At 71.5% G+C, this 113321-nt stretch carries 97 protein-coding genes and 2 pseudogenes (1 of these 99 running past the window's edge); 47 read left to right on the forward strand and 52 right to left on the reverse strand.

What is annotated here, in order from left to right; genetic code table 11:
• Positions 1–1001, forward strand: the 3' portion of a protein-coding gene (locus tag AB0F52_RS23635; protein ID WP_360174733.1) for a TrpB-like pyridoxal phosphate-dependent enzyme. It extends 352 nt beyond the left edge of the window; 1001 of the gene's 1353 nt are visible here — the last part of the coding sequence; the start codon falls outside the window, past its left edge; the stop codon is at positions 999–1001.
• 15 nt (positions 1002–1016) lie between these two features.
• Here AB0F52_RS23635 and AB0F52_RS23640 read toward each other — a convergent pair whose 3' ends face one another.
• A complete protein-coding gene (locus AB0F52_RS23640; protein WP_360174736.1) occupies positions 1017–2291 on the reverse strand; it encodes a diguanylate cyclase in 1275 nt (424 codons plus the stop codon).
• Positions 2292–2498: 207 nt separating this feature from the next.
• Between AB0F52_RS23640 and AB0F52_RS23645 the strand changes: the two genes are divergently transcribed.
• The gene (locus AB0F52_RS23645) at positions 2499–2756 is read left to right on the forward strand and encodes a hypothetical protein (RefSeq protein ID WP_360174739.1); all 258 of its coding nucleotides are present in this window, start codon (positions 2499–2501) and stop codon (positions 2754–2756) included.
• An 80-nt stretch (positions 2757–2836) separates the two neighbouring features.
• Here the strand turns inward: AB0F52_RS23645 and AB0F52_RS23650 are convergent, their stop codons facing one another.
• The 3 genes from AB0F52_RS23650 to araD all read right to left on the reverse strand — a co-directional run bounded on the left by AB0F52_RS23650 (position 2837) and on the right by araD (position 7701).
• On the reverse strand, positions 2837–4036 hold the full coding sequence (locus AB0F52_RS23650; RefSeq protein WP_360174742.1) for an MFS transporter: 1200 nt from the start codon (positions 4034–4036) through the stop codon (positions 2837–2839).
• Positions 4037–4087: 51 nt separating this feature from the next.
• Positions 4088–5872 carry a VanW family protein gene (locus AB0F52_RS23655; RefSeq protein ID WP_360174745.1) on the reverse strand — a complete coding sequence of 595 codons (1785 nt, stop codon included), beginning with the start codon at positions 5870–5872 and terminating at the stop codon, positions 4088–4090.
• A 116-nt stretch (positions 5873–5988) separates the two neighbouring features.
• A complete protein-coding gene (araD, locus tag AB0F52_RS23660) occupies positions 5989–7701 on the reverse strand; it encodes an L-arabinonate dehydratase (protein WP_360174748.1) in 1713 nt (570 codons plus the stop codon).
• Positions 7702–7778: 77 nt separating this feature from the next.
• Between araD and AB0F52_RS23665 the strand changes: the two genes are divergently transcribed.
• From AB0F52_RS23665 to AB0F52_RS23675, 3 genes are read left to right on the forward strand one after another with little or no spacing between them, the layout of a single operon-like run.
• On the forward strand, positions 7779–8432 hold the full coding sequence (locus AB0F52_RS23665; protein ID WP_103337590.1) for a GntR family transcriptional regulator: 654 nt from the start codon (positions 7779–7781) through the stop codon (positions 8430–8432).
• Positions 8429–8932, forward strand: coding sequence for a YfcE family phosphodiesterase (locus tag AB0F52_RS23670; protein ID WP_360174752.1), 504 nt, complete (start codon positions 8429–8431; stop codon positions 8930–8932). The genes AB0F52_RS23665 and AB0F52_RS23670 overlap by 4 nt, the downstream gene beginning before the upstream one ends.
• A 9-nt stretch (positions 8933–8941) precedes the next feature.
• On the forward strand, positions 8942–9928 hold the full coding sequence (locus AB0F52_RS23675; protein WP_360174755.1) for a PHP domain-containing protein: 987 nt from the start codon (positions 8942–8944) through the stop codon (positions 9926–9928).
• 6 nt (positions 9929–9934) lie between these two features.
• Here the strand turns inward: AB0F52_RS23675 and AB0F52_RS23680 are convergent, their stop codons facing one another.
• Together AB0F52_RS23680 and AB0F52_RS23685 are read right to left on the reverse strand one after the other, a co-directional pair.
• On the reverse strand, positions 9935–10780 hold the full coding sequence (locus AB0F52_RS23680) for a chitosanase (protein WP_360174758.1): 846 nt from the start codon (positions 10778–10780) through the stop codon (positions 9935–9937).
• Positions 10781–10953: 173 nt separating this feature from the next.
• On the reverse strand, positions 10954–11544 hold the full coding sequence (locus AB0F52_RS23685) for a TetR/AcrR family transcriptional regulator (protein ID WP_103337586.1): 591 nt from the start codon (positions 11542–11544) through the stop codon (positions 10954–10956).
• 66 nt (positions 11545–11610) lie between these two features.
• Between AB0F52_RS23685 and AB0F52_RS23690 the strand changes: the two genes are divergently transcribed.
• Positions 11611–13083 (forward strand): NAD(P)/FAD-dependent oxidoreductase, encoded by a 1473-nt coding sequence (locus tag AB0F52_RS23690; protein WP_360174762.1) that lies wholly within the window; start codon positions 11611–11613, stop codon positions 13081–13083.
• Between the two features lie 63 nt (positions 13084–13146).
• On the opposite strand, the gene AB0F52_RS23695 is transcribed toward AB0F52_RS23690, so the two are convergent.
• Complete coding sequence (locus AB0F52_RS23695; RefSeq protein ID WP_360174765.1) at positions 13147–14307, reverse strand: saccharopine dehydrogenase NADP-binding domain-containing protein; 1161 nt, start codon at positions 14305–14307, stop codon at positions 13147–13149.
• A gap of 113 nt (positions 14308–14420) precedes the next feature.
• On the opposite strand from AB0F52_RS23695, the gene AB0F52_RS23700 reads away from it, so the two are divergent.
• From AB0F52_RS23700 to AB0F52_RS23715, 4 genes are all read left to right on the forward strand, one after another.
• Positions 14421–15584 (forward strand): lactate 2-monooxygenase, encoded by a 1164-nt coding sequence (locus AB0F52_RS23700; RefSeq protein ID WP_360174768.1) that lies wholly within the window; start codon positions 14421–14423, stop codon positions 15582–15584.
• A 117-nt stretch (positions 15585–15701) separates the two neighbouring features.
• On the forward strand, positions 15702–15950 hold the full coding sequence (locus AB0F52_RS23705) for a hypothetical protein (RefSeq protein WP_360174771.1): 249 nt from the start codon (positions 15702–15704) through the stop codon (positions 15948–15950).
• 114 nt (positions 15951–16064) lie between these two features.
• Complete coding sequence (gene hrpA / locus AB0F52_RS23710) at positions 16065–19964, forward strand: ATP-dependent RNA helicase HrpA (RefSeq protein ID WP_360174774.1); 3900 nt, start codon at positions 16065–16067, stop codon at positions 19962–19964.
• Between the two features lie 102 nt (positions 19965–20066).
• On the forward strand, positions 20067–21842 hold the full coding sequence (locus AB0F52_RS23715; protein WP_360174777.1) for a sialidase family protein: 1776 nt from the start codon (positions 20067–20069) through the stop codon (positions 21840–21842).
• Positions 21843–21895: 53 nt separating this feature from the next.
• Here the strand turns inward: AB0F52_RS23715 and AB0F52_RS23720 are convergent, their stop codons facing one another.
• The gene (locus tag AB0F52_RS23720; RefSeq protein WP_360174780.1) at positions 21896–23584 is read right to left on the reverse strand and encodes a bifunctional 3'-5' exonuclease/DNA polymerase; all 1689 of its coding nucleotides are present in this window, start codon (positions 23582–23584) and stop codon (positions 21896–21898) included.
• A gap of 202 nt (positions 23585–23786) precedes the next feature.
• Here AB0F52_RS23720 and AB0F52_RS23725 point away from each other — a divergent pair, with 202 nt between their 5' ends.
• Positions 23787–25421, forward strand: coding sequence for an acyl-CoA synthetase (locus tag AB0F52_RS23725; protein WP_360174783.1), 1635 nt, complete (start codon positions 23787–23789; stop codon positions 25419–25421).
• Here the strand turns inward: AB0F52_RS23725 and AB0F52_RS23730 are convergent.
• Positions 25416–25712 carry a nuclear transport factor 2 family protein gene (locus AB0F52_RS23730; protein ID WP_360174786.1) on the reverse strand — a complete coding sequence of 99 codons (297 nt, stop codon included), beginning with the start codon at positions 25710–25712 and terminating at the stop codon, positions 25416–25418. The two genes, AB0F52_RS23725 and AB0F52_RS23730, sit on opposite strands and share 6 nt — an antisense overlap.
• A 76-nt stretch (positions 25713–25788) precedes the next feature.
• Here AB0F52_RS23730 and AB0F52_RS23735 point away from each other — a divergent pair, with 76 nt between their 5' ends.
• Complete coding sequence (locus AB0F52_RS23735) at positions 25789–28746, forward strand: LuxR C-terminal-related transcriptional regulator (RefSeq protein WP_360174789.1); 2958 nt, start codon at positions 25789–25791, stop codon at positions 28744–28746.
• Positions 28747–28772: 26 nt separating this feature from the next.
• Here the strand turns inward: AB0F52_RS23735 and AB0F52_RS23740 are convergent, their stop codons facing one another.
• Positions 28773–29702 carry a hypothetical protein gene (locus AB0F52_RS23740; protein ID WP_360174792.1) on the reverse strand — a complete coding sequence of 310 codons (930 nt, stop codon included), beginning with the start codon at positions 29700–29702 and terminating at the stop codon, positions 28773–28775.
• 382 nt (positions 29703–30084) lie between these two features.
• On the opposite strand from AB0F52_RS23740, the gene AB0F52_RS23745 reads away from it, so the two are divergent.
• From AB0F52_RS23745 to AB0F52_RS23770, 6 genes and pseudogenes are all read left to right on the forward strand, one after another.
• Entirely contained in the window at positions 30085–30837 is a 753-nt protein-coding gene (locus tag AB0F52_RS23745) for an SDR family oxidoreductase (protein ID WP_360174795.1), read from the forward strand.
• Entirely contained in the window at positions 30834–31892 is a 1059-nt protein-coding gene (locus AB0F52_RS23750; protein ID WP_360174798.1) for a phosphotransferase family protein, read from the forward strand. The genes AB0F52_RS23745 and AB0F52_RS23750 overlap by 4 nt, the downstream gene beginning before the upstream one ends.
• Entirely contained in the window at positions 31892–32548 is a 657-nt protein-coding gene (locus AB0F52_RS23755) for a histidine phosphatase family protein (protein ID WP_360174801.1), read from the forward strand. Before AB0F52_RS23750 ends, AB0F52_RS23755 begins: the two co-directional genes overlap by 1 nt.
• A 10-nt stretch (positions 32549–32558) precedes the next feature.
• Positions 32559–33476, forward strand: a complete 918-nt coding sequence (locus AB0F52_RS23760; protein WP_360174804.1) for an SMP-30/gluconolactonase/LRE family protein — start codon at positions 32559–32561, stop codon at positions 33474–33476.
• Positions 33476–33865, forward strand: a complete 390-nt coding sequence (locus AB0F52_RS23765) for a VOC family protein (protein ID WP_360174807.1) — start codon at positions 33476–33478, stop codon at positions 33863–33865. Before AB0F52_RS23760 ends, AB0F52_RS23765 begins: the two co-directional genes overlap by 1 nt.
• Positions 33866–34174: 309 nt before the next feature.
• Positions 34175–34584 (forward strand): annotated as a pseudogene (locus AB0F52_RS23770) (HNH endonuclease signature motif containing protein); the annotation flags it as partial.
• Positions 34585–34643: 59 nt separating this feature from the next.
• Here AB0F52_RS23770 and AB0F52_RS23775 read toward each other — a convergent pair.
• From AB0F52_RS23775 to AB0F52_RS23790, 4 genes are read right to left on the reverse strand one after another with little or no spacing between them, the layout of a single operon-like run.
• On the reverse strand, positions 34644–35471 hold the full coding sequence (locus AB0F52_RS23775) for an enoyl-CoA hydratase family protein (RefSeq protein WP_360174810.1): 828 nt from the start codon (positions 35469–35471) through the stop codon (positions 34644–34646).
• Entirely contained in the window at positions 35468–36160 is a 693-nt protein-coding gene (locus AB0F52_RS23780; protein ID WP_360174813.1) for an SDR family oxidoreductase, read from the reverse strand. The genes AB0F52_RS23775 and AB0F52_RS23780 overlap by 4 nt, the downstream gene beginning before the upstream one ends.
• Positions 36157–37677, reverse strand: a complete 1521-nt coding sequence (locus tag AB0F52_RS23785) for a benzoate-CoA ligase family protein (protein ID WP_360174816.1) — start codon at positions 37675–37677, stop codon at positions 36157–36159. Before AB0F52_RS23785 ends, AB0F52_RS23780 begins: the two co-directional genes overlap by 4 nt.
• Positions 37670–38422, reverse strand: a complete 753-nt coding sequence (locus AB0F52_RS23790; RefSeq protein ID WP_360174819.1) for a creatininase family protein — start codon at positions 38420–38422, stop codon at positions 37670–37672. Before AB0F52_RS23790 ends, AB0F52_RS23785 begins: the two co-directional genes overlap by 8 nt.
• 48 nt (positions 38423–38470) lie before the next feature.
• Between AB0F52_RS23790 and AB0F52_RS23795 the strand changes: the two genes are divergently transcribed.
• The 5 genes from AB0F52_RS23795 (at position 38471) to AB0F52_RS23815 (ending at position 43298) form a co-directional block, all read left to right on the forward strand.
• Entirely contained in the window at positions 38471–39286 is an 816-nt protein-coding gene (locus tag AB0F52_RS23795) for a PaaX family transcriptional regulator C-terminal domain-containing protein (protein ID WP_360174822.1), read from the forward strand.
• Complete coding sequence (locus AB0F52_RS23800; protein ID WP_360174825.1) at positions 39283–40077, forward strand: tryptophan 2,3-dioxygenase family protein; 795 nt, start codon at positions 39283–39285, stop codon at positions 40075–40077. The genes AB0F52_RS23795 and AB0F52_RS23800 overlap by 4 nt, the downstream gene beginning before the upstream one ends.
• Positions 40074–41267, forward strand: coding sequence for a kynureninase (locus AB0F52_RS23805; RefSeq protein ID WP_360174828.1), 1194 nt, complete (start codon positions 40074–40076; stop codon positions 41265–41267). The genes AB0F52_RS23800 and AB0F52_RS23805 overlap by 4 nt, the downstream gene beginning before the upstream one ends.
• A 160-nt stretch (positions 41268–41427) precedes the next feature.
• Positions 41428–42501 carry a Glu/Leu/Phe/Val dehydrogenase dimerization domain-containing protein gene (locus AB0F52_RS23810; RefSeq protein ID WP_360174831.1) on the forward strand — a complete coding sequence of 358 codons (1074 nt, stop codon included), beginning with the start codon at positions 41428–41430 and terminating at the stop codon, positions 42499–42501.
• Positions 42498–43298, forward strand: a complete 801-nt coding sequence (locus AB0F52_RS23815) for a serine hydrolase (protein ID WP_360174834.1) — start codon at positions 42498–42500, stop codon at positions 43296–43298. The genes AB0F52_RS23810 and AB0F52_RS23815 overlap by 4 nt, the downstream gene beginning before the upstream one ends.
• Here AB0F52_RS23815 and AB0F52_RS23820 read toward each other — a convergent pair.
• On the reverse strand, positions 43283–44227 hold the full coding sequence (locus tag AB0F52_RS23820; RefSeq protein WP_360174837.1) for a LysR substrate-binding domain-containing protein: 945 nt from the start codon (positions 44225–44227) through the stop codon (positions 43283–43285). The genes AB0F52_RS23815 and AB0F52_RS23820 overlap by 16 nt on opposite strands.
• Positions 44228–44311: 84 nt before the next feature.
• Here AB0F52_RS23820 and AB0F52_RS23825 point away from each other — a divergent pair, with 84 nt between their 5' ends.
• Positions 44312–45244, forward strand: a complete 933-nt coding sequence (locus AB0F52_RS23825) for an MBL fold metallo-hydrolase (protein WP_360174840.1) — start codon at positions 44312–44314, stop codon at positions 45242–45244.
• A 41-nt stretch (positions 45245–45285) separates the two neighbouring features.
• Here the strand turns inward: AB0F52_RS23825 and AB0F52_RS23830 are convergent, their stop codons facing one another.
• Both AB0F52_RS23830 and AB0F52_RS23835 read right to left on the reverse strand, forming a co-directional pair.
• Positions 45286–45471: a DUF5302 domain-containing protein gene (locus AB0F52_RS23830; RefSeq protein ID WP_013228723.1), complete on the reverse strand. Its 186-nt coding sequence runs from the start codon at positions 45469–45471 to the stop codon at positions 45286–45288.
• Between the two features lie 82 nt (positions 45472–45553).
• Complete coding sequence (locus AB0F52_RS23835) at positions 45554–46510, reverse strand: winged helix-turn-helix transcriptional regulator (protein WP_360174844.1); 957 nt, start codon at positions 46508–46510, stop codon at positions 45554–45556.
• 127 nt (positions 46511–46637) lie between these two features.
• On the opposite strand from AB0F52_RS23835, the gene AB0F52_RS23840 reads away from it, so the two are divergent.
• The 5 genes from AB0F52_RS23840 to AB0F52_RS23860 are packed head-to-tail and all read left to right on the forward strand — an operon-like array spanning position 46638 to position 52497.
• Positions 46638–48110 carry a carotenoid oxygenase family protein gene (locus tag AB0F52_RS23840; protein ID WP_360174847.1) on the forward strand — a complete coding sequence of 491 codons (1473 nt, stop codon included), beginning with the start codon at positions 46638–46640 and terminating at the stop codon, positions 48108–48110.
• Positions 48107–49798 (forward strand): class I adenylate-forming enzyme family protein, encoded by a 1692-nt coding sequence (locus AB0F52_RS23845; protein WP_360174850.1) that lies wholly within the window; start codon positions 48107–48109, stop codon positions 49796–49798. Before AB0F52_RS23840 ends, AB0F52_RS23845 begins: the two co-directional genes overlap by 4 nt.
• 4 nt (positions 49799–49802) lie before the next feature.
• Entirely contained in the window at positions 49803–50996 is a 1194-nt protein-coding gene (locus tag AB0F52_RS23850; RefSeq protein ID WP_360174853.1) for an acetyl-CoA acetyltransferase, read from the forward strand.
• Positions 50993–51976, forward strand: a complete 984-nt coding sequence (locus AB0F52_RS23855; RefSeq protein WP_360174856.1) for an LLM class F420-dependent oxidoreductase — start codon at positions 50993–50995, stop codon at positions 51974–51976. Before AB0F52_RS23850 ends, AB0F52_RS23855 begins: the two co-directional genes overlap by 4 nt.
• Positions 51977–51978: 2 nt before the next feature.
• Complete coding sequence (locus AB0F52_RS23860; RefSeq protein ID WP_360174859.1) at positions 51979–52497, forward strand: pyridoxamine 5'-phosphate oxidase family protein; 519 nt, start codon at positions 51979–51981, stop codon at positions 52495–52497.
• Here the strand turns inward: AB0F52_RS23860 and AB0F52_RS23865 are convergent.
• Positions 52487–53332 carry an SGNH/GDSL hydrolase family protein gene (locus AB0F52_RS23865; protein WP_360175040.1) on the reverse strand — a complete coding sequence of 282 codons (846 nt, stop codon included), beginning with the start codon at positions 53330–53332 and terminating at the stop codon, positions 52487–52489. The genes AB0F52_RS23860 and AB0F52_RS23865 overlap by 11 nt on opposite strands.
• Positions 53333–53443: 111 nt before the next feature.
• On the opposite strand from AB0F52_RS23865, the gene AB0F52_RS23870 reads away from it, so the two are divergent.
• The gene (locus tag AB0F52_RS23870) at positions 53444–54682 is read left to right on the forward strand and encodes a helix-turn-helix domain-containing protein (RefSeq protein WP_360174862.1); all 1239 of its coding nucleotides are present in this window, start codon (positions 53444–53446) and stop codon (positions 54680–54682) included.
• Between the two features lie 121 nt (positions 54683–54803).
• Here the strand turns inward: AB0F52_RS23870 and AB0F52_RS23875 are convergent, their stop codons facing one another.
• A complete protein-coding gene (locus AB0F52_RS23875) occupies positions 54804–55223 on the reverse strand; it encodes a hypothetical protein (protein ID WP_360174865.1) in 420 nt (139 codons plus the stop codon).
• Positions 55224–55303: 80 nt separating this feature from the next.
• Positions 55304–56170 carry an alpha/beta hydrolase gene (locus AB0F52_RS23880; protein ID WP_360174868.1) on the reverse strand — a complete coding sequence of 289 codons (867 nt, stop codon included), beginning with the start codon at positions 56168–56170 and terminating at the stop codon, positions 55304–55306.
• A 67-nt stretch (positions 56171–56237) separates the two neighbouring features.
• Between AB0F52_RS23880 and AB0F52_RS23885 the strand changes: the two genes are divergently transcribed.
• The gene (locus tag AB0F52_RS23885; RefSeq protein ID WP_360174871.1) at positions 56238–56969 is read left to right on the forward strand and encodes a TetR family transcriptional regulator; all 732 of its coding nucleotides are present in this window, start codon (positions 56238–56240) and stop codon (positions 56967–56969) included.
• 108 nt (positions 56970–57077) lie between these two features.
• Here AB0F52_RS23885 and AB0F52_RS23890 read toward each other — a convergent pair whose 3' ends face one another.
• The 4 genes from AB0F52_RS23890 to AB0F52_RS23905 form a co-directional block, all read right to left on the reverse strand.
• Positions 57078–57743 (reverse strand): TetR/AcrR family transcriptional regulator, encoded by a 666-nt coding sequence (locus AB0F52_RS23890; RefSeq protein WP_360174874.1) that lies wholly within the window; start codon positions 57741–57743, stop codon positions 57078–57080.
• A 90-nt stretch (positions 57744–57833) separates the two neighbouring features.
• A complete protein-coding gene (locus AB0F52_RS23895) occupies positions 57834–59525 on the reverse strand; it encodes an NAD(P)/FAD-dependent oxidoreductase (RefSeq protein WP_360174877.1) in 1692 nt (563 codons plus the stop codon).
• A complete protein-coding gene (locus tag AB0F52_RS23900) occupies positions 59522–60265 on the reverse strand; it encodes a carbon-nitrogen hydrolase family protein (RefSeq protein ID WP_360174880.1) in 744 nt (247 codons plus the stop codon). The genes AB0F52_RS23895 and AB0F52_RS23900 overlap by 4 nt, the downstream gene beginning before the upstream one ends.
• Positions 60262–61653, reverse strand: a complete 1392-nt coding sequence (locus tag AB0F52_RS23905) for an amino acid permease (protein WP_360174883.1) — start codon at positions 61651–61653, stop codon at positions 60262–60264. Before AB0F52_RS23905 ends, AB0F52_RS23900 begins: the two co-directional genes overlap by 4 nt.
• A gap of 211 nt (positions 61654–61864) precedes the next feature.
• On the opposite strand from AB0F52_RS23905, the gene AB0F52_RS23910 reads away from it, so the two are divergent.
• Complete coding sequence (locus tag AB0F52_RS23910) at positions 61865–62698, forward strand: MarR family transcriptional regulator (protein WP_360174886.1); 834 nt, start codon at positions 61865–61867, stop codon at positions 62696–62698.
• 153 nt (positions 62699–62851) lie between these two features.
• Here AB0F52_RS23910 and AB0F52_RS23915 read toward each other — a convergent pair whose 3' ends face one another.
• The 6 genes from AB0F52_RS23915 to AB0F52_RS23940 all read right to left on the reverse strand — a co-directional run bounded on the left by AB0F52_RS23915 (position 62852) and on the right by AB0F52_RS23940 (position 68841).
• A complete protein-coding gene (locus AB0F52_RS23915) occupies positions 62852–64141 on the reverse strand; it encodes a HAMP domain-containing sensor histidine kinase (protein WP_360174889.1) in 1290 nt (429 codons plus the stop codon).
• Positions 64142–64143: 2 nt separating this feature from the next.
• The gene (locus AB0F52_RS23920; RefSeq protein ID WP_360174892.1) at positions 64144–64854 is read right to left on the reverse strand and encodes a response regulator transcription factor; all 711 of its coding nucleotides are present in this window, start codon (positions 64852–64854) and stop codon (positions 64144–64146) included.
• 46 nt (positions 64855–64900) lie between these two features.
• The gene (locus AB0F52_RS23925; protein ID WP_360174895.1) at positions 64901–65563 is read right to left on the reverse strand and encodes an IclR family transcriptional regulator; all 663 of its coding nucleotides are present in this window, start codon (positions 65561–65563) and stop codon (positions 64901–64903) included.
• 201 nt (positions 65564–65764) lie between these two features.
• Positions 65765–66577 carry a sugar phosphate isomerase/epimerase family protein gene (locus AB0F52_RS23930; protein ID WP_360174898.1) on the reverse strand — a complete coding sequence of 271 codons (813 nt, stop codon included), beginning with the start codon at positions 66575–66577 and terminating at the stop codon, positions 65765–65767.
• Positions 66577–67719 carry a dihydrodipicolinate synthase family protein gene (locus tag AB0F52_RS23935; protein ID WP_360174901.1) on the reverse strand — a complete coding sequence of 381 codons (1143 nt, stop codon included), beginning with the start codon at positions 67717–67719 and terminating at the stop codon, positions 66577–66579. The genes AB0F52_RS23930 and AB0F52_RS23935 overlap by 1 nt, the downstream gene beginning before the upstream one ends.
• A gap of 81 nt (positions 67720–67800) precedes the next feature.
• Positions 67801–68841: a LacI family DNA-binding transcriptional regulator gene (locus tag AB0F52_RS23940; protein WP_360174904.1), complete on the reverse strand. Its 1041-nt coding sequence runs from the start codon at positions 68839–68841 to the stop codon at positions 67801–67803.
• A 216-nt stretch (positions 68842–69057) separates the two neighbouring features.
• On the opposite strand from AB0F52_RS23940, the gene AB0F52_RS23945 reads away from it, so the two are divergent.
• The 4 genes and pseudogenes from AB0F52_RS23945 to lpdA all read left to right on the forward strand — a co-directional run bounded on the left by AB0F52_RS23945 (position 69058) and on the right by lpdA (position 72097).
• Positions 69058–69462, forward strand: coding sequence for a nitroreductase family deazaflavin-dependent oxidoreductase (locus AB0F52_RS23945; protein ID WP_360174907.1), 405 nt, complete (start codon positions 69058–69060; stop codon positions 69460–69462).
• A gap of 69 nt (positions 69463–69531) precedes the next feature.
• Complete coding sequence (locus AB0F52_RS23950; RefSeq protein WP_360174910.1) at positions 69532–70302, forward strand: lysophospholipid acyltransferase family protein; 771 nt, start codon at positions 69532–69534, stop codon at positions 70300–70302.
• 32 nt (positions 70303–70334) lie between these two features.
• A pseudogene (locus AB0F52_RS23955) lies at positions 70335–70555 on the forward strand (alpha/beta hydrolase); the annotation flags it as partial.
• 150 nt (positions 70556–70705) lie between these two features.
• A complete protein-coding gene (gene lpdA, locus AB0F52_RS23960; protein WP_360174913.1) occupies positions 70706–72097 on the forward strand; it encodes a dihydrolipoyl dehydrogenase in 1392 nt (463 codons plus the stop codon).
• Positions 72098–72494: 397 nt separating this feature from the next.
• Here the strand turns inward: lpdA and AB0F52_RS23965 are convergent, their stop codons facing one another.
• Entirely contained in the window at positions 72495–72941 is a 447-nt protein-coding gene (locus AB0F52_RS23965) for a GNAT family N-acetyltransferase (RefSeq protein ID WP_360174916.1), read from the reverse strand.
• A gap of 23 nt (positions 72942–72964) precedes the next feature.
• On the opposite strand from AB0F52_RS23965, the gene AB0F52_RS23970 reads away from it, so the two are divergent.
• From AB0F52_RS23970 to AB0F52_RS23980, 3 genes are all read left to right on the forward strand, one after another.
• A complete protein-coding gene (locus AB0F52_RS23970; RefSeq protein ID WP_360174919.1) occupies positions 72965–73537 on the forward strand; it encodes a nucleotidyltransferase family protein in 573 nt (190 codons plus the stop codon).
• A gap of 23 nt (positions 73538–73560) precedes the next feature.
• Positions 73561–74457 (forward strand): NADP-dependent oxidoreductase, encoded by an 897-nt coding sequence (locus AB0F52_RS23975; protein WP_360174922.1) that lies wholly within the window; start codon positions 73561–73563, stop codon positions 74455–74457.
• 153 nt (positions 74458–74610) lie between these two features.
• Positions 74611–76524: a S8 family serine peptidase gene (locus tag AB0F52_RS23980; protein WP_360174926.1), complete on the forward strand. Its 1914-nt coding sequence runs from the start codon at positions 74611–74613 to the stop codon at positions 76522–76524.
• 46 nt (positions 76525–76570) lie between these two features.
• Here AB0F52_RS23980 and AB0F52_RS23985 read toward each other — a convergent pair whose 3' ends face one another.
• Complete coding sequence (locus tag AB0F52_RS23985) at positions 76571–76897, reverse strand: methyltransferase domain-containing protein (protein WP_360174929.1); 327 nt, start codon at positions 76895–76897, stop codon at positions 76571–76573.
• A 232-nt stretch (positions 76898–77129) separates the two neighbouring features.
• Positions 77130–78227, reverse strand: coding sequence for an IS110 family transposase (locus AB0F52_RS23990; protein WP_360174932.1), 1098 nt, complete (start codon positions 78225–78227; stop codon positions 77130–77132).
• Positions 78228–78538: 311 nt separating this feature from the next.
• On the opposite strand from AB0F52_RS23990, the gene AB0F52_RS23995 reads away from it, so the two are divergent.
• The 3 genes from AB0F52_RS23995 (at position 78539) to AB0F52_RS24005 (ending at position 81743) form a co-directional block, all read left to right on the forward strand.
• Complete coding sequence (locus tag AB0F52_RS23995; protein WP_360174935.1) at positions 78539–79738, forward strand: IS110 family transposase; 1200 nt, start codon at positions 78539–78541, stop codon at positions 79736–79738.
• Positions 79739–79984: 246 nt separating this feature from the next.
• Positions 79985–80719: an SDR family oxidoreductase gene (locus tag AB0F52_RS24000; RefSeq protein ID WP_360174938.1), complete on the forward strand. Its 735-nt coding sequence runs from the start codon at positions 79985–79987 to the stop codon at positions 80717–80719.
• A gap of 28 nt (positions 80720–80747) precedes the next feature.
• Positions 80748–81743 (forward strand): AraC family transcriptional regulator, encoded by a 996-nt coding sequence (locus AB0F52_RS24005; RefSeq protein WP_360174941.1) that lies wholly within the window; start codon positions 80748–80750, stop codon positions 81741–81743.
• 102 nt (positions 81744–81845) lie between these two features.
• Here AB0F52_RS24005 and AB0F52_RS24010 read toward each other — a convergent pair whose 3' ends face one another.
• Positions 81846–82856 (reverse strand): SDR family oxidoreductase, encoded by a 1011-nt coding sequence (locus tag AB0F52_RS24010; RefSeq protein ID WP_360174944.1) that lies wholly within the window; start codon positions 82854–82856, stop codon positions 81846–81848.
• 71 nt (positions 82857–82927) lie between these two features.
• Here AB0F52_RS24010 and AB0F52_RS24015 point away from each other — a divergent pair, with 71 nt between their 5' ends.
• Positions 82928–83806 (forward strand): LysR family transcriptional regulator, encoded by an 879-nt coding sequence (locus AB0F52_RS24015; protein WP_360174947.1) that lies wholly within the window; start codon positions 82928–82930, stop codon positions 83804–83806.
• Here the strand turns inward: AB0F52_RS24015 and AB0F52_RS24020 are convergent.
• Both AB0F52_RS24020 and AB0F52_RS24025 read right to left on the reverse strand, forming a co-directional pair.
• Positions 83803–84135, reverse strand: a complete 333-nt coding sequence (locus tag AB0F52_RS24020; protein WP_360174950.1) for a hypothetical protein — start codon at positions 84133–84135, stop codon at positions 83803–83805. The two genes, AB0F52_RS24015 and AB0F52_RS24020, sit on opposite strands and share 4 nt — an antisense overlap.
• A 170-nt stretch (positions 84136–84305) precedes the next feature.
• The gene (locus AB0F52_RS24025) at positions 84306–85751 is read right to left on the reverse strand and encodes an ABC transporter substrate-binding protein (RefSeq protein WP_360174953.1); all 1446 of its coding nucleotides are present in this window, start codon (positions 85749–85751) and stop codon (positions 84306–84308) included.
• Between the two features lie 104 nt (positions 85752–85855).
• On the opposite strand from AB0F52_RS24025, the gene AB0F52_RS24030 reads away from it, so the two are divergent.
• Complete coding sequence (locus tag AB0F52_RS24030; protein WP_360174956.1) at positions 85856–87190, forward strand: hypothetical protein; 1335 nt, start codon at positions 85856–85858, stop codon at positions 87188–87190.
• Here the strand turns inward: AB0F52_RS24030 and AB0F52_RS24035 are convergent.
• The 9 genes from AB0F52_RS24035 to AB0F52_RS24075 all read right to left on the reverse strand — a co-directional run bounded on the left by AB0F52_RS24035 (position 87187) and on the right by AB0F52_RS24075 (position 100964).
• A complete protein-coding gene (locus AB0F52_RS24035; protein ID WP_360174959.1) occupies positions 87187–88767 on the reverse strand; it encodes a glycoside hydrolase family 13 protein in 1581 nt (526 codons plus the stop codon). The genes AB0F52_RS24030 and AB0F52_RS24035 overlap by 4 nt on opposite strands.
• A gap of 32 nt (positions 88768–88799) precedes the next feature.
• Positions 88800–89669 (reverse strand): carbohydrate ABC transporter permease, encoded by an 870-nt coding sequence (locus AB0F52_RS24040; RefSeq protein WP_360174962.1) that lies wholly within the window; start codon positions 89667–89669, stop codon positions 88800–88802.
• Positions 89666–90640, reverse strand: coding sequence for a sugar ABC transporter permease (locus AB0F52_RS24045; RefSeq protein ID WP_360174965.1), 975 nt, complete (start codon positions 90638–90640; stop codon positions 89666–89668). Before AB0F52_RS24045 ends, AB0F52_RS24040 begins: the two co-directional genes overlap by 4 nt.
• Positions 90618–91994: an extracellular solute-binding protein gene (locus AB0F52_RS24050; RefSeq protein WP_360174967.1), complete on the reverse strand. Its 1377-nt coding sequence runs from the start codon at positions 91992–91994 to the stop codon at positions 90618–90620. Before AB0F52_RS24050 ends, AB0F52_RS24045 begins: the two co-directional genes overlap by 23 nt.
• Before the next feature lie 179 nt (positions 91995–92173).
• Positions 92174–93181, reverse strand: a complete 1008-nt coding sequence (locus tag AB0F52_RS24055) for a LacI family DNA-binding transcriptional regulator (RefSeq protein WP_360174969.1) — start codon at positions 93179–93181, stop codon at positions 92174–92176.
• A 1143-nt stretch (positions 93182–94324) separates the two neighbouring features.
• Positions 94325–95743 carry a HAMP domain-containing sensor histidine kinase gene (locus AB0F52_RS24060; protein WP_360174972.1) on the reverse strand — a complete coding sequence of 473 codons (1419 nt, stop codon included), beginning with the start codon at positions 95741–95743 and terminating at the stop codon, positions 94325–94327.
• Positions 95740–96414: a response regulator transcription factor gene (locus AB0F52_RS24065; protein ID WP_360174975.1), complete on the reverse strand. Its 675-nt coding sequence runs from the start codon at positions 96412–96414 to the stop codon at positions 95740–95742. Before AB0F52_RS24065 ends, AB0F52_RS24060 begins: the two co-directional genes overlap by 4 nt.
• Before the next feature lie 101 nt (positions 96415–96515).
• Complete coding sequence (locus tag AB0F52_RS24070) at positions 96516–98699, reverse strand: discoidin domain-containing protein (protein ID WP_360174978.1); 2184 nt, start codon at positions 98697–98699, stop codon at positions 96516–96518.
• A gap of 12 nt (positions 98700–98711) precedes the next feature.
• Positions 98712–100964, reverse strand: a complete 2253-nt coding sequence (locus AB0F52_RS24075) for a discoidin domain-containing protein (protein ID WP_360174981.1) — start codon at positions 100962–100964, stop codon at positions 98712–98714.
• A gap of 198 nt (positions 100965–101162) precedes the next feature.
• Here AB0F52_RS24075 and AB0F52_RS24080 point away from each other — a divergent pair, with 198 nt between their 5' ends.
• Positions 101163–101945, forward strand: a complete 783-nt coding sequence (locus AB0F52_RS24080) for a methyltransferase domain-containing protein (RefSeq protein ID WP_360174984.1) — start codon at positions 101163–101165, stop codon at positions 101943–101945.
• Entirely contained in the window at positions 101942–102859 is a 918-nt protein-coding gene (locus AB0F52_RS24085; RefSeq protein ID WP_360174987.1) for an alpha/beta hydrolase, read from the forward strand. Before AB0F52_RS24080 ends, AB0F52_RS24085 begins: the two co-directional genes overlap by 4 nt.
• On the opposite strand, the gene AB0F52_RS24090 is transcribed toward AB0F52_RS24085, so the two are convergent.
• The 5 genes from AB0F52_RS24090 to AB0F52_RS24110 form a co-directional block, all read right to left on the reverse strand.
• Positions 102845–104581 carry a choline/carnitine O-acyltransferase gene (locus tag AB0F52_RS24090; RefSeq protein WP_360174990.1) on the reverse strand — a complete coding sequence of 579 codons (1737 nt, stop codon included), beginning with the start codon at positions 104579–104581 and terminating at the stop codon, positions 102845–102847. The two genes, AB0F52_RS24085 and AB0F52_RS24090, sit on opposite strands and share 15 nt — an antisense overlap.
• A 63-nt stretch (positions 104582–104644) precedes the next feature.
• Positions 104645–105448, reverse strand: a complete 804-nt coding sequence (locus tag AB0F52_RS24095; RefSeq protein WP_360174993.1) for a class I SAM-dependent methyltransferase — start codon at positions 105446–105448, stop codon at positions 104645–104647.
• A gap of 67 nt (positions 105449–105515) precedes the next feature.
• On the reverse strand, positions 105516–106370 hold the full coding sequence (locus AB0F52_RS24100) for an arpA protein (protein WP_360174996.1): 855 nt from the start codon (positions 106368–106370) through the stop codon (positions 105516–105518).
• An 89-nt stretch (positions 106371–106459) separates the two neighbouring features.
• A complete protein-coding gene (locus AB0F52_RS24105) occupies positions 106460–106909 on the reverse strand; it encodes a DUF4232 domain-containing protein (protein ID WP_360174999.1) in 450 nt (149 codons plus the stop codon).
• A gap of 160 nt (positions 106910–107069) precedes the next feature.
• Complete coding sequence (locus AB0F52_RS24110) at positions 107070–109667, reverse strand: bifunctional FO biosynthesis protein CofGH (RefSeq protein ID WP_360175002.1); 2598 nt, start codon at positions 109665–109667, stop codon at positions 107070–107072.
• Positions 109668–109820: 153 nt separating this feature from the next.
• Between AB0F52_RS24110 and AB0F52_RS24115 the strand changes: the two genes are divergently transcribed.
• Positions 109821–111368 carry a transposase gene (locus tag AB0F52_RS24115; protein ID WP_360175043.1) on the forward strand — a complete coding sequence of 516 codons (1548 nt, stop codon included), beginning with the start codon at positions 109821–109823 and terminating at the stop codon, positions 111366–111368.
• Here AB0F52_RS24115 and AB0F52_RS24120 read toward each other — a convergent pair.
• Together AB0F52_RS24120 and AB0F52_RS24125 are read right to left on the reverse strand one after the other, a co-directional pair.
• A complete protein-coding gene (locus AB0F52_RS24120) occupies positions 111353–112111 on the reverse strand; it encodes an SDR family oxidoreductase (protein WP_360175005.1) in 759 nt (252 codons plus the stop codon). The genes AB0F52_RS24115 and AB0F52_RS24120 overlap by 16 nt on opposite strands.
• Positions 112108–112896, reverse strand: coding sequence for an alpha/beta fold hydrolase (locus AB0F52_RS24125; RefSeq protein WP_360175008.1), 789 nt, complete (start codon positions 112894–112896; stop codon positions 112108–112110). Before AB0F52_RS24125 ends, AB0F52_RS24120 begins: the two co-directional genes overlap by 4 nt.
• Positions 112897–113321: the final 425 nt, after the last annotated feature.

Genomic DNA, 113321 nt, shown 5'->3' on the forward strand with positions numbered 1-113321 from the left:
TGCCGCAGGCGTTCTACAACGCGGCCGAAGGCGTGCGGCGGCTGACCACCGAGACCGGCGCCGGCCAGTGGGGGAGCGCCCTCGCCTTCGCCTGCGCGCAGTACGGGCTGGAGTGCGAGGTCTGGCAGGTGCGGGCGTCCTACGACCAGAAGCCCTACCGCAAGCTGATGATGGAGACGTTCGGCGCGACCGTCCACCCGAGCCCGTCCGAGCTGACCGAGTCCGGCCGGGCGATCCTCGAGCGGCACCCGGACTCGACGGGCAGTCTCGGCATCGCGATCAGCGAAGCCGTCGAGCAGGCGGCGCAGGACCCGGACGCGCGGTACGCGCTCGGCAGCGTGCTCAACCACGTGCTGCTGCACCAGACGGTCATCGGTGAGGAAGCGCTGAAGCAGTTCGAGTTGGCCGGCGACACCCCGGACCTCCTGGTCGGCTGCACCGGCGGCGGCTCCAACTTCGGCGGCCTCGCGTTCCCGTTCCTGCGCGAGAAGCTGGCCGGCCGGATGGACCCGGTGATCCGCGCGGTCGAGCCGGCGGCGTGCCCATCCCTGACGCGTGGCAGGTACGCCTACGACTTCGGCGACACGGCCGGGCTGGCGCCGCTGCTGAAGATGCACACGCTCGGCCACGACTTCATCCCGGACCCGATCCACGCGGGCGGCCTGCGCTACCACGGGATGTCACCGCTCATTTCGCACATCCACGAACTCGGCTTGATCGAGGCGATCGCCATCGGCCAGCAGGAGTGCTTCGCGGCGGGGGTGCGGTTCGCCCGCTCCGAGGGCATCATCCCGGCACCCGAGCCGACCCACGCGCTGGCGGCGTGCATCCGGGAAGCGTTGCGGTGCAAGGAGACCGGGGAGGAGAAGGTGATTCTCACGGCGCTGTGCGGTCACGCTCACCTGGACTTGCCGGCGTATGGTGCTTACCTGGCCGGGGACATGGTGGACAACGAGCTTTCCGATGCGACGCTCGAGGAGTCCCTCGCCACCTTGCCCTAACCCGCGTGGGGTGGGTCAAAGCGCGTCGGGGATTTCCGGGCGGGTCAGTTCGGTGCGGGCGGTCGCCAGGACCACGCGGTCGCGGCCGCCCGCCTTGGCCTCGAACACCGCGTCGTCCGCTGCCTGGAGCAGGATCGTGTACTCCGTGGCCGTTTCCGGGTACACCGCCGCGCCGATCGAGGCCGTCAGGCCGCTGATCACCTCGGGCTTGCCGGGGCGGATCACCGGGACCGGCACCTCGAGCCGGGCGATCGCGGTCCGGATGCGGTCCGCGACCGACGCCAGCTCCGCGCTGGTCGTGCCCGGGAGCAGCACCACGAACTCGTCGCCGCCGAAGCGGCCCACGTAGTCGCCGCCGCGGACCGCGGCCTGGATCGCCGCCGCGACCGCGCGCAGGACCTCGTCGCCCGCCAGGTGGCCGTTGCCGTCGTCGATGGCCTTGAAGTGGTCGATGTCGATCATCAGCACGCCGGCCGTCGAGGACAGCTCCGCCGCGCGGGCCAGCTCGTTGCGGGCCAGCTGGACCCAGAACTCCGGCGCGAGCAGCGCCGTCTTGGAGTCCGTGCGCGCGGCCGCCTGGAACTGCGGCAGCAGCAGGCCGATGTGCAGCGCCACCGGCGTCACCATGAGCACCGGCAGCAGCCACGGCCGGACCGTCATCACCAGCGCGATGCCGCAGCCGACGCCGACCGCGGCCAGCACGATCAGCACGTCGGACGCGTTGCCGAACGCCTGCCGCGGCGGCTTTCCGGGGTTGCTCAGCAGGATCGCCACGATCACGAGCACGTAGTTCAGGCCGAAGTAGACGATCCCGGACGTCAGCAGCGCGGTCATCCCGCCGAACCCGTCGAGGTAGGGCACGTACGGCGCCACGTGCCCGGTGCCCGCCCACAACACGGCTCCCGCGGCGGTGCACGCCAGGATCACCGTCGCGCCGGAAAACACTTTCCGGTGAATCACACCTCGCCGTTTGTAGACGCGGACCCAGGAATGGGCATAACTCACGACGATGACGAGCGTGGCGAGTGGCGGGGGCAGCAGGAGCAGCCCGGCGAAGATCCAGATCGACTGCAGGTGCATGTGCGGACGGCCGTCGGCGGCCAGCTCGCGGATGCGCTCGATGCGTTGCGCCGCTTCGAGGTGCACGACCTCACCGGCGAGGATCAGTCCACACCAGAGCAGCGCCGGGGTGGTGATCGGCACCAGCGCGGCCGTCGAGAGGACCGCGATCAGCGCCAGGGCGTCGACGATGAGGACGTAGCCGAGCACCGGAGTGGCCAGCTTCCACATCGCCCACGTTCGGGTACCTGATCGTGGACGTTCTGAGCTGGGCTTTCGCCCTGGGGACCCGGACAATCCCACGAAACGCCCTTCTGCTCAGGACGGAACTCTTCGCGGAAATCGTCAATGTAACCGAATGAACGCGGTGTGTCACTAGGCCGGTCAGGTTACGGTCCGGTCACGCATCGTGCCACTTCCCTCACAACAGGAGAAACCATGTCGCACTTCCTGCCCAGCAGCAACATCTTCCCGTCCCGCCGTCGCGCGCAGCGGCCGACCGACTGGACCCGGCAGCTCCCCACCGACTGGACCCGGGCGATCCCGACCGACTGGACCCCGCGGCAGCTGCCCACCGACTGGACCGCCCGCGAACTGCCCACCGACTGGACCGTCCGCGAGCTGCCCACCGATTGGACCCGGCCGGGCGTCTCGCCAGCGCTGCCGCAGTGCCCGACCGACTGGACGCAGTCCTGACCTCGCTGCGATGCCGTGAATGACTCATTCCTGGCGTCAGACGCCAGGAATGAGTCATTCACGGCGTTCGGCGGGGCCGGTCACCGGGGATCCGGCTGTGCCCGCCGCCACAGCCGAGCCGCGCCGAACGCCGCCAGCACGCCGATCGCCCCGGCTCCCGCGACGACACCGTGCGGAGCCACGCGTTCGGCGGCCACGCCGGCCAGCACCACGCCGAGCCCCTGCGACACCCGCAACGCCGTCAGCGCGAACCCGAACGACTGGGCGCGCTGAGCCTCCGGCGTCAGCTGCACGAACGTCGTGTTCGCGATCAAGTTGTACGAACTGGCCACCCCGGACAGCGTGAACAGCGCCAACGTCGCCACCAGGTCCGGTCGCAGCGCGCAGCCCAGCAGCGCCGCGCAGGCCAGCACGGCGAGCGGCCCCAGCAACGGTCCCCGCCGCGCGGGCGGGATCCGCGACAACGCCGCCATGCCGAGCACGTTCCCCAGCGCGAACGCCCCGAGCAGCAGCCCGACCACGACCGCGCCGCCGCCGAGTTCGGCGGCGTACGGCGCGGCGATCGCCTCGCCCGCGATGTAGAGCCCCGACACGCACCCCAGCGCCACCAGGGCGAGCCGCCGCCGGTCGCCGGCCACCGCCGTCCACCCGGCCCGGACGTGCCGCCACCACCGGACGCCGGAGGTTTCCCGCGGCGGCCAGGCCTGCACGCCGGCGGCCAGGAACAGGGCGGACACCGCGAAGCTCGCCGCGTCCGCCAGCAGGGCGCCGCCGGTGCCGAGACCCGCCACGAGCAGCCCACCGAGGGCGAACCCGGCGACCTGGCCCGCCTGCACCAGCATCATCAGCAGGCCCATCCCGGGCACGAACGTCTCGCCCGGCAGCACCTGCGGCAGCAGCGCGGCCCGGGCCGAGTTCCACACCGGGTTGAACAGCTGGACGCCGACCAGCAGCGCCGCCACCACCGGCAGCGGCAGGCCCGGCGCCGCCATCACGGCCACCGCGAGCGCCCGCAGGACGTCCGCCAGGACCATCACCGTCCGCGGCGGGTACCGGTCGGCCAGCCCGGACAGCAGCGGCCCGCCGACGAGGTCCGGCAGGAACGTCAGGGCGTAGGTCAGCGCGGCCCAGCCCGGCGAGTTCGTGCGGTCGTACACCAGGATCGAGAGCGCGACCCGCGCCAGCTGGTCACCGGTGACCGAGACCAGCTGGGCCGAGAACAGCGCCCGGAACTCGGTCACGGCGAGGACGTCCCGGAAGCCTGCGGCGCGCCCTGTCATGGGCACCCAGGGTACCGCCGTGGACGCCCAGCGTGAACGGCCGTTAGGAGGTCACTGCCCTTCGCCGCAGACGATTTTCGGCTGCGGGTTGTAGTGCACGGTCCGGGTCGACCGGCCGACTTCGCGGCCGGTGGCGGCGTCCTTGAGCACCCGGGTGTTGCTGGTGGTGAACCCCGGCGCGCCGTTCGAGGCGTGGCAGTTCTCCGCCGGCCCCGGCTTGGGCTGCGGGTCGCTCTGGCCGGTCCGCTCGCCTTCGATCGACTCGACGGTGTAGCGCTTGGTGCCCCACAGCTTCACGGTGATCGACGACGGCGTCCAGATGGTCTGGATCGCGATGCCGGTCGGCGAGTCGTTGGTGAACTTGAGGTCGATCACGCTGGACCCGTTGGGGTTCTGGAACACCGTGGCCTCGCGCGCGGCGGGGTAGCGGCTGATGTAGTAGCTGTGCTCCTTGTGCCCCGCGTCCTTGAGGCCCGCGAAGTAGGACGCGTTGTACAGCGTGGTCGCGAACTGCGAAATGCCGCCGCCGACCTCGCGCCCCGGAGCGCCGTCCTTGATCACGCCCGCCTCGACGTAGCCCTGGGCCGTGCCGCGCGGGCCGGTGAAACCGTTGAGGCTGAAGGTTTCCCCGGGCTTGACGATGGCGCCGTTGACCTTCTGGGCGACGGTCCGGATGTTCACCCCGGAGTCGGCCGCGAACTTCTCGGTCGTGAACTCGCCGACGACTTCCTTGATGCCCAGCTGGTTCGCCTGCTCGGTGGTCACCTTCGCCGGGCTGTCCTTGTAGACGGCCGGGAGCTCGCGGCCGTCGGTCTTCTTGAGCACGTCGGGCAGCGGCTTGAGGCTGGGGTCCCAGTCGACGGTCCGGCCGTCGGTGGAGGGGTCGACCGCGGGCCTGCCGCCCTCGAAGACGACGGTCGCGTCCTTGCCCTCCTTCTCGGTGGACTTCAGTTGCGGCCCGGCGGCTTCGGCGATCTTCGCGTTGTCGATCTTCGGGGTCAGCCCGCCACCCTCGGCCGGTTCGAAGGTGATCGCCGCGGCGATCGCCTCCGGCTTCACGGTGGCGACCTTGCCCTCGCCCTTGATCAGCAGGGGGCCGGACACGGCGGGACGCGCGAACCCGTCGAGCGCCGCCTGGACGCCTTCGGCGGTGGTCCGCACCGGCGTGCCGGTCACCGGCAGCGCCAGGGTTTCCCCGCTCGCCCACTTCTCGACGACGGCGGCGGTCGCGGCCGGCACGTCGAGCTTCTGCCCGGTCTTCGGCGGCACGGCGACCGGCCGGGCGCCCTCGAACTTGACGGTGCCCTCGACCGGGTCGCGGTCGACCTGGCCGCGCAGTGCCTCCAGCGCGGCGGTGAGCTTCGCGCCGTCGGCGTGGCTGACGACGCCGACCTCGCGGCTGGAGAACAGCGACGACAGGCGCGTGAACGGGTTCAGCGGCTGCTCGCCGGCCTGGTCGAGGGTCTGCGGCCAGTCGAGCTTCAGCCCGGCGAGCGTCGGCGCCAGCGTGCCCTGGTACTCGCCCGCGGTGACGGCGAGCGGGCGCGTCAGCCGCGGCTCGATCTTCCCGCGCAGTTCCTGCTCGGCCGCCTCGCGGCCCATCCCGCCGACGTCGACACCGGCGACGGTCACCCCGCGCGGGACGCTGCCCTGGCTGATCAGGAGGTCGATCCCGTAGACCGCGACGAGCACGCCGAACACCCCGCCCGCGATCAGGCCGGCCGTGCGGAAGGAGCGCTTCGCGGCGGCGGGGCCGGGCTGCGGCTCGGGCCGGACGACGGGCAGGACGTCGGTCTGCTCGCCGTGTGAGTCGGGCCAGTGCGGTTCGTACGGCAACTCTCCACCCCTTCAACGCGGCACCGGGTTGCGACGGTGACGGGAACAGCGTACGGGGCACCCGGACAAGCCGTACGACTCGCCCTAACGGGGGATGAAACGGTCACGGATCAGCGTCAGCGCGCGTCCGGTTCCGGATTGTGGCCCGCCCGGGCGAGGAAATCGAAGTCGCAGCCTTCGTCCGCCTGCGTGATGTGTTCGCTGTAGAGCGCGCCGTAACCGCGTTCGAACCGGGGCGCCGGCGCGGTCCACCCGGCACGCCGCCGCTCGAGCTCCTCATCGGACACCTCGAGCCGCAGCGTCCGCGAAGGAACGTCCAAGGTGATCAGGTCGCCGTCGCGGACCAGGGCCAGCGGGCCGCCGACGTGCGACTCGGGGGCTACGTGCAGGACGCAGGCGCCGTAGCTCGTCCCGCTCATCCGCGCGTCGGAGATCCGGACCATGTCCCGGACGCCCTGTTCGAGCAGGTGCGCGGGGACCGGCAGCATCCCGTACTCGGGCATGCCGGGGCCGCCGAGCGGGCCGGAGCCGCGCAGCACCAGCACCGAGTCCGCGGTGATCGACGGGTCGTCGATCCGCTTCTTCAGGTCGGGGTAGTCCTCGAACACCACGGCCGGCCCGGTGTGCGTCAGCAGGTGCTTCTCGGCCGCGATGTGCTTGATGACCGCCCCCGACGGCGCCAGGTTCCCGTGCAGCACCGCGACCCCGCCCTCGGCGGCGACCGGGTTGTCCCGCGGCCGGATGACGTCGTCGTTGTGCACGCGCGCGGGCTCGAGGTTCTCGCCGAGGGTGCGGCCGGTGACGGTGGGCCGGTCGGTGTGCAGCAGGTCGGTCAGCCGCGACAGCAGCCCGGGCAGGCCGCCGGCGTAGTAGAAGTCCTCCATCAGCCAGTCGCCGCCGGGCCGGATGTTCGCCAGCACCGGCACGCGCCGCGCGATCGTGTCGAAGTCGGCCAGGCTCAGCGGGATCCCGCTGCGGCCGGCCATCGCGATCAGGTGGATCACGGCGTTGGTCGAGCCGCCGAGCGCAAGGACGGTGGTGATGGCGTCCGCGTAGGCGCGTTTGTCCAGCACTTGGGTGATGGTCAGGTCTTCCCAGACCATGTCGACGATCCGGGCGCCGCTGGCCGCGGCCATCCGGTGGTGCGCCGAATCGACGGCGGGGATCGACGCGGCGCCCGGCAGCGTCACGCCGAGCACCTCGGCGGCCGAAGTCATCGTCGACGCCGTCCCCATCGTCATGCAGTGCCCCGGTGAGCGGGCCAGCCCGCGCTCCAATTCGGACATCTCGGCGTCGCCGATCAGCCCGGCGCGCTTGTCGTCCCAGTACTTCCACATGTCGGTGCCGCTGCCGAGGACCTCGTTGCGCCAGTGCCCGCGCAGCATCGGCCCGGCCGGGACGAAGATGGCCGGCAGTCCCGCGCTGGCCGCGCCCATCAGCAGCGCCGGGGTGGTCTTGTCGCAGCCGCCCATCAGGACGGCGCCGTCGATCGGGTAGGACCGGAGGATCTCTTCGGTCTCCATGGCGAGCAGGTTGCGGTAGAGCATCGGGGTCGGCTTCTGGTAGGTCTCCGACAGCGTGGCGACGGGGAACTCCAGCGGGAAGCCGCCGGCCTGCCAGACACCCCGCTTGACCTGCTCGGCGCGTTCGCGCAGGTGCATGTGGCAGGGGTTGATGTCCGACCAGGTGTTGAGGATGCCGATGACCGGCTTGCCGAGGTGCTCTTCCGGGTTGTAGCCGAGCTGGCGGCTGCGGGCGCGGTGGCTGAAGTTGCGCAGTTCGTCGCCGCCGAACCACCGGTGGCTGCGGAGTTCCTCGGGTTGCTTCATGCGATCCAGTATGGCATCTGATATACGATCTGCCTGGCCTGGTTGAATGGGACCCGACACGAACTAGGGAGCGCGCCATGACCGGGACGTTCAGCCTGCCCGCCTCCCGGACCGAAGTGGTCCTGGAGGAGATCCGCCGCGGCATCCTGACCCGGGAACTCGTCCCCGGTCAACCGCTGGTCGAGGCGGAGCTGGCCGCGCGGCTCGGCGTGTCGAAGACCCCGGTGCGCGAGGCGCTCAAGGTGCTGTCCAACTCGGGGCTGGTGACGTTCAGCCCGTACAAGGGCGCGTCGGTGATCACGGTCGACGCCGAGCTCGCGAAGTCCGTCTACGACGTGCGGATGGTGCTCGAACCCGAGGCCGTCCGGCGGACCGTCGGGCGGCACGACCCCGAGCTGCTGGAAGACGCGGCGGAGGCGCTGAAGGAGGCGTCGACGGCGATCGCGGACAAGGACCAGGCCGCGCTGAGCCTGCTGAACCGCCGCTTCCACCGCGCCCTCTACCGCGGTTGCGGCAACCCGCTGCTGGTCAGCATCCTCGACGACCTCAAGGACCGCGCCGCCCTGATCAGCGTCGTCGGCTGGGAAGCCAACCCCAGCTGGAAGAAGGAGTGGACCGAGCACCGGGCGGTGCTGGCCGCGGCGAAGAAGGGCGACGCCGAGGGCGCGGCCGCGCTGCTGCGCGACCACATCGGCGGGTTCCTCGAACGGGTGTTGAAGGCCATCGGATGAAGCTGCTGCTGATCTCGGACACCCACCTGCCGGCCCGCGGCCGCGAGCTGCCGCCGCAGGTGTGGGCGGAGGTGGCGGCCGCCGACGTCGTCGTGCACGCGGGCGACTGGGTCGAGGTCGCCCTGCTGGACGAGCTGGAAGAGCGCAGCAAGCGGCTCATCGGCGTGTACGGCAACAACGACGGCCCGGCGCTGCGGGCGCGGCTGCCCGAGATCGCCCGGGCGGAACTCGACGGTGTGCGCCTGGCGGTGATCCACGAGACGGGCGCCAAGGAGGGTCGCGAGCAGCGGTGCGACGCGCGGTTCCCGGACACCGACGTGCTGGTCTTCGGGCACAGCCACATCCCGTGGGACACGGTGGCGCCGTCCGGGATGCGGCTGCTCAACCCGGGCTCGCCGACGGACCGCCGTCGCCAGCCGTACTGCACGTACCAGACCTGCCGCATCGAAAACGGTGCGCTGACCGGCGTCGAGCTGCATCAACTGCCCCGGAGGGGGTAGACAGGTCCCATGGATCCGGCATGGGCGTTGCGGGAGATCGCGTTCCAGCTCGAACGCGCGAGAGAACCGACCTACCGCGTCCGGGCGTTCCGGAACGCCGCGGCGACGGTCGACAAGACCGGCGCCGAGAAGCTGGCGCAGATGGCGGAGAACGGCACGCTGACGTCGTTGCCGGGCATCGGCAAGGCCACCGCCGGCGTCATCGAGGACGCGCTGGCCGGTCGTGACCCGGCCTACCGGGGGAAGATCGTCGAGAAGGAGCTACCGGACGGCGAGCCGCTGCGCTCGGCGTTGCGCGGCGACTGCCACACCCACTCGGACTGGTCGGACGGCGGCAGTTCGATCGGCGAGATGGCGGTGGCGGGCCGGGACGTCGGTCACGAGTGGATGGTGCTGACCGACCACTCGCCGCGGCTGACCGTGGCGAACGGGCTGTCCCCGGACCGGCTCCGGACGCAGATGCAGATCGTGGCGAAGGCCAACGAGCTGATGGCGCCGTTCCGCCTGCTGCACGGCATCGAGGTCGACATCCTCGACGACGGTTCGCTCGACCAGGAGGAAGAACTGCTGGGGGAGCTGGACTTCGTGGTGGCGAGCGTGCACTCGAAGCTGCGGATGCCCGCGCGGGACATGACCCGCCGGATGGTGGCGGCGGTCCGCAACCCGCACGTGCGGGTGCTGGGCCACTGCACGGGCCGGCTGGTGGTCGGCCGCGGGCGCCCGGAGTCGGAGTTCGACGCCGAAGCCGTGTTCACGGCGTGCCGCGAGAACGGCGTCGCGGTGGAGATCAATTCCCGGCCGGAGCGCCTGGACCCCCCGATGCGGTTGCTGCGCCTGGCCGCGGAAATCGGCTGCGACTTCACCATCGACAGCGACGCGCACGCGCCGGGCCAGCTGGATTGGCTGGGCTACGGCTGCAAGCGGGCGATCAAGGCGGGGATCGGGCCGGAGCGCATCCTGAACACCCGCACGGCGGATGCGCTCCTGACCCGGTAGCCCGGCTCAGTTGATCGTGTACGAGTCCCCGTACACCTTCCACTTCAGCGGGGTGTGCAGGTCGAAGTTGCCTTCGCTCAGGAACTTCGCCTGCTCGGTGTCCACACGCGAGGTGTCGGAGTGCGCGTCCTCCTGCTTCATGATCACCTTGCGGGCGGCGAAGAACGCCTTGAGGTACGTCGCTTCGTCGCCGCCCTGGGCCGGGGTCTTCGCCTTCTTCATCGCGGCCTTGCGGATGCCGCCGAAGCTGTCGGAGCTGTCGCCGGGGCCGTGCATCACGATGGCGTCGTAGTAGGCGAACTGGCCGAGGTTGCTCAGGCCGTCCGACTTGCCCTGGTTCACCGACGGGTTGAAGTAGACGCGGTCGCGCTCGTTGTTCTGCGCGGTCTGGAACGCCGTCGTCGCCGCGGCCTGCTTCCACGCGCTTTCGAACGCCGAGCCGAGCCCGGCGTGCGAGTCCGTGCCGTTCACCTTGCGCAGCGCGGGAAGGTACTTCCCCAGCGGGTTGTTCGGGACGGAATTCGTGTACGCCTCGACGAGTTCCAGCATGTCGCCGGTGCCCGAACAGAAGCCGATGATGCCCGCGGTGTAGCCGCGGCCGTCGCCGATGTCTTCGATGTACTTGTACTGCGCCTTCCAGTCCAGCGACGAGTTTTCCGCGCTGGACACCAGCTTCATCGCGATTTCCTTCTTGGCCGGGGCCGAGAGGTCACCGGTGGCGAGCGCGGACGCGCTGGTCGCCGCCGGTGGCGCGGGTGCGGCGGAGGAGAGGGCCGGCGTGGTGATCACGAGGGCGGCGACGGAGGCCGCGCCGAGCGTGCCGACGAGGACCGGCCGCAACTTCTTGCTCATGGGGAGGGGACCCTTCCGCGGGATGCGCCGTGGGAGTACGGCGGTTACGGGTGTGTGGGTGGAGCTGCGGCGTAACGACACGGTAGCGAAGGGTCAGCAGGCTCCACAAGAGGCGGAATTCGTTCATGTTCGTGAACGGTCCAGACCACTTCCGCAAGGTCCGCAAAGGACGGTCAGCGCACCCCGGCGAAGAGGCGGATGACGTCCGGCAGCACGGTCACCGGGATGGTCGGGTCGATCGCGCGCTGGACGCCGAGCCCGATGCCCAGGCTGAGCAACGCCGTCGCGGCGTCGTCGGCCGACATCGGGAGGGTGATCCCGAACCGCTCGGCGTACCCGGTGAGCAGGCCGGCGATGGTGTCGCGGATGGCTTTGTCCCGCGCGGCCAGCTCGGCGCGCACGTGCGGGTCGCGCCGCGCGTTCGTGGCGAATTCGACCTCGAGCGCGGTCCAGGCCTCGTCGCCGATGCTGCGCTCGGCCCAGGTCTGGAACGCCGCCAGCAGCCCTTCCACCCCTTCGGCGCCGGCCAGCGCCTCGGCGATCAGGGCGACCTGCTCGTCGTGGATCCGGTCGAGCACGGTGAGGCAGAGCTCGTCCTTGTTGCGGAAGTTCGAGTACACCGCGCCCTTCGAATACCCGGCCTCGTCGGCGACCTTCTCCAGCGACGTCACCGAGTAGCCGTCGCGCAGGAAGAGCAGCTTGGCCGTCTCGACCAGCTGCTCGCGGGTGCGCGCCTGGCTTTCTGCGCGGGTGAGTCGGGCCATGCGGGCACTCTAGCGAACCTCGGAATTGGGGTACCGAGGGTTTTCGGATACTGCTAGTCTCCGAAAATGGAACAACGCGACTTCGCGGTCCTCGTCGTCGGTGCCGGGGCATCGGGCCTGGGCGCCGCCATCCGCCTTTCCCTGGCCGGCGTCGGCGACCTCGCCGTGCTGGAGAAGGCCGACGCGCTCGGCGGGACGTGGCGCGACAACACCTACCCCGGCTGCGCCTGCGACGTCCCGTCCGCGCTGTACTCCTACTCCTTCGCGCCCAATCCGGAGTGGACGCGCGCGTTCGCCGGCCGGGCCGAGATCCGGGCCTACCTGCAGGACACGGCCGCGCGCTTCGGCGTCACGGAGAAGATCCGCTACGGCGTCGAGGTGACGCGTGCGCAGTGGAACCCCCGGGAGTCCCGGTGGGAGCTCGAGACGTCGCAGGGGCACTACACCGCGCGGATCCTGGTCGCCGGCACCGGTCCCTGGCACGAACCGCTGATCCCGGAGCTGCCGGGGCTGGCCGGGTTCCCCGGCGAGGTCTTCCACTCCGCGCGCTGGAACCACGGCTACGACCTGACGGGCAAGCGGGTCGCGGTGATCGGCACCGGCGCGTCCGCGGTCCAGTTCGTCCCGGAGATCGTGCCCCGGGTGGGGCGGCTGCACCTGTTCCAGCGCACCGCGCAGTGGGTCCTGCCGAAGCCGGACCACCCCGTCCCGGCGGCCGAGCGGTTCCTCCTGCGGCGGTTCCCGGCCCTGCAGCGGGCCCTGCGCGCCGCTGAGTACGGCTTGATGGAGACGCTCGGCTTCGGCTTCCGGCACCCGTGGCTGCTGCGGCAGGTGCAGAAGATCGGGCTCGCGCACCTGCGCCGGTCCGTGCGGGATCCCGTGCTGCGCCAGGCACTCACGCCGGACTACACGCTCGGCTGCAAGCGCCTGCTCATGTCGAACACGTACTACCGCGCCCTGACCCGGTCCACTGTGGAGGTCCACCCGACCGCGGTGCGTTCCATCTCCGGCAGCCGCGTTTCCGGCGCGGACGGTTCGGTCGCCGAGGTCGACGTGATCATCTTCGGCACCGGCTTCCACATCCTCGACATGCCGGTGTCTTCCCGGGTGTTCGACGCCGACGGCCGGAGCCTGGACGACCACTGGAAGGGCAGCCCGCAGGCGTACGCGGGGACGACGGTGGCCGGGTTCCCGAACCTGTACCTGCTGCTGGGCCCGAGTCTCGGCACCGGGCACTCGTCGGCGTTCACGATCGTCGAGGCCCAGCTGCGGCACACGGTGGCGGCGGTGACCCGGACGCTGCGGTCGGCGGGGACGGCGCTGTCGGTCCGCCCGGAGGTGCAGGCGGCGTTCAACGCGGACGTCCAGGCGGCCCTGCCGGGCACGGTCTACCAGTCCGGCGGCTGCTCCAGCTACTACACGGACGTCAACGGGCGCAACAGCTTCAGCTGGCCGTTCTCCACCGGGCGGCTCCGCGCGCAGGTGGGCGCTTTCGACGAAGCCGACTACGAGATCCTCCCGGCGGCGCGCCGCGAATGACTCATTCGCGGCGCTGGAGGTCCCGAATGAGTCATTCGCGACCTTCGGGCGCACCGGGAACCGTCACAGCGTCGTGAAGCGGATGCCCGCCTTGGTGAGCCGGTCCACGAGCGCCCCGCCCATCGCGGTCGCCGTGGTCACCTGGCCCGCCGTCTCCGGGAGGTCGTCGGTCGCCAGGCACAGGGCCGACTCCGCCAGCATCTTCGCCGTCTCGTCGTAACCCGGGTCGCCGCCCGACACCTCCGTCACCACCCGCGAGCCGCCGCCTTCGCCGAGGAACCGCACCGAAAACCACGACCGCGCGCGCCGCTCGGGACTCGGCCCGTTGCCGGGCGCCAGCAGCCGCGACAGTGCCCGCCGGGCCGGCGGGACCTGCGCCGCGGCGAGCAGGGCGCCCGCCCCGGCCACGCCGCCGGCCAGCACCGGCAGGTGCTTCACCGCGGCGAAGTGCCGGTACGTGAAGTCCGGCCCGTAGCGCTCGGACGCGGCCGCCGACCGGCGGACGACGTCGGGGTCGATCGTCGGCAGCGGCACCGCCCACCAGCCCGGGCCGGCGACCCGGTGCGGGCGCCCGAGCGGGGCGCGGGCGAACCGCCCGGCGGGCCGGGGTTCGGCGGCCGCGCGTTCCTTCGCGACGCGGGCCCCGGCCGGCAGGCGGGACATGATGGTCAGCGCGCTGAGGAACGTGCCGCCCGAGGGCATCCCGCCGGCCCGGACGTAGCCGTCGACCGTCAGCGGCACGCCTTCGGGCAGCTGCTGCACGGTGAACCACGCGCCGAGGTCGTGCGGGATCGAGTCGAACCCGCAGGCGTGCACCAGCCGCGCGCCGGTCTCGCGGGCGCGCCGGTCGTGCGCCAGGTACATCCGGTCGACGAACTCGGGTTCGCCGGTCAGGTCGACGTAGTCGGTGCCGGCTTCGGCGCACGCCGCCACCAGCGGCTCCCCGTGCGTCAGGTACGGGCCGACGGTCGTGATCACCACCTTCGTGGCTTCCGCGACGGCCACCAGGGAAGCGCGGTCGCCGGAGTCGGCGACGAGCAGGTCGAGCGCGCCGAACCGGGCGTCGATCTCCGCCAGCCGCGTCCGGACGGCCTCGAGCTTGCCGCGGTTGCGCCCGGCCAGCGCCCAGCGCAGGTCCGCCGGCGCGTGGCGGGCCAGGTACTCGGCGGTCAGGCCACCGGTGAACCCGGTGGCGCCGAACAGGACCACGTCGTACGCGCGCATGGCAGCTCCTTCGAAGGGACGTCGGCGGGGCTCAGGTTACCCGCCGGTCAGTTCCCGGCGCCGGGTGAACTACCGGCGAGTACAGTGCCCCCTCGAACGCGAGGAGGCAACCGGTGACCGAACGCTTCGGCAGCTACCAGAACGAGATCTACCTGCAGGGACTCGGTGGGCAGCTGCCGCCGTGCTCGACCGACGCGACGAAGCTCGAAGCGTCGGCCCGCGAGGTCATGGCGCCCGGGCCGTTCTCCTACGTCGCCGGTGCGGCGGGCTCCGGCGCGACCGCCCGCGCCAACCGCGAGGCGTTCGACCGCTGGCGCGTCGTGCCCCGGATGCTGACCGGCGCCACCGACCGGGAGCTGGCCACGACGGTGCTCGGCAGCCGGCTGCCGGCGCCGGTGGCCGTCGCCCCGGTCGGCGTCCAGTCGATCGTCCACCCGGACGCCGAGTCCGCGACCGCCCACGCCGCCGCGTCGGTCGGGCTGCCGTTCATCCTGTCCACGGCGTCCTCGACCGGCATCGAGGACGTCGCGGCGGCCAACGGCGACGGCCCGCGGTGGTTCCAGCTGTACTGGCCGGGCGACAACGACGTCTGCGCGAGCCTGCTGACGCGGGCGAAGAACGCCGGCTACACCGCGCTGGTCGTCACCCTCGACACGTGGACGCTGGCCTGGCGACCGTCCGATCTGGACCAGGCGTACCTGCCGTTCCTGAAGGGGGAGGGCTGCGCGGTCCCGTTCACCGACCCGGTGTTCCGCGGCCTGTTGGAGAAGACCCCGGAAGACGACCCGAACATGGCGATCCTGCGCTGGATCGGCATGCTCACCGGCACCGACCGGACGTGGGACCAGTTGCCGTTCCTGCGCGAGCACTGGGACGGCCCGATCGTGCTCAAGGGCATCCAGCACGTCGCCGACGCGCGCCGCGCGGCCGAGGCCGGCGTGGACGGCATCGTGGTGTCGAACCACGGCGGCCGCCAGGTCGACGGCGCGATCGGTGCCCTGGAGGCCCTCCCGGGCATCGTCGCGGCGGTCGGCGACCGCATGGAGGTGCTGTTCGACTCGGGCATCCGCACCGGCTCCGACATCCTCAAGGCGCTGGCGCTGGGCGCGCGGGCGGTCCTGGTCGGCCGCCCGTGGGTGTACGGCCTGGCCCACGCGGGCGAGGACGGCGTGCGCCACGTCCTGCGCAGCCTGCTGGCGGACTTCGACCTGACCATGGGGTTGTCCGGTCACCGCACGCTCGCCGACCTGGGCCCGGACTCGTTGCAGCGGACATGAGGTAACAAATCGGGAACTCCGGCGACAGCGTGAGCCAGGATCGCTACGGTTCTGCTTCACCACGGCCGCTCGGGGACGGACCGGTGGTTCCATCGTTCCTTCACCTGGGGGTTTCCCATGTCTTCGATCATGATGCGGATCGGCGTCCTGTGCGCCGTGCTCGGGTTCGGCACCCTCGTTCTCGAGCAGTTCGACTACGAGTTCCGGATCCTGTCCTGGGCCACTGACATGCAGCCGGTGTTCGGCATCGTCCTGGGCGTGGCCGGTCTCGCGCTGATCGGTGGCTCGGTGGCGTTGAACCGCGCCAAGAGCGCGGAGCAGCAGGCGCCGGTCCAGCCGCCGCAGCAGCCCGGCCAGCCCGGCTGACGTGCTCCCGAAGGCCCCTCGCCGCCGGTGAGGGGGCCTTCGGCGTGCGCCCGGTCACGCGGCGGGGATATTCGGAAGCCCGGTTCGTCACCCACGGCTATCCTTGGACCGAGAATGTCCGAGCCATCCCCCTTCCACGCGCTGCGAGCGCGCCTGCCCGAGCTGATGCCGCGCGACGAGCAGCGGCTGCGCCGCCGGCTCGAGGGCGCCCGCAAAGCCCGTGACCGTGACACCGCCCTCGCGCGGATCGCCGCCGACGTCGACGCCGCCGAGCTGCGCGTCCAGTCGCGGCGCGAGAGCGTGCCCAAGATCGAGTACCCCGCAGAGCTGCCGGTCAGCAGGCTCAAGGACGAGATCGCCGCCGCCATCGGCCAGCACCAGGTGGTGATCGTCGCGGGCGAGACCGGGTCGGGCAAGACCACCCAGCTGCCGAAGATCTGCCTGGAGCTGGGGCGCGGCATCCGCGGCCAGATCGGCCACACGCAGCCGCGGCGGCTGGCCGCGCGCACGGTCGCCGACCGGATCGCGAGCGAGCTGAAGACCGAGCTCGGCGAGACCGTCGGCTACAAGGTGCGGTTCACCGACCAGTCCGGGCAGGACACGCTGGTCAAGCTGATGACCGACGGCATCCTGCTCGCCGAGATCCAGACCGACCGGTCGCTGCGCCAGTACGACACGCTGATCATCGACGAGGCCCACGAGCGCAGCCTCAACATCGACTTCATCCTCGGCTACCTCAAGCAGCTGCTGCCGCGCCGCCCCGACCTGAAGGTGATCATCACCTCGGCGACGATCGACCCGGAACGGTTCTCGAAGCACTTCGACGACGCGCCGATCGTCGAGGTCTCGGGCCGGACGTACCCGGTCGAGGTGCGCTACCGGCCGCTCGTCGACCCTGACGATCCCGAGGGCGCCGGGGACGCTGACGAGCGCGACCAGACCCAGGGCATCCTCGACGCCGTCGAGGAGCTGTGCGCCGAAGGGCCCGGCGACATCCTGGTGTTCCTGTCCGGCGAGCGCGAGATCCGCGACACCGCCGACGTGCTCAACCGGGCGAACCTGCGCAACACCGAGGTGCTGCCGCTGTACGCGCGGCTTTCGGCGGCGGAGCAGCAGCGCATTTTCCAGTCCCACACCGGGCGCCGGGTCGTGCTCGCGACCAACGTCGCCGAGACGTCGCTGACCGTGCCGGGCATCAAGTACGTCGTCGACCCGGGCACCGCGCGGATCTCCCGCTACAGCCACCGCACGAAGGTGCAGCGGCTGCCGATCGAACCGGTGTCGCAGGCGTCGGCGAACCAGCGCAAGGGCCGCTGCGGCCGGACGTCGGACGGCATCTGCATCCGGCTCTACTCCGAAGCGGACTTCGAGGCGCGGCCCGAGTTCACCGATCCGGAGATCCTGCGGACCAACCTCGCCTCGGTCATCCTGCAGATGACGTCGCTGGGCCTCGGCGACATCGCGGCGTTCCCGTTCGTCGAGCCGCCGGACCGCCGCCAGGTCGCCGACGGCGTGGGCCTGCTGCAGGAGCTGGGCGCGTTCGCCCCGGGCGGTTCCGGGTCCGACCGCAGCCTGACCGACATCGGCCGCAAGCTCGCGCAGCTGCCCGTCGACCCGCGGATGGGCCGGATGGTCCTGGAGGCGGCGCAGAACGGCTGCGTCCGCGAAGTGATGATCATCGCCGCGGCACTGTCCATCCAGGACCCGCGGGAACGGCCGGCCGAGAAGCAGCAGGCCGCCGACGCCCAGCACGCGCGCTTCGCCGATCCGACGTCGGACTTCCTGGCCTACCTGAACCTCTGGGAGTACGTCGCCGAGCAGCAGAAGGCGTTGTCCGGCAACCAGTTCCGGCGCATGTGCCGCACCGAGTACCTGAACTACCTGCGGCTGCGCGAGTGGCAGGACATCTTCAGCCAGCTGCGTCAGCTGGCCAAGCCGCTCGGCATCTCGCTGAACACGAACACGGCCCCGGCCGACCCGCAGCGCGTGCACACGTCGCTGATCGCCGGGCTGCTCTCGCACATCGGGCTCAAGGACCCGGCGAAGGGCGACTACCTCGGCGCGCGGGGCGCCCGGTTCGGCGTGTTCCCCGGGTCGGCGCTGTTCAAGAAGCAGCCGCGCTGGGTGATGTCGGCGGAGCTGGTCGAGACGTCGCGGCTGTGGGCGCGGGTCAACGCGCGCATCGAACCCGAGTGGGTCGAGCCGCTGGCCGGGCACGTCGTCAAGCGTTCGTACTCCGAGCCGCACTGGGAACGCAAGCAGGGCGCGGTGATGGCGACCGAGAAGGTGACGCTGTACGGCGTCCCGCTGATCGCCGACCGCCGCGTCAACTACGGCCGGATCGACCCGGAACTGTCGCGGGCGCTGTTCATCCGGCACGCGCTGGTCGAGGGCGACTGGCAGACGCGGCACCACTTCTTCGCCGAGAACCGGGCGCTGCTGGAAGAGGTCGAGGACCTCGAGAACCGCGCCCGCCGGCGCGACATCCTGGTCGACGACCAGACGCTGTACGAGTTCTACGACGCGCGGGTCCCGGCGGACGTCGTGTCGGTGCGCCACTTCGACAGCTGGTGGAAGAAGGCGCGGCACACCGAACCCGACCTGCTGTCGTTCGAGAAGTCCATGCTGATCAACGAGTCCGCCGGCGGCGTCCGCGAGGGCGACTACCCGGACTCGTGGACGCAGGGCACCCAGGTCTTCAAGCTGACCTACCAGTTCGAGCCGGGTGCCGACGCCGACGGCGTCACCGTGCACATCCCGTTGCCGGTGCTGAACCAGGTGACGCCGGACGGCTTCGACTGGCAGGTGCCGGGCTTGCGCGCGGACCTGGTCACCCAGCTGATCAAGTCGCTGCCGAAGGCCCTGCGCCGCAACTTCGTCCCGGCACCGGACACGGCTCGCGACGTCCTTTCGCGAGTGTCCCCTTCGGACGGCCCGCTGCTGGAGGTGCTCGGCCGCGAGCTGCGGGCCCTGCGCGGGATCACGGTGCCCTATGCGGACTGGGACCTGTCCTCGGTGCCGGAGCACCTGAAGATGACGTTCCGCGTGGTCGACGAGCGGGGTCGCCGCGTGGCCGAGGGCAAGGACGTGGCGGAGTTGCAGCGCCGGCTCGCCCCGAAGGTCCGCGAGACGATCTCCAAGGCGGCCAACACGCTGGAGAAGGCGGGCTTGACGAAGCCGTCGTTCGGTTCGTTGCCGCCGGTGTTCTCTTCGCACCAGCGCGGGCACGACGTCAAGGCGTACCCGGCGCTGGTGGACGAGGGCGCGACGGTGGCGGTGCGGCTGCTGGACACGCCGGCCCAGCAGGAACACGCGATGTGGGCGGGCACCCGGCGGATGCTGCGGCTGAACCTGAGCTCGCCGATGAAGTTCATCACGCGGTCGCTGTCCAACTCGTCGAAGCTGGTGCTCAACCGGAACCCGCACGGCAGCGTGGCGGCCCTGCTCGAGGACTGCGTCGACTGCGCGGTGGACGCCCTGATGGCCGCGGGCGGCGGTCCGGCGTTCGACGAGACCGGCTTCAAGGTGCTGCTGGAGAAGGTCCGGGCGGGCCTGCACCCGGAAGTGCTGGCGGTGTTGACCGAGGTGGAGAAGATCCTCCGCGCGGCGAACGACGTCGAGGTGGCCTTGCCGTCGTCTCGTGGTCCCGCGGAGTCGCTGGCCGACATCCGCGCCCAGCTGGTGGGCCTGGTGTACCCGGGTTTCGTGACGGCCACCGGCGCTTCGCGGCTGCGCAACGTGGTGCGCTACCTGCAGGGCATTTCGCGCCGGCTGGAGAAGCTGGGTTCGGAGCCGACCCGCGACCTGCAGCGCACGGCGGACATCGCGTGGATCCAGGGCGAATACGCCGATGCGGTGGCTTCGCTGCCGCCGGGGACATCGTCACCGGCGTTGAACGAGGTGCGCTGGATGATCGAGGAGCTGCGGGTGTCGTTCTTCGCCCAGACGCTGGGGACGGCGCACCCGGTGTCGCTGAAGCGGATCACGAAGGCCATCGACGACGCGCTGGCGTAAGTCCGCCGGGTATGTCCGGCTCCACACTTCCGGCGGTTGACCGGGCGCGTGCGGGCGTCAAGCCTGGGGCCGCTGGATAGCCTCCTGGGAAAGGACTTTCCGATGTCCTTGGGTGTTTCGTCCGCCAAGCGAAGAATCGTCGCTGCCTGCACCGCGCTCCTGCTGCCGCTCGCCGTCGTCCTCGCGCCCGCCGCGCACGCCGCCACCGGGGGCTCGCCGCTGCCCGTGGATCCCCACGGTGGCAAGCACAAGATCGCCCGGATGGCCGCGGAGGCCCGGCACGACGTGCCGAATCCGCTGCTCAAGGAGCAGTTCGCCGAGGAGGAAGAGGAGGACGGCGACGACCCCGCGCTGTCCGCGCTCTGCCAGAGCTACCTCGGCAAGCCGAACCCGTACCGGCCGCTCGCGCCGAACACCGACGTCATCGACGGCGACACCATCGTGCCGACCGGCAGCCAGACCGGCTGCAGCACGGCCCAGAACGAGACCACCATCGCCGTCAACCCGGAGAACCCGCGCAACATCGTCGCCGGGGCGAACGACTACCGGCTGTACAACACGCGCGAGGCCCGCAACGACTCCGGCGGCTTCGCCTACACCTCGTTCGACGGCGGCCGGACCTGGGCGAACGTCCAGCTGCCGCACCTCGACTACCCGACCGGGGCGGCCGCGCCCCTGTCCTACATGGACGCCGCCGGTGACCCGGCCATCGCCTTCGGGCCGCACAACACCGTGTACTACGCGACGCTCGTGTTCAGCCGGGCGGCGGTGCCGGACGACCAGCAGCTCGCCAGCGGCATCGCCGTGTCGGTGTCCCACGACGGCGGCCGCAGCTTCGGCGACCCGGCGATCCTGCACCTCGACGGCGTCACGCCGGCGGGCACGCCGACGCCGGCGAACATCTTCAACGACAAGGAGTGGATCGCCGCCGACCCCGTGTCCGGCGACGTCTACGTGACCTGGACGCAGTTCACCTACGACACGTCCGGCGCCTTCGTCGAATCGCCGATCGTGCTGTCGAAGTCCCGCGACTTCGGCCGGACGTGGTCGCCGATGCGCCGGATTTCGCCGTCGCTGACCGGGTTCCCCGGCGGGATCACGCCGTTCGGCAGCGGCTCGAACCCGGTGGTCACCCGCGACGGGACGCTCCAGGTCGCCTACGAGACGTCGGTGTGCGCGACGGCCGCGTGCGACCAGCCCGCCGACCACGACGCGGTCGTCGTGGCGACCTCCCGCGACGGCGGCCGGACCTTCCGGCACACCGAGGTGGGGCTCGACTTCGACTTCCCGATCGACGAAGACGTCGCCAACAACGCGCTGACCGGCGAGAACTTCCGGGTCAACAGCTTCCCGCAGCTGACCTACGACCGCGTGACCGATCACCTGTGGGTGACCTGGGCCGACGACCGCAACGGCACCTACCGCGACGGCGAGTCGGTGAAGACGAACGGCGACGCGTTCCTGAGCGGCTCCGACGGCCGGCACGGCTGGTCGAAGCCGGTGAAGATCGGCACCAGTGCGGACGAGGTGTTCCCGGCGGTCGCGGCCCTGGCCGGCCGGGTGGCGGTCACGTCCTACACGCGCGCGTACGACCCGAACGGCATCGGCCTGGACTACGCGTACGCGACCGGCTGGGGCGACCGGTTGTCCCCGCTCCGCCGGATCACGACGCAGACGGCGAACCCGCAGGTCCAGTTCGTTTCGACGGGCGCGGAGACGGGCAAGGAACTCCAGGGCGTGTTCATCGGCGACTACACGGCGGCGGCGGTCGGCGCGGACTTCCGGCTGCACCCGGCGTGGACCGACTTCCGCGGCAACCCGGGGAAGACGCTGCCGAACCAGGACGTCGGGACGCAGACGCTGCCGATGTTCCCGTAGCGATCGATCCGGCCGCTCCCGGCTCGGGAGCGGCCGGCCCGGGGCATCGCGGGCTACTTCGCGTCGGCGTAGGTGTCGACTTCGGCGGTCTGCATGGGGAAGCGAACCGGGCAGGCCGGGCCGAACAGCATCCGGGCGGCCTCCGTCACGCTGTCCGTGATGGCCGACGACACCTGGGGAGCCAGGGCTGCGGGGGTGTGGACGATCACCTCGTCGTGCTGGAAGAACACCAGGTGGGCCGGGGCGGGCAGGCGGGTGCGGAGGGTCGCCAGCATCACCGCCGTCATGTCCGCCGCGCTCGCCTGGACCACGAAGTTGCGCGTGAACCGGCCCCAGCCGCGCGAGGCCCGGCGGGCCTTCAGCTCCGCCGCTTCGTCCGACGCCAGGCCGCCCGTCAACGCCCGCCACGCCGCCGAGGGCGCCGGGGACGTGCGGCCCAGCCGGGACCGGACCCGCTCGCCGCGCTCGCCCGCCTGTGCCGCACGCTCCACATAGGACACCGCGTCCGGGAAGCGCTGCCGCAGCAGCCCCAGCAGTGGCCCCGCCTCGCCGGACGTGCCGCCGTACATCGCCGAGAGCATCGCGATCTTCGCGCGCGCCCGGTCGTCGCGGTCGTCGTCGGCGGCCGGCACCCAGCGGGCGCCGGAGAACAACGCCTCGCCCAGCCGCGCGTACAGGTCCGTCGCCGCCGCGACGTCGGCCAGCCGGCGGTCGCCCGACAACGCCGTGAGCACCCGGGGCTCCAGCTGGGCCGCGTCCGCCACCACGAGCTTCCAGCCCGGGTCCGCGCGCACGCACGTCCGCAGCACCTTCGGGATCTGCAGCGCCCCGCCGCCGCGGCTGGCCCACCGTCCGGACACCACCCCGCCGACGACGTAGTGCGGCCGGAACCGGCCTTCGCTGACCCACTCCTCGAGCCAAGCCCAGCCATTCGCCGTGAAGAGCCGCGACAGCTCCTTGTACTCCAGCAGCGGCCCGACCGCCGGGTGGTCGATCCCCTTCAGCAGGTACTTCCGCGCCGCCGGCACCTCGATCCCGGCGCGGGCCAGCGCCCGGACCACGCTCGGCGGCGAGTCCGGGTTCACCGGCCGCCCGCCGAACGCCTCGCTGATCTTCGCCGCCAGCTCGACCAGCGCCTTCGGCCGCTGCCCGGCCGGCACCCGCGGACCCAGGCGCGCGGCCAGCAGCGCCTCGTGCACGTCGGCGCGCCACGGCAGGCCGTCGGCCGACATCTCCGCGGCGGCCAGCGCGCTCGCCGACTCCGCGGCCAGCAGCAGCCGCATCCGGTCCGGGTGCCCGGTCGCCGCCACCCGCCGCTCCTGCTCCGCGAGCACGCGCCGCACCGCCGTGACGACCGTCACGCCCTCGGGCAGCACCGGCCTGCGGGTCTCGAACAGCGTCGGCTGCGCCAGCTCGACGGCCGACGAGTCCGGCGGTGGTTCTTCGCCGTTCGCCCTGGCCCAGGCCGCGCGCAGGCTCCGCGACTGCGCCTCCTCGCCCTCGTACCCCAGCAGCAGCCCCTCGGCCAGTTCGAGGTCGTAGCAGCGGCGCACCCGCAGCCCGGCCGCCAGCAGCACCGGGTACGTCCGCTCGACCGAGGGAAACACCCACCGCGGCGCCAGCGAGGCCTCCAGCTCCCGCGCCAGCCCCGCGAAAGCCGCCTCGTCCAGGCCGGACACCGTGTCCGACGGCGTGTGCACGGTGAAGCTCCCGTCCTCCTCCCGTCCCGCGATCACCTGCACCCGGACATCATGCCGACCACCACCGACATTTTGCGGAAGCTCGGTGGCGGAGCCCCCGTCCCGAGATGCCACCGACAGTTTCCGCCCGCTCGCGGGCTGGTGCGTTCGGCCTACGGTTGGTTTACTCTCCGGTAGCTCCCATACCGCCGGTACGCCCGCCGTCGGCGTGGGCTCTCTTCCCCGCAGCAACGGAGGTGCCCGGATGAGCCTGGTCGCGCTCGCAGCACAGGTGGCGGACAAGGTGGCCGAGACGGCGCGCAGCGTCGACGTGATGCGGCGGGCGGGACTCGTCCCCTTCCCCCGGCTCGACGAAGGCGTCCGCTCGCTGGTCGCGCTGCGGAAGTTCGGCCCGTTCGCCGGCGCCAACCACATCTCCGCCCGCCGCGACCCGGCCGCCGTCGGCATCGTCGACGAGCTCGGCCCGCTCACCTACAAGCAGCTCGACGACCAGTCGAACGCGCTGGCCAGGGCCTGGTCCGAGCGCGGCATCCGCCCCGGCCAGGTCGTCGCCGCGCTCTGCCGCGACCACCGCGGCCTGGTCCTCACGATGGCCGCCTCGGGCAAGCTCGGTGTCCGCCTGCTGCTGATGAACACCGGGTTCGCGAGGCCTCAGCTGGCCGACGTGGCCGAGCGCGAAGGCGTCACCGCGCTCGTCTACGACCAGGAGTTCACCGGCCTGCTCGACGCCATCCCGGACGGCGTCGACCGCTACCTCGCCTGGGTCGACCCGGACTCGGACCTGACCGACCGGACCGTCCCGGTGCTCGACGAGATCATCGCCAGCACCGACGACCGGCCGTGGCCCGCGCCGGCCAAGCCGGGCGGGTTCGTGCTGCTGACCAGCGGCACCACCGGCACGCCGAAGGGCGCGCCGCGGCCGCACACCTCCGCGCTGGCGTCGGCGCAGTTCCTCGACCGGATCCCGCTGCGGTCGAACGAGGCCACCTACATGGGCGCGCCGCTGTTCCACGGCACCGGCCTGTCCCAGTTCATCCTGTCCTTCGCGCTCGGCTCCAAGGTCGTGATGCGGCGCAAGTTCAACCCCGAAGAGGCACTGCGCGGCGTCGCGGAGCACAAGTGCACCGCGCTCGTGCTGGTGCCGACCATGCTGCAGCGCATCGTCGACCTGCCGAAGGAGGTCCGGCAGAAGTACGACACTTCGGCGTTGCGGATCATCTTCGTCGCCGGCTCGGCGCTGTCCCCGGACCTCGGCAACCGGGCGAACGAGGCGTTCGGCCCGGTCGTGCACAACCTCTACGGCTCGACCGAGGTCGCGGTGGCCACGGTCGCGACGCCGGAGGACTGGGCGAAGGCGCCGGGCACGGTCGGCCGCGCGCCGGTCGGCTGCAAGGTGGCGCTCTACGACCAGGACGGCCGACCCGTCACCGAGCCGAACGTGACCGGCCGCGTGTTCGTCGGCAGCGGGCTCAGCTTCGGCGGCTACACCGACGGCCGCCACAAGGAGATCATCGACGGCCTGCTCTCCAGCGGCGACGTCGGCCACTTCGACGAAGACGGCCTGCTGTTCATCGACGGCCGCGACGACGAGATGATCGTCTCCGGCGGCGAGAACGTGTTCCCGATCGAGGTGGAGAACCTGCTGGTCGAGCGCGAAGACGTGATCGAGGCGGCGGTGATCGGCGTCGAGGACCCGGAGTTCGGGCAGCGGCTGAAGGCGTTCGTGGTGCGAGCCGAAGGGGCCGACCTCGACGCCGACGAGCTCCGCGACTACGTCAAGGCGAACCTGGCCCGCTACAAGGTGCCCCGCGACGTCGAGTTCCTGGACGAACTGCCGCGCAACGCGACCGGGAAGGTACTGCGCACCAAGCTCTCATGAGCCCCGCTGGACGTTGACGACTTGCCAGTGCCCGTCTCGGCGCTCGGCGACCACCGTGCAGGCGACGCCGTCGCGGTGGCCGGTCGCGACGCCGACCGACGGTGTCACCTGCAGGCGCGTCCACCGGAACGCGCCCGCCGGGACGCGGCCGGGCCAGCCGGCCTTGCCGAGCACGCGCCCGGCCGGGCCGTCGCCGCGGAAGCCGTCGGCGAGCAGCGGCGCCAGTGCCTCGGTGTCGCCGCCGGCGTCGGCGTCCCGCCAGCGGGCCAGCAGTTCCTCGAACGTCTCCACGGGTTCGAAGGTCGCAGGCGCCGAGTAGCGCAACATCGGCCACCTGGCCGAGATCCGCTGGCAGACTGGCCGGGCCATGACTGCGACGAAACTCCTGCCGGCCGGCACGGTCACCATCCTCTGCGCCGGCGATGCCGCCCCGGTCGTCTTCGCGACGCCTGACGAGGCGCTCGCGGCGCTGCCCGGCGGGCCGGCGGCCGTGCACACCGGGGACGTGCTGATCCGCGACGACGGCACGCCCACCGGCCCCGCCGTCCGCCGTTGCCAACACCTGCGCGCGCTGGCCGAAGACGGCCGGATCCTGGTGTCGGCCCGCGCCGCGGCGGCCCTCGGGGACGCCGTCACGCTGCACGACCTCGGCGTCCACCGCCTGCCGGACCTCACCGCGCCCGAGCGGGTGTTCGAACTCGGCGAGTCACCCGAGCCGCGGCCGCTGCGCTCGCTCGACGCCGTCCCGAACAACCTGCCGGTGCAGCTGACCGGGTTCGTCGGCCGCGACGCCGAGGTCCGCGACGTCCGGCGGCAGCTCGCCGGCGCGCGGCTGGTGACGCTGGCCGGGCCCGGCGGCAGCGGCAAGACGCGGCTGGCCGCGCAGGTCGCCGCGAGCACCGAGTGGCCCGACGGCGTCTGGTGGGTGGAGCTGGACGCCGTGACCGACGTCGCCGAGCGGGTCGCCGCGACGCTCGGGGTGCCGGTCGAACCGCGGATCGGCGCGGCGCGGTCGGTCGCGACCGAATTGCGCGACCGGCGCGTCCTGCTCTGTCTCGACAACTGCGAGCACGTCCTCGACGGCGCCGCCGAAGTCGCGGTCGAACTGCTGCGGTCCTGCCCCGAGGTCGCGGTGCTGACGACCAGCCGGGAGCCACTGGCCGTGCCGGGGGAGACGGTCTGGCGGGTGCCGCCGCTCGCCGTCGAAGAAGCCGTCGCGCTGTTCGTCGAACGCGCGGGCGCGGTCCGGCCGCTGTTCACCTTGGACGCCTCCAGCGCGGCCGCCGTCCGGTCGATCTGCACGCGGCTCGACGGCATCCCCCTGGCCGTCGAGCTGGCCGCGGCGTGGCTCGGAACCCTGGCCCCGCACCAGATCGACGCCGGCCTCGAGGACCGGTTCGCCCTGCTCACCCGCGGCCCGCGCGGGGTGCCGGCGCGGCAGCGGACCCTCGAAGGCTCCCTCGCGTGGAGCCACGACCAGCTCGACGAGGAGGACCGCGCCGTGTTCCGGCGGCTGGCGGTGTTCGCCGGCGGGTTCACCCTGGACGCGGCGGGCGGCCCGGCCGTGCTGCCCGCGCTCGGCCGGCTCGTCGACAAGTCCTTGGTGCAGGCCGAAGACGGCCGGTACCGGCTGCTGGAGACCCTCCGCGAGTACGCGGCGGCCCGGCTGGCCGAGGCAGGGGAGACCGGCGCCGCCCGCGACCGGCACCTCGATCACTACCTGGCGCTGGCCGAGGCCGCCGAGCCCGATCTCGACCGCGACAAGGACGCCTGGCGGGCGCGGGTCGAGCCCGAGCGCGACAACTTGCGCGCGGCTCTGGAATGGGGCCTGACGCAGGAGGATCCGGGCCGGGGCCGCCGGCTCGCCGCCGCCGTCGCCTGGCTGTGGAACCTGCACGGCCGCGGCCACGAGGGCCTGGCGTACCTCCGGCGCGCGGTCGCCCGGCGCCCGGACGACCGGACCCCGCTGCAGGCCCGGCTGCTGACCGGGATGGGCCTGGTCGCGGACACGACGGCGCCGTTCGACGTCGAAGCCGCCCAGCGTGGTCTGGACCTCGCCACCGAACTCGGCGACGCGAGCCTGCGCGCGCGGTGTGTTTCCCTCACCGCTCTCGGACACCTGTACACGGATCTGGACACCGCCTGGGATCTCGCCGTCGAAGCCGCGAAGGTCGCGGAGGAGGCCGGAGACGGCTTCGCGCGGGACAGCGCGTTGATGCTGCGCGGGATCGTCCGGTTCGCGCGCGACCGCCACGACGAAGCGGCGCCGCTGCTCGACGAGGCGGCCGGAGGACTGCTGAGCCGGGGCGACCGGGGCCTGGCCTCGACCGTCCTCAGTGTCCGGTCCGGGATCGCGCTCGCCGCGGCGGACCTGCCGCGGGCACGCGAACTCGCCGAGCGCGCCGTCGACGTGGCCGCGCCGCTCGGCGACTTCCACCGGGTCAACACGACGCTGTGCCGCCTGGCGCTGGTGCACTGCACGGCCGGGGACGTCGACGCGGGGTTCCGCGTGATGGAGCCGTTCCTGCGGCTGGTGGAAACCGCCGGCGACGTCTTCGTACCGGGTATGGCCGGGGTGCTGGGTCAGCTGCATTGGCGTCGAGGCGAGTTCGAAGCGGCGTCGCGCTGGTTCGAACGCGAAGCCATCCCCGGGACGTACATGGCCGCGCAGGGCCTGCCCGAACGCGGCGCTCTGTTGCGCGCGCTCGGCCGGGTTGAAGAGGCCACGGAGGTGCTGGCCATCGCCGTCGAGCTCACCCGCCGCTGGTCGCTGCCGTCGCCGCTGGCCGACGCCCTGGACCAGCAGGGGTACCTGGTGGAGCCGGACCAGGCGGCCGAACTGCACCACGAAGCGCTGAGCCTGCGGCTCGACCACGGCCTCCGGCTCGGGGTCCTGGCGAGTCTCGACGCGCTGACGGCGTTGCTCGCGCGCACCGGCCGCGAGGGCGACGCCGCCCGCGTGCTCGTGTCGGCTTCGCAGGCCCGGGCCGACCTGGGTGTTCCCCGGCGTCCCTCGGCGCAGGCGGAGCTGGACGCGCTCGGCTTGGTGACATCCGAACCGCCGATGACCCTCGACGACGTGGTGGCGTTCGTGCGCCGGGCCCGCGGCAGCCGCGGCCGGCCGTCGAGCGGCTGGGGCAGCCTGACGCCGACCGAGCTCGAGGTGGTGAAGCTGGCGGCGGAGGGCTGCACGAACCCGGAGATCGGCACCCGGCTGTTCATGAGCCGCGGCACGGTGAAGACGCACCTGGCGCACGTGTACGCGAAGCTGGGCATCGCGAACCGCACGGAACTCGCCACCCTCGCGGCGGCCCGCCTGACCTGACGACGTACCCGGAGAGTCGGCCGGGCTCAGTCCCAGTCGATGCCGAACACACCCGGGCCGAAGTCGAACGCCACCGCGTGGACGCCGTCTTCGCCGTCGAGCTTCAGGGGCCGGCGGGCGAGGGTGCCGTTGGCGCCGTTGCGGGAATACTGCCAGCAGCGGTCCGGTGCGGTGCCCCGCGCGAACCGGACCTCCAGCAGGTACTCGCGCACCGGGCGGCGGAACTCGCGGTAGTGGGTGTTGCGGCACTCCGGGTACGGCGGCCCGCTGTTGGTCAGCGTGTACTCGATCAGGTGCGTCTCGCCCCGGTTGATGGGCTGGTCGAAGAGCAGTTCGGTGACGAGCAGGCCGTGGGCCTCGTCGGTCTCGGCGCGGCCGACCCGGCAGTTGCGCACGGCGTGCAGTTCGGGGACGCCCGCCGCCGGGTCGTCCTGGGTGTAGACCAGCAGCCAGCGGTCCTGGCCGTCCGCGACGGCCTGGAACACCGCCCGCGCGGTCACCGCCCGCTGGCCGCCGTCCGCGGCGATCTCGCACAGGTCGTGCAGGCCGACCATCTTCAGCGGCTGCTGGCGATCGAGGGCGTGCGGCGCCCCGACCTTCTCCAGCAGCGGCTGCAGCACTTCGCGCGGGAACGACATCGGCTCGCCGCCGGCCCGGCGCTTCCCGGCGCCGCCGCGCGGCCGGGGCGGGGGCAGCAGGCCGAGCAGGGAGCCGGCGGGTACGTCGAGGATCTCTTCGAGCGTACGGACGGCCGAGAGCGAGCTCTGCCGCTCCGGCTGCCTTTTGCCCGATTGCCAATAGCTGAGTGCGGTGACGCTGACGACGACGCCGCGGGCCCGCAGCCGCGCCTGGATCCGGTCGAGCGACAGCCCGCTGGTGGCGATGGCCGCGCGCAGCCGGATGGCGAATTCGGTACGGCCGCTGTCCTGGCCGTCACCCGCCGCGCTGCCCGCCATCGCTGAAATCCCGACCCGCCCCATGCCGTCCCCCGACGATCCCCGACACGGAGCACGTTAGCAGTTTTCCTCGCGGTCTCCGCGCCCCACTTCGGCCGTGCCGCCGGGACGCCCACTCGGGCGAACGGGCTAGTACTGGCAACTGTGAACCATTGCCCCGGCCTGGGCGGACGCGCTTGTATGACTTGCCTGCTCCGGTGGCACCGCCTCCCCCTCACGGCCCATCCGGGCGCAGGTGTGACCGGCCGCGCGAGCGGTTCCGGCTCCGGTTCACCCGGCCGAGTTGTGCGACCGGCCGGTGTGGCCGCGCGATGACCGGTGGCCCGGCGACGCCCCCAGCGCCGGGCCACCGGTCTTGTTACCACCGGGTAGCATCCCGGGCATGACGCTCCGGAAGAACATCCTGATCACCGGCGCCAGCAGCGGGTTGGGCGAAGGCATGGCCCGGCAGTTCGCGGCGAAGGGGCGCAACCTCGCGCTGTGCGCGCGGCGCACCGAGCGGCTCGAGAAGCTGGCCGCCGAACTGACTGCGGCGCACCCGGGGATCCAGGTCGTCACGCGGACCCTCGACGTCACCGACCACGACCGCGTGTTCGCCGTCTTCGCGGAGTTCCGCGACGAGCTCGGGTCCCTCGACCGGGTGATTGTGAACGCCGGGCTCGGGAAGGGCCAGCGGGTCGGCACGGGCCGGTTCGACGCCAACCGCCAGACCCTCGAGGTCAACTTCGTCGCGGCCGCCGCCCAGATCGAGGCCGCCGCCGGCATCTTCCGCGAGCAGGGCGCCGGCCACCTCGCCGTCATCTCCTCCTTCAGCGCGCTGCGGCCCTTCCCCGGCAAACTCACCGCGTACGCCGCTTCGAAGGCCGGGATCTCGGCGTTCGTCGACGGCACCCGGATCGAGCTGAAGCCCCACGGCATCGCCGTCACCGACGTCCGGCCCGGCTACATCGAGTCGGAGATGAACGACCGGATCGGCCGGAACCCGTTGCTGGCCAAGGCCGAAACCGGCGCCCGCGCGCTGGCGAAGGCGATCGAGGCCGAGCGCGCCCGGGCTTATGTCCCGGCGTGGCCGTGGGTGCCGCTGAGCGTCGTCATGCGCGTGGTGCCCGCCGCGCTGCTGCGGAAGTTCACGTGAACGCCCCGGTCGAGGTCCGCGCGGAGGACACCTTCGACGTCGCCGCGGTGCACGCCTGGCTGGGCGCGAAGGTCGAAGGCCTCGGGGACGAACCGCCGCAGGTCCGGCAGTTCCCCGGCGGCGCGTCCAACCTGACGTACCTGCTGACCTACCCCGGCCGCGAGCTGATCCTGCGCCGCCCGCCCGCCGGGCACAAAGCGGCGTCGGCGCACGACATGCGGCGCGAGTACCGCGTCCAGCACGCGCTGAAGCCGGTGTTCCCGTACGTGCCGCGGATGGTGGCGTTCGGGGACGACCCGGCCGTGCTCGGCGGCGACTTCTACGTCATGGAGAAGCTCGACGGGCTCATCTTGCGGGGCAACCTGCCGGACGGTCTCGAACTGAGCGCGGACCAGGCGCGCGAGCTGTCCGGCAAGGTCGTCGACCGGCTGGTGGACCTGCACGCCGTCGACGTCGGGAAGGCCGGGCTCGCCGACCTCGGCAAGGGCGCCGGGTACGTCGAGCGGCAGGTCCGCGGCTGGTCGGAGCGGTACGTCGCGGCGCGCACGGACAACGTCGGCGACTTCGCGGAGGTGCGCGCGTGGCTGGCGGCGAACCAGCCCGGCGAGGTCGGGATCTGCCTGATCCACAACGACTACCGGCTCGACAACCTGGTGCTGGACGGCCCTTCGACGCTGAACATCACCGGCGTCCTCGACTGGGAGATGGCCACCCTCGGCGACCCGCTGATGGAGCTGGGCAGCATGCTCGCCTACTGGGTCCAGGCCGGTGACGACGACGTCATGCACGCGAGCCGCCGCCAGCCGACCCACCTGCCCGGCATGTTCACCCGCGAGGAGTTCGTCGCGCGCTACGCGGAGAAGACCGGGCTTTCGATCGGCGACTGGCGGTTCTACGAGGTCTACGGCCTGTTCCGGCTCGCCGCCGTGCTGCAGCAGCTGTACCGGCGCTACCGCGACGGCGCCACCCGCAACCCGGCGTTCAAGGACTTCTGGCAGTTCGTCGGGTACCTGGACTGGCGCTGCCGCGAGATCATCGCGAAGGGACGGGTCTAGTGGGCGCGATCTACCTGGTCCGGCACGGGCAAGCGTCCTTCGGCGCGGCCGACTACGACGCGCTGTCGCCGCGCGGGTTCGAGCAGTCCACTGTGGTCGGTGCGGAACTGCTGCGGCGGAACGTCTCCTTCAGCCAGGTCCGGTCGGGATCGCTGGCCCGGCAGCGCGACACCGCGGCCACGGCGCTGAAGGTGCTCGGCAGCGACGTCCCGGTGGTCGAAGACCCGCGCTGGAACGAGTACGACCACGTCGACATCGCCCTTCACCACGCCGGCGGAGCGCCGCAAGAGGATTCGCGGGCCTACCAAGGCGTCCTGGACGCGGCACTGACGGCGTGGACGTCGGCCGGCGCCGACGGGCCGTGCGCCGAGACGTGGCCCGCGTTCCTCGCGCGGTGCCGGGCGGCGCTGGGCGACCTGGTGGCGTCGCTGGGCAAGGGAGAGCACGCGGTCGTGTTCACCTCCGGCGGGGTGATCGCCACGATCTGCGGCCTGCTCATCGGCACCCCCGAGGCCGGGCTGCGCAAGCTCAACCGCGTCACGGTCAACGGCGGGATCACCAAGCTGGTGTCCGGCCGCGGCGGTGTCACGCTGCTGTCGTTCAACGAGCACCCGCACTTCGAGGCGGACACGGCCTCGTTGCTCACCTACCGGTAGGAGACGCTCGATGGAGTTCGGCGAGGTCACTCTGTACCCGGTGAACGGCCACGGCCCGGAGGACGTCGTCGTCGACGGCGAGGGCCGGATCTACACCGGCGTCGACGACGGCCGGATCCTGCGCCTGTCGCCCGACGGGCGGCACATCGACGTCATCGCCGACACGGGTGGGCGCCCGCTCGGGCTGGAGCTGTACGGCGAAGACGAGCTGCTGATCTGCGACGCGCGGGCCGGGCTGCTGGTGGCCCCCCTGGCCGGCGGTGCGGTGTCCACCCTGGCGACTTCCGCCGTGGGCCTGGACTTCGTGTTCTGCAACAACGCGGCGGTGGCCGCCGACGGGACGATCTACTTCACGGATTCCTCCCGCCGCTTCGGCATCGACAACTGGCGCGACGACCTGATCGAGCAGACGGCCGGCGGCCGGCTGCTGCGCCGCTCCCCGGACGGCTCGATCGACCTGCTCCTGGACGGCCTCCAGTTCGCGAACGGCGTCGCACTGGCTCCGGACGAGTCGTTCGTGGCGGTGGCGGAAACCGGCGCGTTCAGCGTGTCCCGCGTCCGGCTTTCGGACGGTCACGTGGACCCGCTGGTCGAGAACCTTTGGGGCTTCCCGGACAACATCTCGACGGGCACGGACGGCCTGATCTGGATCACCCAGGCGTCCCCGCGCGTGGCGGCCCTCGACGTGGTCCGGCGGCTGCCGGCGGTCCTGCGGGCGGGCATCCGGCGGCTGCCGACGTCGTGGCAGCCCAGCCCGGGCCGCGAGGTCGGCGTGCTGGGCGTCGCGGCGGACGGCAAGGTGGTGCGGGAGTTCCGCGGCGAGATCCCCGGCTTCCACATGCTGGTGGGCGTCCGCGAGTGGCAGGGGCAGCTGTATTTCGGCTCTTTGGAGGAGCCGGCGATCGCGGTGACGCCTACAATCGGCTGATGCTGAGCAACGTCCGGATCGAAGCGCGCATCCCCACCCAGGACCTGACCCGAGCCCGGCGCTGGTACGCGGAGAAACTCGGGCTCGAGGCGGTCGAGGAACGCGAAGGCGGCCTGCGGTACGAAGGTGCGTCGGGGGTCTTCTCTCTTTATGCCTCGGCCGGGGTGTCCGACGGGTCTTTCACGCAGGTGGCGTTCTACGTCGACGATCTCGAGTCCACGGTGGCGATGCTGCGCGAGCGCGGAGTGGTCTTCGAGGAGTACGACGGCATGCGTGGTGGGATCATGGACATCCGGGGCAACTACCCGAGCAAGGGCAGTGGGGAACGGGCCGCTTGGTTCCGGGACAGTGAGGGGAATATGATCGGGCTGAGTGAAGTGGTGCCTTGAGGGGATTTTGCCGTCGCTTTTGCGCGGGTTGCGTTGCGTCGTTGGTCGGCAGCGCCGATTCCCCAAGCTTCGGTTGCTCTGTCGGGCTTTTGGTATTCTAGGATCCCGATATGCGGTAGGTTTCGCACACTTTCGAGTGATGAACCTGTGTTCGATGGTCGGTAGTTTGGAGGTATGACCAGCAACGCAGCCCACTCCTCCTCCGACGCGGTGGCGCTCGCCGACCGCATCGGTGAGCTGCTTGCGTGTCTGCGGTCCGTCGAAGCCGAACTCGGTGCCCTTCTTGTGGAAATCGAGCAGCGCGGAGTGCTGGACCGCCGCCGAAGCCCGCATCCACGCCCGCGACGCCATGATCATCCCCGCGGTCTTGGGCGAGAAGAGTGAACCGCTCAACCTCGGCCACGTCCGCCGCTTGATCTCCGCCGGACTTCGCCGAGCCTTGTTCCTCCGCGACCGCGGCTGCGCCTTCCCGGGCTGTCATCGCCCACCGCGGCATTGTCAAGGTCACCATATCCGCCACTGGGGTGGATGGAGGCCCGACGGATCTCACCGACCTGGTGTTGATGTGCGCCCACCACCACCGGTTACTGCACCGCTCGGGCTGGGAAGTCCGCATCGCCCCTGATGGGCTCCCGGCGTTCCTGCCCCCGGTGTTCATGGACAGGCGCCGAAAACCTCGACGCCACAACCCCCACGAACCACTCCCATTCGCAGCCTGAACACGGGAAAGGCCCGCAGCCACGCGGCTACGGGCCCAAACCCATGCCCACCCGCCACCCTAACGGCCCGTCCAGCGCGGCTCCCGCCCCGCGGACCAGGCCGCGTAGAACTCCTTGTGGTCCTTGGCCGTCATCAACAACGCCTGGGTGATCGCCTCCAGCTCGATCGCGCTGCCCAGGTCCATGTCCAGCTCGCGGGTCAGCAGCACCTTCGTCGTCGCGTACGCCAGGGCCGGACCGTCCGCCAGCCGGCGTGCCAAAGCCGCAGCCGCCTCGGGGAGTTCCGAGTCGGGAACCACCTGGGTGGCCAATCCGATCTCCGAAGCGCGCGCGGCCGAAACCTTGTCGCCGAGGATCAGCAGCTCCGTCGCGCGACCGAGGCCGACCAGCCGCGGCAAGAGGTACGCCGACCCCATGTCCGCCCCGGCCAGCCCCACCTTCGTGAACAGGAACGCGAACTTCGCCGACTCCGCCAGCAGCCGGAAGTCACTCGCCAGCGCGATCACCGAACCCGCTCCGGCCGCGACCCCGTTGACCGCCGCGATCACCGGGAGCGGGCACTCGCGCAGGGCCTTCACCACCGCGCCCGTCATGCGGGTGAACTCCAGCAGCTCCGCCGTCTCGAACTTCTGCAGCTCGCCGATGATCTCCTCGACGTCACCACCGGAACAGAACCCGCGGCCTTCGCCCGTGATGACCAAGACCCGGACGTCCTCGTGCTGCGGGAGCTCGATGACCAGGTCCCGTAGGTCCGCGTACACCTCGAACGTCAGCGCGTTGAGCTTCGAAGGACGCGTGAACGTCACCGTGGCCACCCCGTCGGACACCGTGAAGCCGAAGTGCTCCCACTCCTTCGTCAGCGGGGCGGTTGCGCGGAACGGGCTCATGACTGGATTCCTCCGCCGTCGAGTACGAGGGTCTGGCCGTTGATCGCGGCGGCTTCGGGGGCCGCCAGGAAGGACACCGCGAACGCCACCTCGGCCGGTTCGAGCAGCCGGCCGAGCGGGGACGCCGCCGCCAGCGCCGCTTCCGCCTCCGAGGTGGACCGTCCCGACCGCGAGACGATCCGCTCCACCGAGGTCGCCGTCATGTCGGTGCGGACGAACGCCGGGCACACCGCGTTCGCCGTGACACCGGTCCCGGCCAGCTCCGCCGCCACCGCACGCATGAAGCCCACCGCCGCGTGCTTCGACGCCGTGTACCCCGCCGTGTAGCGGTAGCCGACGTGCGAGGCGGTCGACGCGACCGTGACGATCCGGCCGCTGTCGCGCGCACGCATTCCGTCCAGTACCGCACGAGTGCAGAGGAACGCGCCGGTCGCGTTCACCTCGAACTGCCCGCGCCAGTCGTCGAGCGAGGTCCGGGAAACCGGGGCGCTGGACGAGATCCCGGCGTTGTTCACCAGGACGTCGACCGGGCCCGCCGAAGCGAAATAAGCCGCCACTGCTTTCTCATCGGTCACGTCGCATTCGGCACGGCCCGGCGCCAGCACGGTGTCACCGAGAGAACGGAACCGGGCGGCGATCGCCGCGCCGATGCCGCGCGTGCCGCCGGTGACCACCACCAGGCGGCTCACGGGCGGGCCGCCAGGGCGCGCCGGTCGAGCTTTCCGTTGGCGGTGCGGGGGAGTTCCGTCATGAAGACCACCTCGCGGGGGTACTTGTGCTTGGCCAGGTGGGCTTTCGCGTGTTCTTGAAGCTCCTTCGCCGAGACCGACGCGCCGGCTCGCGTCACGACGTACGCGCGCGGCACGACCAGGCCGTCGACCGCGTGGCCGGCCACCGCGCAGTCGGTGACGTCCGGGTGGCCGAGCAGGCAGTCCTCGATCTCGCCGGGCGCGACGAACACGCCGCCGACCTTGAGCAGCGCGTCGGCGCGCCCGTGGTGGCGGAAGTACCCGCCGGAGGAGCGGCTGAACAGGTCGCCCGACGTCAGCGTGTCCCCGTCGAACGTCCGCGCCGACTTCTCCGGATCGCCGTGGTACTCCAGCGCGATCGTCGGCCCGGTCACGCGCAGCGGCCCGATTTCCCCGTCCGGCAGCGGATTCCCGAGCTCGTCGACGACCTGGGCGGTGTACCCGGGAACGGGCGTGCCGAGCGTGCCGGCGCGCGCGGCGCCCGGGCGGTTCGACAGGTAGATGTGGTACGCCTCGGACGAGCCGATCCCGTCCACCACCGGCACCCCGAAGGCCGCGTCCCACTTGCGGTGCAGCTCCGGCGGCAGCGCCTCGCCCGCCGACGTCGTCATCCGCAGGCAGCTCAGGTCCTGCTCCGCCGCGGCCGGGTGGGCGACCATCGCGCTCATCATCGTCGGCACGTTGACCAGCACGGTCGGCCGGTACTTCGCGATCAGCTCGAACATGAGGTCCGCCGTGCTGCGTTCGCCGAAGGCGATCCCGGCCGCGCCGACCCCGAACGGGAACAGCGCCACCAGGTCGCGCGCGTAGCCGAAGAAGAGCTTCGGCACGGCCAGGACGGTGTCGTCCTCGCGCAGGCCGAGCACCTCGACGGCGTACCGCTCGAAGCTCTCCTTCGGGCTGCGCAGCGGGTGCACGCACGCCTTGGGCGCACCCGTGCTGCCGGTGGTGAACTTCCAGATGCCGACGTCGTCCACAGTGGTCGGTGCCGCGTCCAAAGAATCCGGCGCGGCATCGACCAACGTCCGGAACGGACGTTCACCGGGAAGCAGCTCGGCTTCGGGCACACCCGTGACGAGCAACCCCGTAGCGCCCGCCTCGCGCAGCGCGGGCAGCGTGACGGCGTCCGCGACCACCACCACGGCCTCGGTGTAGCCGAGGTAGTACGCGTAGTCCTTGGGCTGCAGGAACGGGTAGACCTCGGCGGTGACCGCGCCGATCTTCTGCGCCCCGTACCAAGCGGCGACGAACTCGTCGCCGTCGCTCAGCGCCAGCAGCACCCGCTGTCCTTTTCGGACACCGAGGTCGAGCAGCACGTTGCCGACGCGGTTCGCCAAAGCCGCGAGCGAGGCGTAGCTGATCGTCCGATCGCCGACGAACAGGGCGGTCCGGTCGCCCCGGCCTTCGGCGACGTGCCGGTCGAGGAAGTGCGTGGCGAGGTTGAACGGCTCACTCACGGGCCAGCTCCCGGATCGCTTCCACCAGCAGGTCGGTCAACGTCGAGAAAGTCGACGTGCCCTCGTCCGCGGTCGCCTCCGCGGGCCGGCCGCAGTACGCCTCGGTCATGCCCATCTCCCGGAAGCCCCCGTCTTCGGGGGCGGCGGCCAAGCTGACCGGAACATGCGGCAGCGTCCGCATCAGCGCCTGGTCGACCAGCTCGGGCCGGTCGGCGAGCACCAGCGACGTCTCGTACCGCCCGGCATGGCACTCGCCGGACCGGAACTCTTCGGTCAGCCGCTGCGCGTGCCTTCGTCGGACCAGGTCGAGCAGGGCGGCGCGCCCGTCGAAGGCGAAGTTCAGCGTCTCCACGGCTCGCCGCAGCGTGACCAGGTGCGCGGGCTCGAAGTGGTTGTTGACCAGCAGGATCCGCTTGAGGCGCTGGCCGATCAGCGCCGACCCGATGTCGACAAGCAGTGCGTGCAGCGTCTCCTCGCCGATGTGGATGCCGCCGGCGAACCCGGCCGCGAACCGCGTCACGCCGTAGGGCACCTCGGGCAGGACCAGCACGTGGACGTCGTCGTCGGCGGCCAGCCGCTCGGCCGCGCGCTCGCACATCCCGCGGGAAATCAGCGGGTCGGTGCCCAGCGGCGCGTGTGGCCCGTGCGGCTCGATCGCCCCCAGCGGCAGCAGCAGCACCGGGACGCGCTCGCCGTCCGGCAGCGAAGCGACCTGCCGCGAGCTGAGGTCCGCGAAGTACGTCACGCAAATCAAGTTACACCGCAGCGGCCTGAGGTGTATAGAGTTGCGCCCATGCCCACCGATGCCTTCGAAGCCGGCCCGCAGGAGCTGGTCATGACGTTGCTGGGCAGTTACGTGCACCCGCGCGAAACCCGCCGGGTGTGGTCGGGCGGCCTGGTCGCGGTGCTCGCCGAGCTGGGCTTCTCCGACGGCGCGGCCCGGATCGCGCTCACCCGCCTGGTGCGCCGCGGCCTGCTGCAGCGCCACCGCGAAGGCCGCACCGTGCACTACTCGCTGACCCGGCGCACCGTCGCGCTGCTCGCCGACGGCGACCACCGGATCTTCTCCCTCGGCCGCCGCGAGCGCGCCGCCGGCGAGTGGACCGTGCTGTGGCAGAGCATCCCCGAGAGCCGCCGCCAGGCCCGGGAACGCCTGGTCCGGCGGCTGCGGTTCCTCGGGTTCGGGCCCTACCAGGACGGCACCTGGATCGCCCCGCACGACCGCGAGGCCGAGGTCGTCGCCCTGCTCGGCGAACTCGACGTCACCGAGCACGCCGGGCTGCTGCTCGGCCGCCCGTCGGCCGCCCTCGACGTCCGCCGGTTCGCCGGCCGGGCCTGGGACCTCGACGACCTGGCCGCGCGGTACGCCGCGTTCGTCGGCCAGTTCGGCGGGTACGCGGGCCGGGAGCCGCCGGACGCCGAGGCGTTCGAGGTGCGCACCCGGCTGGTGCACACCTTCCGCATGTTCCCGTCGCTCGACCCGGAACTGCCTGCCGACCTGGTGCCCGCCCCGGACCGCCGGGCGGCGGCGGTCGAACTGTTCCACGATCTGTACACCGCGCTCGCGAAACCCGCGCAGCGCCATTTCGACGAGGTGACCAAGGGATGACCGAACCCAGCCAAGCAACGCAGGAAGCTCTGAGCTACACCTCGTACCTCGGGCTGGACGAGGTGCTGAACGCGCAGCGCCTGCGGTCCGACGAGCACGACGAGCTGCTGTTCATCGTGATCCACCAGGTGTACGAGCTGTGGTTCAAGCAGATCCTGCACGAAGCCGCCTTCCTCCAGGCGAACCTCGAAAAGGGCAGCACCGCGCACTCGATCCGGACGCTGCGCCGGATCCTCACCATCCTCAAGGTCGCGGTCGCGCAGATCGACGTGCTGGAAACGATGACGCCCAGCCAATTCACCAGTTTCCGCGCCCGTTTGGACGCTTCGAGCGGCTTCCAGTCGGCCCAGTTCCGCGAGCTGGAAGCGGTGCTCGGCCGCCGTGACGAGCGCGTGTTCGCGCACTACCCCGAAGGTGGGGAGCAGCGGAAACGCATCTCCGAAGCGATGGCGCGCCCGTCGTTGTTCGACTCTTTTCTCGCGTACCTCAAGGTTTCTGGCTACGCGGTCGAGTGTGACCGAGACGTCACTCGCTCGGTGGAGCCGTCCCCGGCCCTGCAGGCGATATTGCTGGACGTGTACAGCGACGACGGGGGACCCTCGCTCGTCGCGGAGTGTCTGGTCGATCTCGACGAAGGGATGCAGGAGTGGCGCTACCGGCACGTGAAGATGGTCGAACGCACCATCGGCGACAAGACCGGGACGGGAGGATCATCCGGCGCGACCTACCTGCGTACCACGCTTTTCCAGCCGATGTTCCCGGATCTCTGGGCCGTACGGAGCCGACTGTGACCACTTTGGACGACCTGCGCGAGGACCACAACGCCCTCGCCGCGCACTACACCCGGTTCGCGGTGGCCGACCGCCTCCTGCTCTCCGGGCACTCGCACCAGGCCTGGCCGGACGTTGCCGAAGAAGGGCTCCTCGAGTCCTTCGCCGACGCCGCCCGTGACGTCGACGGCAAGTGGGAGCGCGCCTTCGCGAAGGCGGACGAGCTGCGTGCGGGCTTCCGCCTGCTGCTCGGCGACCCGCACGGCGAGTACGCGCTCGGCGCGAGCACGCACGACCTGGTGCTGCGCTTCCTGTCGGCGATGGAGCTGCCGCGACGGCCGCGCCTGGTCACCACCGACGGCGAATTCCACACCCTCCGCCGTCAGCTCGCCCGGCTCGAAGAGGAGGGCGTCGAGATCGTGCGGGTGCCGCTCGAGCCGGTGACGACGCTCGCCGAGCGCGTCGCGGGCGAGGTGAACGACGACACCGCGGCCGTGCTCGTGTCCGCGGTGCTCTTCGAGACGTCGCGGCTGGTCCCCGGGCTGGCGCACCTCGCCGACGTCTGCCGCGGCCGTTCGATCGAGCTGGTCGTGGACGCCTACCACGCACTCGGCGTCGTGCCGTTCGCGCTGCACGACCTCGGGCTCACCAACGCCTGGGTGCTCGGCGGCGGCTACAAGTACCTGCAGCTCGGCGAGGGCAACTGCTTCCTGCGGCTGCCCGCCCACGCCCAGGAGCTGCGGCCGGTGATCACCGGCTGGTACGCCGAGTTCGGCGCGCTCGCCGACGAGCGCCACCCCGGCCAGGTGCCCTACGCCATCGGCGGCGACCGGTTCGCCGGCGCCACCTACGACCCGGCGAGCCACTACCGCGGCGCCCGGGTCCAGCGGTTCTTCGCCGAGCACGGGCTCACCCCGGAGTTCCTGCGCGAGGTCTCGCAGCACCAGGTGGGCCTGCTCGCGTCGGTGTTCGACTCGCTCGGGTTGCCCGAAGACGTCGTCACGCGCGACCGTTCGGTGGAGCTGGAAGGCCTCGGCGGGTTCCTCTCGCTGCGCTGCGCCGACGCGTCCGGGCTGCAGGCGGCGCTGGCCACCGAGGGCGTCCGGACCGACAGCCGGGGGCCGTACCTGCGCTTCGGCCCCGCGCCCTACCTTTCGGACACGCAGCTGGAGACGGCGATGCGCACCCTCGGCAAGGTGATCAAGGGCTGATTACCGGTCCGTATCGCGGGACCGGCACTGGTCCGGCGATCACCGGGGATCTAGGTTGGTGCCGGGCACCCGAGCGGACGACCTCCGCAGCGGGCGCCCGCCAACCCGTGAAGCGCGTCCCGGCCACGAACCGGGCGCGGGAGACAAAGGAGTCACCACCGTGACCGAAGGAGTGTTCGCCCGGGGCACCGGGCACGAACAGGTCGTGTACTGCCACGACCAGGCCAGTGGCCTCAAGGCCATCATCGGCATCTACTCCACCGCGCTCGGCCCCGCCTTGGGCGGGACGCGCTTCCACCCCTACGCCACCGAATCCGACGCGCTCGACGACGTCCTCGCGCTGTCCAAGGGCATGGCGTACAAGAACGCACTGGCCGGGCTCGACCTCGGCGGCGGCAAGGCCGTCATCATCGGCGACCCGAAGACGCTCAAGTCCGAAGCGCTGCTGCGCGCGTACGGGCGCTTCGTGCAGTCCCTGGGCGGCCGCTACATCACGGCGTGCGACGTGGGCACGTACGTGCAGGACATGGACGTCGTGGCCCGCGAGTGCCAGTACGTCACCGGCCGCTCGCCGGAGGACGGTGGTGCCGGCGACTCGTCCGTGCTCACCGCGTTCGGCGTCTTCCAGGGCATGCGGGCCTCGGCCGAGCACGTCTGGGGCAGCCCGGACCTGGCCGGCAAGCGCGTCGGCGTGGCCGGCGTCGGCAAGGTCGGCCACATCCTCGTCGGCCACCTCGTGGAGGCCGGCGCGCAGGTCACGATCACCGACGTTTACGCGCCCGCCATCGAGCGGACCCGCTCGATCCATCCCGGCGTCCAGGTCGTGTCCGATGTGGACACCCTGTTGCGCACCGAGCTGGACGTCTTCGCGCCGTGTGCGTTGGGTGGCGTCCTGAACGACGAGACCGTGCCGGTGCTCGGCGCCCGGATCGTCTGCGGCGCGGCGAACAACCAGCTCGCGCACGCGGGCATCGACAAGCAGCTGGCCGACCGCGGCGTCCTGTACGCCCCGGATTACCTGGTGAACGCGGGCGGCGTGATCCAGGTCGACGACGAGCGCCACGGCTTCGACTTCGAACGCGCGAAGCGCAAGACGACGGCCATCTACGACACGACGAAGGCCGTGTTCGCGCTGGCCGTCGCCGACGGCGTGCCCCCGGCGACGGCGGCCGACCGGCTCGCCGAGCGGCGGATGGCGGAGGTCGGGCGGCTGCGGTCCATCATGACCGGGTGAGTCCTTCCGCGTTCTTCGAATCGGTGGGCGTGCGGGGTTTCCTGCACGCCCGCCGGCTCGGTTCGTCCGAGGAATCCGGCCTGGACGCCGACTCCCCGGTGGTACTGGCGTCCGTGGTGAAGGTGCCCCTGGCCTTCGAGTTCGCGCGCCAGGTCGCGGCCGGGCAGCTCGACCCCACCGACCGGGTGCGGGCGTCCGCCGCGGACCGCCTCGGCGGCACCGGTTCGGCGGGCTTCGCCGACGACGCCGAATACAGCCTGCGGGACGCGGCACTGCTGGCCCTTTCGGTGTCCGACAACACGGCCGCGGACCTGCTGTTCGACCGCGTCGGCGTGGACAACGTCCGGTCGCTGCTGGCCGAGCTGGGCTTGACCCGCACCACGGTGATCGGCGCGCCGCGGGACGTGCTGCGCACGATCATCGAGGACACTTCGGCGGGCCGCCCGTTGCGGGCGCTGGATCCACTGCGGACCTCCGCGACCACGCCCCGCGAGATGACGGCGTTGCTGGCGGCGCTCTGGGCGGACGACGCGGGCACACCGGTCCGCGAGTGGATGTCCGCGCAGGTCAGCTGGCACCGGTTGACGGCGGGGTTCCCGCCGGAGGTGGCGGTGGCGGGCAAGACGGGCACGATGCCGGGGATCCGCAACGAAATCGGCGTCGCGACCTATCCGGACGGCACCGCCTACGCGGTCGCGGTGTTCACGACCGGCGGGGCCGAGACGCTCCGGCGCCCGGACATCGACCGCGCGATCGGCGCGGCCGCGCGGGCGGCGGTCGATCAGCTGCGCTCGTAGAACGCGTCCCACGGCCGGGGACCCGGCGAAGGGGGCACGATCCGCGACACGCCGTCGTCTTCGAGGATTCCGGCCGCGATCTTCCCCAGCGTCGCCGCCTGCGGGTGCGGGCTGACCGAGGGCCGGGCGAAGGCCATCCGGGCCCGCAGCACCGCGCCTTCGAGCGGCCGCCACACCACCCGCGGTTCCTTGCGGGCGCCGGGTTCGAACGCCACGCCGTGCCCGGCCAGGACCAGCCCGAGCACGAACTCGGGGTTGCGGGCGTGCCGGATCGCCGCCGGGCGGAAGCCGTGGTCCCAGCAGGTGCGCAGCAGGGCGTCGTAGCTTCCCGGCGCGGCGGCGCGCGGGGCGTGGACCAGGCCTTCGCCGGCCAGGTCGGCGAGGGCGAGCTCGGCGCGGCGCGCGAGCGGCGAGTCGCGGGGGAGCACCACGCCCAGCGGGGTGTCGACGACCGGGCCGAGGTCCAGCCCGACCACGTCCACCGGCAGTTGCAGGAGGCCGGCGTCGAGTTCGCGGTCGCCGAGCAGCCGGGCCTGCTCGGCCGTGGTGAGCTCCTGCAGGTCCAGCCGCACGGCCGGGCACTCGGCGGCGAACTTCGTCAGGATCGCGGCCAGCACCCGGCCGGGCAGGTCCGGAGGCACGCCCGCGCGCAGGCTGTCCAGCTCCCCGCGTTCGGCCTTCGCCACGAGGGTCGTCATGCGGTCCCAGCGGGAGAGCAGATCGCGGGCTTCCGCACGCAGCACTTCGCCCGCTTCAGTGAGCGTGACGCGGCGGCCGCGTTCGAACAGCTTCGCGCCCAGCTCGGCTTCGAGCCGTTTGACGCGCTGGCTCAACGGCGGCTGCGCGATCCCGAGCCGTTCGGCGGCCCGGCCGAAGTGCAGTTCGTCGGCGACGACGAGGAAGTATCGCAGCGAACGGAGGTGGTCCACGCTGCGACGATAGCCGTTCGCCTATTGACAGGTGGTCGTCCCGATCTTGGACAGCGCCGGGCCGGTCGTGGTCGGGTGTCGGGTATGGACAACGGATTGAGCAGGCGCGGGCTGTTCGGCGCGGGCGCGGCGGCGGCCGCGATCCTGGCGGGCGCCCCGCCCGCGGTGGCGGCGGCGGGCGGTTCGGGAATGGTGCTGCGCTGGTGGGGCAACAACGGCTGGGAGATCCGCATCGGGTCGAAGACGATCCTCATCGACCCGTGGCTGACGCGGTTCAAGACGGGAACGTACACCCCGGCGGGCGCGGATCCGCGGACACCGCTCACGGTGAACCGCGCGCTGATCGACGGTTACCTCGACCGCGGTGTCCTCCGGGCCGACCACATCCTGGTGACCCACGGCCACTACGACCACCTGACGGACGTCCCGTACCTGGCCGAACGCACCGGGGCGACGATCATCGGCACCGAGACGCATTTGAGTCTCATGGCGGCCATGGGTGCCCCGGAGGACCAGCTGGCGATCGCGACGGGCGGGGAGGACCTGACGTTCGACGGGTACTCGATCCGGGTGCTGCGGTCCCTGCATTCGGCGACGGGCAGCCGGGCCCAGGTGGCGTTCCCGGGCACCCGGCCGCTGTCCCGCCGTGACCGCCCCCGGGTGATCTCGGACCTGCTGGAGGGCGGCACGCTGGCGTACGTGGTGTCCGGTGGCGGCGCGAGCGTGCTGGACTTCGGGGGTTCGAACTACATCGAGTCCGAGCTGGCGGGGCTGCGGCCGGACGTGGTGCTGCTGCCACCGGGCGGGGTGAAGGTGCGGGAGTACGTCCCGCGCCTGCTGCGGACTTTGGGCGGCCCCCGATGGGTGGCGGCCACGCACTGGGACGACTTCGACTTGCCGCTGGGCCAGGCGCACGACCCCAACGGCGGCTTGGAAACCCTGCGGAAGGCGGTGGCGGCGGCGAGTCCCGGAAGCGAGTTCGTGGTGCTGGACCACCTCGGGGAATTCACCCCCTGAAAGCGCGAAGGCCCCCACCGCTCGCGGTGGGGGCCTTCGGCTCAGCCGCTCTTGCGGCGGAACGTCCGCTTGTTCGCCGCCGGGCCGTGGGCGTGCTGGTTCTTGCCGCCCGCGTTCTCGTGCGACGCTCCCGTTCGCGCGTGGGCCTGCTTGCGCTCCAGTGCTTCGCGGAACTTGCGCTTGACGTCGTCCTCCTCGCCGCTGGGCGACGGGTCCGGCTCACTCATGCTTACCTCCGAAAATGACGACGTGTGACCGCCCCAGCCTGGCATCACTCAAACTGCTTGGCGAGTCGATTTGGTCACGTCGTCAGCGTTGGGGGGACGGTACGCCGCCGAACTGGACCGACTTGCGGGTCAGGGGGCGGCCGCAGTGGTCGCACAGCAGTATCGGGCGCAGCCGCTCGCCGCACTCTACGTGGTGCAGCGTGATGTCCGGCTCCTGGCCCGTCACCTCGAACCCGCGCGACCACTCCGCGATGAACGCCAGCGCCGGGAAGAACGCCAGGCCCTTCGCCGTCAGGCGGTAGTCGCGGGCGTCGGTGCGGGTCTTCGCCGCGCCGGTGCGCAGGACGCCGACCTCGACCAGCTTGCTCAACCGGCCCGACAGCACGCTCGGCCCGATGCCCAGCTCGCGCTCGAACTCCGAAAAGTGCCGGCAGCCGAGCAGCGCCGACACCAGCAGCCCGGTCGACCACCGGTCGCCGAGCAGCTCCATCGTGTCCGGGAAGAACATCAGCGGGTCGCCGGCCAGGGACTCGGCGTCTTTGCGGCGGAAGCGCTTGGACGCCGTCGCCGCCGCGACGCCGGTGCTGTCCAGCCGCGACGCCCGGACGTCCCGCGCGTCCACGCGGCGGCCGCAGGCGGCGCAGCCGAGGGGCGCTGATGTAGCCAGCTCGCAGTCGAGGTGGATCAGCGTCGGCAGCACTTCACGCCGGCCTTCGACCCACTCGCGCTCCCAGGCCCAGATCGAGATCAGCAGCGGCCACAGCTCGAGGCCGCGCTCGGTCAGCCGGTACTCGTGCCGCGTGCGGCGCGCGTCCCGGTACGGCGCCCGGGCGAGCATGCCCGCGTCCACCATGTCCCGCAGCCGTCCCGACAACGCGGTCGGCGAAATGCCCAGCCGCAGGCGCAGCTCTTCGTACCGGCGGAAGCGCAGGAACAGGCTCTGCAGGATCAGCAGCGTCCACTGGTCGCCGACCAGTTCGAGCGCCCGGCGCAGCGGATCCCCCGCCGGCCGGACGCGGTGTGCAGACGCTTCGGTCACCACTTCCCCCTCGTTACACGATGCCCTCAGGGTAACACCTGGCTACACCTAAAGAAGCCTATTGACACCTGGGTACACAAATCATAGTCTCATCTCCATCAGCCCCGCGCAGCCAGGGAGCAGCCCGATGACCAGCACCTCCGAACAGCCGCTGATGGTGGCCCGGACGGCGGACACCGGCGAGGACAACCCCTACCTGCTCGGCGTCTACGCCCCGGTCGGCACCGAGATCGACGCCGAAGACCTGCAGGTCATCGGCGAAATCCCGAAGGACCTCAACGGCGTCTACCTGCGCAACGGCCCGAACCCGCGGTTCGCCCCGGAAGGCCGCTACCACTGGTTCGACGGCGACGGCATGATCCACGCGGTCCACCTGGAGAACGGCAAGGCCCGCTACCGCAACCGCTGGGTCCGCACCAAGGCCTTCGAGGCCGAGTCCGCCGCCGGCAAGGCGCTCTGGACCGGCGTGATGGAGAACCCGAAGGACAACCCCTTCGGCAACACCCACGGCCTGGGGCTCAAGGACAACGCCAACACCGACGTCGTCTTCCACCGCGGCCGGATCCTCGCCACCTGGTACCTGTGCGGCTCGCCGTACGCGGTCGACCCGCTTTCGCTGGAGACCCTCGGCGCCGAAGACTTCCTCGGCACGCTGGCCGGCGACATGATGGCCCACCCCAAGGTCGACGAGGCCACCGGCGAGCTGTTCTGGTTCGACTACGGGCCGCGCCCGCCGTACCTGCGCTACGGCGTGATCAGCGCGGACGGCCGGGTCGTGACCACCACGGACATCGAGCTGCCGGGCCCGCGCCTGCCGCACGACATGGCCATCACCGAGCACTACGCGGTGCTGATGGACCTGCCGCTGGTCCAGGACCTGGCGGCGGCGAAGCAGGGCCGGCACAAGCTGCACTTCGACCGCTCGCTGCCGAGCCGGTTCGGCGTGCTGCCACGCTACGGGAACGGTAGCCAGATGCGGTGGTTCGAAGCGAGCCCGTGCTACATCTACCACGTCGTCAACGCCTGGGAAGAAGGCGACGAAGTCGTCCTCGACGTCTGCCGTGTGCAGCGCCCGCAGCCGCGTGCCGACGCGCACACGCCGCTCGCGAAGATGCTCTCCTACCTGCGGCTCGACGCCCAGCTGCACCGCTACCGCTTCGACCTGCGGACCGGCGCGTGCCGCGAAAGCGCGCTCGACGACGACAACACCGAGTTCCCGACCGTCGACGCCCGCGGCGTCGGCCGGCGGAACCGGTACTCCTACGCGGTGCACATCTCGCCCGAGTCGACGCTGAAGTTCGACGGGCTGGTGCGCCACGACAATCTTGCCGGTACGAAGACCGAATACCGGTTCGGTCCCGGCCGGTGGGGCAGTGAGGCTCCGTTCGCACCCCGCGAAGGAGTACCCGTCGATTCGGCGGACGGGTATCTGGTGACGTTCGTGCAGGACGAGCGTGAGGGACGCTCGGAACTGGACATCTTCGACGCCGCCGACCTCGCTGCCGGACCCGTGGCCAGGGTCCTGCTTCCCCAGCGTGTCCCGCTCGGTTTTCACGCGACCTGGGTCCGGGCGGACCAGCTGGAAAACCTCCGTTCATGAGATGCCATCGAGAGGGTCGTGCCCGGGACTTCCGGACACGGGGATGGTGGAGTGCGGAGACGATCGACCAGCTCGTGAAGGAGCGGGTCAGTGCCGACCCGGAGGGTCTCGCGCTGGTCGATCCACCGAACACCACCGCACTGGTCGGACGCGACCCGGTGCGGTGGACTTGGAGCCGGCTCGACGAACGCGTCGACGTCCTGGCCGCGTTCCTGCTCGCCAGAGGGGTGCGAGCAGGTGACGTAGTGGCTGTGCAGCTGCCGAACTGCTCGGCCCTGGTCCAGGCGTTCCTCGCGATCGTGCGGATCGGCGCGGTCGTCACCCCGTTCCCGGTGTCCTACCGGGAGCACGAGATGGTTCCGATGTGCCGGCGCACCGGGGCTGTCGGGGTGGTCACGGCATCCAGATACGGCGAGCACCCGCTCGCCGGGGCGGCCCTTGGGCTCATCGGCGCTTCGGCGCTGTCGGTCCGGTTCGTCGTCGCCTCGGGGGACGACGAACCGGCCGGCGCCCTGGCCTGGCCCGAAGCGCCCCTGTCCGAAGCGGAGAAATCCACTTTGGACTCGTACCGGGCCGAAGCCGACGTGAACGACTGCGTCACGATCTGCTGGACGTCCGGCACCGAAGCCGAGCCGAAGGCCGTGCCGCGCTGCCACGGAGATTGGCTGGCGACCGCCGCCGGCTGCGTCCAGGCCGCCGGGATCACCGGCGACGACGTCCTGCTTTCCCCGTTCCCGATGACGAACATGGCCGGCATCGGCGGCATGTTCCTGCCGTGGCTGCTGACCGGCGCCGTGTTCGTCCCGCACCACCCGTTCGACCTGCCGGTGTTCCTGGGCCAGCTCGCGGCCGAGCGGGTGACGTACACGCTCGCGCCACCGGCGTTGCTGACCATGCTGCTGCACAACGAAAAAATACTGTCCGAAGTGGACATTTTGGCGCTGCGGAAGATCGGGTCCGGCTCGGCGCCGCTCTCGCCGTGGCTGGTGCGCACCTGGGCCGAGCGGTACGGCATCGACCTCATCAACTTCTTCGGCTCGAACGAGGGCACCGCGCTGCTGTCCGGTCCGGTGGACATCCCGGACCCGGACCAGCGCGCGACCTACTTCCCGAACTACGCCTCGGCCGCCACTTGGTCGACCCCGGTCGCCGGGTGGACGTCGGTGCGGCTGCACGACCCGGTCACCGGCGAGCGGGTGACCGAACCCGGGCATCCCGGCGAGCTGCACATCGCCGGGCCGACGGTGTTCGCCGGTTACCTCACGGAGAGGGGCGAGCCGCTCGACACCTCGGCGTTCGACGAAGACGGGCACTTCCGCACCGGCGACGTCTTCGAGATCGACGGCGAGCGCGGGGAGTTCCTGCGGTACGTCGACCGGCTCAAGGACCTCGTGATCCGCGGCGGCATGAACATCTCGCCCGCCGAGGTCGAGGGCCTGCTGGCCGGTCACCCGGACGTCGCCGACGTCGGGGTGGTCGGCGTACCCGACGAGGTCATGGGGGAGCGGGTGTGCGCGGTCGTCGTGCCGGGTGCGCGCAAGCCGGCCCTGGACGAGCTGGTCGCGTACCTGAGGGAGAAGAACGTGGCCGCGTTCAAGCTGCCGGAACGGCTCGAGTACGCGGAGTCCTTGCCACGCAACCCGGTGGGGAAGATCCTGAAGCGGCAGCTACGGGAAAGCCTGGGGTGAGGCCATGACGGTGTTCGTGCTGGGCGGGGCGCAGACCGACTTCGCGCGCAACGTCACGAAAGAAGGGCGCGGGATCCTCGAACTGTTCGCCGAGGTCGTGCCCGCCGCCCTCGCGGACGCCGGGGTCTCGGCCGCCGACGTCGAGGTCGCGCACGTCGGGAACCTCGCGGCGGAGCTGTTCACCGGCCAGGCCCAGCTGGGCGGCGTGCTGGTGGCGGCCGTCCCGGAGCTGGACGGCGTGCCGTCGACCCGGCACGAAGCCGCGTGCGCGTCCGGCAGCACCGCGGTGCTCGCCGCGTGCGCCGACCTCGAAGCGGGCCGCTACGACCTGGCGCTGGTCGTCGGCGTCGAGCTGATGCGCAACGTCGATGGGCAGCGGGCCGCCGAGCACCTCGGGTCCGCCGCGTGGGCCGGTCACGAAGCCGTCGCCGCGAAGTTTCCGTGGCCCGCGCTGTTCGCCGACGTCGCTTCCGCCTACGACGCCCGTTATGGTCTCGATCCGGGGCACCTCGGGTTGTTCGCCGAGCACGCCTTCACCCGGGCGGCGCTGAACCCGCTGGCCCAGGCCCGCGACTGGCGGTTTCCGGCGGCCGCGTTCGGACCGGACGACGAGCTCAACCCCGTCATCGAGGGCCGCCTGCGCAAGCAGGACTGCGGCCGGATCACCGACGGCGCCGCGGCGGTCCTGCTGGCTTCGCCCGCGTTCGCCGAACGGCTCGGCGGCGGGTTCCCGCGCATCGCGGGCTTCGGGCACCGCACCGCGCACATCGGCCTCGCACCGAAGATCGCTTCCGGCGGCGAGTACCTGTTCCCGCACTTGCGCGGCGCCGTCGCCGACGCCTACCGGCGGGCAGGCGTGCCCGGGCCGGACACGCTCGACACCGTCGAACTGCACGACTGCTTCACGATCACCGGGTTGGTCGCGCTGGAGCACCTCGGCTTGGCACCGCCCGGTGACGGCGGCCGGTTCATCGCCGGCGGTGGGCTCGACGCGGCCGGGATCAACCCGGGTGGTGGCCTGATCGGCCTCGGCCACCCGGTCGGCGCGACCGGCGTCCGCATGCTGCGCGATGCGGCCCGTCAGGTGGCCGGCACGGCGGGCGAGATGCAGGTGGCGGGCGCGCGCACGGCGTTGACGCTCAACGTCGGCGGCTCGTTCACTACGGTGGTCACCATGATCGTGCAGGCTTCCGCATGAAGCTTTCGGTGTCGCTGGGCCTCTGGCAGGACCGCCCGCCGGAGGAAGCCCTCGAAACCGCGCGCGCCGCCGACGCCGCCGGGTACCCGGAGCTGTGGATCGGCGAGATGGCGACGTGGGACGCCTTCGCGCTCGGCACCGCGATCGGCGCGGCCACCGCGCGGATTTCCCTGACTTTCGGGCCGCTGGCGGTGACCGTGCGGGACCCGGCGACGATCGCCATGGGCGTCGCGTCGGTGGCGGCCCTGACCGGGCGCGCGACCGGCGTCGCTCTCGGGACGTCCAGCGACGTCGTGGTGCGCGGCTGGCACGGCCGCTCGCGGGAGCGCGCGGCCACGGCCTTGGCGGAGTCCGCCGTCGCGGTCCGGCAGCTGCTGGCCGGTGAGAAATCCACAGTGGACGGTTCGGTGGTGGGTTCGCACGGCTATCGGTTGCGGCTGCCCGCGCCGAAGTCACCTTTGACGATCGCCGCGTTCGGTCCGAAGGCCCTGGAGGTGGCGGCCAGGCACGCCGACCGGATGGTGGTCAACCTGGTCAGCCCCGCGGCCGCGGCATCCTTGGTGCGAGGTCTGCACGAAGCCGCTTCGCGGGCGGGCACCACGCCCCCGCCGGTGGCCGCCTGGGTGGTCGCCGCGGTGGACCCGGACCCGGCAGCCCTCGAACAGCTGCGGCGCGGAGTGGTCGGCTACCTGGCGGCGCCCGGGTACGGCGAGATGTTCCGCGCGGCGGGCTTCGGCGACCTGATCGACTTCGCGCGCACGCGCCCGCACCCGCGCGAGCTGCTGGCGGCGGTCCCGGTGGAGGCGATCGCGACGGTGGGCCTTCTCGGTTCGCCGGCGGACATCACGGCGAAGGCCGCCGAGTACGCCGAAGCCGGGATCGACGAGCTGGCGATCGTCCCGGCCACCAGCGACGACGACCCGGGCGGCGCGAAAACCCTCGCCGCGTGTCGATCCGCCGTCCTTCCGTTCGACGCGTAGGCATGACCGAACCCACGAAAACCACGAACCTCGACCGATCCGGGTCCGCGGCGCTGCCGTGGAGCAGGGCGCGCGACCTCCTCGCCACCCAGACCCCCAAGGAGGACCTGACGTTCTTCGTCGGGACCGTCCGCCCCGACGGGCGCCCGCACGCCGCCGGCGTCGGCGCCATCTGGGTGGACGACACCCTGTACTTCGTGAGCGGGCCCGGCACCCGCCGGGCCCGCAACCTGGCGGCGAACCCGGCGTGCAGCGTGTCGGTGCGGCTGCGCGGCCTCGACGTCACGATGGAAGGCGAGGCCCACCGGGTCGCCGAACCCGAGGTGCTGGAGCGAGTGGCGGCCGTCTACCGCGAGGGCGGCTGGCCCGCGACGGTGGAGGACGGCGGGTTCAACGCGCCGTTCATGGCGGCGAGCGCCGGGCCGGCGCCGTGGCACCTGTACCGGCTCACGCTGCACCGGGCCATCGGCGTCGCCACCGCCGAGCCGCACGGTGCCGCCCGCTGGGACTTCAGCCGCTGATCGCCGCCGCGACCAGCCCGCCGATCGCGGCCATGCCGTCCGCGTTCGGGTGCAGCGGCGCGGCGACCGACGTCGGGATCACGCTCTCGAACCACTTCACGCCGGGCAGCTTGCAGACGTCGTGCCCGATCGAGGCGGTCCGGACGTCGACGTAGCGCGCGTCGTGCGCGGCGGCTTGCCGGGCGAGCGCGGCGTTGGTCTTGTCGATGCTGCCCTGGATGTAGTTCGCGTCGCGCGGGGTCAGTGGCGCGATCGGCCAGCAGCCGTTGTGCGGCAGGTAGGTGCCGTAGCCGGCCACGAAGACGTCGGCGTCCGGCGCCTTCGCGTGGATCGCGTCCAGCAGCGCGCCCCACACGGGCTCGAACGCGGCGATCCTCTCGGCCAGCTGGTCGTGGCCGCCGGCGGTGTACCGGTCGACGCAGTCGGGGTTGATGCCGGGCAGCAGGTTGATGCAGCTCGTCGCGGCCCCGACCAGGCCGATGTCGTTGCCGCCGATCGTCACGGTCACCGTGCGGGTCGGCGCGCCCAGCGCGTCCAGCTGCGGTGGCACCGCGCCGGCCGACGTCTGCTGCGGGGCGGTCATGTCCGCCGTCGTCGCGCCCGAACAGGTGACGTCCGTCAGCGGCACGCCGAGTTCTTTCGCGGCGACGTGCGGGTAGTTCGCCAGGGAGCGGAGGCAGCCGGGGGAGGAGAGGTCGGGCGGCAGGACCAGCGGCCCGGCCGCCGCCGAATCCCCCAGTGCGACGTATTCCCCGGCGGTGCCCGCCGCCGCCGTGCCCGCCGTCGCGCCCGCCAGCGCGGTGACCAAGATCGCGATGAACGTCGTCGTCCTCACTCGCACGCCGTCCTCCTTGATGCAGTGCCGACTGTTGGTCTCCGTGACACCATCGGCACTGGGCGTCACGGGATTGACTGGGAGTCCGAGCAGAGAACGAGGGGATCGGTTGTGACCGAGCACAAGTGCGGCGGGGACCTCACCCTCGGCGGCCAGCGCGTGCACGAGCGGCTCACCCGGGAGGAGCCCGAGCTGATCGCCCGGGTGCTCGCGCGCATCCAGGCCGAGGTCGCCGACTACCGGCGGCTGCCGGTGGAGGAACTGGCCGGCGACATCGCGGGCATCACCCGGCAGGCGGTGCGGGCGTTCGCGCGCAGCCTGCGCGAGGACCGCGAGCTGAACGCGGCCGAGCTGCGGCAGGTCGGCGCGTCCGCGGTCCGCCGGGCGGAGGAGGGCTTCCCGCTGGAGGCCGTGCTGACCGCGTACCACGTCGGCGCGCGGGAGATCTTCGCCGTCGGCTCCGCCTCGTCGGGCAGTGCGGACGTCGCCGACCTCCTCGAAGTCGCGGACCGGGTGCTGGCGTTCGTCGGCACGGTCACCGGCGCGGTGACGCGGGGGTACCTGGAGGAGCTGCGGACGAAGGTCGGGCAGGAGCACACCGCGCGCCGGACGCTGCTGTCGGTGCTCGTCGACGGCGGGCCGGTCGACGTCGTCGCCCGCAGCGCCGGGATCACGCTGCCCGCGCGGTACGTCGTGCTGAGCGTCGAACTCGGGCCGCACGCCGACGAGGAGTCGCCGGGGGTGGACGCCGAGATCGCCGTCCGCCGCAAGCTCCGCCGGTTCCTGGCGGCGTTCGAGCAGGCGTGCGGTGACGGCGTGCTGGCGTCCCTGGACGGACCGGGCGGGCTCGTCCTGCTCCCGGTGGCGGGCCGGCTGACGTCGGTTCCGGAGTGGCAGGCGGTGCTCGACGCGGCCGGGCGCGCGGCGGGGGTGACCGTGCTGGCGGCGGCGGAACCGGCGGCGCCGGCCGAGGTCCGGGCGGTGGCCGCGCGGACCGGCGAGGTGCTGGACGTGCTGCGGTGGTTCGGCCGCGCACCGGGCCTGTACCGCCTCGACGACGTCCTGGTGGAGTACCAGCTGACCCGCCCGGGAGCGGCCCGCGACCGCCTCGCGGCGGCGCTCGACCCACTGGAAGCGCACCCGGAGCTGGTCGAGACCCTGGACGCGTACCTGGCCCTGGACACGAACCGCCGCCGCACGGCGGCCCAGCTCCACGTCCACCCCAACACGGTCGACTACCGCCTCCGCCGCGTCCGCGACCTCACCGGCATCGACCCACTCCACCCGGCCGGCTTGCCCCGCATCATCGCGGCCTCAGCGGCCCGCCGCGCCGCCCACCCCCGCCACTGACGCGTCGTCCACCCAGGTACGCGTGTCGTCCACCCAGGTACGCGTGTCGTCCATCGGGGTACGCGAGTCGACCCTTCAATCACGCGAGTCGACCCTCTGATCACGCGAGTCGACCCTTCCATCACGGGGCTCGCAGTACCCGGCCGGCGAACTCGCGTACCCGGACGGACGACTCGCGTACCTGAACGGACGACACGCGTGTCTGGAGGGTCGACTCGCGTGATTGGGAGGTCGACACGGCGGCGCGGGCGAGGAGACCGGTGACCAGGGCTGAGGCGAAGACGAGCGCGGCGAGGCGGGCCGGCGCGTCGAAGGTGAGTTCGCCGAGGCGGCCGAGGACGAAACCCGTGTGGAGGGCCCAGGCGACCACCGTTACCCCCGTCGCTGCCGCGGGAGAGCCGCGGTAGGCGGCTGACAGGACGACCGCGCCCAGGGTGACCAGCGCGTACCAGGGATGACCCGTCGCTCCGGCGAGGTCCGCCACGATCACCGCGGCGACCGCGGCCACGCATCCGAACGGGAACCCGAAGTCCTCTGTCATCCGCCCAGTCCAGTCCCGGGGGCGACGACGAGCGTGGCCCAGGACACTTTCCCTACACCCGGCTCCGGGATCTTTACGCGCTATTTACCCGTCACCCGGCCGATCGCGTCGGCGACCTCGGGCCAGACCGCGCGCGGCAGGTTGTGCCCCATTCCCGGGAGCACGACCAGCTCCGCGCCCGGGATCGCCTCCGCCGTCGCCTTGCCGCCGCTCACGTTGATCAGCGGGTCGGCGTCGCCGTGGACGACCAACGCCGGGAGCCGTACCGAACGCAACCCGGCGGTGCGGTCGCCGGAGGCCATGACCGCCGCCGCGTGGCGCAGCGTGCCCACCGGGTGGCGGGCGCGGTCGTAGTGCAACGCCGCCTTGGCCAGCAGGAACGCTTCGTCGTCCGGGTAGCCGGGGGAGCCGAGCCGCCGGTAGCCCTCGACGCTGTCGGCGATGGCCTGCTCGCGGGTGGTGGCCGGCGGCCGCCCCAGCAGCGCCAGCGCCCACGGCTCGGCCTGCCCGACCGCCCGGTCGCCGGTGGTCGACATGATCGACGTGACCGAAAGCAGCCGGTCCGGGTGGTCGATGGCCAGCTGCTGCACGATCATCCCGCCCATCGACGCCCCGACCACGTGCGCCCGGTCGATGCCGAGCGCGTCGAACAGCCCGACCGCGTCGTCGGCCATGTCCGACAGCGTGTACGGCGCAGTCGACAGATCGCCGGCGGCCAGCGCGGCCAGGTCCGGCGGGGGCAGGTGGTCGAGCCAGCTGGAAAGCCCGACGTCCCGGTTGTCGTACCGCACGACGAAGAACCCGCGTCCGGCGAGCAATTCGCAGAAGCCGTCCTCCCAGGTGATCATCTGGGCACCCAGGCCCATCACCAGGACCAGCGGCGGAGCCGCCGGATCGCCGAAAGTGCCGTACTCGAGCTCGAGACCGTTGGCCTGTGCGCGTGCCATACCCCGATCCTGCCGTACCCGCGCGGAGCTGGCACCGGCCCGGGCGGTGCGGTTACCGTTACGCCCCATGCCTACCTCATCCTCGGGTACGGGACAGCGTCCACGGTCACGGGCCGCGGCGGGACTGCCGGCGCTGACGGCCGACTGCATCGTCAGCGCCGCCACCACCCTCACCGCCCAGCGCGGCCTCGACAACTGGACGCTGCGGGAGCTCGCCCGCTCGGTCGAGGCCTATCCGGCGGTGATCTACCACCACGTCGGCGACCGGGACGCGGTGGTGAACGCCGTCGTCGACCGGGTCGTCGGGCTGCTGCAGCTGCCGGCCGAGCAGCTGCCGTGGCAGGAGTGGTTCACCGAGCTGCTGGCCGGCCTGCGCGCGGTGCTGCGGACCTACCCGGGCTGCGCGCGGCGGCTGGCCCTGTTCGGCCCGTCCGTCAAGGCGGCCACGCGCACCATCGACGCGGGCGTCGGCGTGCTGCTGACCGCCGGGTTCGGCCGCGAAAGCGTGCTGGCCTACAACCTGCTGCTGATGACGGCGTGCCAGTTCGTCGCGATGGAGGACGACCGCGACGGCGCACTCGCGCTGCGGATCGACAACACCGAGGAGTACGCGACCTACCGCGAGCGGGCCGACCTGCCCGGGATGGCCGAGCTGGGCGCGGCGATGCACGACCTGATGGGCGACCCGGACCTCGCCTCGGGCTATTACGCACAGCTCTACGACTACGCGGTCCGGCGATGCCTCGACGGCCTCGCGCACCGCCTGGACGAACTACACAATCCGAACATTTCGGGTTGACAGTGACTTGACAGTGCCGCGGCGTACCGTGGGCGTGCGTCGGTGGTTCGCCCACTGACCCGGAGCCCCTGGCGCCCTCCTCCCCCTCGTGGCGCCGGGGGCTTCGGTCTACCCGGGATCGCCCTGCCGCGGCGCCGGGGGCTCGCTGCGCGGCGGCTCCGCCTGGATGGCCGGGAAGATTTCGCCGACCAGGGTCACGAGTGACTTCGAGAGCAGCAGGTGCACCTGGGCCCGCGTCAGCGAGCGGCGCACGAGCCACTCCCGGCCCGCCGCCTTCACCATCCCGCCGAACGCGCGCACCAGCGCGTTGAGCTCCGGCCCGTGGTCGCTCTCCCGCGACAGCCCGACGGCCTCCAGCACGCGGTCGGCGGATTCGCGGTCGGCTTCTTCGAGGATGCGCTCCACCTCGAGGTCACGGCCGATGCCCTCGGGCGCGATCGCGGCCAGCCACATCCGCTCCTGGCTGGTGACCATGTCGAGGAACCACTCGATGGCGACGTCGGCGCGCAGTTCGAGCGGCCCGTCGGGGAGGATCTCGACGGCCAGCCGCGGCACGGTCAGCGCGCGGCGGATGATCTCCAGGTACAGCTCGCGTTTCGTGCCGAAGTAGTGGTTGATCAGCCCCCGCGCCACCCCCGCCGCGGCGGCTATGTCCGAAGTGGACACTGCGGAATAGGGACGCTCACCGAACAGCCGCGCCGCACAAGCGTAGATCTGTTCCTTCCGTTCGTCCGGTTCCAGTCTTCGCCATCTCGGCGCCGGCTCGGTGTTCATCCGCCCATCGTCGCACGGGCCGTTGCGCCGGGCAGGGTAGTCGGCACGATGTCGGAAGTGCCGTCGCCCCAATACACGATCGGGGCACGGTCAGTCCGGCAGCGTGATCGGCGCGATGTCCGCGAAGCCGTCACCCGGGCCCGGATTCGCCGGATCGGTTACCCCGCCGAAGTGGTGCAGCACGCCCCACACCGCGTTCAGCGCCGTCTGCACCGCGCCCTCGGCCCAGCCCGCCGTCCACGAGATGTCGTCGCCCGCCAGGAACAGGCCCCGGTACCGCGGCGGCAGCTCGTCCTGCACGAAGTGCGTGAACAGCCGCTGCTGGTAGCGGTAGTGGCCGGGCAGGTTCGCCTTGAACGCGCCCATGAAGTGCGGTTCGGCCTCCCAGGACACGGTCACCGGGTCGCCGATGATGTGCCGGCGGACGTCGACGCCGGGGTAGATCTCACGCAGCGACTGGAGCATCACTTCGACGCGCTCGCCCACCGACAGCGGCAGCCACTTCAGCGAGTCGTCGGCCCACGTGTAGGACAGGCAGATCACCGCGGGCGCGTCCGGGTCGTCGCCGAGCAGGTACGTGCCGCGCGGCATCCGGTCGGTGAGCGTCATGCTCATCGCGTCGCGGCCGGTCGCCGGGTCGCGGTCCAGCCAGAACGGCCGGTCGACCGGCACGAACACCTTCGACGACGCCATGTAGTGCGTGCGCTCGATCGCCGTCCAGTGGTCGATCGGGAACAGCGCTTCGTCGCACTCGATGTTCGACAGCAGCATCCAGCTCTGTGCGGTGAACACCGCGGCCGGGAACGTCCGGATGTGCCCTTCGGTGTCCGTCACGGTGATGTTGCCGGGCGCCGTCCGGTGCAGCCGTGCGACGCCGGGTTGCGGCCGGCCGCCGTGCAGCGTGCTCAGGCTGGTGCCGGCCGGCCAGAAAGCGATGTCTTCCGGGGCGTGCTCCCACAACCGCAGCGGGAGCTGCCTGCTGCCGCCGGCGATGCTGCGGTGCTCGTCGTCGGCTCCGGTGTAGACGACGCGCAGGATCTCCAGGATGGAGTTCGGGAAATCGGTGTCCCAGCCGCCGGTGCCGAAGCCGACCTGGCCGAAGATCTCGCGGTGGCGGAAGGAGGCGAACGCGGGGGAGTCGCAGAGGAACCCGTAGAACGTCTGGTTGTCCAGCCGGGGGACGAGGTCGTTCCACAGCCGCTTGATCGTCTTCGCGTCGCGGTCGCGGATCGCCGTCTGCATCTCGGCGAAGGACGCGTGCTCGGCCAGAGTCCGGTCCCACGCCGTGGCGACCTCGCGGAAGACGGCGGGCAGATCCTCGGGCGTGCGCGCGTAGTGGCTCTGCCCCTTCAGGTCCACGACGGTGCTCGGCGTCCCCGGCGCCAGCGGGTTCGGGAACGGCGTGGTCTCGAGCCCGACCTTGTCGATGTAGTGGAACAGCGCGGTCGACGCGGGCGGGAAGCGCATCGCGCCCATTTCGGCGACGACGTCGTCCGGGCAGCCGGGGAACCGCACGGTCCGCAGCCGGCCGCCGAGCTCGGCGACTTCGTACACCACCGGCCGCAGGCCCAGCTTCATCAGCTCGTACGCGGTGACGATGCCGGAGAGGCCGCCGCCGATCACCGCCACCTCGGTGCCGTGACGCTCGGCGGGCAGCGAGCCGAGGCCGGCGGGGTGGGCGAGGTGGTCGTCGTAGGCGAACGGGAAGTCCGGCCCGAACATCGTGATCGGGCGGCCCGCCGGTTCGTCGTGGTGGATCGCGGTCGGGACGGCGGAGGTCATGCGGTGGTTCCCCGGTACAGTTCGGGCCGTCGGTCGGCCAGGTGGGTGTTCTCCAGGCGGGACGCGGCCAGTGCCTCCCGCGTGACGTCGGCGGCGATCACGCCGGGCCCGGCGCCGGCGCGGGCGAGCACCTCGCCGGTCGGGGCGACGACGCAGGACCGCCCGCAGTAGGTCAGCTCCCGCTCGGTGTCGCAGCGGTTCGCGTAGGCGACGAACAGCTGGCTTTCGTAGGCGCGCGCGGGCACGAGCGTGTCCGCGACGATCTCGTAGGGACTCATCAGCGCGGTCGGCACGACCAGGAGCTCGGTGCCGGCGAGCGCGTGCGCGCGGACCAGCTCCGGGAATTCGACGTCGTAGCAGATGAGCAGCCCGACCCGGACGCCGCCGAGCTCGGCCTGCACCACGGCTTCGTCGCCGGGGGTGAACCACGCTTTGTCGAGGTCGCCGAAGAGGTGCGTCTTGCGGTAGTTCGCGAGCCGGCGGCCGGTCGCGTCGATGAGCTGGACGCTGTTGTAGACGTGCTCGCCGTCGGTTTCCGGGTAGCCGTACGCCAGCGCGGTGCCCGTCTGCCGTGCCAGTGCGGACATCCGGGCCGCCGTGGGCCCGTCGGCGGGTTCGGCGAGCTCGTGCGTGCGCGCGCCGATGTGGTAGCCCGTCGTGATCATCTCCGCGGTGACGACGAGGTCGGCGTCGATCCGCGGCAGGTCGCCGAGCGGGCCCTGGTGGATGGCGACCCTCATGCCAGCCTCGACTTCCGGATCCCGTAGCCGAAGTAGATGAGCAGGCCCAGGACCATCCAGGCGCCGAAGACCAGCCAGGTGGCGCCGTCGAGGCTGAGCATCATGTACGCGCAGCAGAGCACGCCCAGGACCGGCGTCACCGGCGAGAGCGGGACGCGGAACGAGCGCGGCCGGTCGGGCTGACGCTTGCGGAGCAGCAGGACGGCCACGTTGACCAGCCCGAACGCGAACAGCGTCCCGATGCTGGTGGCGTCGGCCAGCTTGCCGAGCGGGATGAAGGCGGCCAGGACCGCGACGAAGGCCGAGACGACCAGGGTGTTGATCCGCGGCGAGCCGGTCTTCGCGTCCACTTTGGACAAGGCGGGCGGGACCAGGCCGTCGCGGGACATCGCGAACAGGATGCGCGTCTGTCCGTAGAGGACGGTCAGCACGACGCTGGAGATCGCCACGATCGCGCCGACGGCCAGCAGCCCGGCCCAGAACGGGTTGTCCGAGACGACGTCGAGCACGTGCGAGAGCGCGGCCTCCTGGCCGTCGAACTGCTGCCACGGCAGGGCGCCGACGGCGGCCACGGCGACCAGGCAGTACAGCACGGTGACGATCCCGAGGGAGAGCAGGATCGCGCGCGGGAGGTCGCGTTGCGGGTTCTTCGCCTCCTCGCCGGCGGTCGAGGCCGCGTCGAAGCCGATGTAGGAGAAGAACAGCTTGGCGCCGCCGGCGCTGAGCCCGGCCAGCCCGAGCGGCAGGAACGGCGTGAAGTTCTTCGCCTGCACCGCGCTGAAGGCGATCGCGCAGAACAGCACCAGCGTGCCGATCTTGACCACGACCATGACCGCGTTGGCCCGCGCGCTCTCCTTCGCGCCCGACAGCAGCAGGAGCATCGCGAGGACGACGACGAGGATGGCGGGCACGTTGACGACCCCGCCCGAGCCCGGAGGCTGGCTCAGCGCGTCCGGGATCGCGAAGCCGAAGGCCAACCGCAGCAGTTCGTTGAGGTACTGGCCCCAGCCGACGGCGACGGAGGCGACCGAGACGCCGTATTCGAGCACCAGGCACCACCCGCAGACCCAGGCGACGAGCTCGCCGAGCGTGGCGTAGGTGTAGGAGTACGACGAGCCGGACAGCGGGATCATCCCGGCCAGTTCGGCGTAGGACAGCGCCGAGAACATCGCCGTGACGCCGGCGAGCACGAAGGAGAGCACCACCGCCGGGCCGGCCACCGGGACGGCTTCGCCGAGCACGACGAAGATGCCGCTGCCCAGCGTCGCCCCGATGCTGAGCATGGTGAGCTGCCCGAGGCCGAGCGACCGCTTCAACGTGCCATGATCACCTTCGGCGACCAGGTCGGCGACCGGTTTCCGCCGCACCGTCGCGGCTCGCAAAGTCATGCCGACGACGGTAACGGTCGTTTCCGGAGCGGAAAACACGAGAACGTTGCACGTACAGATGAATCACAGGTGATTCATTGCACAGCGGCGTCGGATCATGGCGATTCGTTCCACCGGAAAATTCGGTCGAGCTTGGGTGTCGGATCCCGCGTGAGCCGTTCGTGGAGGGGGTGAGCGGCCGCCACGAGAGCGCCGCCACGAACCACAGGGGATGAAGATGTCCGAGCTCGTCGCGCGCCGCATGTACGACCTGGTCGAGCCGATCGGCCTGGTGCCCTACTTCGCCGACGAGTCGGACGAGGCCCTGCTGGCGCTCGGCCTGCGCAACGTGTGGGACGCCTACTTCGCCGGCCGGGCCGCGCCGCTCGGGCGTGGAGTGCCGGCCGAGGTCGTCCACGCGATCTTCTACAACTTCGCTCCCGGCGAGGTGGCCCGGCACCTCCCGCGTGTCTGGGACCTGACCACGCCCGAGGCGGCGCTGTCCGCCCGCGAGCGGGGCTGCGTCGCGGGAATGCGGCGGATTCTCGGCGCCCTCGCCGACGACCCCGGCGTCGCCCGCGCCGGCGACCTCCTGCTGAAGGCGGCGACCAGCGCACCGGTCGAGGGCCGCCCCCTGTACGCCGCCTTGCGCGCGCTCCCGGTACCGCAGGAGCCGGTGGCCCGGCTCTGGCACGCGGCGACCCTGCTGCGCGAGCACCGCGGCGACGGCCACACCGTCGCGCTGGTGGCCGAGGGCATCGGCGGGACGGAGGCCCACGTGCTCCACGCCCTGTCCGTCGACCTGCCCGCGAAGGACTTCGGCCGGGTCTGGCACCTCCCCGCCGCGCAGCTGACCGCGGTCATCGACGGCATGCGCGCCCGGGGCCTCGTCGGCACCGACGGCTGGCTCACCGAGGCCGGCCGGGCCACGAAGGAGCGCGTCGAAGCCCTGACCGACCGGCTCGCCGAAGCCCCCTACAACGCCCTGACCCCCGCCGAACTCGCCCAGCTCGTGGCCGACCTCGAACCGATCTCGGCCACCTTCCGCAAGACCTTCCCGATGTAACCAAGCATCACCCGTGCTCCGGTAGGCATCACGCGTGATTCGCCGGGCATCTCGCGTGATTGGAGGGGCATCACGCCGATGCCCCTCCAATCACACGTGATGCCCCTCCAGACACGGGTGATGCCTGTCCAATCACGGGTGATGCCTCTCCGGTCACGCCGGGGCGGCGGGCAGGAGGAGGGTGAACGTGGGCGGGTCCGGGCGGCTCAGCCGGAGCCGGCCGCCTTCGGCTTCGGCGAGGCCGCGGGCCAGGCGCAGGCCGATGCCGTGGCCGGTGGGCGTCGTCGCGAACGGGTCCGTCTCGCCGAGGGCCGGGCCTTCGTCGGCGACGTCGATGGCGAGCGCGTCCCCGACGTCGCGGGCCAGCACCGTGACCGTGCCGCGCCCGTGCGTCGCCGCGTTGTCCAGCAGCACGCCGAGCACCTGCCGGACCGCCGCGGCCGACGCGTGCGTCGGCGGCGGGTCCTCGCGGAGGATCCGCAGACTCCGTCCCTGCGGCCCGAGCAGGGCTTCGCCCGTCTGCCGGAGCTCGTCGAGGAGCCGGCCGAGGTTCAGCTCGGCGCGCTGGCCCCGGCGTTCCCGGCCCAGCGCCAGGAGGTCTTCGATGGTGCGTTCCAGCCGGTCGGCCGAGGCGATGCCGGCGCGGATCGCCGCGTACGGGTCGGCGGCCGGGGTCTCCAGCGCGGCTTCGAGCTGCAGGCGCAGCCCGGTCAGCGGGGTGCGCAGCTGGTGTGACGCCTCCGCGGAGAACGCGCGCTCGCGTTCCAGCGTTTCGCCGATCCGGGTCGCGGTCGCGTCCAGTGTCTCGCCGACCTGGTCGATCTCGGGGATGCCCGCCCGCGGCGACCGGACGGTGAAGTCGCCGTCGCCGAGCCGCCCGGCCGCGGCGGCCAGCTCCTCCAGGGGCCGGACGAGCCGCTTCGTGAACCGCCGGGCCAGCAGCCAGCTCGCTCCGATCGCCCCCGCCGCCAGCAGGGCCATGGCGTGCCAGGTGAGCGCGATCCGCACGGTCAGCGTGGACGACGGCATCGCGGACCGGACGACCCCGGTCACCCTGGACCCGCTGAGCACCGGCACGGCCAGCACCAGATCGTCGCCTTCGCTTCCGGTGACGACGTCCATCGTGGCGCTCGCCGCCTGCTGCTCGATCGGGCCGGCGGCGGCCGGGCCGTGCCCGGCGATCAGCCGCCCGTCCGGGCTGTAGACCCCCACCTCGGTGTCGGCGTCGTCCCCGTCCCCGTCGCCGTGCGGGGGCACCTCGGGCGGCAGCCCGGCGTCCAGCGCATGGGACACCGAGAGCGCGACCGTGTCCGCGGCCCGTTCCAGCTCGGTGGTGGTGTCGTCGTGGTAGTACCGCGTCGCGGCTATGCCCAGCGGCAGCGCGAACAGCACGGTCGAGACCAGGGCGGCCAGCACCGTGAGCGAAATGATCCGGCGGCGCACGGCTACCCTTCGGCGGCGGTGCGCGCCGGGTCTTCCAGCCGGTAGCCGTGCCCGCGCAGGGTGGCGATCCGCGGCACCTGGTCGTCGGGCCCGGCGGCCGCCGAGAGCTTGCGGCGCACCGCCGCGATGTGCACGTCCAGCGTCTTCGTCGAGCCGTACCAGTGCGCGTCCCAGACCTCGGACATCAGCGTCTCCCGGCTGACCGCGACGCCGGGCTGCTCGGCGAGCCGGGCCAGCAGGTCGAACTCCTTGGCCCGCAGCGCCACTTCACGCCCGCCGAGGATGGCGCGGCGGCCGGCGATGTCGACGGTCAGCCCGGCGATGGTCACCGGAGGCCGCGCCCCGGCCGGTGCGCCGCGCCGCAGGTGCGCTCGCACCCGGGCGAGCAGTTCGCCCAGCCGGATCGGCTTGGTGAGGTAGTCGTCGGCGCCGGCGTCGAGCCCGACGACGACGTCCATTTCCTCCTGTCGCGCGGTGAGGATGACCAGCACCGCGGCGGGCAGCGCGGCCCGCAGGCGGCGGCAGACCTCGACGCCGTCCAGGTCGGGCAGCCCGAGGTCGAGCAGCACGAGGTCGAAATCGCCGGGTTCGGCGGCTTGCAGGGCGGTCCGCCCGTCGCGGCGCCAGCACACCTGGTGACCGTGCAGTCGCAGGGTCGATTCGAGCACGCTGCCGATCGCCGCGTCGTCTTCCACCACCAGCAGGTTCGGCATGCCGGAAGCCTAACCAACCGCACCGCGGATTCCGGACGGCTGTGGCCTATTCCGCCCGCGTCGCGAGGCCGATCTGCGATATCCGCACCGAAGCGGCGGCGAGGGCCTCGGTGAACGCGGCGACTTCGCCGGGCCCGAACCGGCTGCTGGGCCCGGTGATCGCGAGAGCCGCCAGCAGCCGCCCGTCGCCGTCGTGCACCGGCGCGGCGACGCTGGAGGCGCCCGGCTCCGGCTCGCCGTGACTGACCGCGGCGCCCTCGGCACCGTCGAGAACGCGCCCGGCGGCCCCGAAGCCGAGCGGCAGCTCGTCGCCGACGCGGCCGACGTGCCGGATGGCCAGCGGCCCCTCCTGCTGGGCCACGCAGACGAGCACGGCGGTGCTGCGCACGTAGAGGTTCACCGTCTCCCGGCATTCCCGGGCCAGCTCCCGCAGCACCTGGCGGACCGGCTCGGGCAGCTGCCACGCCGTGTTCGCCAGCTGCGCCCACCGCAGCATCCCGGGCCCGACGGTGATCCGCCCGTCCGGCCGCGTCCAGAGCAGGCCGCGCTGTTCGCAGGTGGCGACCAGCCGCAGCACGGTCGTCTTCGCCAGGCCGCTGGCCGTCGTGAGGTCCTTGACCGCCCAGGTCCGGCGGTGTTCGGTGAAGAGGGCGAGCAGGTCGAACGCGCGGAGCACGCTGCGGACCGATCCGTCTTCTTCTGCCTTCATGAGCGACCCCGTCCGCCTGGTGGACCCAGCGTACCGCCAGGCGGACCGGTTCAGGTCACATGTCGCTCGAACGCCGCAACCGTCGGTGCATTGAATGACTCATTCCTGACGTCGGACGTCATGAATGAGTCATTCACGGCGTTCCCGCGCGCGGTCCACCCGGCTGACGGCGGCGGTGCGGCAGGAGCCGGCTGGGCCGGTTCAGGCCACATGTCGCTCGAACGCCGCAATGGTCGCGGCGAGCACGTCCCCACCCGGCCGGGCCCACAGGTCAGCGTTGAACACCTCGACCTCGATCGGCCCGGTGTAGCCCGCGGCCTCCACCGCCGCGCGCAGGTGGCGGTGGTCGATCGGGCCGTTGCCGGGCAGGGCGCGGCCCAGCAGCGGGTCCGGGAGCGGCACCAGGATGTCGCACACGTGGAACCCGGCGATCCGGCCGGCGGCCGCGGCGATCGACTCCTCGATCCGCGGGTCCCACCAGACGTGGAACTCGTCCACGATCACCCCGACCTGATCGACGGGGTGCTCGAGCGCGATCGCCAGCGCCTGGTCCACAGTGGACAGCACCGATCGCTCCGCGCACTGCATCGGGTGCAGCGGCTCCAGGCCCAGCCGGACCCCGCGCTCCCCGGCGTAGGGCGCCAGCGAGCCCACCGCGTCGGCGACCCGCTGCCGGGACGCGGCGAGGTCGTTGCCCGCGATCCCGCCCACGACCAGCACGAGCACGTCGGCGCCGAGCGCGGCGGCTTCGTCGATCGCCTCCCGGGTCTGCGTCACACCGTCCACAGGGGACCCCTCGGGCGTCACGCCGGTGAAGAACCCGCCGCGGCACAACGACGAAACCCGCACCCCGTGCTCCTTGAGCAGCCGCGCGGCTTCGTCGACGCCGGTTTCGGCGACCTTGTCGCGCCACAGCCCGATCCAGCCGACGCCCGCCTCGGCGCAGCCCGCCACCGCCTCGGGCAGCGACCAGGACTTCGTGGTGATCTGGTTGAGGCTCAGCCGGGGGTCCATCACACCACTCCCGCGACCTGCAGCAGCGGCCGCATCCGGGCCTCGGCCAGCTCGGGGTCGGCCAGCACGCCGGCCTCGTCGGCGAGCCGCAGCAACGTCGCCAGGTGGGTGATCGTGCGCGCGGATTCCTGGCCGGCGATCATCCGGAAGTGGTCCTGGTGGCCGTTGAGGTGGGCCAGGAACACCACGCCGGTCTTGTAGTGCCGGGTCGGCGCGCGGAAGACCTCCCTGGCCAGCGGCACGGTGGGGTCGAGCAGGGCGCGGAACCCGGCTTGGTCGCCGTCGTCGAGACGACGCAGCCCCGCCGCGGCGACCGGGGCGATCGGGTCGAAGATGCCCAGCAGGGCTTCGCTGTGGCCTTCCGCGTCGCCGGCGATCAGCTCGGGGTAGTTGAAGTCGTCGCCGGTGTAGCAGGCGACGCCGTCCGGGAGGGCCCGGCGGAACTCGATCTCGACCTCGGCGTCGAGCACCGAGACCTTCACCCCGGCGATCGTGGCGGCGTGCTCGGCGCAGAGCGACGCCAGCTCGCGGGCGGCGGCGCGGACATCGTCGTGGCCCCAGTAGCCGGCCAGCGCCGGGTCGAACTGCTCGCCCAGCCAGTGCAGCAGAACCGGCCCGCCCGCCTCGGACAGGAGCTTCCCGTACGCCGCGTGGTAGTCGTCCGGGCTCTTGGCGGCGGCGGCCAGCGCGCGACTGGCCATCACGACCGGGATCGCGCCCGCGCCGGAGACCAGGCCGAGCTGCTCGCGCCAGGCGTCCACAATGGACGACACGGTGGCCGGTCCCGGCGGCAGCTGGTCGGTGCCGACCCCGGCGCACCAGCGCCGCCCGGCCGCGACCGCGCCGGTGCGGGACACCAGCTCCTGCGTCGTCGCCCAGTCGAGGCCCATCCCGCGCTGCGCGGTGTCCATCGCCTCCGCGACGCCCAGCCCGCACGACCAGAGGTGCTCGCGGAAGGCCAGCGTCGTGTCCCAGTCCACGGCGTAGGGCTCGTCGGCCAGCGCGTCCGCGACGACGTGCGCCGCGGCGTAGACGATGCGAGACGCCGGCGGCGACTGTGGCGTCGGCGGGGGCGCGGGGGGCCGTGGCCCGGACGGCGACCAGTTCAGCAGCTCGCCGCCGGGGGCCGGGAGCACGAGCATCGAGGACCTCCGGAAGGGTCAGAAAGCGCTTTCTCAACCCACGGTAGGGCCTGTGCCGCGCCGCGACAAGGCCCGGTGGGGTCAGCGCTTCGGGCGTCCGGTGCTTTCGCGCAGGACGACTTCGCCGGACAGCCGGACCGTCCGCGGCCGGGTGCCCGCGGAGCCCTTGATCGCCATGTCCATCGCGCGTTCGCCGAGCTCTTCCAGCGACAGCCGGACCGTGGTCAGCGCCGGGGCCAGGTCGCGGACCACCGGGATGTCGTCGAAGCCGGCCACCGAGATGTCGCCGGGCACGGACAGGCCTTCCTCGCGCAACGCCGTCAGCGCGCCGATCGCCATCACGTCGGTGACGGCGAACAGGCAGGTCGGCAGCTTGCGCTTGCGGCCGGCGAGCAGCCGCTTCGTCGCCTCGTAGCCGCCGTCGCGGCTGAACGCGGCCTCGACGACGTCGTCTTCGCGCAGTTCGATGCCGTGCGCGGCGAGCTCGCCGGAGAAGCCGGCCAGCCGGTCGATCACGGTGCTCAGCCGCCGCGGCCCGGCCAGCACGGCGAACCGCTTGTGGCCGAGACCGACCAGTTCCTTCGCCAGTGCCGCGGCGCCGCCCTTGTTGTCCGGCTGCACGGTGTCGATCTTGAGCCCGCGGTGCCGGCTGACCGCCGCGACCTGGCCGCCGCCGCGGCGGTAGGGCTCCAGCTCGGCGGCCATCGCGCGTTCCCACGCCCGGTCCTCGAACGCCGAGCCGATGAGCAGGATCGCCGCGGCCCGCTGCGCGCGCAGCGTCGAGACGTAGGCGACCTCGCGGTCCGGGTCGCGGAACGTGCCGGCGAGCATGACGAGCAGCCCGTTGTCGGTGGCCACCCGCATCACCCCGCCCGCGATGGCCGCGAAGTACGGGTCGCTGACGTCGTGGCAGATCACGCCGACCGTCCGGTGGGTGCCGCCGGCCAAGGCCTGGGCGTGCGCGTTGGGGGCGTAGGCCAGCTCGGCCGCGGCGGCGGACACCCGCTCCCGCAGGTCGGCGCGGACGGACGCGGTGCCGTTGAGCACCCGCGACGCCGTCGCGAGCGAGACGTTCGCGCTGCGTGCCACGTCTTCCAGTGTCACGTGCGGCCGGGCCTTCATGGCTGGCTCCTCCAAGGGTCGGTCTCGAGTGTCTCCGCGTGCTCGGTCGGTGCAATCTACTGGGAGGGGGGTGTGTCCCGAGAAGCCGCTGCTCGGGGGACCTCACCCGAACGAGTGAAACTCACGGGAAGATCGCGCGTGTCGCGTGTGTTGGAAACAAGGAGAACCTTCAAGTGGTGAGCCCGCCACTGCCGATCGACGCGAAAGGAACCACGCATGCTGTTCGGTGACGAGCACGTCCGCCGCTACGAGGAGACCGACGGCGAGGTCGGCCACGAGTGGAAGGAAGGCGTCCCGACACTGGTCTTGACCACCACGGGCCGCAAGACCGGGCAGGAGCGCAAGTTCGCCCTCATCTACCAGGAAGTCGACGGCAACCCGGTGATCGTGGCCTCCAAGGGCGGCGCGCCGAACCACCCCGGCTGGTACTTCAACCTCGTCGAGCACCCCGAGGTCGGCGTCCAGGTCAAGGCGGACAAGTTCACGGCCCGCGCCCGCACGGCCGAGGGTGAGGAGCGCGCGAAGCTGTGGGAAAAGCTCGCCGCCGTCTGGCCGGACTACAACGAGTACGCCAAGAAGACGGACCGTGAGATCCCGGTCGTGGTGCTCGAGCGGGTCTGAAGTTCTTCACTGTGATCTGCGCCGCGTTCGGCGCGGGCGTGGGCCGATCCGGCCGGTCGTGGGCTACGAATGACACCCATGGACCGCTGGACCGCGCTGGACCTCGAGGGTGAGCTGCTCACCCGACGCCAGATGATCGCCTACGGCCGGCGCTTCGCCCGCGCCGGCCGTGGCGCCTGGTACAGCTTCGCGATCGAGGTGGTCTGGCAGTTCCTCGTCCAGACCACCCGGTTCCGCGTCCGGGGTTCGCACCACATCCCCAAGTCCGGCGGGGTGCTCGTGGCGTCGAACCACCTGTCGTTCGCCGACCCGACGACGCTCACCGCGTTCTGCCTCGCCTCCGGCCGCGTGCCGCGTTACCTGGCGAAGGCGTCGCTGTGGAAGCTGCCGGTGGTCGGCCGCGTGATGCGCTCCGGACGGCACATCCCGGTCTACCGCGGCGCGGCGACGGCCGCGGAGGCCTACCGCGACCTGGTGGCGTCCGTCCGGGCGGGCGAGTGCGTCGCGATCTTCCCCGAAGGCACCTTCTCGAACGACCCGGACGGCTGGCCGATGCGCGGCAAGACCGGGGTGGTGCGGGCGGCGCTGGAGACCGGGGCCCCGGTGATCCCGGTGGCCAACTGGGGGACCCACCACCTGCTGCCGTCGACGGCGAAGGTCCCGCGGGGGCTGCCGCGCAAGACCGTCGAGCTGGTCGCGGGGCCGCCGGTCGACCTCTCGGACCTCATCGGCCGCGAGCTGACGCGAGCGGTGCTGGAGGAGGCCACGGCCCGGATCATGGCCGCGATCACCGAGCTGCTGGCGTCGATCCGGGGCGAGCAGCCGTCGGTCGCCGCCTGAAAACTGTCGGTGGTGGGTGAGAACCTGCCGGCATGACGATTTCCGGGTTCTCCTTCGAGCGGATCCCCGTCGGGGACGTGCGCCTCGGCGTCGCGCACGGCGGCGGTGGTACTGCTGCACGGGTTTCCGCAGACCCACCTCGCCTGGCGGCAGCGACAAGCCGCCGGGTGACTGCTCCAAGGGGCGGATGGCCGCGGAGGTCGTCGCGCTGGGGCACGAACGGTTCGCGCCGGCCGGGCACGACCGGGGTGCGCGGACTACCGGGCGAGCGCGACGGCGGACGTGGCGCACGACGCGGCCGACCGCGCGGCCGGAGGAGGTGGTCGCGGCGCTGCGTGAGCTGGTCGCCGCCTGAGGCCCGGGTCACCCCGCCCGGAGACGCCCCGAAGGGTAGTTTCGAGGTATGAGTGCACAACACTTTGATGTCGTCGTGCTGGGGGCCGGAGTGGGCGGCTACGTCGCGGCGATCCGCGCGTCCCAGCTGGGGCTGAGCGCCGCGGTGGTCGAGGAGAAGTACTGGGGTGGCGTCTGCCTGAACGTGGGGTGCATCCCGTCGAAGGCGCTGCTGCGCAACGCCGAGCTGGCGCACGTGGTGACGCAGGAGGCGAAGGCGTTCGGCATCTCCTCCGACAGCCCGATCAGGGTCGACTACACGGCCGCGTACGAGCGGAGCCGGAAGGTCGCCGACGGGCGCGTCAAGGGCGTGCACTTCCTGATGAAGAAGAACAAGATCACCGAGTTCGACGGGCACGGCACCTTCCTCGACGACCACACCCTCGAGGTGAACGGCGAGCGGCTCACGTTCGGCCACTGCATCATCGCGACCGGCGCGACCACGCGGCTGCTGCCGGGGACTTCGCGCAGCGAGCGCGTGGTGACGTACGAAGAGCAGATCCTGTCGAGCGAGCTGCCCTCGAGCATCGTGATCGCCGGCGCGGGCGCGATCGGCGTCGAGTTCGCCTACGTGCTGCACAACTACGGCGTCGACGTCACGATCGTCGAGTTCCTCGACCGGATGGTGCCGCTGGAGGACGCCGAGGTGTCGGCGGAGCTGGCGCGCCGGTACCGCAAGCTCGGCATCAAGGTGCTGACGTCGACCCGCGTCGAGTCGATCGACGACTCGGGCTCGTCCGTGCGGGTGACGGTGTCCTCGGAGAAGAACGGCGAGCAGGTCCTCGAGGCCGACAAGGTCATGCAGGCGATCGGCTTCCAGCCACGGGTGGAGGGCTACGGCCTGGACAAGACGGGGGTCGCCCTGACCGACCGCGGCGCGATCGCCGTGGACGGCCGCGGCCGCACGAACGTCGAGCACATCTTCGCGATCGGCGACGTGACGGCGAAGCTGATGCTGGCGCACGCGTCGGAGTCGATGGGCGTGGTGGCGGCGGAGACGATCGCGGGCGCGGAGACGATGGAACTCGACTTCCCGATGATCCCGCGCGCGACGTACTGCCAGCCCCAGATCGCCAGCTTCGGCTGGACGGAGGAGCAAGCCCGCGAGAAGGGCTTCGACGTCCAGGTGGCGAAGTTCCCCTTCACGGCCAACGGCAAGGCCCAGGGCCTGGGCGACCCGGGCGGCTTCGTGAAGCTGATCAGCGACGCGAAGCACGGCGAACTGATCGGCGGGCACCTGATCGGCCCGGACGTGACGGAGCTGCTGCCGGAGCTGACGCTGGCCCAGCAGTGGGACCTGACGGTGCACGAGGTGGCGCGGAACGTCCACGCCCACCCGACGCTGGGCGAAGCGGTGAAGGAAGCGGTCCACGGCCTCGCCGGCCACATGATCAACATGTGAACCCCGGGCTGTCCTGGCCGGCGAGTTCGCGGGTCAGGACAGTTCCCCGGCGCTGCCCGGACCTTCCTGCCGAATCTCGCAGCAGAAGCCATGCGGACCGAGTCCAGGTTTCCGTTCGGTTTGCGTCGATGCCTGACGATGAGCATGCGCATGAGTGGGGAGCCTCGGCCGCTGTTTTCACGGTGATCTTGTACCTCGGCGGGGTGATCGGCAACGCCGCATACGATGCACTGAAGGCAGTGGCGAAATCTCCAAGACGAGAGATGGCAGTACGACTGCGCTCTTGCACTTGAGGACGGGCTGGTTTCGTTCAATCGGATCGCGCGTCGCCTGCGCTGAGCGAACGGCGGGACGTGAGGTCGAGCCCATCCGTGCAGGTCAGTGCGCGAACGTGTGATCAACACGTAGGGACGTCGAAGCGGAGTTCCGGCCGGTCCCAGCGCACCTTCGGCGGGTTCGCCGGGATCGTGCCGGTGCGCCGCGCGCCCATCCGGACGTAGAACGGCAAGGCGGGCGGGTGCGACACCACGCGCACGCTGTCCAGCCCGCGCTCGCGGGCCTCGGCGAGCATGTGCTCGATCAAGCGGGCGCCGATGCCGAGCCCCTGCGCCCGGTCGGCGACGAAGAGCAGGTCGAGTTCGGCTGCCAAGAGCGTGTAGAAGCCCAAGATTTCGCCGTCCCTCGTGGCGGTGAAGGTCGGGTGGGCCTCGACGTACTCGGGCGTGACCGCGTACCCGTCCAGGATGGACGCGTAGTCGCCTTGGTAGGCGGAAGAAGCGTGCATCAGCGCGGTCAGGGTGCCGGCCTGGCCCGGCGTGGCGCGGACGATCTCGATCTGGCCCATGCCCGCCAGCCTACGATGACGGGATGACGGACCTCGACCGGCTGCGGAACGTCCTGTCCCGCAACGAAACCCTCGTCGAACTGCTGCGGCGGGCGCGCGGGTTCGACCTGCCGGGCTGGTACCTCACCGCCGGGTGTGTCGCGCAGACCGTCTGGAACGTCCTGACCGGCCGGGAAGCGACGCACGGCATCCAGGACTACGACCTGTTCTACCACGACGCCGCGGACCTGAGCTGGGAAGCGGAGGACCGCGTCATCCGGTCGGTCGCCGCCGCGTGCGAAGACCTTCCGGCCGACGTCGAAGTGCGCAACGAAGCCCGCGTGCACCTCTGGTACGAAGCGAAGTTCGGCACGCCCTGCCCGCCCTTCGCGAGCACCGAGGCGGCGATCGACGCCTTTCCGGCCGTCTGCTCGTGCGTCGGGGTGCGGCTCGCGCGCGATGGCTCGTGGCACTTCCACGCACCGCACGGGCTCGACGACCTCTTCGCCATGGTCGTCCGGCCGAACCCGGTGCTCGCGCCGCGGGCGGTCTACGAACGGAAAGCCGCCCGGTGGTCGGCCGGGTGGCCGGAACTGACCGTCTTGACCTCGAGGTAACTCGAAGTATCAGACTGACGCTCATGAAAGCTGTGGCGTTCACCGAATCCGGCGGTCCCGAAGTGCTCCGCGTCCTCGACCTGCCGGAGCCGCACGCCGGGCCGGGGGAGGTTCGCGTTCGGGTCAAGGCCGCCGGGGTGCAGCCCTACGATGCCGCCGTGCGGGGCGGGTGGGAACCGCCCGGGCTGGCGCTCTCCTGGCCGCGTGTGCCCGGGAACGAGTTCGCCGGCGTCGTCGACGAGGGCGAACTCGAGGCCGGTACCGAAGTTCTCGGCTTCACCGCCGTGCGGGCCGCCGCCGAGTACGTCGTCGTGCCCGTCACCGACGTCACGCCGAAGCCGCCGGAAATGCCGTGGGAGGTCGCCGGCGGGTTCACCGCCGGGATGCAGACCGCCTCCATCGCGCTGGAAATGCTGAACCCGCGCGAAGGGGAGACGCTGCTCGTCCACGGGGCCGCCGGGGCGGTCGGCACCGCCGCCGTGCAGCTCGCGAAACTGCGGGGCGCGCGGGTGGTCGGCACCGCGAGCGCGGTCAACCAGGACTACCTGCGCGAGCTGGGTGCGACTCCCGTCGTCTACGGCGAAGGGGTGAAGGACCGCATTGTGGCCGCCGCGCCGCAGGGCATCGACGTCGTGCTCGACGGGGCCGGCGGAGAAGCGCTCGACGTCTCACTCGAACTGGTGAAGGCGCGGGATCGGATCCTCACCCTCGTCGAGCACGGCCGGGCCGCCGGACTCGGCGTGCTCGTCGCGAAGTCCGGGCACTCCGCCGCGCGGCTCGCCGAGCTGGCGGCGCTCTACGCCAAGGGCGACTTGCGGTTCCTCGTGCGCCGGACCTACCCGTACGCCGAGGCCGCGGCCGCACATCGGGAAATCGAAACCGGGCACGGCCGCGGAAAAATAGTTCTCACGTTTTTCTGAGCGACCCGCACTCCGGAACGTTCCAGGATGTGGACGGGAGGGCCTTCCCGACTTTGGTCGCTGGAATCCGGCTCGGTCACTCCTTAGATTCTCCCCATTACACCCGGTCGGGTGTCATTCGGTCGAGTGGCCGAGTACCACAGGGAGACATCGATGGTGAGATTCAGCCGGGTCGCCGCGCACGCGGTTCCGCTGACGGTCGGCGCGCTGCTGCTGACGACGGGGGTCTCGGCGGCGCAGCCGTCCACGGTGGACGCGGCGGCCGCGCGCACCGAAGCGGGCATCGGCGCACTGCAGAGCATCAAGAAGAGCCTGAGCCCCGCCGAGCGCAAGCAATCGAGCCAGCTGGTCGTCGAGAAGCGGTTGCGGGCCGACCGGTCGCTGGCCGCGAAGCTGCCCGAATACCGCTCCGGCGTCGGCGTCAGCAACGCCGGCACCGTCTCGGTCGACATCGCCGCGCACGGGAAGGCCGTCGCGAACGCCGTCACGGCGGCGGGCGGCGCGGTCCGCTCCGTCTCGCCGGACGGCGCCGTCCGCGCCGACCTGCCGCTGTCCGCCCTCGACGCGATCGCCGGCCGGGCCGACGTCGCCGAAGTGAAGCCCGCCGCCCAGGCCACCACCTGGAGCGAGCCGGGCAACCGCGACTTCCGCACGGCCGCCCGGACCGCTGCCGCGCAGGCCGCCGCCGCGACACAGGTCTCCGAAGGGGACAAGGCGCACGGCGCCGACACCGCCCGCACCACCTACGGGGTCAGCGGCTCCGGGGTGAAGGTCTGCGTGCTCTCCGACGGCGTCGACTCCCTGGCGAAGTCGCAGGCCGCCGGCGAGCTGCCCGCGGTGGACGTCCTGTCCGGCCAGCAGGGCAGCGGCGACGAGGGCACCGCAATGCTCGAGATCATCCACGACCTCGCGCCGGACGCGACCCTCGGCTTCGCGACCGCGTTCACCAGCGAAGCGAGCTTCGCCGCGAACATCCGCGCGCTGCGCAGCACCGGCAACTGCCAGATCATCGTCGACGACGTCTCCTACTTCGACGAATCGCCGTTCCAGGACACGCAGGTCGCGCAGGCGGTCAACGACGTGACCGCGGCCGGCACGCTCTACTTCTCCTCGGCCGGCAACTCGGGCAACGCCACCGACGGCACCAGCGGCTACTACGAGGGCGACTTCCGGGCCTCGTCGGCGAAGATCAGCGGCGTCACCGGCACCCCGCACGACTTCGACCCGAGCAGCACCACGCAGAACTTCGACGCGCTCTCGGCGGGCTCGCTCGGCAAGCCGGTGACGCTGTTCTGGTCCGACCCGTGGGGCAAGTCCGCCAACGACTACGACCTGTTCATCCTGAACTCCGCGGGCAGCGTCGTGGCCTCCAGCGAGAACGCGCAGTCCGGTTCGCAGAACCCGTACGAGATCGCGTCCGTGCCCACCAGCGGCTCCGGCTTCAAGGTCGCCGTGGTCAAGTACAGCGGCGCCGACCGCTTCATCGCGCTGAACGTGATCCGCGGCCGGTTCGTGGCTTCGGGCTCGCTCAAGGCGTTCAGCACCAACGGCGTCACGAACGGCCACTCGGCCGCGGTCAACGCGTTCAGCGTGGCGGCGGCGCCGGCGGCGGGTGCGTTCACCCGTCCCCTGGAGACCGGTGACCCGGCGAACCCGGCCGGCCCGTACCCCGGCCTGTACACGGCGTCGAGCAAGTGGGAGCGCTTCTCCTCCGACGGCACGCGCCGCGTGTTCTACAACGCCGACGGCACGGCGATCACCCCGGGCAACGTGTCCTCGACCGGCGGCACGGTCCGCGCCAAGCCGGACATCACCGCGGCCGACGGCGTCGCGACCTCGGTGACGGGCTTCCAGCCGTTCTTCGGGACGTCGGCGGCGGCCCCGCACGCGGCGGCCATCGCGGCCCTGCTGCTGTCGGGCAAACCCACGGCCACCCCGGCCGACATCCGCACGGCCCTGGTGTCCTCGTCGATCGACCTGGGCGCGCCCGGCTTCGACACGGTGACGGGCAACGGCGTGATCATGGCCGGCCCGGCGCTCGCCGCGCTGGGCGTGGCGGCGAAGTAAGGCGGTTCCTTCCGAGCGGGGTCCGGCGCGCGCCGGGCCCCGCTCGTCATTTCCCGGACACGAGCAGGTGGAAGCCGAGGCCGCTGTGGGCGACCCGCTCGTGGTTCCGCAGGGGCAGTCCCGCGCCGTCCAGCGCGGACTCGAGCTCGGCCACCGGCCGGATGCGGAAGCCGTTGTCGGTGAGCATCCGCGCGCGGCGCATCAGGTCCGGGTCGCCGATGCCCAGCACGAACCGCCCACCCGGCCGGAGGACCCGGGCCACCTCGGCGAACGCGCCCGCGAGGTCGTCGACGAAGTGCCGTGGAGTCCCGCCAGGCGAACGGCTCGGACAGTTGTCCCCAGCCCCGCCGTGATGTGGATGGGCGGGCCACAACGAGCCGATTTGGCGAGTGCGGTCGGTGGGCGCCGATAGACTGGACCTGGGGACGCCCCGTTACCGTTTTCGTAGTTCCTGCTCAAGGAGCTGTGGTCACCAGGTCGGCATGACTGACGCCCCCAGTCGAAGGCATGATCCGGGGGGTGGTGTCACCGGGTCTGGTGGCATCGACCGACCGCTGATAGGGACACGGCCACCGGAAGGTAGGTCTCGATGCCCCTATTGTTCGTCAAGCAGCTTGGCGGCCAGGAGCGGCCTGTGGATCGGGTGCGGTGATGATCCGGTAGAGCTCGCGGGCGATGTAACGTTTGAGGCACCGGACGGCTTCGCGTTTGGTCTTGCCCTCGCGGACACGTCGGTCGATGTAGTCGCGGGTGCGTTGGTCCCAGCGCAGGCGGACCAGCACGATGCTGCGCAGGGCAGAGTTCGCTTGGCGGTCGCCCCCGCGGTTGAGCCGGTGGCGTTGCGTCCTGCCCGAGGATGCTTCCACCGGGCTGACACCGCACAGCGCGGCGAAGGACGCTTCGCTTCGCAGGCGCTCGGGGTTGTCGCCGGCGGCGATGAGTAGGGTGGCAGCCGTGTCGGGGCCGACTCCGTAGGTGTCGAGCATGGCGGGTTTGTGGCTGGCCAGGATCGCGGCGGTCTGCGCGTTGAGGTCGGCGATCTCCTGGCTGAGCCGGTCGATCCGGACTGCGAGCACATGCAGGGTGTATCGGGCCGCGGCGGCGCTGTCGGATGGCGTGGCGGGTGTCCATGCGATGCACCGCTGCACGAGCTTGGCGGTGCTGAGGTCGCGCAGTTCGTCGCGCAGCGCGGGGTCGGCGGAGACCAGGATGGCCTTGAGTTGGTTGATGGCTTGGGTTCGGGACTTGAGGGCGGAGGTCTTGGCCACCTTGAACATGCGCAGCATTTCCACTGGCCCCTGCCCGCCCTTGGCCAACGCGCTGGCCTGGCCGTTCAGTACGGATCGGGCGGCGGACTCGGCGTCGATGGCGTCGTTCTTGCCACGCCGTCGGCGGTTGGCCTTGTCCGGCTGGTTGACCTCGAACACGTCGATGTCGACGGCTGCAAGGTGGCGGGCGAGCGCAGCTCCGTAGGAGCCCGTGCACTCCACGCCCGCGCGCCGCACGGTGCCGAATCCGCGCGTCCACTTCACCAGAGCCTGATATCCGGCTCTGGTGGTCGGAAAAGCTTTGTTGGCAAGCAAAACGCCCAACCCGGTGACGACCGCGGCGACGTGGAAGTCCTTGTGGGTGTCAACTCCCACGACTACCTCTTGGCCGTCGCGGTCCTGGGGCTGGGAGGAAGGACGAGGGGTTCTCGGCACGGTCTGCTGGCTCCTGCTCTGATCGAAACGCCGGTGGCTGGCCGACGCCGGGCTGATCAGGTGGTCAGGACTGTGAAGATGCGCAGTGCGGCAAAGCCCCTATCGGGACACGCCCCACCAGCCCGGCGGCAGCAAGCACCGCCCCGGGACCGAGGCCGACGGATCGAGACAAAGACACACATCGGTCAGTCGTAACGCGGGTCAGGCCACGGCCCGGGGCGGCACCCCTTGATCATCACAGTCGTAACGTGGGTGCCGGCGCTCGATGCCCAGCCCGGTGACCACCCACGACGAACGAAACGGCATGGTGGATGAGCAGCAGTTTCGGGGTCTTTCTCGGCCTGGACGTCGGCAAAGACGCCCACCACGCAGTCGGTTTGGACCCGGACGGGAGGCGGCTGCATGACGGGCCGCTGCCCAACACCGAACCCAAACTGAGAGCCCTGTTCGACAAGCTCGCCCAGCACGGAACGCTGCTGGTCGTAGTCGACCAGCCCGCCACGATCGGGGCGTTGCCGGTCGCGGTCGCCCGCGCCGCCGGCCATCAGGTGGCTTACCTGCCTGGCCTGGCGATGCGTCGCATCGCTGACCTCTACCCCGGCCGCGCGAAGACCGATGCCCGGGACGCGTTCGTCATCGCTGACGCGGCCCGCTCGCTGCCGCACACGCTGCGGCCGGTCGATGTCGGTGACGAGGCGTTGGCCGAGCTGGAGGTGCTGGTCGGGTTCGACGACGACCTGGCCGGCGAAGCCACCCGGATCAGCAACCGGATCCGCGGCCTGCTGACTGGCATCCACCCCGCCCTCGAACACGCCATCGGACCGCGGATCAGTCACCCGGCCGTGCTGGAGATCCTGTCCCGCTGCGGCGGACCGTCCGGCATCGCCAAGGCCGGCCGCCGCAAGCTCACCGCGATCGCGAAAGTCCACGCGCCCCGGATGGGTGAGCGGCTGGTCGAGGCGATCATGACCGCGTTGGGCGAGCAGACCGTTACCGTCCCGGGCACCGCAGCCGCCGACACGGTCCTGCCTCGGCTGGCCGACAGTTTGAAAACGGTTCTCCAGCAACGCAAGCAGGTTGCTGAGCAGGTCGAGGGGATACTTGATGCCCACCCTCTTGCCGGGGTCCTGACCTCGATGCCCGGCATCGGAGTCAGGACCGCAGCCCGCATCCTGCTCGAGGTCGGCGACGCCTCCAGCTTCAAGTCCTCCGGGCATCTGGCTGCCTACGCCGGCATCGCCCCGGTCACCCGAAGCTCCGGAACGTCGATCAAGGGTGAGCATCCGGCCCGGACCGGCAACCGCCAGCTCAAACGGGCGTTCTTCCTCGCCGCGTTCGCCGCCCTGTCGGATCCGACCAGCCGGGCTCACTACGACCGCAAACGAGCCGAGGGCAAGAAGCACAACGCCGCCCTCATCTGCCTGGCCCGCCGCCGCTGCGACGTCCTCTACGCCATGCTCCGCAACGGCACCCACTACCGACACCCCGAACAAGCTCCCGCGGCGGCTTGACAACCACTGTGAGACTGCGCGGGCAGCCTGGTGGTCGCTGTCAGGATGGTCCGGCGGTGCGGGATGGCTGCCGAGAACGTCGAGCGCTCAAGCCCGAGCCGTGCGGCGCGGATCGGCGCTGCACCGGGTCGTTCTGTTCCGCGCGCCGACGATCCGGACCCGCAGGCCGCTAGGGTGGCCGAGTTGCCGGGCGAGCCCGGCTCGGAAGCTCTCGCGAAGTCCCATGCGCGCAGTCCAGGAGGCGGGATGGCGAAAACGGCGGTCGTCACCGGTGCCGGATCGGGCATCGGGCGGGCCGTGGCCCGGGCACTCCTGGAAGACGGCTACCAGGTCGCGCTGGCCGGGCGGCGCGCTTCCGCCCTCGAGGAAACGGCTTCGGGCTTCGAGAACGCGCTCGCGGTGCCCACCGACGTTTCCGACGAGCAAGCCGTCGAGGCGCTCTTCGACGCCGTGCGGGACCGGTGGGGACGGCTCGACCTCCTGTTCAACAACGCCGGGATCTCCGCGGGCGGGACCGTCGCCGACTTGTCCGTCGAGGACTGGAAGCGGACCGTCGACGTCAACCTCACCGGGATGTTCCTCTGCGCCCGCCAAGCCGTGCGGCTCATGAAGGACCAGGACCCGCGGGGCGGCCGGATCGTCAACAACGGCTCGATCTCCGCCCACGCGCCGCGGCCCGCCAGCGTCGCGTATACCGCGACGAAGCACGCCGTCACCGGGCTGACCCGGTCGATTTCGCTGGACGGGCGGGCCTGGGACGTCGCCTGCGGGCAGATCGACATCGGCAACGCCGCCACCGAGATGACCGAGCGGATGGCCGCCGGCATCCCGCAGGCCGACGGCCGGGTCGTCGCCGAGCCGACCTTCGACGTCCGGCACGTGGCCGACGCCGTGCGGTACATGGCCGGGCTGCCGCTCGACGCCAACGTCCAGTTCCTCACCATCACCGCGACGACCATGCCGTTCATCGGCCGCGGCTAGCACCGGCCGTACTCCGGGGGGAGACGAGATGCAGCACCTGCTGTTCGAAGGGGACGACGTCGAGGCGCTGGACGAGGCGGTGACCCGGGAGTTCTCGCCCCACGGCCTGCGCGTCGGCCGGGGGGACCGGGCGCCCGGCCGCTTCCGCCGCCTGCACCGGCAGGGGCTGGCGCTGTACGAGCTGGGGTGGGGTGTCCCGGTGGAGGTCGCGGCGGGCGAACTGCCCGACTTCTACAACGTCCACCTCCCGCTCGCCGGGGAGAGTTCGGTGCGGGTGGCGGGCCGCGAGGTCACCGCGTCGTGCTCGATCGCCGGGCCCGGGATGACCCTGGAGATGTCCCTGCCGGCCGGGTCGGACACCCTCATCCTGTTCCTGCCGCGGGCGGCGGTGGACGACGCCGTCGCCGCGCAGACCGGCGAACCGCCCGCCGCCGCCCTGCGGTTCGTCCCCGCCCTCGCGGACGGCGACCCGGCGATGGCCGCATGGCTGGCGACCGTGCGAGCCTTCGCGCAGTTCGCCGCGTCACCGCTGGCGGCCCGGTCACCGCTGGCCGCCGCGCACTTCGAACAGGTCCTCGTGCACGGCCTGGTGGACCTCCAGCCGCACGACCATTTCGCCGCACTGCCCGCCTACGCCCACCCGGCGCTGCCGCGGGCCGTGCGACGAGCCATGGCGTACTGCGAGGCACACGCGGGCGAGCCGGTGTCGGTCGCCGACATGGCCGCGGCGGCGCGGGTCAGCCCCCGTACCCTCCAGGACCGTTTCCGCGCCGACTCCGGGACCACCCCGGGGGCCTACCTGCGGCGCGTCCGGCTCGACCGGGTGCACCAGGACCTGCTGCGCATCGCGGACGGTTCCGCGTCCGGGACGGTCGCCGAGGTGGCGACGCGCTGGGGCTTCACGCACCTGAGCCGGTTCGCCGCGTACTACCGCGAGGTGTACGGGCAGCTGCCGTCCCGCACCGCCGATCCGGGCCGCGCCGGCAATCCGGAATCCGCGGACCGTCCGGCGGATAACGGATAGAGGGTGGCCGGCCGCCATCCGTAGGCTGAACGACGTCAGGGGGGTGTCCATGCCGGCACGGCCAGGGGGTCTGTGCCGGCATGGACGACTACGGACCCGCTTTCAGGGGATCACCCGCGCCTTCCGGAACTCGTCGAACAGCCGGTAGAACATCTGCTCCGTCTCGACGTACTCGTGGAAACCCGCTCGCCGCGACTTCGACGTGTCCGCGAACATGTCGTAATCCCAGCCGAAGACGAAGTCGCCGAACGACCACGACGACGAAACGTCCGCATAGGATGCCGAGAGCCCGTGCTCCGCGGCCATGAATGTCCACAGTGGACCCTTGTCCGCCATGACGTCCACGAGTGACATCCGCAGCGGCGGCGCGACGTCGAGGCCGAAGTACGCCGCCAGTTTCGGCCAGAGTTCGCGCCAGCGGAACAGGTCGCCGTTCGCGATGTTGAAGGCGCCCTGGTGCCCGGTCGCCCAGACCGTCGCCGACGCCAGGAGGCCCGCGTCGGTCATCTCCAGCAAGCTGTCGTACGCGCCGGGCTCGCCGGGGAACCGCAGTGGCAGCCCGAGTTCCTTCGAAATCGACGCGTACACCGCGATCACCAGCGCCAGGTTCATCGGGTTGCCCAGCGCGGTGCCGCCGACCACCGACGGCCGGATCGCCGACCACGTCCACTCGCCCGCCCGCCGTTCGAGGAACCGCTGCTGGTCGACGTTGAACTCCGGCGGCATGTGCCCGGCGTCCGTCTCGCGCGCCGGGGTCTTGAACGGACCGAGGTGCGCGCCGTAGACCTTGTAGCCCTGCATGAGGCCGACGTGCTGCAAGCCGGGCGCCGTCGCGTCGACGAGGTTCGTCAGCATCGCCAGGTTCGGCGGGACGAGTTCGGCCCACGTCGGCCGGTCCTGGTAAGCCGCGTAGAAGAGGTGCGTGACACCGGTCAGCGCCCCGACCTTGGCCCGGGTGTCGGCCGCATCGAGGAGGTCGACGGCGATCGCCCCCGGCCCGCCTCGCCGGGACAGGCCGACGACGTCCCAGCCACCGTCGGCCCGCAGGTGTTCCACGAGGTTCTTGCCGATGATCCCGTTGGCCCCGGCGACCAGAGCTTTCTTGCGTTCCATGCCGTCAAGGCTGGCCAGCCGGGTGCGATAAGTCCAAGGCTTAGTTGTCACCAAGTCGATAAACTGTGTTCATGACAAGTCTGCGGCAGCTCGAATACCTGGTCACGGTGGTCGACACCGGGTCGTTCACCCGCGCCGCCGAGCAGCTGCACGTGACGCAACCGGCGTTGTCGCACCAGATGCGGGCCCTCGAGCGCGGCCTCGGCGGGCCGCTGCTGGAGCGGCTGCCCCGGGCGGTCCGGCTCACGCCGATGGGCCGGGCGATGCTGCCGCACGCGCGGGCGGCGCTGGCCGACGCCGAACGCGCACGCTGCGCCGCCCGGCTCGCGTCCGGGACGACGGCGGGCGAGCTGCAGGTCGCCACGGTCTACTCGGTCAGCCTCGGCGTCCTGCCGCCCGCGCTGCGCGTGTGGCGGCGCGACCGGCCCGAGGTCGACGTCCGGCTGATCGAGTTCCGGCACGCCGGCGAGCTGCGGGAGGCGATGGCCGCGGGTGAGGCCGACGTGGCGCTCGGCCCGCGGCCCGGCGACTGGGCCGGGCCGGTGCGGGAGCTGGGGGTCGAGGAGTTCGTCGTCGTGCTGCCCGCCGACGGCGCCCGCGAGGACGACGGCACCGGCGAAGTCGACCTGGCGACGCTCGCCGGCTGCGCGTGGGTGCACTACGCCCCGGGCAACGGCCTGGCCGAGCTGGTCGACGCGGCCTGCGCGGCGGCGGGCTTCCGCCCCCGCGCGGCGGTCCGCACCGAGCAGACGGCGGCCGCACCGATCCTCGCGGCCGCGGGCCTCGGCCCGGCGCTGGTCCCGGCCAACGTCCTGCCGGCCCGCTTCGACGGCCGGGTCCTGCGGCCGAGCACGCCGGTCCGCCGGACGCTGACGGCCTACACCCGCGCGGCTCCGGATCCGCTGACCAGGGCGTTCATCGAGACGCTCGTGGAGCACGCCACCGTCTAGAGGCGACCGAGCCAGGGGTGTTGGCCGTAGGTCGTTTCGAGCGCGTCCGCGAGCCAGCGCCGCTGTGCCGCGCCGAGCACCGGCAGGGCGGCGGCGAAGTCCTGCTCGTCCTGGGGGCGGGTGTCGTGGGCCTTGGCGAACAGCTGGACCTCGGGCGCCAGGTGGGGGATGCCCTCGGGTGAGAAGCCGCCCAGCGCCGCGATCTCCCGGCGCACCGCGGGGTTCCGGCGGGAGACCCACTCGGCACCCTCGGCCTGGTCGAGCATCATCTGGATCCGCCACGGCGCGGCCGCCGGCGGGCGGCACACGTCACCGGCGGTGCGGCTCATCGAGAGCCTTCGCGAGCCGACACCCCGAGCATCTCGGATCACCGGCAGCGGGCGCCGTGAAGTCATGCTCGCTCCAGGAGGCGCCCGTGGCTTGGCAGACCCCCAATCCAGTCAGCAGACACCCGCGGCCCAGGACTTACTCCGGCAGCACAGCGGAGCGGGCTCCCAGCTCACGAGACGCCGATCCCCGCCAGTGCCGGGCCGGTGAACGGCGTGGCCGTGACGTCGTGGACCCGCGGTGCCCAGACCGCGTGGCCGTGGCCCGACCACAGCGGCGCCACCGGCAGGTCGCGCAGCAGCTGGTTCTCCGCCAGCCGGTACAGCTCGCCCGCCTCCTCGGGCGTGGCCGCCGCGTCGGCCAGCGCCAGGTTCTGGCGGAAGACCTCGTCCGCGTAGCCCGACTCCGAAGCCAGGAGTGACAGCAGCTCGTACGGGCTTCCTGTCGCCAGTTTGACGTCCAAGGTGGACGGACCGTCGAGCTGGTCCGCGCGCGGGGCGGCCTGTGCCGTCACCGAAACGTCCAGTGCCTTGTGCAACCCGACCACCAGTGCGCGCGTCCAGGCCTCCGCGCCCGGTCCGAAGTAGACGGTCGCGCCGCCGGGGAAGGCCGCCTGCTTCAGCAGGGCCTTGCCGGCCGCCGCGTCGAAGGTGCACGGGCGGCAGGTGCCCGAGCGCTCGCCCGGGGCGTGCGACGGTGGCAGCATCGCCTTGGCCGGGTCGACCTGGTGCGCCAGCGGGCCGGCCTCCAGCGCCGCGCGGTCGACGCCGAGGGCGAAACCGTGGCGGACCGTCGCGTCGGCGAACCGGGGGTTCGTCACCGGGAACGCGAGGTAGCCCGCCTCGGGGAGGGCCCAGGACGCGTGGCGGTCGGCGAATTCGCCGTGCATGGCCTCGTGCCGCTCGCCGGGGACCTCGGTCGCGAGGTCGAGCGTGCCCGCCTTGACCGCGTCGTACTGGGCCGCCGGCTCGCCGACCCGCAGGTCGAGCTCCTCGGCCTTCCCGGCGCCGACGCGCTTGAGGGTGCCGCCCGAACCCGGCCGCCAGCCGCCGTCGAGCCGGTACGGGCCGTTGCCGACCGGGGCCTTCGCGAACCCGTCCCAGTCCTGGGAGGCGAGCACCGACGCCGGCAGCGGCACCAGGCCCGGCGCGGAGAGCAGCGCGGGCACCTGGCCGGACGGCCGGTCGAGGGTCAGCGCGATCGTGTCCGGAGCCGCCGCCGTGATTTCGCGGGCCCGCAGGAGCTTCGTCAACACCGGCGACGAGACCCAGTGCGAGGCGGCGATCGCCCGCCACGTGTCCACATAGGACTGGGCGGTGACCGGGGTGCCGTCGTGGAACGCCGACGGCCGCAGCTTGACCGTCCAGTGCACCCGGTCGGTGCTCTCGATCGACGCCGCCGCGCGCGGGGTGACCTTCCCGGACGTCGCGTCGTAGTCGGCGAGCGGGGTCCACAGCACGCTCGTCACCAGCCGGCCCGCCTGGTCGGCGAGGTCGGCGGGCAGCAGCGTCGCGGGCTCCCGGATGCCGACGGACAGGACACCGGGCCGGGCGGTGTCGGACCCCGAACAGCCCGTGACGGCGAGGGCCACGGCGGTGAGCAGCACGAGCAGGCGCATGCGCCAGTCTTATCAGTCGGTTGGCAACGAAAGACGGTTGTGTCCGGTTGATCTCCGTCGTACCGTTCGGTGGGTCACGCTCGCCAGCGTTCTGGGAGGTTGCCGTGCGCACCTGGTTGCGGTCGTGCTTCGCCGCCGTCACCGTCAGCGCCACGCTGGTCGCGACCGGGCTCCCGGCCGCCGCCTGCGGCGAGGACGACAAACCGGCGGTGCCGGCCACCCGCACACTGGGCGATCCCGGGGCGGTCAAGAACGTCAAGGCCGTCGGCAACGTGCCCGATGCCGCCGGCGCCATTTCGATCAACTTCCTCGACTACGGCCGCCGCGACGTCATGGTCGTGTCCGGCGAGTTCGGGCTCAAGGTGTACGACCTGACGAAGAACCCGGCCGCGCCGAAGCTGGTCGGGCAGGTCAGCCTGCCCGGGCTGTGGGAGACCGAGGACACCGAGGTCGACCAGAACCGCAAGCTGGTGTTCCTCTCCCGCGACCCGCGGGCGTACGGCGGCACCACGCACACCGGCGAGTCCGGGATCTACGTCGTCGACGTCTCGAAGCCCGAGGCCCCGGCGATCCTCAGCTACGTGCAGGTCCCGGCCGGCCACACCACCAGCTGCGTCGACGGCTGCCGCTACCTGTGGACCGGCGGCCCGGCGAAGGCCGACAACCAGCCGGCCGACTGGGGCGGGCGGCCGATCTGGGTCACCGACATCCGCGACCCGAAGCACCCGAAGGTCGACCCGCAGCCGATCGAGCTGGCCCGCAACGACGGCAAGACCGACTACGTCCACGACGTGCAGGTCGACGCGGACGGCGTGGCCTGGGTGTCCGGCCGCGGCGGCGTCCGCGGCTACTGGACGAACGGCGTGCACCGCGACCCGCTGTCCGGAAAGCTCCGCCGCGCCACCGCGCACGAGCCGATCCCGTACGCCGGTGGCGGCATCGCCGAGACGGCGGCGCCCTCGCGGTTCATGCACAACAGCTTCCACCCGGCCGGCCACCGCATCGGCGACGGCGCTTGGCGCGGCCAGGACCTGATCTACGCGACGGAGGAGAACTTCGTCGACGGCTGCGCGGGCGACGGCGTCCTGACGATTTCGTCCTTGAAGGGCTCCTACCACGGCGAAGGCTGGCGTTCGACGCCGGAGAAGCCGTTCCGCCTGGAAAGCGTCGGCACCTGGGGCGTCAACGGCCAGGAGGGCAGCGACCCGGCCTCCGACGACTGTTCCGCGCACTACTTCGACGTCCGCGGCAAGATCCTGGTGCAGTCGTTCTACGCGCAGGGCACCCGGTTCCTCGACGTCAGCGACCCGACGAACCCGCGCCAGATCGCCTACTACCGCCCGGCCGACGCGAGCGCGTGGGCGCCGTACTGGCACGGCCGGTATGTCTACGTCGCGGACAACGCCCGCGGCGTAGACATCCTGCAGCTCGGTTCCTAGGACTTCAGGCAGACCGCGGTGTCGGTCGGCAGCTCCCCGCCGCCGACCGGCCCGCTGGCCAGGAGGACTTCGCCGGCCGGGAGCGCTACCGGGTCGGCCGAGAAGTTCAGCGCGAACGTGAACTCCGTGCCGATCCGGAACGCCAGGACGTCCTCGCCGAGGGAGAGCCACTCCAGCGCGTCCGCCGGAAGGTCCCGCCGGATGCGCAGGCCGTCGCGGTAGAGCGACAGCATCGAGTCCGGATCCGCCGCCTCCGCCGAAGCCGTGTACGCCTTCCACTCCGCCGGCTGGGGCAGCCACGCGTCCCCGGTGCCGAAGCCGAACGGCGGCTCGTCGCCGGACCACGGGATCGGGACCCGGCAGCCGTCGCGGCCCGGGTCGGTGCCGCGGGTGCGGGCGAAGACCGGGTCCTGGCGCAGCTCGTCCGGGATGTCCAGGACTTCCCACAACCCCAGCTCTTCGCCCTGGTAGACGTACAGCCCGCCGGGCAGGGCCAGCGTCAGCAGCGCCGCCGCCCGGGCCCGGCGGGTGCCCAGTTCCAGGTCCACCGGCAGCTCGTGCAGGCGGTTCGCGAACGAGAAGCCCGTGTCGCCGGCGCGGCCGTAGCGGGTGACGTGCCGGGTGACGTCGTGGTTCGACAGCACCCACGCCGCCGGCGCGCCGACCTCGTCGTGCGCCTTCAGCGTGCGGGAAATGACGTCGCGGAAGCGCGCCGGGTCCCACGGGCAGACCAGGAAGTCGAAGTTGAACGCCGAGTGCAGCTCGTCGCGGCGCAGGTAGCGGGCGGCCCGCGACATGTCCGCCAGCCACATTTCGCCGACCAGCACGCGCTCGCCGCCGTAGCTGTCGGCGATCTTGCGCCACGACCGGTAGATCTCGTGCAGCCCTTCCTGGTCGGAGAACGGCGTCTCGTCGCCGTCGTCGACGTCGGGCAGGTGCGGGTCCTTGACCAGGCCGTCGGCGACGTCGATGCGGAAGCCGTCCACGCCGCGGTCGAACCAGAAGCGCAGCACGTCCTCGAACTCCGTGCGGATCTCCGGGTTGTCCCAGTTGAAGTCCGGCTGGCGCGAGCTGTAGAGGTGCAGGTACCACTCGCCGTCCGGTACCCGCGTCCACGCGGACCCGCCGAAGCGCGACTTCCAGTTGTTCGGCGGCTCGGCGCCGTCCGGCCCGCGGCCGGGCCGGAACCAGAACCGTTGCCGCTCCGGCGATCCCGGGCCGGCCGCGAGCGCGGCCTGGAACCAGCGGTGCTCGTCGGAGCAGTGGTTGGGCACGATGTCGATGATCACCCGGATGCCGCGCGCGTGCGCCTCGGCGATCAGGTCTTCCGCCTCGGCGAGCGTGCCGAAGAGCGGCTCGATGTCGCGGAAGTCGGCGACGTCGTAGCCGCCGTCGTCCATCGGCGACGGGTACCACGGGGTGAACCAGATCGCGTCGATGCCGAGGTCGGCCAGGTGGTCCAGCCGGGCGCGGACGCCGGCGAGGTCGCCGACGCCGTCGCCGTTGCCGTCCGCGAAGCTGCGGATGTAGACCTGGTAGATCGCCGCGCTCCGCCACCAGCCGGTCTTGTCGGTCACGGAAGTGCCCTCCTGAGTCGTTGTCGAAAAGATCAGCCCTTGAGGCTGCCGGCGGTCAGCCCGGCGAGGATCTGCCGCTGGAAGGCCAGGAACAGCGCCACCATCGGCAGGCTGGCCAGCACCATCCCGGCGACGAGCACGTTGAGCGGCATGTCGATCGCCACCCGCTGCAGCATCACCGAGAGCGTCTGCTTTCCGGTGTCCGGGAACACCAGCAGTGGCCAGATGAAGTCCTTCCACGCGGTGACCACCGCGAGGATCGACACGACGGCCAGGATCGGCCGCGAAATCGGCAGGATGATCCGCCAGAGCGTGCGCACCGGCCCGGCCCCGTCGAGGCGAGCCGCTTCGATCAGCTCGTCGGGGATCTGGTCGAAGAACCGTTTCAGCAGGTAGATGTTGAACGCGTTCGCCGCCGCGGGCAGCCAGATCGCGGCCGGTGAGTTGATCAGGTTGAGGTGCAGCAGCGGCAGGTCCGTCACCGTCACGTACGTCGGGACGAGCAACGCGGTGGCGGGCAGCATCAGCGTCGCCAGCATGAGCCCGAGCACGACGTTGCCGAACTTCGGCCGCAGCTTCGACAGCGCGAACGCGGCCGGGACGTCGATGGCCAGCTGCGCCAGCCACGCGCCGCCGGCGACGACGAGCGTGTTGAGGAAGTACTTGCCCAGGTTCAGCTGGTCCCACGCGTCGGCGAAGGTCTCCGGGTGCCACTCGTGCGGGACGAGCGTCGCCGGTGTCTGCGCCAGTTCCTGCGGTGACTTCATCGCGCCGGTGACGACCCAGTACAGCGGGAACATGAACGCCAGCACGAACACCGCGAGCGTGCCGGCGAAGACGACGCCGTAGACGACCTTGCCGCGCGGGCTGCGCAGTGCGCCGGGGGAGACGAGGGTCCTCATGACTGGTCCGCCTTCCGCGTCAGCCGGACGTACCACGCCGAGAACACGCCGAGCGCCACGAACAGCAGCAGGCTCATCGCGCTCGCCGAGCCGAAGTCGTTGTAGACGAAGGCGTAGCGGTAGAGCAGCAGGAGCACGGTGACCGTCGAGTCGTCCGGGCCGCCGCCGGTCATCACGTACGGCTCGGTGAACACCTGCATGGTCGCGACGATCTGCAGCAGCAGGAGCACCAGCAGGACGAACCGCGTCTGCGGGAACGTCACGTGCCGCAGCCGTTTCCACAAGCCGGCGCCGTCGAGCTCCGCGGCTTCGTAGAGCTCGCCGGGGATCGTGCCGAGCGCGGCCAGGTAGATCAGCGTGGTGCTGCCCATGTTGGCCCACGTCGAGACGAAGACCAGTGACAGCATCGCCGTCGTGGAGGAGTCGAGCCACTGGCCGCCGGGCAGGCCGGCCGCGCCGAGCGCGGAGTTGAACAAGCCGGGACCGGGGTCGTAGAACCACTTCCACATCAGCGCCGTCACGACCGGTGGCAGCATCACCGGCAGGTAGACGGCGAGCCGGAAGAACGCCTTCGCGTGGCGGAGTTCGTTCAGCAGCACGGCCGTCAAGAACGGGACGGCGAAGCCGAAGACCAGGGCGAGCCCGGTGAACAGCAGCGTGTTGCGCCAGGCGACGCCGAACAGCGGGTCCGCGAAGAGCCGCTCGAAGTTGCCGAACCCGACCCACGTCGGCGCGTTGACGAAGTCGACCTGCTGGAAGCTCAGCAGGACACCGCGCACGATCGGGTACCAGGAGAACAGTGCGAACACCACGAGGGCGGCGCAGAGCAGGCCGTACGCGGTGAGGTTCTCCTTGAGCTTGCGGCGCAGCGTCGCCCGGCGTCGTGCTTCGGGGGAGGCCACCGGGCGCCCGGCCCGCGACGGTTTCGCCGCGGGCCAGGCGAGCAGGCTACTTGACCTGGGCGAGGACACTGTTGACCTTCGACGCGGCCGAGGACAGCTGCTGGTCGAGGTTGGCGTTCTGATCGGTGAGCACCGCCTGCATCACGCTGTCGAGCGCGGCGTAGACCTGCTGCGCGTTCGGCGGCTCGATGCTGCCCTTGATCTTGCCGGTCGTGTCCACATAGGACGTGTAGTTCCGGGCGGGGACGTTGGCGTATTTGGCCTTCAGTGCCAGCTGCTGGTCGCGCACCGCGCCCTGCCAGACGTCCGGGGTGGGCTCGGCGGGCAGGCCGACCGGCTGCTTGCCGTCGACGTACTGCCGGATGTGCTTTTCGAAGCGGTCCGGGTTGAGGTACTTCCACTGGATCCACTCGAGGCCGGCCCTGATCTTCTCGGGCGACGCCTTCGGGTTGAGCATGTAGCCCTCGCCGCCGAGCAGGGTGCCCTGGCCGCCGGGCATGCCCGCGATGCCGTAGTCCTCGTACTTGCCGTTGAACTGCTTGACCAGCACCGGCACGTTGTCCGGGGCGGCCATGTACATGCCGAGCTGGCCGGCGCCCATCATCCGCTGGACGTCCTGCGCTTCGAGCAGTTGCTTGGCGCCCATGGAGTTGTCGGTCCAGCGCATGTCGTGCAGGTACTGGAGGGCCTGCTTGCCCTTTTCGCCGGCGAAGTCGGCGACCCACTTGTCGCCGTCCTTGCGGGCGATGTCGCCGCCCATCGAGTAGAGCCAGCCGGTCATGTGCCAGCCGCCCTGGTTGTTCTTGCTGTAGTCGGCGTACCCGACGACGCCGTTGCCGAGCGCGGAGATCTTCTTCGCGGCTTCGCGGACTTCGTCCCAGGTCTGCGGCGGCTTGTCCGGGTCGAGCCCGGCCTTCTGGAAGAGCGGGCGGCTGTAGAGCAGGCCCATCGTGTAGTTCATCGTGGGCAGGCCGTACAGCTTGCCACCGGCGTCGCGGAAGTTGTCCAGCAGTTCCGGCTTGAGGTCGTTGACGTGCGGGACGCTCTTCGCGGCTTCGGTGATGTCGGCGGCTTGGTGGCGGGCGATGATCTGCGCCGGGTCGGTGAAGTAGACGTAGTAGACGTCTTCGAGCTGCCCGCCGGCGAGCTTCGCGGAGAACGTCTTCGGGTCCATGAAGCCTTCGTGCGGATCGATGTCGATGTTCGGGTGCGCCGCCTCGAACTCCTTGACGTCGGCGTCGAAGACGCTGCGCTCGAACGGCTGGCTGGTCGGCGGCTGACCGGTGACGGTGATCTTGACCTTGCCGCCGGCCGGGGTGCCGGAGTCACCGTCCCCGCAGGCGGTCACCCCGAGGGCGAGACCACCGGCGGCGAGCAGGCACAACGTTCGGCGGGAGACGGTTCGGGACCAGGTACTGCTCATCTCAAGCCTCTTCTCGGGTCGCGACGGCTGTCACGTGATTGCGGTCACTCTAAAGTGGGAGACGCGATGGCCGCAATAACCCGACGAAGTTTTGCAACTTACGAACAGGACTCGAGCGAGCCCGGGCGCGCAAAAGAGCGCGACGGCCGACAAACCGTCGCGCTCTCGCGGAACTCGGGTCAGGCGGTGCGGCGGGCCGTGGACCCGCGGACCACCAGCTCCGGGGCGAACAGCAGTTCCTCGGCCGCCACCTCGCCGCCGTTGATGCGCTTGACCAGCAGTTCCACCACCGCGCGGCCCATCGCCTCGATCGGCTGGCGGGTGGTGGTCAGGGGCGGGTCGGTGCAGTTCATCAGGGCCGAGTCGTCGTAGCCGACCACCGAAATGTCCTCCGGCACCGACAGGCCCTGCCGGCGGGCCGCGCGGATCGCGCCGAGGGCCAGCAGGTCGCTCGCGCAGAGCACCGCCGTCGCGCCGCGCGGGTACAGGCGGGCCGCCGCCGCGTGGCCGCCCTCGATCGAAAACATCCCGTGCTCGATCAGCTCGTCCAGCACCGGCAGCCCGAGTTTCGCCGCGTACGAGCGGAACGCCTCGAGCTTCCGCCGCGACGGCACGTGGTCGGACGGGCCGAGGACGAGGCCGATCTTCTCGTGCCCGAGCGAGCTCAGGTGCCCGACGACCTGCTCGACGGCCACCGCGTCGTCGCACGAGACCTGGGGCAGCCCGAGGTGGTCGACCGCCGCGTTGATCAGCACCGTCGGCAGCCGTCGCTCGACGAGGTGGTGGTAGTGGGAGTGGACCGCGTCGGCCTGCGCGTACAGCCCGCCGGCGAACACCACGCCCGACACCTGCTGCTGCAGGAGCAGTTCGACGTACTCCGCTTCGGACACCCCGCCCGCCGTCCGCGTGCAGAGCACCGGCGTGAAGCCCTGCTGGGCGAGGGCGTTGCCCATGATCTCGGCCAGCGCCGGGAAGATCGGGTTCTGCAGCTCCGGCAGCACCAGCCCGACCAGCCGGGCCCGCTCGCCGCGCAGCTGGGTGGGCCGCTCGTACCCCATCACGTCCAGCGCGGTGAGCACGGCGGCGCGGGTGCTCGCGGACACCCCGGACCGGCCGTTGAGGACCCGGCTGACCGTGGCTTCGCTGACCCCGACCTGGCGGGCGACTTCGGCAAGACGACGCGTCATGGCTGAAACTTTACCGCAATCGAGCGCAAAAGCACGACGTGCGGAACCGGCGCGGAGCTGGTGATCAACGGTCACCGAGGCCGCACATCCCGTTCCTAGCTTGGCCGAGGTGACCACCACCCTCGCCCGCACCACCACGTCTCGCGGCCTGACCGCGCTCGCGGCGCTCGCTCTCCTGCTGGCCGCCTACCGCGGATTCCGCATGCCGGGCGACTGGGCCGTGACGCTCGAAGCGGTCTCGTCGACCGACGGCTTCCACCGCCGGTTCCTCGTCGGCACCCTGCTCCACCCGTTCGCCCTCGCGACCGGTTACGCGTACTGGGTGTTCGCGGCCGCCGCGTTCGCCGTCCTCGCCGCGGTGCTCGGGGTGCTGGCCGTCGCGTTCGCGCGCGCCCGGCACCCGGGCCGGAAGCTCGTGGTCGTCGGCTGGCTGCTGCTGCCCTCCGGCGGCTTCCTCTTCCACGAAGTGGGCTACTTCGACCAGGTCCTGTACCTGCTGCTGTTCGCCGCGCTGGGGCAGCTGCCGCGCCGGCCCGCGGTGGCCTCCGGGCTGATGACAGCCGCGGTGCTCACCCACGAGATCGCGGCGCTCACCGTCCTCCCGGTCTTCGCGGTCGTGCTGCTGCGGCGGTCCTCGGTGCGGGTCACCGCGATGCTGCTCGTGACGCCGGTCGTGGCGGAACTCGCCGTGCTCGCGCTCCCGGCGTCGGGCGCGGGCGCGGTAGCGCGGCTCGAGACCGCGATGGCCTCCGCGGATTTCCCCCCGCGAGCCGACGCACTGGCCTTGTTCGAACGCACCCAGAGCGAAAGCTGGCAGCTGTACTCGATCACCGAAGTGCTGCTGCTCCTGGCCCCGATCTTCGTCGTCGCGGTGGCCGGCTTCCTGGTGCAGCGGCGTGACGTGCTCGCCGCCGCGGCCGTCGCGGCTCCGGCGTTGCTCGCCTTCGCGGGCTGGGACTGGGCGCGCTGGGGGTTCCTGCTGGTCACCAACTTCGCCGTGCTGCTGTGGCTGGGCCCGCCGCGGGAGCTGCGCCCGCTGCCGCTGATCGGGGCCGCGGTGCTGCTCGCGCACCTGCCGCTGCCGTACTTCGACGCGCAGCACCCGCGTGAGCTGTCCTGGCGGGCGGTCAGCGCCTTCGCCGGTCAGGCGTTCTCGACACCCCGGGGCAACCGCACGGTGAACACGGCACCGCCGTCGTTGTGCACCGTGAGCGATCCGCCGTGCGCCAGGACGTTCTCCCGGGCGATCGCCAGCCCGAGCCCGCTGCCCTCGGTCGCCTGACGCGCGTGGTCGCCGCGGGTGAACCGGTCGAACAGGAGCGGCAGCAGGTCTTCCGGCACGCCCGGACCGGCGTCGGCGACGCGCACGACGACGTCCTCGCCGGTCCCGTCCAGAGTGACCGTGACCGGGGCGGCCCCGTGCCGGACGGCGTTGCTCAGCAGGTTCGCCACCACGGTGTGCACCCGCCGCGGGTCGGCGACGACCGTGACGTTCCCGCTCGCCGTCACGGCGGCCTCGACGCCGGTTACCTCGGCGGCGTCGGCGACCAGGTCGGCGAGGTCGACGGGCGCCAGCCGGAGGTCGGCCTTCCCGGCGTCGAACCGGGCGATTTCCAGGAGGTCCTCCACGAGCTTGGCCAGCCGGCGGGCCTGGGTGCCGAGGATGTCGGCGGCGCGGGTGCGGGTGGCGGGCTCGGCGTGGTCGAGGGTGTCGACGGTGGCGATCATCGAGGCGAGCGGGGTCCGCAGGTCGTGGGCGACGTCGGCGACGAACCGCCGCTGCTGCCGGTCTTTCGCGTGCAGCTCGTCGATCGACGCGCCGAGGCGGGCGGCCATGGTGTTGAAGGAGGCGGCCAGGGCAGCGACCTCGTCCCGGCCCTTGACCGGGACACGCGTGCCGAGCGCGCCGGCGCCGAGTTCGTCGGCGGCCGCGGACAACGCCTTGATCGGGCGGCGGATCCGGCGCCCGATCAGGACCGCCACGCCGACCCCGAGCGCGGTCACGCCGAGGGCGACGCGGACGAGCTTCCAGCGCAGCTCGGTCAGGTCGTTGTCGAACTGGCTGAAGTCGTAGAACTGCACGAGGTGGTAGCCGGGCACGGGCAGATTCGCGTTGACCACGAACACTTTCCGGCCGGTCCCCGGCACCCGCGCGTAGGCGGCGCCGAACTGCTCGGGCGCTCGATAGCGGAACAGCTCCTCGCGCACCGCCCGCAGCATCGTGAGTTTGTCCGGAACCGGGATGAGCCCGAGGTACGTGGTGGCGGCTCGCACGACTTCGACCTGCCCGCCGGGCCCCTCGAGCACCAGCGCCCAGTCCGGGATGTCGCCGAGGTGGGTGGGGGCGTCGTCGAGCCACCCTTCGCTGCCCACCTTCGAATACTCTTGGATGACCTTCCGATCGGCCGCCGCGTTGCTCACGGACGACCTGGCGAACCGGCCCAGTGCTTCGTCGGCCTGCACCTGGTAGGCGGAGTACGCCATGACCGCCGTCGCCGTCGTGGTCACGCCGACGATCGCCGCGACGATCCGCGTCCGCAGGCTGACGGCCGGGAGCCTCACCTCGTCACCAGGCGGTACCCGAGGCCGCGGACCGTCCGCAGCAGCACCGGGTTCGCCGGGTCGTCCTCGACCTTGGCGCGCAGCCGCGCGACCGCCGCGTCGACGATCCGCGAGTCGCCGACGTAGCCGTAGTCCCAGACGCGCTTGAGCAGCACCTGGCGGCTGAGCACCTGGTTCGGGTGGTCGGCGAACTCGACGAGCAGCCGGATCTCCGTGGCGGTCAGCGCGAGTTCCTCGCCGGCGCGGGTGACGCTCATCGCGGCGGCGTCGATCGCCAGCTCGCCCACCCGCAGCAGCCCGGCTTCCGGCACGGCCGGCTGCGCGCGGCGGCCGATCGCCTTGATCCGCGCGTCGAGCACGCGCGGCTCGGCCGGCTTGACGACGTAGTCGTCGGCGCCGCACTCGAGCCCGGCGACGACGTCGATCGGGTCGCCGCGCGCGGTCAGCAGCACGATCGGCAGCCGGCTGCGGGCGCGGATGCGGCGGCAGACCTCGAAGCCGTCGATGCCGGGCAGCATGACGTCGAGGAGGACGAACTCGGCGTCGCCCAGCGAAGTCAGCGCGTGCTCGCCGGTGGGAGCGTGGACGACCTCGTGGCCCAGCGCGCTCAACGCCAGTGAAAGCGCTTCGGCCAGCGCTTCGTCGTCTTCGACGAGCAGCAGACGCGGCACTGGTCCTCCCCGGGGTGATCGGTCCGGCGAGACTAATGCAGGGCACGGCGGCCCGGCGGTTCCCGTGCGGAACCGTCGAGCCGCCGTGCGGTTTCGTCACACTAGGCCGCGGCCACCTCGAATTCCGACGCCTGGCCGGCGGGCCAGCCGGTGTTGCCGGTGAACGTCAGCCGCACGAACCGCTGCGACGTCGTCGCGAACGACACCGACGCCGTGTTGCCGGACGCCGGGTCGAACGTGTAGTCGCGCGAACCCACCAGCGTCGTGTACGAGCCGCCGTCGGTGCTGCCGGAGATCGTCACGGTCTGGGTGCGCGCACCCCAGGCCGACGACGGCGGCAGGCGAAGCGTCACCTTGTTGATCGACGCCGCCGCGCCGAGGTCCACCGTCAGCGTCTGCGGGAACGCGTTGTTCGCGCTCTCCCAGTACGAGTTGGCGTCCCCGTCGTCGGCGTTCGCCGGCGGGAACCCGCCCTGCTGGGACGACGAGCTGATCGCCTTCCCCCGGGCGAGGTTGGTGCCGGGCTGCGGCGGCTGCGGCGGGCCCGAGTTCGGTGCGGGCCAGGTCGAGCAGTCGCCCCAGGTGCCGGTCCAGCCGCTGTTGCCGGAGCCGGTGAAGGTCATCCGCGGGATCGACGTCGGGTAAGGGCAGTTGTACGTCCCGGTGACGCCGACACCGGACGCGGTCAGGTTGCTGATCGACACCGACCCCTGCGTCTGCGACTGCGCCACGAACGTGCCCACACCCTGCACGGAGACGCCGTCGATGGTGATGCCCTGGATCGGCTTGCCCGCGCCGTTGCCGTCGATGAACTGGATGGCCTCGTACGGGCTCTGGATCGCGGTGAACCCGGTGACGCGGATGGTCACGCCGGTGATGGCCTGGTCGCGGGCGTCGAACCACAGCGCACCGACGCCGAACTGCCAGTTCGGGTCGAGCGCCCCGGCCCGCAGCGCGGTGTTGCTCGACAACGTCACCGTGCCCGACAGCGGCACCGAGTTGAACCGGTTCGCGACCAGGTAGCCGCCGCCGAGGGCGTTGGTGTCCTGGACGAGGTTGCCGCTCACCGTGTTGTTCGAGCCGCCGTACAGCGCGATGCCGTTGGCCAGGTTGGGCTGCACGACGGTGTTGTTGGCGATGGTGTTGCCGGAGTCCGCCTGGCCGTTGGACCACAGCGCGAGCCCGTCGTCGCCGTTGTTGCGCAGGTAGTTGTTGCGCAGCGCCGAGTTCGTGACGGCGCCGTCGAAGTTCACGCCGTCGGCCTGGGTGTCGAGGATGCGGTTGTTCTCGATCGTGAGGTTCGAGGACGCGCCGTTCATCAGCCACAGCCCGCACTTCGTGTCTTGGATCCAGAGACCCGACACGACCGAGCCGGAGCCGAGGACGCCGTGGAACGCGTTGTCCGGGCTGCCGTCGTTGCGTTCGGTCACGTCACCGAAGACGGCGAAGTCGGACAGCTTGATGTTCCCGGACGCGCTGCCGTTGTTGAAGATGTTGTTGCCGTGCAGCACGGTGTACCACTGGCCCGCGCCCCGGACGGTCGTCTGGTCGATCTGCAGTGCCGACCCGATTTCGAAGCGCCCTTGCGGCACCCACAGTTCCCGGCCTTGCGAACGGGCCGCGGCCAGGCCGTTCCGGAACGCCTGCGAGTCGTCCGAAGCGTCGTTCGCGGTGGCCCCGTAGTCGGTGACCGACAGGGCGTTCGCCGGTTTCGTGCCCGCGCCGCCGACCTGCTCGAAGTCGGCGAGGTCGATGGTCGCCTGGCCGACGTCGCCGGAGTCGGCCTGCACCCGCACCTTCGCCCCGGCGGCCAGGTTCTGGCCCAGCAGCAGCCGGGCGTCGTCGAAGAAGTGGTGCGTCTTGGCGCCGGGGATCCAGCTGGTGTCCACATAGGAATACCGGGACGTCACGGGCAGCGCCAGCCTGGTCCCGTTGACGGACACCGTGAGCCGGCCGGACGAGCCGTCCGGCACGCTGTAGTGGACGTTGATCGAGTTGGCCGCCGCGGGCAGCGTGAACTCGACGTACTGGCCGGTGGTGAGCTTCACGGCCTGCCGCCCGGACGCTTCCGAAGCGACGCTGGCCTGGGTGTAGTCGGGGCCGACGGCCGAACCGGTCGTGGCCGAGCACTCGGCTTCGACGGTGCGGAACGGCACGCTCGCGCCGCCGGACGCCGTCGTGGGGCAGGTCGCCGCGGCCGCCGGTGTGCCGCCGGAGAGCACGGCCAGGCCGGCCGCGGCGAGTGCGGCGGCCATCAGCGCCGCGCCGCGGGGAAGGGAAGACATCGTCGGCACCTCTCAGGACGAATAGGCTTCGAGTTCGGACAGCTGCCCGGCGGGCCAGCCGGTGTTGCCGGTGAAAGTCAGGCGCAGGGTGCGCTGCGAGGTCGCCGGGAAGGTCACCGTCGCGGTGTTCCCGGACGCGGGGTCGAAGGTGTAGGTCGCGGCGGCCTTGACGCCGTCGACCGAGATCGTCTGGGTCCGCGCGCCCCACGACGGCGGCAGCTTCAGCGCCAGCCGGGAGACGGTGACCGTGCCGCCGAAGTCGACGGTCAGCGACTGCGGGAACGCGTTGTTCGTGCTCTCCCAATAGGAGTTCGCGTCGCCGTCGACGGCGTTGCCCGGCGGGTAACCACCTTGCGACCCGGACGCGCCGACCGCCTTGTGCAGCGCCAGGTTCCCGCCCGGCTGGGTCGGGGTGGTGGTCGGCGGCGTGGTGGTGGGCGGAGTTGTCGTGCCGCCGTTGTCGGAGCCGTAGACCGGGGTCGGCCACGAGCCGCAGTACGTCGTCGTCCAGCCCGAGTTGCCGCCCTGGTCGGCGAGACCGCTCATCGCGTCGGGCCCCAGGCAGTTGTAGACCCCGGCCCGGCCGATCCCGGTCGCGACGACGTTCTTCACCGACCCCGACGGCTTCGCCTGCAGCTGCCAGGCGAACGTGCCGGCGCCGGTGATCCGGACGTTCGTGAAGTGCACGTCCGTGGTCGCGCTGTCGATGAACTGGATCGCCTCGTAGCTGTTGTCCAGCAGGTCGTTGTCGGTGACGTCGATCCGGCCGGTGATGGCCGAGTCGCGGCCGTCGAACCACAGCGCGCCGACGCCGAACTGCCAGTTCGAGTCGAGCACGCCGGTGCGGATCGCGGTGTTGCGCGCGACGGTCGTGGTGCCCGAGAGCGGCACCGCGCTGAACCGGTTCGCGATGTGCAGGCCGCCGCCCTGGTCCTGGTTGTCGGCGACGACGTTGTCGGACACGGTGTTGTCGTGCCCGCCGTAGACGGCGATGTTGTTGGCCAGGATCGGGAGCAGCACGGTGTTGAAGGAGAACGTGTTGTGGTGGTCGGCTTGGTGCTCGGACCACATCGCCAGGCCGTCGTCGCCGGTGTTGCGCAGGAAGTTGTTCGTCACGGTGACGTTGCTGATGCCCTGGTGCAGGTTCAGCCCGTCGGCGGTCTGGTCGAGGATCCGGTTGCCGGCCACGGTGAGCCCGTCGAACGGCCCGTCGAGCCACAGCCCGACCTTCGTGTGCTGCAGCCACAGGTTCTGCACGACCGAGCCGCCGCCCAAGGCACCGCCGATGGCGTTCGACTGGTCGCAGTCGACGCGCGCGTCGACCTGGCCGATGATGGCGAAGTCGTAGAGCTTCACCGCACTGCTGACCCCGGGCACGGCGGGGTTGCCGGGGTACGTCGGCGTTCCGCAGCTCTCCGGTTCGCCCTTGCCGAAGATCCCGGCGCGCGGCCCGGTCAGCACCGAGTACCAGGGCCCGGCGCCGCGGATGGTCACCTGGTCGACCGTGATGTGGTGGCCGAGGGTGAAGGTGCCGGCCGGGATCCAGACTTCCTTGCCCTGGCCGCGGGCCGCCGCGACAGCCGAGTCGAACGCGCCGGCGTCGTCGCTCGTGTCGCCCGCCGTGGCGCCGTAATCGGTGACGGACACCGAGTTCGCCGGCCGGGTCGCGGCCGCGCCGACCTGCTCGAAGTCGGCGAGGTCGACCGTCACCGGGGTGACGTCGCCCGCATCGATCTGCAGCCTGATCTTCGTCCCGGCCGGGTACGACGTGCCGAGCAGCGCGCGGGTCTCGTCGTAGAAGTGGTGGGCGTGCCCGTCACCCGGGTTGTTGGTGAACGGGTACGAGCCGTAGTACCAGGCCCACTTCGACGTCAGCGGGATGTCCCGGTTGTGGGCACCGCCGGCGTAGAGCGAGATCGTCCCGCTCGCGGAGTCCGGGACGCTGTACCGGAAGTCGATCGAGTTCGCCGGTGCGGTGAGGGTGAACTCGACGTACTGGCCCTGGCCGGACAGCGTCACCGCCTTCCGGCCGGAAGCTTCGCCGGCGAGGGTGCCCGCGGCGCGGTTCGGGCCGATGACCTGACCGTTCGTCGCGGCGGTTTCCGCTTCCTGCTCCAGGAAGGGAACCGTCGCGCCGCGGCCGGCGGCGAGCGCGGCGGTTCCCGCCGGAACGGCGGCGATGGTGAGCCCGGCGGCGGCGATCACGGCCGCGGCGAGGGCGCCGAACCTGAACTTGGGCGCACTGAACACAGAGCTGGGAGTCATGGGCGGCACTGGCCTTTCCGCAGCAGGTGGGGACCTCTGTGACCGGGATCATACGAATCCCGGACAAGAAATCGCAATAGTCGGACGAACTTACGCAAGTTTGCGACAGAAATTGACGGCTGCGCCGGATGCCCGACGTCCGCTTACACCCCGCGGAGCAACGACCGGGCAGCCGCGTTCCGCTGCTAGTTTCTGGACATGAGCCAGCGACGTGCGGACGGGAGCGCCGGGGACGCCGACTACGGCGCCATCGGCGGGGTCTACACCGACTACCGCAAGCCGGATCCCCGGATCGGCCAGTACATCGTCGACGCACTGGGTGACGCGCGAACCGTGCTGAACGTCGGCGCGGGCGCCGGCGCGTACGAACCGGAAGACCGCGAAGTGACCGCTGTCGAGCCGTCCGCCTCGATGCGGGCGCAGCGCCCGGCGGGCCTGCCGCCGGCGGTCGACGCCGTCGCCGAGAAGCTGCCGTTCCCGGACCGGGCGTTCGAGGGCGCGATGAGCACGTTCAGCGTGCACCAGTGGAACGACCTGTGGGCCGGCCTCAAGGAGCTGCGCCGCGTCACGCGCGGCCCGATCGCCATCCTCACCTGCGACCCGGAGCTGCTGCGCCGCTTCTGGCTGCTCGACTACGCGCCCGAAGTGATCGAAACCGAGGCCGGGCGCTACCCGTCGGTCGACGACATCGCCGACGGCCTCGGCGGGCACACCTCGGTGGTCGGCGTGCCCATCCCGATCGACTGCACCGACGGCTTCAACGAGGCCTACTACGCCCGCCCCGAACGCCTCCTCGACCCGGGCGCACGGCTGTCGTGCTCGGCGTGGAGCTTCGTCGACGATCGCGTGCACCACCGCTTCGCCGCGGAACTGCGGCACGACCTCGACGACGGCACGTGGGAACGCCGGTACGGCAAGCTCCGCGAGCAGCCGGCGTTCGAGGGCTCACTCGTCCTCGTCGTCTCGGACCCCACGGCGTGACCCCGCCGCCGTTCGACCCCGAGCTGGCCGCGGCCGTCGACGAGCTGCGCGCCGGCCGGACCCCGCTGGTGACGCTCGACGACATCCCCGCGCGGCGCGAACTCGTCGCGGCCGACTTCCGGACCGTCGCGGAGCTGGCGGCCGCGCACCCCGGGGTCACCTTCCGCGAGGAGCGCGCCGGTGATGTGCCGCTGCTGGTCGTCACGCCGGCGGACCGGGCCCCGGCCGGCGTCCTGTACCACGTGCACGGCGGCGGGCTGATCGTCGGCAGCCACCTCGGACCGGACGTCCCCAACCTGCTGGGCTGGGCCGGGGAACTCGGCCTCGCCATCGTCTCGCCCGGGTACCGGCTGGCGCCGGAACACCCGTACCCGGCGGCCGTCGAGGACTGCTACGCCGGTCTGCTGTGGACGGCCGAGAACCTGGGCATACCGGTCATCGGCGGCATCAGCGCGGGCGGCGGCCTGGCCGCGGCGACGACCCTGCTGGCCCGCGACCGCGGCGGCCCGCTCCCGATCGGGCAGCTGCTGATCTGCCCGATGCTCGACGACCGCAACGACTCGGCGTCGGCCGTCGACCTCGACGGCCGCGGCCTGTGGGACCGGACGGCGAACCAGGTCGGCTGGACGGCGTACCTGGGTGACCGCCGTGACGTCCCGGCCTACGCGGCACCGGCCCGCGCCGAGGACCTTTCCGGCCTGCCGCCGGCGTTCCTGGACGTCGGCACGGCCGAGACGTTCCGCGACGAGGTCGTCGCCTACGCGAGCCGGATCTGGCAGGCGGGCGGCGACGCCGAACTGCACGTCTGGCCGGGCGGCTTCCACGGCTTCGACGCCATGGTGCCCGAAGCGGCGCTCAGCCGGGCGGCCGTCGCCGCCCGGCTGACCTGGTTGCGGCGCCTACTGGGCCAGTAGTTCCTGCAGCTCGGCGACCGCCTTCGTGAGTTCTCCGGCGAAGCGGTCCATCTCCGCCGAGACGTGCTTCGGCGTGCTCAGGTAGATGTTCCAGCGGTCCGGCAGCAGCACGTAGGCGATGCCGATGCACTGCGGGCTGGTCGAGCCGAAGCCGAAGTACTGGATGTGGACCGACGGCGCCGAGCTGGTGCTCAGGTAGTCGTCGCGCATCTTCAGCCAGCCCGGCGAGGTGTAGAGGGCCGGGGTTTCGGTGTCGCCACCGCGTTTGCCGATCAGCTGCAGCTCCCACAGGTGCTGTTCCGGTGCGTCCCCGGCCTGGCACTCCTTCGCGCGGGCAACGTGCTTCGCCGCCGCGGCCCGGAACGCTTCGCGCTTTTCCTCCGCGGAGGCGTCGGAGGTCAGGACGTCGGCGAAGCGCACGACCTCGGGCGTGACGACCCGCATGGCCTCGGTCCGGCCGTTCTGGAACTGCCGGGTCGCGATCGACTCGTAGGTCGCGCCGGTCAGGCCCTTCGCGCGGCGGTGGGCCAGCTGGTACGCCATCTGCGCGAAGGCGTCCGGGGACATCCCCAGCTCCTTCGCCCGGTTCGCCCCGAAGTCGAACGACACGGTCGCCGTCGCCGTCGCGTCCGCATAGGCCTTGAAAGCTTCCCGGGCGGCGCGGGCGTCTTCGCGGAGGGCGTCGGCCAGCGCGAACTCGACGACCTCGTAGCCGGGGACGCCGTCCGCCGGTTCGCGCTCCTCGCGCGAACCGCTCAACAGCGCGTCGGTGAAGCCGAGGATCGTCGTGCCGTCGAGTTCGCAGTGCTCGACGTTGATCCCCGCGGTGCCGTCCTCGAACACGATCAGCGACACGGCCTTGTCGTACCAGCGGTTGTCGCCGTAGAGCAGCCGGTCGCCCGCTTCGAGGGCGTCCGCCGGCGTGAAGTCGTCCAGGCACAGGCAGAACAACGCGGTCTCGATGGTTTCCAGCGCGTCGGCGTTGCCCGCTTCGAGCAGCGCGGCCCGCGAAGCGGCCCACTCCGCGCGCGCCTTCGTCGTGAGGGGGCCGGCCGGGACGTCGGCGACGTGGTCGTCCTTGAGGATCGCGCGCAGGCCGTCGGCCAGCTGCGCCGGCGAGTAGGGCCGGCCGTCTTCGGCGAGGACGTCCATCCGGAACGGCGTGCCCTTCACGAACACGACGATGTGCCGCTCGGGCGACGGGAACCGCGTGCGTGAGGTGTCGAGCAGCTCGCCCGGGATCCGCGTCGCCGAGAACAGGTACTGGTGCTGCACCATCGACTGCGGCGTGCCGCGCAGGAGCACCGGTGGCACCAGCTGGCCGTCGAGCTTGACCTTGTAGTCCACCGCGGACGCGGTCAGCTCGGCCGCGCGCTCCACCTGGCCGAGCGGGGAATCCTGGAACAGGAAGAAGAAATTGGCGTTGAGCGCGATCCGGTCGCGGCGGCCGAGGTAGCGGTACGGCCAGAACGTGTCGAGCCAGCTGCGCACGCCGGGCGAGCGGTCGTATTCCTCGAGCCGGGCCTGCAGCGCCGGCCCGGGACCCGCCAGGAACTCCGCGACCGCCGCTTCGGTCTCCGCCAGCTCCTCCGGCGTCAGCAGCGGAGCACACCACTCGAGGAAGCGGCGGCCGCTGTCTTCCAGGGTGGGGACGGGGACGCGGGGGAGCCGGTCCTCGTTGCCGAAGGTGCGGGTGGACCATTCCGGACTGCTCACGGTCATCCTTCTGAGTCGGTTCGGGGGGCCGGGTGGCGGAGCCCCCGGCTCGGGGCGAAGCCCCGAATGTCACAGGTTGGGAAGTTCGAGTTGAGGCAAGCCTGCAGGACGGGAAACATACAGCTGGGCGTAGAGCCACCCGTCGGACTCCAGTCCGGTGGGGTCGACCCCGGCCGCGCTCAGCGTGTCCAGGATCTGAGTCTGCTCTTCGGCGGAGGCGAACTGCCGCTGCCGGAAGACGCCTTCGACGCTCGTCGTCTCGTATCCCAGCTCGGCCAGGCTTTCGGCGATCGGCTCGTAGGAGAACATCCGCAGCACGAAGTGCGCCATCCACGGCCGCGCGCCGCGGGCGACCCGGTTGAGGGTCTTCTCGGTGACATACCCGACGCAGCCGGTCGAGATCACGAGGTCGACGTCGTCCAGTAACTTTTGCTGGGTGCCGTCCGGGTCGTCGCGTTCGAGGTCCGCGTGGATCGCTTCGTCGAGGAAGCCGGCGGAAAGCGCGTACTCGAGGGCCGGGGCCGAGCTGTCGAGGCCGTAAAACCGCGGGTTGCCACTTCGGACGCGCTTCCGGTCCGTCTCGACCAGCGCCGCGTGGTCCAGCGCGCGCACCGCCGGATCCGTGTAGTGGGCGTAGAGATCGTCCATCGTCGCTTCGCAGCGCTGCAAGGCCGCGTTGACGCCGTACGAGCAGCCGACGTCGAGAACGGTCGGCCGCTCGGCGGGGTGCTCGGCGATCAGCCGTGCGAAGTACGGCTTCGCCAGCTGCGGGATTTCGTAGCCGACGCGGCGCAGCGTGCCGAAGAACGGCCTCGGGTCGGGCGCGGTGTAGATGTGGTCGAACGAGATCTTGCCGGTCGAGTCGAAAGGCACAGGCCAGGCTCCTGATCTAGTCGCAGCTCCGCTGTCCGTTGAGGGCGGCGGTGGGGGCATGGATGGACTAGTCGAGCAGTTCGTCGCCGCGGGTGGCGCGCTCCGCGAGGTGGGCGGGCAGGACGCGGCCGAACAGCTGCCGGGTCCGCTCCGCGCTGCCGATCACCCCCGGGCGCTCGCTGTAGGCGAAGATCGCGGAGTGCCGCGCGATCCCGCCCTTCACCGTACTGACCCGGTGCAACGCGAAGCGGCCCTTGAAGAGCTGGAGATCGCCCGGTCGGAGAGCGAGCCGCCGGACCGGCCGGGTGTCGCCGCCCAGCACCGAGCGCACGGCGGGGAAGTTCTCGTCCGCGGCGGACCGGATGCCGGGGCAGTACTCGAAGGTCCCGCCGTCGTCCGCCGCCTGCGTCAGCATGCTGACGGTGTGGGTGTTCGTGTCGAAGTGCCACGGGTGCGCGCGGCCGGGCGCGATCACGTTGAGCGTCAGCCCGGACAGCGGGTCGGCCAGCTCGTGCAGCTCCGGCAGCCCGAAGCAGTCCGCGACGAACCGCCGGAACAACGGGCTGGTGTAGAGCCGGCCGATGATCGACGACGGCGGGATGCGGTCGCGCGCGACGAAGGCGTTGCCGCGTTCCATGATCGTCCGGCCGGGGTGGCCTTCGGGCAGCGGCTCGTCGATCGCGGTGTTGTAGGCGTTGACCTTTTCGATCTTCGTGTAGGCGTGCGGTTCGAGCGCGGCGCACTCTGCGCGCAACAGGTCGTGCAGCTCGGGGCGGATGAAGTCGGCGAGCACGCTGCAGCCGGCTTCGGCCAGCTCGGCACGGGTGCGGCCGACCGTCTCCCGCCACGCGGGGCGGCCCGGATCGGTGAGCGGGTAGCGGTCGGTGTCGACCATTTCCAGTGGCGCTACGGAGGTGCTCATCGTCGAGGTCCCTTCCGGCGGTGAAGGAACAGAGTTAGCACAAAAGGCCGCTGGTCAACCGTCGGTTTGTGAGCGGTGACACACGGTCGTCAGTTGCCGATCCGGCTGGCCCACGCGCTGAGCTTGACGGTGTCGGTGGTGCCGAGGTCGGTCTCCAGGGGCTGCTTCTGCGCGGGTTCGCCCGGCACGGGAACCACCGAGATCGCGGCGCCGGTGTGCTTGTCGCCGCTGGTGACGGTCGCCGACCAGGCGAGCACCGACAGCGCCTTCTCGCCCGGCTGGAGAGTCAGGTCCTGCGGGCCCGGATCGGGCGCGAAGTAGGAAGTCTCGTGCAGGACCTGGACGTCGAGCGGCGCACCGTCGCCCGCCAGGATCTTCAGGTCCGGGTAGCCGGTGACCTTGCGCGGCGCGGAGTCCCGGTTGGTCAGGGTCAGCACGCTGGCGCGGTGCCCGAGCCCGGCTTCGACCTGACCGACCGAAAGGGACAGCCCGCTCGACGGCGGCGGCCCGTACGTCGGGCTCGGTGTCGTCGTGGGCACCGGCGCGGGCGGTGGCGGCGGTGTGCTGCACCCTGCGAGAAGTGCGAGAACGATCAGCGGCGCGAAACGAGAAACCCCCATGCGGCGCAAGAGTAGCGGACGCAGTGAATGACTCATTCCTCTCGTCAGACGACAGGAATGAGTCATTCACTGCATCACCTCACGGCGTCAGCAGCGGCAGGAGCGGCTTGCGCACCTGCGTGGCGACGCCGTCCGAAGCTTCCGCCGCGGCGAGCCGTTCGGCCGACGGCCGTCCGTAGCCCGTGGTGCGCTGGACCAGCGGCCGGCCCAGCGGCTCGACCATCGCGCGCATGTCGCTGATCGTCTTGTACGACCCGTGCGACGCGCCCGCCATCCGGCTGATCGTCTCCTCCATCAGCGTGCCGCCGATGTCGTTGACGCCGCCCTGCAGCACCGCCCGGCTGCCCTCGGTGCCGAGCTTCACCCAGGAGCTCTGGATGTTGTCGATCATGCCGTGCAGCAGCAGCCGGGACAGGGCGTGTACCGCCCGGTTCTCGTTCTGCGTTGCGCCCGGGCGGGCCAGGCCGGCCAGGTAGATCGGCGAGCTCTGGTGGATGAACGGCAGCAGCACGAACTCGGTGAACCCGCGTCGCCCGTGCTTCTCCAGGCCTTCGCGCTGCAGCCGCGCGAGCAGCTTGAGGTGCGCGACCCAGTGCGCGGGCGTGTCGACGTGGCCGTACATCATCGTGGACGTCGTCGGCAGGCCGACCTCGTGCGCCGTCGTCACCACCTTGATCCACTCCGACGTCGGCAGCTTGCCCTTGGTGAGCACCCAGCGGACGTCGTCGTCGAGGATCTCCGCGGCCGTGCCCGGCAGCGAGTCGACGCCGGCTTCCTTGGCCTTGATCAGCCAGTCCTTCAGCGACAGGTTGGTCCGCGAAGCGCCGTTCACGACCTCCATCGGGCTGTAGGAGTGCAGGTGGATCTCCGGCTGACGGCGCTTGACCTCGGCCGCGAGGTCGAAGTACGCGGTGCCCGGCAGGTCGGGGTGGATGCCGCCCTGCATGCAGATCTCGGTCGCGCCCGCGGCCCACGCCTCGTCGACGCGGTCGCCGACCTGCTCCAGCGAGAGCGTGTACGCGTCGGCGTCGGTGCGACGCTGTGCGAAGGCGCAGAAACGGCAACCCGTGTAACAGACGTTCGTGAAGTTGATGTTCCGCGTGACGACGAAGGTGACGTCGTCGCCGACCGTCTCGCGCCGCAGGTCGTCGGCGAGCTTCGTGAACGCGTCCAGCTCCTTGCCCTCGGCGGACAGGAGGGCCAGCGCGGCGTCGTCGGAGAGCCCGGCGGGGTCTTTTTCCGCGCTGCGCAGGGCTTCCAGGACGGTCGAATCGAACTTCTGCGGTCCGGTCTTGATCCGGTCGCCGATCTCCTTCCAGTCCCCGTACACGGAGTCGAAGTCGCTGCGGCGGTCCTCGGTGCGGCCGCTGGTGTCGATCTCGGTGTGCAGGTCGGTGCGGCCGGACTCCTGCCAGCCGCCGTCCGGCTCCTGCCACGGGATGCCGACCGGCAGCGCGTCTTCGCGGGCCATCCCGGTGTCGTAGTCGACGAGCGCGGCGACGTGCCGCGTGATCCGCGGGTCCAGCCACGGCTCGCCGGCCTTGACGTACTCCGGGTAGATGGTGAGCCGCTCCTTGAGCTCGAACCCGGCCTTCTCGGTGCGGCGCGCGAGCTCGTCGATCTGCGGCCAGGCGCGTTCCGGGTTGACGTGGTCCGGGGTCAGCGGCGAGACGCCGCCCCAGTCGTCGATGCCGGCGCGGATCATCAGGTCGTACTGGTTGCCGATCAGGTTCGGCGGCGCCTGGATGCGCATCTTCGGACCGAGCACGAGCCGCGCGACGGCGATGTTCGCGGCGAGCTCTTCGAGGTCGGCGTCCGGGGTCGCGCGCATCTTCGTGTCCGGCTTGGCCCGGAAGTTCTGCACGATGACTTCCTGGATACCGCCGTAGGTCTTGGCGACCTTGCGGATCTCGAACAGCGCGTCCGCGCGCTCCTCGAACGTCTCGCCGATGCCGATCAGCACCCCGGTGGTGAACGGGACGCTGCTGCGCCCGGCGTCCTCGAGCACCCGGAGCCTGACCGCGGGGTCCTTGTCGGGGGACCCGTAGTGCGGGCCGCCCTTCTCGCTCCACAGCCGGGTCGCGGTGGTCTCGAGCATCATGCCCATCGACGGCGCGACCGGCTTGAGCCGTTGGAAGTCCTGCCAGGTCAGCACGCCGGGGTTGAGGTGCGGCAGCAGGCCGGTCTCCTCCAGCACCCGGATCGCCATCGCGCGGACGTAGGAGAGCGTGTCGTCGTAGCCGTGCGCGTCCAGCCACTCGCGGGCGGCCGTCCAGCGGTCCTCGGGCCGGTCGCCGAGCGTGAAGAGGGCTTCCTTGCAGCCCATCTCGGCACCCTTGCGGGCGATGTCGAGCACCTCGTCGGGGGACAGGAACGGCGATTCGAGCCGGCCGGGCACGGTGACGAACGTGCAGTAGCCGCAGCGGTCGCGGCAGAGCCGGGTCAGCGGGATGAACACCTTCTTGCTGTAGGTGATGACGCCGGCGCGCCCGGCCTCGGCCAGGCCCGCGTCGCGGATGCGCGAGGCGTACTCGGACAGCTGGGTGAGGTCGTCACCGCGAGCGTGCAGCAAGACGCTCGCTTCGGCTACGTCGAGTGTCTTCCCGTCACGCGCCCGGGCGAGCGCGCGGCGCATCGCGGAGGCGGTCGGGGCGGTGGCGTCGGGTTCGGGTCCCATTCCACCCACGCTAGGACCGTCCTCGCGGGACCAGCCAGTGTGTGTTCCGCACCTCTGGTGGCTCCGTGGTGGGGGTGATCGTCGTCGCTGGTCAGCGGGTTCGCGTGGTTGTCGATCAGCCCCCGGGCGTGTATTACCTAAAGGGTGGCATCGGTGGTCGGCAAGAAGATCGGCGGACGGACCTACTACTACCTCGCGGAGTCCGCCCGCGTGGACGGCAAGCCGCGGGTGGTGACCCAGCGTTACCTCGGCACGGCCGATGAGATCGCGCGCGCCGTCCCGGGCGGCGAACCCGCCTCGGCGTCGTACCGGACGTACGGCGACGTCGCCGCGGTGTGGGCGACGCTGGCCCGGCTGGACTTCGTCGCCCGCGTCGACGACGTCGTGCGCGCGAAGCCTTCGCTGGGGCTCACCCTCGCCGTCGCGGTGCTGCACCGCGCGACCGCTCCGGAGACGCCGATCGGCTCGTGGTGGGAGACGAGCGCGGCCGCGGACCTCGTCCGGCCCCGGCTGTCCACAGTGGATGGCCTGTGGCGGGCTCTGGAACGGCTGACCCCCGAACGCATCGCGGGCATCGAAGAAGCCGTCGCCGCCGCCGTGCTGGCGGTGCTCGACGACCACGCGGCGCTCGCCGTCGACGTCCCGCAGTTCGCCGCCTTCGCCCCGGCGGACTGCACGCTGCCGTCGGCCTGCCGGGGCGTGCTCGCCGGAGCGGGCCTGCGGGTGACCCGCGACGGCGCGATCCCCCTGGCGTCCCGGCTGTACCGGCGCGACGACGGCACGGCGCCGACGTTCGCCTCGGTCATGGAAGGGCTGGGCCCGGCCACGCTGGTCTTCCACGCAGGTCAGGCGGCCCAGCTGGACCTGGGCTCGCGCAGCGGCTTCGTCGGGTCACTGCCGCTGACCGACCACCCGGAGCTGCTGACCCAGCCCGCGTCGGCACGCAAGCGCGTCGATCCCGAGCGGTTCGCCGGGCTCACGGCGCTCGACACGCACGCGGTCGTCGACGGCGTCCGGCGGCGGGTGATCCTGACCCACTCGGCGACGCTGCACGCGGCGCAGTCCCGCGCGTTCGCCGACGAGCTGGCCACCGCGACCCGCGAGCTCGACGGGCTCGCGGAGGCCCTGGCGGCGGGCACCCACCGCGGCGACCGGGCCCAGGTCCACGCCGAGATCGGCCGCGTGACCCGCGGCCGCCGCATCGAGCGCGTGCTCACCGCCGTCCTGAGCGGGAACCGGCCCGGCGAGATCCGGGTGGAGCGCCGGATCGACTCCGCCGCGCTGGCCCGGCTGGACGACGAGTTCTTCGGCAAGCAGGTGCTGGTCACCGACCAGGACTGGCCCATCGGCGACGTGGTCACCGCCTACCGGGCCCGCACGCACCTCGAATCGACGTTCCGCTGGCTGACCGGACCCGCCGTCACCGGCCCGACCCCGCGCTGGGAGTGGACGCGGCAGCGCATCGCGGCGCACGGCCTGGTGTCGATGCTCGCCGCGACCGTCACCCACCTGATGCGGCGCGAGGCCGACCGGGCGGGGATGAACCTGTCGGTGCGGGAGCTGCTGGACCAGCTCGCGGGCGTCGGCGAGCTGGTGCTGCGGTACCCGTCGACCGGCGGGCGGCCGCGGGCGAAACGCCTGCTGACCGAGCTGGACCCGGGTCAGCAGGCGTTGTTCTCCCTCTTTCAGGACTCCCGGTAGATCTGCAGCGCCGAGAAGCTCTGGACCACCGGCATCAGCTCGATGACGTTGATGTTCACGTGCCGGGGCTGGCTCGCGGCCCAGTGGACGGACTCGGCGACGTCGTCGGCGGTCAGCGGGGTGGTGCCTTCGTACACCTTGTCGGCCTTGGCCTGGTCGCCGTCGAAGCGGACCTTCGAGAAGTCCGTGCCGCCGACCATGCCGGGCTCGATGTTGGTGACGCGCACGCCGGTGCCGTGCAGGTCGCTGCGCAGGTTGAGGCTGAACTGGTGGACGAACGCCTTGGTCGCGCCGTAGACGTTGCCGCCGGGGTAGGGGTAGGTGCCGGCGATCGAGCCGATGTTGATCACGTGCCCGCGGCCGCGCTCGACCATGCCCGGCAGCAGCGCGCGCGTGACGTGCGTGAGGCCGCGGACGTTGGTCGCGATCATCTCGTCCCAGTCCTGGAGGTCGGCCTTGTGGGCGGGCTCGAGGCCCTTGGCCAGGCCGGCGTTGTTGACCAGGACGTCCACCTGCTGCCAGTCCGCGGGGAGGTTGGTCACGACGTCCTTGACGGCCTCGGGGTCGCTGACGTCGAGGGTGACCGGGAGAACGGCGTCGCCGAGCTCGCCGGCCAGCTCCTCGAGCTTGCCGGCGCTGCGGGCGACGGCGATCACGCGGGCGCCCTCGGCGGCGAACCGGCGCGCGATGGCGGCACCGAAGCCGGCGCTCGCGCCGGTCACGAACACGGTCTGCTGGGTCATGGGTGAACTCCGCTGTCGTTCAGGAAGGTGCTGAGTGCCTCGTCGAACTCGGTCTCGCGCTCCAGGTTAGGCAGGTGGCCGGCGCCCTCGACCACCACCAGGGTGGAAGCCTTCGTCTTCCGGTGGATGAGCTCGGCGTCGGCCACCGGGGTGAACTCGTCCTCGCTGCCGACGACGACCAGCGTGGGGACGGCGATGTCGCTCAGTCCCGGCGTGTAGTCGGGGCGCTCGGCGCGTCCCCTGAGCGCGGCCGCGGCTCCCTCCTGCGGGGCGTTGCGCATCATCGTGCGGACGTGGCTTTCGACGTCCGGCCTGTTCGCCCGGGTCTGCTTCGAGATCATCTTGGGGAGGAGCTCCTCGGCGTAGCGCTCCATGCCTTCCGCGGTGATCCGGTCGGCGGTGTCGTAGCGGGCCTGCTTGGCCTCGGGGGTGTCGAGGCCGGCGAAGGTGTCGGCCAGGACGAGGGCACTCGCCCGGCCGGGGTGGTCTTCGACCAGTTGCATGACGATCTGGCCGCCCATGGAGAGGCCGCCGAGGACGAACCGGTCCAGCTCCAGGTGGTCGGCCAGGTCGACGAGATCGCGGGCGAAGACGTCGAGACCCGTCTTCGTGTCTTCGGTGGGGGACTCGCCGTAGCCGCGGAGGTCGGGGGTCACGACGCGGTAGCCGCGGCTCGCCAGGCGCTCGGCCTGGGACCGCCACATCGAGCGGTCGAAGGGGTGGCCGTGGACGAGGAGGACCGGTCGCCCGTTCTTCGGGCCGAGGTCGTCGTGCGCGAGTCTCATGCGGCCGACGCTAAGCGGAGCTTTGCTGCGGAGCAATACGGCGCAATGTAGTCGGAGCAATGTTCTTTCGGTGGCGCTCCCGGCCGGTTCGGGGCAGACTGAGCCTCGGACGGGCTCCGTCATGGGGTCTGACCTGCGCTGATCTTGTTAAGGGACCCCCCTGTTTCGGGCCCTTTCGGGGCATGTAAAGTTCTCCAAGTCGCCAGGGAAACCGGGTGGCCACCGGGACACGAACCAAGCTCTCGCGGATCGCGATTGAGTGGGTGTCCCACCAAAAACTGCTAGGAATGACTCGCTTCGAGCGGGCCGCTTGATCGCGGTGTACTCGGGGTGTGTTGCTTGAGAACTCAACAGTGTGCTAGTGAACTAAGCCAGTAGAGCTTATGTATTGAACCTCGTATGAGGTTCCTTTGAGAGCATTAATT

The organism is Amycolatopsis sp. NPDC024027 (assembly GCF_040638975.1).
Lineage (GTDB): Bacteria > Actinomycetota > Actinomycetes > Mycobacteriales > Pseudonocardiaceae > Amycolatopsis.

Excerpts from the sequence above, each read along its gene's own strand:
- AB0F52_RS23900 (WP_360174880.1), bottom strand. The coding sequence starts at position 60,265 with ATGAGGGTCGCCATCCACCAGGGCCCGCTCGGCGACCTGCCGCGGATC.
- AB0F52_RS24025 (WP_360174953.1), bottom strand. The coding sequence starts at position 85,751 with ATGCGCCTGCTCGTGCTGCTCACCGCCGTGGCCCTCGCCGTCACGGGC.
- AB0F52_RS23685 (WP_103337586.1), bottom strand. The coding sequence starts at position 11,544 with ATGGCCCGACTCACCCGCGCAGAAAGCCAGGCGCGCACCCGCGAGCAG.
- AB0F52_RS23940 (WP_360174904.1), bottom strand. The coding sequence starts at position 68,841 with ATGAAGGCCCGGCCGCACGTGACACTGGAAGACGTGGCACGCAGCGCG.
- hrpA (WP_360174774.1), top strand. The coding sequence starts at position 16,065 with ATGTCCGAGCCATCCCCCTTCCACGCGCTGCGAGCGCGCCTGCCCGAG.
- AB0F52_RS23845 (WP_360174850.1), top strand. The coding sequence starts at position 48,107 with ATGAGATGCCATCGAGAGGGTCGTGCCCGGGACTTCCGGACACGGGGA.
- AB0F52_RS23760 (WP_360174804.1), top strand. The coding sequence starts at position 32,559 with ATGGAGTTCGGCGAGGTCACTCTGTACCCGGTGAACGGCCACGGCCCG.
- AB0F52_RS24070 (WP_360174978.1), bottom strand. The coding sequence starts at position 98,699 with ATGTCTTCCCTTCCCCGCGGCGCGGCGCTGATGGCCGCCGCACTCGCC.
- AB0F52_RS23775 (WP_360174810.1), bottom strand. The coding sequence starts at position 35,471 with ATGAGCCCGTTCCGCGCAACCGCCCCGCTGACGAAGGAGTGGGAGCAC.
- AB0F52_RS24090 (WP_360174990.1), bottom strand. The coding sequence starts at position 104,581 with ATGACCGTGAGCAGTCCGGAATGGTCCACCCGCACCTTCGGCAACGAG.
- AB0F52_RS23825 (WP_360174840.1), top strand. The coding sequence starts at position 44,312 with ATGGACAACGGATTGAGCAGGCGCGGGCTGTTCGGCGCGGGCGCGGCG.
- AB0F52_RS23890 (WP_360174874.1), bottom strand. The coding sequence starts at position 57,743 with ATGAACACCGAGCCGGCGCCGAGATGGCGAAGACTGGAACCGGACGAA.
- AB0F52_RS24055 (WP_360174969.1), bottom strand. The coding sequence starts at position 93,181 with ATGACGCGTCGTCTTGCCGAAGTCGCCCGCCAGGTCGGGGTCAGCGAA.
- AB0F52_RS23680 (WP_360174758.1), bottom strand. The coding sequence starts at position 10,780 with ATGAGCAAGAAGTTGCGGCCGGTCCTCGTCGGCACGCTCGGCGCGGCC.
- AB0F52_RS24010 (WP_360174944.1), bottom strand. The coding sequence starts at position 82,856 with ATGGAACGCAAGAAAGCTCTGGTCGCCGGGGCCAACGGGATCATCGGC.
- AB0F52_RS23895 (WP_360174877.1), bottom strand. The coding sequence starts at position 59,525 with ATGACCTCCGCCGTCCCGACCGCGATCCACCACGACGAACCGGCGGGC.
- AB0F52_RS23950 (WP_360174910.1), top strand. The coding sequence starts at position 69,532 with ATGACACCCATGGACCGCTGGACCGCGCTGGACCTCGAGGGTGAGCTG.
- AB0F52_RS23795 (WP_360174822.1), top strand. The coding sequence starts at position 38,471 with ATGCCCACCGATGCCTTCGAAGCCGGCCCGCAGGAGCTGGTCATGACG.
- AB0F52_RS23670 (WP_360174752.1), top strand. The coding sequence starts at position 8,429 with ATGAAGCTGCTGCTGATCTCGGACACCCACCTGCCGGCCCGCGGCCGC.
- AB0F52_RS23765 (WP_360174807.1), top strand. The coding sequence starts at position 33,476 with ATGCTGAGCAACGTCCGGATCGAAGCGCGCATCCCCACCCAGGACCTG.
- AB0F52_RS23935 (WP_360174901.1), bottom strand. The coding sequence starts at position 67,719 with ATGCTCGTGCTCCCGGCCCCCGGCGGCGAGCTGCTGAACTGGTCGCCG.
- AB0F52_RS23705 (WP_360174771.1), top strand. The coding sequence starts at position 15,702 with ATGTCTTCGATCATGATGCGGATCGGCGTCCTGTGCGCCGTGCTCGGG.
- AB0F52_RS23840 (WP_360174847.1), top strand. The coding sequence starts at position 46,638 with ATGACCAGCACCTCCGAACAGCCGCTGATGGTGGCCCGGACGGCGGAC.
- AB0F52_RS24005 (WP_360174941.1), top strand. The coding sequence starts at position 80,748 with ATGCAGCACCTGCTGTTCGAAGGGGACGACGTCGAGGCGCTGGACGAG.
- AB0F52_RS24120 (WP_360175005.1), bottom strand. The coding sequence starts at position 112,111 with ATGACCCAGCAGACCGTGTTCGTGACCGGCGCGAGCGCCGGCTTCGGT.
- AB0F52_RS24040 (WP_360174962.1), bottom strand. The coding sequence starts at position 89,669 with ATGAGGACCCTCGTCTCCCCCGGCGCACTGCGCAGCCCGCGCGGCAAG.
- AB0F52_RS24125 (WP_360175008.1), bottom strand. The coding sequence starts at position 112,896 with ATGAGACTCGCGCACGACGACCTCGGCCCGAAGAACGGGCGACCGGTC.
- AB0F52_RS24050 (WP_360174967.1), bottom strand. The coding sequence starts at position 91,994 with ATGAGCAGTACCTGGTCCCGAACCGTCTCCCGCCGAACGTTGTGCCTG.
- AB0F52_RS23650 (WP_360174742.1), bottom strand. The coding sequence starts at position 4,036 with ATGACAGGGCGCGCCGCAGGCTTCCGGGACGTCCTCGCCGTGACCGAG.
- AB0F52_RS23645 (WP_360174739.1), top strand. The coding sequence starts at position 2,499 with ATGTCGCACTTCCTGCCCAGCAGCAACATCTTCCCGTCCCGCCGTCGC.
- AB0F52_RS23975 (WP_360174922.1), top strand. The coding sequence starts at position 73,561 with ATGAAAGCTGTGGCGTTCACCGAATCCGGCGGTCCCGAAGTGCTCCGC.
- AB0F52_RS23735 (WP_360174789.1), top strand. The coding sequence starts at position 25,789 with ATGACTGCGACGAAACTCCTGCCGGCCGGCACGGTCACCATCCTCTGC.
- AB0F52_RS23690 (WP_360174762.1), top strand. The coding sequence starts at position 11,611 with ATGGAACAACGCGACTTCGCGGTCCTCGTCGTCGGTGCCGGGGCATCG.
- AB0F52_RS23640 (WP_360174736.1), bottom strand. The coding sequence starts at position 2,291 with ATGTGGAAGCTGGCCACTCCGGTGCTCGGCTACGTCCTCATCGTCGAC.
- AB0F52_RS23665 (WP_103337590.1), top strand. The coding sequence starts at position 7,779 with ATGACCGGGACGTTCAGCCTGCCCGCCTCCCGGACCGAAGTGGTCCTG.
- araD (WP_360174748.1), bottom strand. The coding sequence starts at position 7,701 with ATGAAGCAACCCGAGGAACTCCGCAGCCACCGGTGGTTCGGCGGCGAC.
- AB0F52_RS23800 (WP_360174825.1), top strand. The coding sequence starts at position 39,283 with ATGACCGAACCCAGCCAAGCAACGCAGGAAGCTCTGAGCTACACCTCG.
- AB0F52_RS23920 (WP_360174892.1), bottom strand. The coding sequence starts at position 64,854 with ATGCCGAACCTGCTGGTGGTGGAAGACGACGCGGCGATCGGCAGCGTG.
- AB0F52_RS23875 (WP_360174865.1), bottom strand. The coding sequence starts at position 55,223 with ATGACAGAGGACTTCGGGTTCCCGTTCGGATGCGTGGCCGCGGTCGCC.
- AB0F52_RS23740 (WP_360174792.1), bottom strand. The coding sequence starts at position 29,702 with ATGGCGGGCAGCGCGGCGGGTGACGGCCAGGACAGCGGCCGTACCGAA.
- AB0F52_RS24110 (WP_360175002.1), bottom strand. The coding sequence starts at position 109,667 with ATGGGACCCGAACCCGACGCCACCGCCCCGACCGCCTCCGCGATGCGC.
- AB0F52_RS23850 (WP_360174853.1), top strand. The coding sequence starts at position 49,803 with ATGACGGTGTTCGTGCTGGGCGGGGCGCAGACCGACTTCGCGCGCAAC.
- AB0F52_RS23970 (WP_360174919.1), top strand. The coding sequence starts at position 72,965 with ATGACGGACCTCGACCGGCTGCGGAACGTCCTGTCCCGCAACGAAACC.
- AB0F52_RS24075 (WP_360174981.1), bottom strand. The coding sequence starts at position 100,964 with ATGACTCCCAGCTCTGTGTTCAGTGCGCCCAAGTTCAGGTTCGGCGCC.
- AB0F52_RS23725 (WP_360174783.1), top strand. The coding sequence starts at position 23,787 with ATGAGCCTGGTCGCGCTCGCAGCACAGGTGGCGGACAAGGTGGCCGAG.
- AB0F52_RS24015 (WP_360174947.1), top strand. The coding sequence starts at position 82,928 with ATGACAAGTCTGCGGCAGCTCGAATACCTGGTCACGGTGGTCGACACC.
- AB0F52_RS23830 (WP_013228723.1), bottom strand. The coding sequence starts at position 45,471 with ATGAGTGAGCCGGACCCGTCGCCCAGCGGCGAGGAGGACGACGTCAAG.
- AB0F52_RS23925 (WP_360174895.1), bottom strand. The coding sequence starts at position 65,563 with ATGAAGGCAGAAGAAGACGGATCGGTCCGCAGCGTGCTCCGCGCGTTC.
- AB0F52_RS23715 (WP_360174777.1), top strand. The coding sequence starts at position 20,067 with ATGTCCTTGGGTGTTTCGTCCGCCAAGCGAAGAATCGTCGCTGCCTGC.
- AB0F52_RS24000 (WP_360174938.1), top strand. The coding sequence starts at position 79,985 with ATGGCGAAAACGGCGGTCGTCACCGGTGCCGGATCGGGCATCGGGCGG.
- AB0F52_RS23855 (WP_360174856.1), top strand. The coding sequence starts at position 50,993 with ATGAAGCTTTCGGTGTCGCTGGGCCTCTGGCAGGACCGCCCGCCGGAG.
- AB0F52_RS23945 (WP_360174907.1), top strand. The coding sequence starts at position 69,058 with ATGCTGTTCGGTGACGAGCACGTCCGCCGCTACGAGGAGACCGACGGC.
- lpdA (WP_360174913.1), top strand. The coding sequence starts at position 70,706 with ATGAGTGCACAACACTTTGATGTCGTCGTGCTGGGGGCCGGAGTGGGC.
- AB0F52_RS23930 (WP_360174898.1), bottom strand. The coding sequence starts at position 66,577 with ATGGACCCCCGGCTGAGCCTCAACCAGATCACCACGAAGTCCTGGTCG.
- AB0F52_RS24100 (WP_360174996.1), bottom strand. The coding sequence starts at position 106,370 with ATGAGCACCTCCGTAGCGCCACTGGAAATGGTCGACACCGACCGCTAC.
- AB0F52_RS23695 (WP_360174765.1), bottom strand. The coding sequence starts at position 14,307 with ATGCGCGCGTACGACGTGGTCCTGTTCGGCGCCACCGGGTTCACCGGT.
- AB0F52_RS23980 (WP_360174926.1), top strand. The coding sequence starts at position 74,611 with ATGGTGAGATTCAGCCGGGTCGCCGCGCACGCGGTTCCGCTGACGGTC.
- AB0F52_RS23885 (WP_360174871.1), top strand. The coding sequence starts at position 56,238 with ATGCCTACCTCATCCTCGGGTACGGGACAGCGTCCACGGTCACGGGCC.
- AB0F52_RS24020 (WP_360174950.1), bottom strand. The coding sequence starts at position 84,135 with ATGAGCCGCACCGCCGGTGACGTGTGCCGCCCGCCGGCGGCCGCGCCG.
- AB0F52_RS23965 (WP_360174916.1), bottom strand. The coding sequence starts at position 72,941 with ATGGGCCAGATCGAGATCGTCCGCGCCACGCCGGGCCAGGCCGGCACC.
- AB0F52_RS23745 (WP_360174795.1), top strand. The coding sequence starts at position 30,085 with ATGACGCTCCGGAAGAACATCCTGATCACCGGCGCCAGCAGCGGGTTG.
- AB0F52_RS24080 (WP_360174984.1), top strand. The coding sequence starts at position 101,163 with ATGAGCCAGCGACGTGCGGACGGGAGCGCCGGGGACGCCGACTACGGC.
- AB0F52_RS23880 (WP_360174868.1), bottom strand. The coding sequence starts at position 56,170 with ATGGCACGCGCACAGGCCAACGGTCTCGAGCTCGAGTACGGCACTTTC.
- AB0F52_RS23910 (WP_360174886.1), top strand. The coding sequence starts at position 61,865 with ATGAAGATGTCCGAGCTCGTCGCGCGCCGCATGTACGACCTGGTCGAG.
- AB0F52_RS23905 (WP_360174883.1), bottom strand. The coding sequence starts at position 61,653 with ATGACTTTGCGAGCCGCGACGGTGCGGCGGAAACCGGTCGCCGACCTG.
- AB0F52_RS23860 (WP_360174859.1), top strand. The coding sequence starts at position 51,979 with ATGACCGAACCCACGAAAACCACGAACCTCGACCGATCCGGGTCCGCG.
- AB0F52_RS23995 (WP_360174935.1), top strand. The coding sequence starts at position 78,539 with ATGAGCAGCAGTTTCGGGGTCTTTCTCGGCCTGGACGTCGGCAAAGAC.
- AB0F52_RS23675 (WP_360174755.1), top strand. The coding sequence starts at position 8,942 with ATGGATCCGGCATGGGCGTTGCGGGAGATCGCGTTCCAGCTCGAACGC.